This is a genomic window from Rhizobium sp. SL42 (assembly GCF_021729845.1).
Lineage (GTDB): Bacteria > Pseudomonadota > Alphaproteobacteria > Rhizobiales > Rhizobiaceae > Allorhizobium.
Genome location: NZ_CP063397.1, coordinates 772,986 through 885,675, shown reverse-complemented (window position 1 = coordinate 885,675; position 112,690 = coordinate 772,986). Strand labels below are relative to the sequence as shown.

Below are 112,690 nucleotides of genomic sequence, written 5' to 3'. Positions count from 1 at the left end.
ACTTTTGCGTGCCTCTTGCTCTCGGGTCAATATCGGGTGACGAGGGCGACGGCATGATCGCCGATGCAGCGGCCCTGATCGAGACCGCGCTCGATTGCGGCGCGGAAATGGATGCCGCCGTAGAGGCGCGAAATGCCGGCCTCTTCGGCAGCCGCCCAGAAATTCGGGAAACTGCGGTTTGGCAGGCCGTCCTTTTCATGGGTCGAATCGACGAAGGCCACGTTGTCGCCGAAGAAGGCGGTCAGTACCGCGGCAGCCGCACCCGACTGGGTGGAATGGCCGCTGGGATATTCGGGAAACGGCGGCGTGATCAGCAGCGCCTCCCATTTCGGGTCGATGATGCGCTTGATATAGGTGATCGGCCGCAGCAGATCGTATTCGAACTTGCTGTTCCAGCAGCCGATGAAGGCATCGGCGAGCGTCACGCCCAGGCGGGCGAGCAGGTCGGCGCGATCGGCGGCAGACGCCTTGCGCTCATCGAGAACATGCAGGGCGATCGAGATCCAGTGACCGGGCGGGGTCGGCGAGAGCATCGGATCGTCGGACCAGAAGCGGGCAATCGCCCGCTGTTCCGGCGTGATCGACTTGACCACGTCATGCACCTCCAGCGCTTCGATGTAGAAGGCGGAGCCCTTCTCTTCACTATAGGCGGGCGGTGGCGGCAGGCCGCAGCTCTTGCCTTCCGGCATGGCAAATGTCCGGTTCTTGCCCCATGCGGGCAGGAGCGGCTTCTGCTGCTGGTTGACCAGGCTAGTCGGCACCCAGTTGCCCGGCCCCTTGTTGAGCGCGAATTCGACCGGGAAGCCCATGTTTTCGACGGTCGCGCCGCCGTCATCCTTCGACCAGGCAAGGACATGGGCGACGACCGTGCGACCATAGTCTTGGCTGCGCGAGGCGAGATCCGGTGCAAGGCCGTCGGCAACCCTCGCCGCCATCTTCGCCTGCATGCGCGACAGCACCCGCTGTCCGGTCGGACCGGTATTGGCAAACAGCTGACCGACCGCCTCGGCCAGTGCCGCGTTGATGACCACCGCCTCGTCATAGGTCTTGGCGGGATCACGGCCGGCAAGCGGCGCCAGCCCGTTCAACTGGCCGGCCAGCGAGCGCCGCGCAGGATCGCCCGAGGCGGTCGCTTCATGGGCAATGACACCGAGATAGGCGAAGGCGCGGCTTGCGACCGGCGGCGAATAGGTCGCCGTGTGGCGGACCAGCTCGAGCACCAGGCGATACCAGTCATGGATCACCACATCGGCACCGGGTCGTTCGGCGGCGGCCAGCGGCGCAGACCAGACGGAAAAGATAATCAAGCCGATTGCGCCGATGCGCCGCCAGATTGCGTTCATTGCCCCCTCCCCGAGGTTTTGAATGCCGACCCTCCCGAAACCGGGGTCCCAAGGTCGTGGTGAAAGAGGATAAAGCATGGCCCCGGCCAACTCGCAAGAGTTGCCCTGCGAGAGTGTTGGGGCGAGAGTGTTGGGGCGAGAGTGTTGGGGGCAAGACTGGTGTGGCAAGAGTGTTGCCGGAAACGAATGACCTCAGATCAGGCCGAAGGCGCGACCGGCAAGGCTTGCGGCAAAGACCAGGAGAAAGCTGGCCGCGAGACGGCCGAAGACGATCGGGCGGGCGCTGGCGGCGCGGCGAAGCACGGTGGCGCCGAACGCGACCCAAAGAAGCGCCGCGGTGACGGTCAATGCCGCGAAGACCGCCAGATGGGGCAGCGGCTCCAGGACGGAAGTGACGGACGGCGGGATCAGAGCAAGGCCGATGATGAGGCCCTTCGGGTTGAGGACCGTGGTGACGTAGACGCCGCGGAAGGTGACAGGGCTTTCGCCACCGAGCCGCGGCGGGTGACGCCACAGGCGGGCGGCCAGCATCACCACCCAGATCGCGGCGACAAGCTTGACGGCGAGCGCTGCCTGCGGCTGGCCGGACAGCCAGGGGCCGGCAAAGGTGGAAAGCGGGATGATGGTGGTGAGATAGCCGGCAAGCTCGGCGCCGACCAGGGGCAAGGAGCGGCGCATGCCGGCAGAGGCACCGGAGACCGCCAGAAGCGTATTGGTCGGGCCGGGCGTCAGCAGCAACAGCAGCACGGCGATGACAAAGGCTGGCAGGGCCAAGACGGGGCCTCCCTCTCGATGATGTCCCAATGCCTTAGCAGGTGATCCGGCCCACCGATTTGACTTCGGTCAAAGACGATCGATTGCCCCTGGGGACAGTGCGGACAGTGGTCAATCGCCACTCGCCAGCGGTCGAAACTCGGATCAGGACCGGATCCGGGCAACCCAGGCGCGGGCAACGGCGAGACCGGCCTCGTCCGAGGCGCGGCCATGGGTCATGGCCAGGGCGGGATGGCGCTCCAGCCAGCCCGGCTCCTTGCGCTCGATGACTTCTGGAAAGGCTGCTTTCCAGTCATCGACGACCTGACGGTCGGCCTCGAAATGGAACTGGAAACCGTAAGCCGCGCGACCGAGGCGAAAGGCCTGGTGGCGGGCGCTCGCGTTTTCAGCGAGATGCACGGCGCCTGGCGGCAAGGTAAACGTATCGTCGTGCCACTGGAACGACAGGAAACTGTCGGACACCGCGGCGAAGATCGGATCGGCCTTGCCGTGATCGGTCTTTTCGATCACGCGCCAGCCGAATTCCGGTGCCGCCCCGATCAGGTTGTCGCCGCCATAGGCGCGGGCGAGCAACTGGCTGCCGAGACAAATGCCGAGCACCGCCTTGCCGGCATCGCCATAGGCGCGCATCAGGGCCGAGAGATCAGCCAGATAAGGATGCTTCTGGTCGTCGCGGGCGTTCTGCTCGCCACCGAGCACCACTAGCGCCTCATAGTCATCGAGCGTCGGCAATGGAGCGCCGGTATAGGCGGGGATGACAGTGACCTCGGCGCCGGCTTCGGCCAGCGCCTGACCGACCTGACCGGGATAGGAAACCTTCATGTTTTCAACGATGGCGACGCGCATGGGATCCGTTGCTTGGAATCATCAGGAGCCGCCACGAAAGCATGGCTGATGCTTTGCCGCAAGGGCGCGACCGGCGTCGCGCCCCGCTTTCTCAATTGGCGCGCCCGGCGCCCAGGACGTGTTTTCAGAATGTCTTTTTCAGGCGGGCGTCGACGGAATGGGCATTGCCGCCACGGCTGGCGAAGAACAGCGTGACGGCCGCCCAGATGATCGACTTTTCGGCGCCGGAGAAGCCCTGGCTCATGGTGACCCAGTGGAAATAGACCGTGACCAGCAGAACGATCGTGGTGGCGAGGGCCGCGACACGGGTGAAGAGACCGATTGCCAAAAGGATGCCGCCGAGGAATTCGGTGACGGCCAGCAGCGGCGACCAGAAGACGCCGGGATAAAAGCCGAGGCCTTCGACCATCTGGACCGCGCCGAAGGGGTCGGCGATCTTGCCGCTGCCATGGACGACGAGGCAGACACCGGCGACGACGCGCAGCACGGTTTCGACGATCTCGTGTGTCGAGCGATAAAGCGGCGCGACCGCTGGCACGATGAGGCGGTTGGTTTCGGTGGCAGACATCGATGAACTCCTTGGAAAAAATGATCGATTGCCTCTTGGCGTAACAATGCCAGAGTGGCAATTGGCCGCAGATCAAAAGAAGAGCGCCGAAGTTAACTTATCCGTGATGTCGGAGACATGAGATGACACCAGAGACGAAAGAGAGGCCGCGGATCTCGATCACCTATTGCACGCAGTGCAACTGGCTGCTGCGCAGCGGCTGGATGGCGCAGGAACTGCTGCACACGTTCGCGGCCGATCTCGGCGAGGTCGCGTTGATCCCCGGCACCGGCGGTATTTTCGAGATCCGGCTGAACGGGGAACTGCTGTGGGAGCGCAAGCGCGACGGTGGCTTTCCGGGACCAAAGGAACTGAAGCAGCGGGTGCGCGACGCAATCGACCCGGATCGCGACCTTGGCCATGTCGATCGGATCCATGCGGAGCGCGACAGCGGCCTCGATACCTGATCGGCCATCAAAAAAGGCGGCTGATGAAAGCCGCCTTTCCGGTTCTGCTGTTGTGACCGTCGCTCAGCCGAAGGGTGAACGGCAGGTCTTGAAGTAACCCGAGGACGACAGGAACTGATTCGTCCTTGGATTGTAGGAGCGATACCGGTCGAGGCACCAGTCGATATGGCGGTCCCAGCTGCGGCCGGGTCTCGCATAGACCGGCGGTGGCGGCGGGCGGCGATAGCCGGGCTGAACATAGACCGGCGGACGGCCGTAGACCGGAGGGCGTCCATAGCCCGGTAGCGGACGACCATAGTCCGGGTCGACATAGACCGGGGGTCGACCATAACCCGGCGGCGGCGGTGGCGGGCGGCGATAGCCCGGCGGCGGCCGATCCCAGGTCTCATAACATCCGTTGAAGTCGCAGACCATGTCCACCGGCTGCATATCGCCCGACGTCGTCATCTGCGCCGGCTCGGCCCGCGACACCGGCGACGCGGGCATGATGGTGGCGGCCTGGGCCACGGCGACCAGGCTTTCGACCCCGATCATGGCGAGCGCCAGAATTGCTGTTCTCTTTCTCATCGTCGATTTTCCTGTCTTCGACATCGATTCGCTGGCCTGCCCGGCGAAACGGACGGCAGCCTGACGAATAAAAAGCGTTTCGATCACGGCTTTTTCACGGCGTTGTCAACAGGTTCGCCGCGAGCATGTGTCTGAAAGGTCAGCAAAACCGGGCTTGAGACGCGATGCGGCCAGCCCGATGAAGAATGTATATGCGGCTTCGACATGAAAACTTCAAAAAGCCGATTGACAGGGGGAGTCTGTCGCTTTACATGGCTCCTCGTCGCCCAGATGGCGGAATTGGTAGACGCGCCAGCTTCAGGTGCTGGTACTCGAAAGGGTGTGGAGGTTCGAGTCCTCTTCTGGGCACCAAATTCCCATTCATACCAAGGCCTTGGCCATGGTGATGAAACTAAAAAAGCCCGGTTCTCCGGGCTTTTTTTATGCCTGCGTTTTGGCCCGATAGCGTGTTTGCGGACGCACCCGCAAGCATCGGCCAACGCGGGATCGAGCTGCCCTGGAGGGCACTGCAATCGCGAGAGGAATATTGCAATGGATGAGACTGTCGCTATCGAATCGCGCAGCGATTTTGCCCTCTGGGCAATCGAGCGGGCGAAAGAAATCGTCAGCCAGGAAGGTTCGGCGCTGGCGCTTGCCTCACGCGACATGAACGAGGAGGCGATCCGCGACGCGGGCCACGCACTCGGGGCCGCGATCAGCGAAGCGCTGCTCGAAGTGTTCGATGGACTGATCGGCGAGGACGAATAGGCCGAAGCCGGCGCTCAATCCAGAACGCGCGGATTGACGCCCGGATACCAGCCCCGGCCCGAAGTCGGCGGCTGGGTGCCCTGGTAGATGATTCCGTTCTTTTCGCAGCGATAGATGGTTTGCGGCAGGCTGTTGCGAATATCGCGGGCATCGATTCGCCTTGGAGCTGCCGTCATGGTCTCGCATCTGTAGCCATCGCCAAACAGTTGCGGGTCCTGCGGCTTGACGCCCGGCAGATCGGTGAACGTGTCCTTGCCCGCCTTCTGCCACTCGACGCCGCTGCCGGCGGCGAAGGATGCGGCCGGCGAAAGCGTCAGCAGAACCATCCCCAGCACGCTCGCAATCCTTGCCATTCTCGTCGCCGCGATGCGGTGAGGGAGCGGGAGGGCTGAATTCGACTGGATCATGGGGAAGGCTTCCGATGCGGGGTTCATGATCCCGATATAAGAAATCGACGGTCCGGCACCAAGTGCGCGCTCATCACGTTTCAGCGATGGGGCGGCGATAGCCTGTCGGTGTGTCATACAACCAGCCGATGCGTTCGATGGCGTCTTCGAGGCCCTCGCGCGCCACTGTCATAGTGTGGCCATTGGCATGGATCATCGACCGCGCATCCTCCATGACGGCGACATGGCCCTTCCAGAAGACGAGATCTCCGCGGCGGAGCTCTTCACGGCCGATCGGTTTTCCGAGGCTTGAAGCCTGCATGTCGCTGTCGCGCGGGGCGACACGGCCGGTCATGCGAAGCGCCAGTTGCACGAGACCGGAACAATCGATGCCGAAGCCGGATCTGCCGCCCCACAGATAGGGTGTTTCGACAAAACGGGCGATCACGGCGACATAGTCGCTTTCGACGGGCAGACCGACCGGGCCACAGTGATTGGCGACAAGGGCGCCACCATCGGCGAGGAGCAGATAACGTGTGCCGCGCGTCTCGGCTTCACCGACCGACGTAAAGGTGCTGCCCATGGACAGCGCTGCCTTGACCGGAAACCGGAGATCCTGACCGGAATAGACGAAGGTGCGCGGGGTGAGGACAACATGGGTCGAGGCCGTGACAGGGCCAAGGCTTGCCTCCGGCAGATAGCCGACATAACCATCGGCATCGGCCTTGATCCAGGCCCAGCCGTCGGCGCGATCCAGGACACGAACCGTTTCGCCGAGCAGGAGCTGGGTGTCGATACCGGAGCCTGGATCCGGCCGTGGGCGCAGGTCGACGACCGGCTGGCCGACCATGGCGGGTTCGCCATCGGTGAACCGCACGGCTTCCACCTTGCCCTGCAGGGCGGTTTCGGCAAGATCGGGTCGGTAGGCGTTGAGCCTGCGGTCGAGCATCATGTCAGTTGTCCATCAATGCGTTTGTTGTCCATCAAAAGCGGTCGATCAGTCGAGGGCACGGGTTCCAAGGGCGCGGGCCTGGGCAATGACCCGGTCGCCGAATTTCTCCAGAAACAGCGCGCCGCCGACGGTACGCTTGACCACCACACTGCGCCGGTCAAGCGCATCGCGGACACGGTCGACAAGCCCCATTTCGCCCAACGTATCCAGCGCCCGGGTAACGACCGGCTTGGTCACGTCGAGGGTTGCCGCAAGGCCCCGCACGGTGTGCGGCGGCGGCACGAGATAGATCTCCAGCAGGATGGCCAGCTGGCGCATGGTCAGATCCGGCCCGTCCTCGCGGACCTGCTGCAGGGTTACCCGATGCCAGAGGCCGAGCGCCTGGGTTGCGGTCAGTTCAAGGCTCATGGCCGGCTTCCGAAATGGTCATTGCGGGCATCTTTCCGGCAAACAGCGCGCCGATGCAAGAGGCCCGCAAGGACGTGACTATTTCCAGCCGGTCTGGAGATAACGATACAGAGCGCGGATGCCCTGCGCCTCGCCGCCGACCGGCGAATGCGGACGCTCGCTCTGCGACCAGCCGAAGATATCGAGATGCAGCCAGGTACGCTCCCTCGACACGAAGCGCTTGAGGAAGAGGGCTGCGGTGATCGCACCGGCCATGCCGCCGGCCGGCGCATTGGTCAGGTCGGCGATCTGGGCCTTGAGCATGCGCTCATAGCCCTTGTGCAGCGGCAGGCGCCACAGGGGATCATCGACCTCGAGGCTGGCATCGGCGAGATCATCGGCGAGGTCTTCGTCATCGGTGAAGAAGGGCGGCAGATCCGGGCCGAGTGCGACGCGCGCGGCACCGGTCAGCGTCGCCATGTCGATGAGCAGATCGGGATTTTCGGCATCGGCATAGGCCAGGGCATCGGCGAGAATCAGGCGGCCTTCGGCATCGGTATTGTCGATCTGTACCGTCAGGCCCTTGCGGCTGCGATAGACGTCGCCCGGACGGAAGGCATTGCCGGCGATGGAATTTTCGACTGCCGGAATGACCACCGTCAGGTCGATCTTCAGCTTGGCGTCCATGATCATCAGGGCGAGGCCAAGCACATTGGCGGCACCGCCCATGTCCTTCTTCATCAAAAGCATCGAGGAGGACGGCTTGATATCGAGGCCGCCGGTGTCGAAGCTGACGCCCTTGCCGACCAGGGTCAGCTTGCGATGGCCCTTCTTGCCCCAGCGCATCTCGATCAGGCGCGGCGCGACCGTCGAGGCGCGGCCGACCGCATGGATCAGCGGAAAATTCTTCTCCAGCAGTTCGTCGCCGGTGGTGACGGTGACCTCGGCCTTGTAGTGCTCGGCGAGACGGCGGACCGCCGCTTCGATATCGGCCGGGCTCATGTCATTGGCGGGCGTGTTGATCAGGTCGCGGGCGAGATAGACGCCGGCAATCTGGCGCTTGATGTCGGCGGCATCGGCATCCTGCGGGATGAGCAGCTTCGGTTCGGTCGGGCGTTCCGAGCGATAGCGATCGAAGCTGTAGGCGCCGAGGCCATAGCCGAGCAGCAGGCGGTTGGCGGTCAGCGGCGCGGTCTCGATATGCCAGTCGCCGGCCGGCAGCGTGCGGGCGAGCTTGCCGGTGAGAAACGGGCTTTCGGACGGATTGGCGCCCAGACCGAAGAGCGCGCCACCGAGATGGCCCTCTTCCGTCGGGATCAGCAGCAGGGAGCCGGCTTCTGCCTTGAAGCCCGCTTTTCTGGCCCAGTCGAGGGCGAGCGGCTCAAGCGTGCCGGTCTCGACATGGGCCGGCGTGACCGCGAAGATCGGCAGGGTCTTGCCGCCCTTGGTGCTGAAGTGGGTCGGGCGTTCTATGTACTGGAAGGGGGCCATGGCTGCTGCTTTCAAGAGAATCGGCGTCGACAGAATTAACACTCCGTTAGGGTTAACAGATTATTGCTTGAGTGGAGGTTACGTCACGCTGTTGAAGCCGATGACGCAGAAAACCAGACTTTCGGGATAGCAATCATGGCCAACCGGCATAATTCCTCGCGCCGCCGCATGCAGACCCTCGGCGGAATCGGTCTTGTCATCGCAGCGCTGACATTGAGCGGCTGCGCCGGCCGGGAAAAACCGCTGATCACCGGCTCCATTCCTAAGCTGTCGAAACCGGTCGATTCGATGACCGGGCCGGAACTGGCGCGGGCATCCGAGACGATCGGCAAGGCCTATGAGGCCAATCCGAAGGATCGCAATACCGGCCTCAGCTATGCCAATGTGCTGATGATGTCGGGCCGCAACGCGCAGGCGCTGGCCGTGATGCAGCAGGTGGCGATCGCCCATGCCAATGACCGCGAAGTGCTGGCCTCGCTCGGCAAGGCGCAGGCAGCGGCCGGGCAGCTGGAAAAGGCGCTGGGCACGATCGCCCGCGCGCAGACACCGGACCGTCCCGACTGGAAGCTCTATTCGGCCGAAGGCGCCGTGCTCGACCAGCTCGGTCGCTCCGGCGATGCCCGCGGTCGCTACCGGATGGCGCTCGACATCCAGCCGGGCGAACCGAGCGTGCTGTCCAATCTCGGCATGTCCTATGTGCTGTCCGGCGACCTGAAGACCGCCGAGACCTATCTCAACCAGGCATCGCAGCAGCCGACGGCCGACAGCCGCGTGCGGCAGAACCTGGCGCTGGTGGTCGGCCTGCAGGGACGTTTCCAGGAGGCCGAGCAGATCGCCTCGCGCGAACTCGACCCACAGCAGGCGGCTGCCAATCTCGAATACCTGCGCGGCATGCTGGCGCAGCAGAACTCCTGGAAGCAGCTTGCCGCCGACGGCAAGCCGAAGAAAAGCGGCTGAGGCCTGATCGGCGATAAAGCAACAGTGTCATCGCCTGGCTAGTCCGCTGAGCCGGCCTCGTCCGGCAGGACCAGTCGCGAACGGCCGCTGGTCAGATCCTGGACAAGCCTTGCCACCTGATCCTCGTCGCCTAAACGCAGGGTGACGGTGAGCGCAGCACCTTGCGCTTCGAAAGCCTCGACCAGCGACACATGCGGCAGGGCGAGCAGCCTTGCCTTGACCAGCGCCAGATCGGCAAAGCCGGCAACCACCGCGCCCGTCAGCATCGGAATGATCTCGACCTTTTCGCCGAGGCGCAAGGCGGCGGCGGCCGAACCGCCATAGGCGCGCATCAAACCGCCGCTGCCCAGCAGAATGCCGCCGAACCAGCGGGTGACGACAACGGCGACCCCATCGAGATCCTGTCCGTCGATCGCCTGCAGGATCGGCTTGCCAGCGGTGCCGGACGGTTCGCCGTCATCGGAAAACCGGTAGGCCTGGCCGAGGCGCCAAGCCCAGCAATTGTGGTTTGCCGTGTCATCGCGATGGGCCGCGAGGAAGGCCTTGGCCTCATCCTCACTGGCAATCGGGGCGGCATGCGCGACAAAGCGGCTCTTCTTCACGTCCTGGGAAAACGCGACGGGCTGAAGGAGAGAAAAACGCATGGCGATGAACAGGCTCTGGATCTGGCGGATTGAAACGTTGTGCCACGCTACAGGCGCGCGTGCGCCGGTTCCAGCGGAAAGCAGCGCCAGCGGATCTGGGCGTCAGCGGATATGGGCGCGATTGCCGTCCAGCCACTGGCCGAGGGCGGCAATCACCGAGAGCCTGAGGCTCGCCCTCATCGCCAGTGCCTTTGCCAGCGCATGGTCGTCGGCGGGAAAGCCCATTTCGGCCATCACGGCGCGCGGCGACAGGCGCCTTGCGCGCATGACCGCTTCGATCCGCTCGATTGTGGCGGGAAGCAGGTAGCGGCCATTGGCAATCAGCGGCTCGGCCGGGATGGTAGTGTTTACAGTCGGGCGCGCGTCTGCGGTGGTGGCGGCGATCATGGGGGTGCTGATGGGCGTGGCGCCACTGGCAACCGTCGACGCCCTGTCATGCAGGAGTGCAAGGGATGGCGCGATGCCGTTGGCCCGGGTTTCGGCAGCGACGAAGTCGAGGAAGGCCTCGCGGTCCTCCGTGGTGGCCTGAGCCCAGGCCTTGATCAGCTTCTTCAGATGATTGCGCTTGGGCTTTTTCGACATGACCGGCCTTCTCTTCGATCCCCGGTCCTTACCCCGCCCGGCGACGGAGCGCGAGAAAAAATCATTGGCCGATGCGAGGCTTTGAAGAAGGGCCGAATTCTCCAGCGACAACAGGCAGATCCTCGCTCGAGATGGCACAGCGCAGGCGCGTGAATATTAGCAAAACACGTTGCAGAGCAAGCAGTCGTTAACCTTTATTTTCTACTGATGGAGTGCTTGCCAGCTCTCCCGTTTCTCGTCAGCGATCAGGTTTTCAATGCATCCTCCCCGCCAAAATTCCGTGTTTTCCGCCAATACCTTAGGGGAAAAGCCGACGACGAAGGCACCGGCTTCCGGTCCCGCTGCAGTGCAGGCGACTGCCGTGCCGGGGCAGATTTCTCAGGGGCAAACTTCTCAGGGTGGGCCGCGCGCGGGGACGGACCAGCTGGCTGCCAGCCAGATCGAAGGGCGCAGCGAGATGCCGGCCTGGCAGACCGCTTTCGTGCTGGGTCCGAACGTGCGCTTCACGCGCACACCGGACAAGACGCCAAATCAGGCACAAACCCAGCTTCCGGGCCAGATCCCCGGACAGACGTCTGGACAGCGCGGCGAACCCGAAACCGTGGAGCCGTTGGTGGCCGCAACGGTGCCGGCTACCGTGACCCCGCCTTTGGCAAAACCGACCGTGGCCGCGCCGCGCGCGCCGGCGTCCGTTACCCTGCCGCAGCCGCCGGATGCGGTCGGCGCGCGGGCGCTGACCTACAAGCTGCGCCGCGAACTGGCGCGCCAGCAGGCCGAACTGGCGGCCTGGGCCGAATCGCAGGGGCAGGAAATGCCGATGATCGCCGCGCAGGCCCATAGCCCGGTGCCAGCCGCCGCGCCGACAACCGCAATGCAGGTCAGTCAGGTAGTACAGGCCAGTCAGGCAGTGCAGGCAAACATTGTCCCGGCACCGCGTGCGATGATGCCCAGCAGGATTGCCGCTTCGGCACCGAACGAGCCGCGCGTGGAGCAGCCAACGATGGTGCGCAACGCCTTCCTGCGCGGTCCGGTGCAAGCGCAACAACAGCAGCAACAGCATCAACAGCCGCAGCAGAATGCGGCTCTCGCCACCGCCGCCACGTCCACCGGAGCGCAGACGAAAGCAATGACCGCGCATGCCATCGCTGCAACGCGCGCATCGGAGAGCCCTGCATCGGCTGTCCAGGTTTCGGCGACACAGGTACCGGCTTCCATGGATGTTCCGGCGCAGACGCAACACGCCGCAGCGCCGGGTCGGGCACCGCTGGACCTGAGCATATTGTTGTCAGACCATATCTTTTTCGAAGCGATGATCGATGTCGGTGAGGCGCCGATCGAAGCCTTGGCGGTATCGAAGCCGCCGGTCGCTCCTGCTATCGGAGCCCCTGCGCTTGCTCCTCTCCCTGCGCCTCATATGAACCCAGGCGTGAGTGCTGTCCGGTCGGCGATCCACACGCCCACCCCGGCACAGCCACCGGTGCGCTCACGGATCGCGGCGCGTGCCGAGGTGGTGCGCTATCGCCCGGACGTCGCCGTTCAGCCGCAGAATGCGCAGACTGTCAGGCCCGTGTTCGACGCGCCGGATGGCTCGGTGATTGCACTCTACCGCCAGGTTGAGGCCCGCATGCCGATCGTGTTCGGCGACGCACAGGCCATGGTCGAGGCCGTGCCGGCGCTAAGCGAGGGAGCCTCTCCCCTGCAATCGCCGCCTTCCTCGGCACCGCAGCCGTTCACCAGCTCCCTGCCGATCGCCCAGGCGTTGAAGGCACGCCAGCCGCTTTTCCGCGAACAGCCGGCGCTGGCCGAGGGCGAATACGAGCTGCCGCCGATCGATCTCCTGCAGGAAGCGCAGGTGCTGGATGCGCCGGCGATGAGCCCTGAGGCGCTTGAGCAAAGCGCAGGTCTGCTGGAAAACGTCCTGGAAGATTTCGGCATCAAGGGCGAAGTGATCGACGTGCGACCGGGTCCGGTCGTCACGCTCTATGAATTCGAGCCGGCACCGGGGGTCAAATCCTCGCGCGTCATCGGTCTGTCCGACGATATCGCCCGCTCGATGTCGGCCCTTTCGGCCCGTGTCGCCGTGGTGCCCGGCCGTAATGTTATCGGCATCGAACTGCCGAACCCGGTGCGCGAAACCGTTTACCTGCGCGAACTGATCGAAACGGCGGATTATGCCGAGACGCGGTTCAAGCTGCCGGTGTGCCTGGGCAAGACCATCGGCGGGGAGCCGGTGATTGCCGAGCTGGCCAAGATGCCGCATCTGCTGGTGGCGGGAACGACCGGATCCGGCAAATCGGTGGCGATCAACACGATGATCCTGTCGCTGCTCTACCGGCTGCGGCCGGAAGAATGCCGGCTGATCATGGTCGATCCGAAAATGCTCGAGCTTTCGGTCTATGACGGCATCCCGCATTTGCTGACGCCTGTCGTGACCGACCCGAAGAAGGCGGTGATGGCGCTGAAATGGGCCGTGCGCGAGATGGAAGATCGCTACCGGAAAATGAGCCGGCTCGGCGTGCGCAATATCGACGGCTACAATTCACGCGCAGCCGCGGCGCGCGCCAAGGGCGAGACCATCCTGTGCAGCGTGCAGACCGGTTTCGACCGCTCGACCGGCGAGCCGACCTATGAGCAGGAAGAAATGGACCTGGCGGCCATGCCTTACATCGTCGTCATCGTCGACGAGATGGCCGACCTGATGATGGTCGCCGGCAAGGAGATCGAAGGCGCGATCCAGCGGCTGGCGCAGATGGCGCGTGCCGCCGGCATACACCTGATCATGGCGACGCAGCGTCCCTCGGTGGACGTGATCACCGGCACGATCAAGGCGAACTTCCCGACGCGCGTTTCCTTCCAGGTGACGTCGAAGATCGACAGCCGCACCATTCTCGGCGAGCCGGGTGCAGAACACCTGCTCGGCCAGGGCGACATGCTGCACATGGTCGGCGGCGGGCGCATTGCCCGCGTGCACGGGCCATTCGTATCGGACGAGGAAGTCGAAAAGGTTGTCGCCCATCTGAAGACGCAAGGCCGGCCGGAATATCTCGGCACGGTGACCGAGGATGCCGACGAGATGGACGAAACGGCCGAGGAAGACGGCGCCGTATTCGACAAGTCGGCAATGGGCGAAGAAGATGCCAGCGATCTCTACGACAAGGCGGTGAAGGTCGTGCTGCGCGACAAGAAGTGCTCGACATCCTATATCCAGCGCCGCCTGTCGATCGGCTACAACAAGGCGGCCTCGCTGGTCGAGCGCATGGAGCAGGAAGGCCTGGTCGGCCCGGCCAACCATGTCGGAAAACGCTCGATCATTGCCGGCGGTCGCGAGATCAGCCCATTGCCGGATAGCGACATCGAAGGCTGAGGCCAAGCGCGGTTCGAAACGCGGCCGCCATGGGACACAAGCGAAGCCCGGCAGGTCATGGCCATGTACCAAAGAAAAACGGCGCCTCCCGAGGGGAAGGCGCCGTTTTTCCGTTAGTCAGTCAATACGCGCTCAGCTATCTGGCGTGAGCGTCATCGAGGTGCCGGTGGCTGCCAGGTTGAGGCCGAGCTGACCGGTCACGCTGATCGTCTGCAGGTGGATCGAGCCGGAGGTGCCGCCCACCAGGATATTGGCGCCGACACCGGCGCCGACCGTCGCTTCCGCCGTGATGCCCTGGTAAAGACCGCCGAGCGACCCGCGATGATAACCGGCCGTGGGGGCGAAGACCGCCCAGATCAGGCTGCCCTTGGTGGTGAAACCGAGGTCGACACCCATCTTGCGCAGTGCGCCCGTGTAGCGGTCAAGCGGCTCGCTGCCGATGGTCGAGGTGAAGACGCAATCGACCTCCTTGGCGGAACCGACGACAAAACCGACGCCGCCGCCGACATTGCACTGGAGGTAACCAATGCGGACACCACCGCGCTGGTCAGCTTCCTGATAGGTGGGAACGGGATCCTGGCGGGTAGTCGTATCTGCCGACAAGGCGGCGCCTGCGCTGGTCAGAACCGGCAGTGCGGCGAGCGCAACGGCGAAAGTCTTCTTCATGTTGTACTCCTTCAAAACTTGAACCTGCCCTCCGATGACCACGCATCCGAGCCGGTAGGCTAGGTGTGATTAACGCATATGGCGAAAGAATGATCCCTCGATGCTTTTGTATCGTCTTTCAGTGATGGATCGGTGCCAGGCCTGCGGGAACTCGCGTCAATGCCGAAGCGTGTTCGTGCCGGATGGCCCGAGCGGTCGACAAAAGCAATTTGGCGGCGTGCAGGGCACGCCGCCAAATCGGCATCACATTGGGTCCGGTCCGGTCTGCCGTCAGTAGGACTGATAGGCAGAAATGACCGCGGTGATCTGGTCGGGGGTGAGCGCGGCAACCTGCGCCGTGGTGATCGCCTGCAGCTGGGCGCTTGACAGGTTGGCGATGTCGGCTGTCGACAATCCGGCAAGGGCTGCGGAATTGATCGAGGCGATGTCACCCGTCGAGAAGGTCGCCAGATCTTCGGCTTCAAGCGCGGCAATCTGCACCGAACTGAGGCCTGCGACCTGGGTGGAGGTCAGGACCTCGACCTGCTGGGTCGACAGGGCGCCGATCTGGGCCGTGGTCATGCCGACAATGGCGCTCGGCGAGAGAGCGACCATCTGATCGGTGGTCAGGCTGGCGATATGGCCAGTGCCGAGGGCTGCAACCTGGATGGCGTTCAGTGCGCCGATCTGCGCGGTGCTCAAGGTTGCCACCTGGCTCGAGGTCATGGCCCTGATCTGGCTGAAGATCAGCGCGCCGAACTGGGCAGTGCTCAAGGCGGCGACATGGGCGGTCGACAGGGCCGCGATATTGGCCGTCGACAGTCCACCGATCGCCGTGGCGCTGATGGCTGCAAGATCCCCCGTCGAGAAGGTCGCGAGGTCTTCGGTCGTCAAGGCACCGAGCTGCGTCGAGGTCAAAGCGCCGATCTGGGCCGAGGACAGGGCGTCGACCTGGGCGGTGGACAGGGCATCGATCTGCGCCGTCGTCAGACCCGGAATGGCACCAGTGCCGAGTGCTGCGATCTGGGCTGTCGTCAGCGATGCAACATTCGATGCAGACAGGCCCGAGAGACCGGCCGCGCTCAGCGCTGCAATCTGCGTCGTGGTCAGATTGCCGACCTGGGTCGAGCTCAGCGCACCCACCTGAAGGGAGGTGAGGCCGTTCAGCTGGGCAGCGCTCAGGGAGGCGACCTGCGATGTCGTCAGGGCAGAGACGGTGGCTTCCGACAAGCCGGCAATGGCCGACGCGCTGATCGCCGCGATATCCGCTGTCGAGAAGGTGGCAAGGTCCTCATGGCTCAGCGCGCCGATCTGCGTGGCGCTGAGAGCTGCAATCTGCGTCGCGGACAGGGCTTCAACCTGGCCGGTCGACAGGGCGTCGATCTGGGCGGCACTCAAGCCGCGGATCGCCGTCGCGGAGAGGGCTGCGATCTGATCGTTCGACAGGGCGGCGATGTTGCCGGTGGACAGGCCCTGCAGAGCCGTCGAGCTCAGCGCGGAGATCTGCGTCGTGGTGAAACCGCCGAGCTGGCTGGATTTCAACGCCTCGACCTGGGCCGAACTCAGTGCCGCGACCTGAGCCGTGGTCAGCGCGGAAACCTGTTCGGCGGTCAGGGCGGCAATATTGGCCGTCGACAGACCGGCAATGGCCGCTGCCGTGATCGCTGCGATATCTGCAGTCGAGAATGTCGCCACGTCGGCCGTACCAAGGGCTGCCAGCTGCGCCGATGCCAAAGCGGCAATCTGCAGCGTGGAGAGTGCGTCGACCTGAGCCGTCGTCAGCGCCTCGATCTGGTCCGGGGTCATGCCGGCCACCGCCGCGGTATTCAGGGCGGCGATCTGCTCGGTGGACAGCGATGCGATCGTCTGGCTGGACAATGCATTGGCTTGCGCCGACGTCAGCACGGAAAGCTGCGCCGTGCTCAGCGCCGCGAGCTGGGCGGAACTCAGCACTTCGATCTGGCTGGATGACAGCGCCACGATCTGGGCCGTCGCCAAGGCGGCGATCTGATCGGATGTCAGCGCCGCGATATTGGCCGTGGACAGGCCGGGAATGGCCGTGGATGTGATCGCAGCCAGATCCGCCGTGGAGAAGGTGGCGATATCCGCCGTGCTAAGAGCGGAGATCTGGGCCGAGCTCAGGCTGGCAACCTGCGACGAGGTAAGCGCCTCAACCTGGAGGGTGCTCAGGGCCTCGATCTGCGCTGCCGTCAAGCCCGGGATTGCCTTGGTGCTGAGGGCGGCAATCTGGTCATCGCTCAGTGCTGCGATCGTGCCTGTCGCCAGACCGGAGACACCGGCCGAGGTCAATGCGCCAATCTGAGAGGTGCTGAGGGCCGCGATCTGCTCGGTGCTCAAGGCTTCGACCTGATCCGATGTCAAGGCTGCGACCTGGGCCGTGGTCAGCGCCTCGATCTGGTCGGCGCTCAGAATTGCAATGTTGGACGTCGACAGGCCGGAGATGGCCGCGGCACTGATCGCGGCAATATCGGCAGTCGAGAAGGTCGCCAGTTCGGCGTCGCTCAACGCGGCGATCTGGGCCGAACTCATGGCGCCGACGAGAACCGAGGTCAACGCTTCGGCCTGTTCCACCGTCAGGGCTTCAATCTGGGCCGTGGACAGGCTTGCGAAGGCCTTGGTGCTGAGGGCGGCGACCTGATCGGCCGTCAAAACCGGAATGCTGGCCGTGGCCAGGCCCGGAATGGCCGTCGACGAAATGGCACCAATCTGTTCCGGGGTCAGGGTGACCAGCTGAGACGTGCTCAGGGCTTCAATCTGGGACGACGAAAGGGCTGCGACCTGGCTGGTCGTCAAAGCCGCCAGCTGTTCAGCCTTGAGGGCCGCGATATTTGCGGTGGGAAGACCCGGGATGGCTGCAGTGCGAATGGCCGCGATTTCATCGGCCGAGAAGGTCGCAAGATCCTCGGTGCCGAGAGCTGCCACTTGGGCGGATCCCAAGGCCGCGATCTGCGACGATGACAGGGCTTCGATCTGTGACGTGCTCAAGGCTTCGATCTGCGTGGAGGTCAGGCCGGCGACGGCCTTGGTACTGAGCGCCGATACCTGGTCGATCGTCAGCGCCGCGATGCTTTCGCTGGACAGGGACTTGATCTGGGTCGAGCTCAGCGCACCGAACTGGGCGGCGGTCAGGGCGGCGATCTGGACGGCGCTCAGGGCTTCGATCTGGGTGGTCTTGAGGGCTGCAATCTGGCTCGTCTTCAGGGCCGCGGTCTGGCTTGCCGTCAGCGAGGCGATCAGGTCGGTCGACAGGCCGCCCACCGCTGCCGTGCTCAAGGCTGCCATTTCGTCGACCGAGAAGGTCGCGAGATCCTCGGTGCCGAGAGCGGCAACCTGCGCCGATCCGAAAGCGGCGATCTGGGTCGAGGACAAGGCGTCGATCTGGCTGGTGCTCAGGGCTTCGACCTGCGACGAGGTCAGGCCCGAAATCGCCCGGGTGCTCAGGGCCGCAATCTGGGCCGTCGTCAAGGAGCTGACGGTCGAGCTCGACAGGGCGGCGATCTGAAGCGAGGTCAGCGCGCTTATCTGCGAGGTGCTCAGAGCCGCGAGCTGGCTGTCGGTCAGGGCGACAATCTGGGTGGTTTTCAGGGCAGCGATCTGCGCGGTTTTCAGGGCTGCCGCCTGCGCCGTGGTCAGTGCTGCGACGCCATCCGAAGACAGGCCCGCCAATGCAGACGAATTGATCGCGGCGATTTCCGCGGTGGTAAAGGTTGCGATGTCCTCGGCGCCGAGAGCGGCGATCTGGGTCGAACTCATCGCCGCGATCAACGTTGATGTCAGCGCTTCTGCCTGCTCGGTGCTCAATGCGGCAATCTGGGCAGAGCTCAGGCCGCTGACCGCCTTGGTGCTGAGGGCCGCGATCTGGGCCGTGGTCAGGGCGGCAATGCTCTCGCTGGCCAATGCCTTGATCTGCGTGGCGCTCAGGGCCGAGAACTGCGCCGTGGTGAGCGCTGCGATCTGCCCGGTGCTGAGGGCCGCAAGTTGGGTGGTCTTCAGCGCTGCGATCTGGGTGGTCTTCAGCGCAGCCGCCTGATCGGAGGTGAGAGCCCCGATATTCGCGGTCGAGAGGCCGGCAATGCCGGCCGTGGAAATCGCCGCGATCTCGGCGGTGCTGAAGGTCGCAAGGCCTTCGGCGCTCAAGGCCGCAATCTGGGCCGAGGTCATCGCCGCAATCTGGGCCGACGAGAGCACATCGATCTGTGCCGATGACAATGCGGCAACCTGTGTCGATGTCAGGCCTGTGATCGCCTTGCTGCTGAGGGCGGCGATCTGCGCGGTGGTCAGGCCGGCAACGCTATCGCTCGACAGCGCCTTGATCTGGGTGGAGCTCAGCGCGGCAAACTGCGCCGTGGTCAGGGCTTCGATCTGGCTGAAGCTCAGCGCGGCTATCTGGGTGGTCTTGAGGGCTGCAATCTGGGCGGTCTTGAGGGCGGCAGCCTGATCCGAGGTCAGGGCCGCGATATTGGACGTGTTCAGGCCGGAGATCGCAGCGGAGCTCAGAGCCGCAATCTCTTCGGTGCTGAAGGTGACGATATCTTCGGTGCCGAGAGCCGCGACCTGGCTGGAATTCAGGGCAGCGATCTGGGCCGAGGACAGAGCCTCGACCTGCGCGGTGGTCAGGGCCGCTACCTGCGACGAGGTCAGACCCGTGATCGCCTTGCTGGTCAGAGCGGCAACCTGGGCCGTGGTCAGATCGGCGACCCTCTCACCGGACAGAGCCTTGATCTGGGTCGAGCTCAGGGCTGCAATCTGGGCGGTCGACAGGGCCTCGATCTGGGTCGAGTTCAACGCTGCCATCTGGGTCGTCTTCAACGCGGCGATCTGGGCCGTCTTCAAGGCCGCAATCTGGGCGGAGGTCAGCGCCGCGACAGCGGATGTGCCCAGCCCGGCCATGCCGGCCGAGCTGATGGCGGCCATCTCTTCCGTGGTGAATGTGGCGATGTCTTCGGCTGCCAGTGCCGTCATCTGGGTCGAGGTCAGGACGGCAATCTGGGTGGCAGAAAGGGCTTCGACCTGGGTGCTGGACAGGGCCGCGATCTGGCCCGTGCTCAGACCGACGATCGCCTTGCTGCTGACGGCGCTGATCTGCGCGGCGCTCAGTTCAGCGATGGTTTCATTCGTCAGGGCCTTGATCTGGGTGGAGGTCAGGGCGGTAATCTGGGTGGTCGACAGAGCGTCGACCTGGGTGGTGGTCAGGGCCGCAATCTGGTTCGTCTTCAACGCTGCGATCTGAGCGGTCGTGAGCGCCGCCGTTTGCTCGGAGCTCAGGGCGGCGATCGTGGCTGTGGGAAGACCCGACAGGGCCGCCGTGCTGATGGCTGCAATTTCGGCGGTGGTGAATGTCGAGATGTCTTCCGGCGTCAAGACCGCCAACTGGCTCGACTTGAGCACCGCGATCTGGGCGGCCGACAAGGCTTCGATCTGCTGCGAGCCCAGACCGTCGATCTGGGCCGTGCCCAATGCGGCGACCTGGGCGGTGACCAGACTGCCGATCTTGTCGGTGGTCAGTACGGACAACTGATCGAGGCTCAGACTGACGATGGCCGCTGCGGTGATCGCGCTGATCTGCGTCGTCGAGAAGACGGCGAGATCTTCCGTCTCAAGGGCACCGACCTGCGCCGAGGAGAGCGCCTTGATCTGCACCGTCGACAGGGCCGCAGCGTCTTCCGTTGTCCAGGCTGCGATGGCAGACGTCGAGAGGGATCTGATCTGGCTGACGCTCAGCGAAGGAATGGTCGTGCTCATAAACAAATCCCTTTGATTCTATCCAAACTGAAATCCACCGACGCCGACACGAGAGAAGAAACAGCTCTCCCGTTGTCCGCACGGCATCACGCAAACCGGGCGCCGGCTTTCACCGGGCGCGCAACGGCAGGCATGGAAAGACTTCAGCCCACCACATGGAACAATCTATGAGGGCATGGGCTTGCCCGAAGCTGGCTTGCGTTCGGGCTGAAGGCGGACGGGCGCCAGTAACGGTCTGACGGGCGAGGTTGTCCGATCACAAAAGGCGGGTTGCACAGAAGCTGCAGCCACCCATGTTGCGAAGGTCTCGGGGGCGACGGCGGTGTGGATTGAGGGCTTCCCGGAGCGAAGAACGTCGCGGCGAACCGGGCCAACCGACTCTGGCTTAACCGCAGCCCTGACGGCACGGCATCTGCAGGGATCCTGCCTAGCCGGAGCGGCCGCGCGAAAGACTTAAATTGGCGTGAGACGCGGAGCGGATGGACCGACACGTGCAATTGCACGTCGATCAGGCTCGTTCGGATCATCAGGGCCGGCAGATTTGGCGTCGGGCTTCCTGATCGGCAAAGGCGGCGCAATCCGCTGCCTGCCGCTGCATTCCATTTTCAGTGCAAGTGGCGGTGCATTGATGCATCACCGCTTGCCTGACTGTCCCCGTCGGCAGCACTGGAGGTTGAAGCCGATGGGGATGTCATTCGCCGACGCTTGTCGGCAATCTTCGGCTGGCTGTCAGTGAAATCCAGCGCCGGTGTTGGGAAGGCTGAACGGCTCCTTGGCCGCGCCTTCCATGCCGGTGTTCAACATATCCTGCATCAGCGACATCAGCGCCATTTCAAGGAAATATGTCGAAACGCCGAGATCCATCGACCGCGCGCGCTGGCAGGCGAACGAAAGCATCCGGCTGATGGCCAGGATTTCCGCCATTTCGTCCTCTGGTGCAACATCCTGTTGTGTGACCATAGATCTTTGCATGTCCGCCCCCAAGTTACTTCCCCGAAACGCAGCGTCGCTGCCCAGTTAGAAAGAAACCACAGAGAGCGTCACGTCATCGTCACGCGCTGTTCAGGCACACAAAAGGGGGCGCTTGTCTCAATCGCGAAGCGCCGGATCGGTGATTTCGGACCCGTCGGCCAAGGCCTTTACCAGAGCCACCACGCGGCGGCGCACCGTTTCGTCCTTGATCTTGAAGAAGGCACGGTTCAGGGCAAAACCGTCGCTTGAGGCCATGAAGGACTGAAGGGCCTGGGCTTCGTCGCTGGGCCGCGATTTCAACACGGATTCGGAACTGTCGACAGAATTGAAAAAATGCTCCACCGACACGCCGAGAACGCCGGCAATCGCCTGCAATCGGGACGCACCCACACGGTTGACGCCCTTTTCGTATTTCTGCACCTGCTGGAAGGTGATCCCCAGCTTGTCGGCCAAAAGAGACTGGCTGACGCCAACGGTCTTACGGCGAAGTTTGATTTGCAAGCCGACTTGAATGTCGATTGGATTGGCACTTTTGATGGACATCTATTTTCCCCAGAGTCGGCTTACTCGAACATCATCGGCAATATCATATAGGCCTCCGGCCTTTGAAGAAAGCACAATCTGTCGATGAAGAAGCCAATGCTAATTTATTTCTATCGGTGAAAATTAAGCTTGTATGGATCTCGATCCATGACGCGCTTAAGCACCTTCGAAGCGCAGCGAAGGGCACCGTTTCGGCTGGCAAGATGGCTCCAGCCCGGCACGGGAATGACGTCGAAGCCCAGCTCTTCCCAGAGCGTGCGGTTGCGCGCGTCATCGCCGGCCAAGGGCTCGACATCAGCAAACTGCGGCAGCCAGACCATCGGCTTCGACCGGCCTTCTCGAACGGCGTTTTCAACGATGACGTTGTTGTAGAGGCGCGGCAGGCGCTTGCCGCTGTCCGGCGCGACGACGAACGGCACCGGATTGCGGATGACGGCGAAGCCCTGTTCGATCAAAAGGGCAACGGAGGCATCCAGCAGCATACGCGCATTGTCGACGAGAATGCTGCCGGATGCCTCGGCAGGATGCGGTTCACCGACCAGCAGCAGCGGACGCCCTTCCCTGTGCAGTCCGGTCAGGGAGACGAACTGATCGACATGAAAGCCGTATTGATGCAACCGGCTGAAGGCGGCCTCGGCTGAAGCGTTGCCGTTGTGCAGGCGATAGGCGAAGACCGAGACGGGCCGCGGGTCGAGCGTGTGCAGCGGATTGGCTATTGCGGTATCCACCGGAGCAGATCGCTGCAGGTCGGCATGGCCGATCAGGCGGAAATTCCGGCCGACGAGCTGGTTTCCGCCGGGCAAATCCAGGGACAGTCCAGCCACGGCAACGGCAAGGAAATCCGCCAGACAGCGGCCCACCGAATTTCCCGGCACAAGGACGAACTGCGTGTCGCCGGCATGACGGGAAGCTGAATGCCGGGCGGGCACGGTGCGAACATGAAACATATCCTGGATCCACGGACCGGGCACAGTGCCGAGACTGTGGTCGAGCACGACGATCCGCAGCAAGCAGGCCGGACCGAGGGTCGTGATCCATCGGCGCGCCACGGTCACAGCCCTATCGTCGACCAACAGGAAAACCTCGACTGCTGCCGGAAGCGCCTTGATCAGGTTTCCGATCGGGACAAGCGGGCGGCATCCGCCGAAGACTTCGGCGGACTCGAAAAAGGCTGTCGGGACCGCCAGCGCGACCTGGCCGAGCAGGCCGCCGCAATCGGCAACAAGTGCCGGCACCGGGGGCGCGACCGTCATGCGGCACCATCTTCCGGTTTCTGGCGGGCGAGCAGTTTGCGGAAGAAAACCGTATCCTGAAACATCCATTCGGGAGGAGCAGCACAGGGCATGCCACCGTCCTGCACCATCTGCAGAAGCAGCAGCGCATCGGCCTTCTTCACCGAGACGAGATTGCCGGCGCAGATGGCGGCGAGTTCCGCATCACAACCTGCATGGGCAGCGACCGCCTTCCAGGTCCGCCTGGAAAAATGCACCGACCGGGCTGCATCGATCAAACGGTCGCACTGCGTCCGATCGAGCCTGTCACGCAGGCCGTCGATGGTCGCTTCGGCATCAACCAGCGAAACCGTCAGGGGACAGAAATCCAGCTCGGCCGGACCATGGCTCAAGGCGACATCGGCATCGGACACGCGATGGCCGATGCGGTATTGCTGGAAGACCTGCCCGAGGCCGAGCATGCCGAACGCTTCGCATTCCACCGCTCGCAAGGCGCCCATGCTTGCGGCCCCGATCACGGTTATGCCAAGCGACAGGGCATAAAGAAGCTCCTTGTGCCAGACGGCGGCACAATCGCCGTATAGGCCATCAATGAGGCCGATGACGCGAGCACCGGACATGGCGGCGGCCAGCACATCGCCGGCTGCCGCAGGCGGCTTGAACGTCACGGCGGAAAACGGCGCGCGGTCCACCCCATGGATCGAGGGGCCCGCGAAAACGACGGCCGGTTTCGCTTGCCCCGTCATACGAGAAATCCATCGAGCGCACCGGCGGAAAGCCGGTTCACGCCGGCGCCCGCAGCGGAAAGACCCCTGGCCAGCACCCGGACGACCCGGACCTCAGGCTCGCCAGTGTCGAGCGGGAAGACGTAGATATCCTCGACGCCGTTATCAAACAGATGAACGGCGAGCCTTTGCCAGACGGCACCGGCCTGATCGTGGCCAGAGAGGTCCAGCGGCTGCAGGTCTCTGCTCGAAAGGCCGGTCGCCGGGCGTTGACCGGGCACGCTCCGATCTCCGGTATACCGCTGCGGGGTGAGGTCATCGCGCGCGCCGCTGATATCCGTCAGGCGGGACTGGACAGCTTCCAGCAGGGCGGCGGCGGCCGCCTCGCAGCGATCAAGGCGGCAGGCAACACCGGCAACAACGCGCGTGCCCGGCCCCTCCTGCCCGGCAACGGAACGCGGCAGGCTGGCCATGATCACCGGTACGCCGTTCGAACTGGTGAGATCGAAAAACCGCGCCGAAAGACCTGCCGCCTCGACCCTGTCGACCAACTGGTCGAGGGCGGGACACAGGCCGGATGGAAACGCCACCGGACGAAGGCCGAGCGACCGTGTGGCAAGGGCATCAACGAGGAAGCAGGCATCGTTTTCTATCAGCTCCAGAAGGCCATGCAGGACCGTCCGATCAAAATCGAAACCCGCAGCCAGGCCTTGCGAACTCATGTGGAAGGCCTGGCGATCCCAGGGGAAATCCATCCGGTAGTCCATGCCGACCAGTTCGTAAGGGGCAAACACCGGGCTCTGATTGCGGACGGAATAGCCCTCCACCCAGGCTCGCTCACGATCAGGATCGAGCATTTGCCAGTCAACCCGGGCCAGGTCATCGAGCGGCACGACCGAAAGGCCGCGGCTCGCCAGAGAGCGCACCGATCCGTACTGGCGGACATGCCTTTGCGTTTCCTCGGCGACAGCGCCTTCGATGGCCTCCATGACGGCCGAGATCCGCGCCTGCTCGCGGTTCAGGCCTTTTCCCTGCGATACGGCAAGACCGCGCGAATTCGGCCGTGCGGCAAACCAGACCGGCACGCCAATGATGTCGAGATCTGTGATATCACCCAGCCGGGTGATGCCGAAGCGCCGCAAGGCAACGGAATCGAGTGCCGTACAGCCGGCATCATCCTGCCGGCTGCGGTCTGCGAACGGTGCGTGCATCGGCGACGTGCCTCAGCGATCGTTCAGGGAGCCGAGTTCGGCTTGTCCGACAGGATTGCCTCGAACAGCGTGCCGGTAACCGACCCGCTGGGGCCGACCGCGTGCAGCGGGCTTTCGATCGGCATCTGGATGACGCGGTTGAAATCCCAGCTGGCATCGACCACCTCGCCGACAAGGGCGAAGTCGGCTTCGGAGACCGACGCGCCGCCGGCGATCAGGGCCTCGATGCCCTGGATCTGGATCTGGTCGAGCGCCGTATCCGACTGGCCGTCCTGGCCGGCCATCATGCCTTTCGCCGCAGCGGCTATGCGCGCATAGCCGTCCACGCCGGGATGGCTTTTCTCGTAGGCGACGATGACGTCATGCGCCACCGAGGCAACCCGCAAGGGTGCCGTCCGCAGGAACAGCACGCCGAAGCCCTTCTTTCCAATCACGTAAAACTGAGAACCTGCCATAGTCTTTATCCCTTATTTGATACCAGCCAATCGAAATGCCTGAAAAAGCTTCTCATTCGCCGCCGGGTTGCGATCCGGCGACAAACCACTGATTTCCCGGGCGGTCATGCCCGGATAATTTTCCTGAAGACGACGCGCGGTCTCTCGTGCCGCGAGCAGATTTCCGCTCAAGGCGTGGCTTGCCGTCAGCACCCGCAGCGCGGGCTCGTCGTCTTCCATGTTTCCACACAGCTGCAGGGCCGTCTGATATTCCTCGCGCTTGAGCGCGATGCTTGCCCCGGCCCACCAATAGATGTCCGGCGCAAAGGGATTGAGATCGATCGCCTGCTGGAAGCGCTCCCAGGCAAGGCCAAGCTCGCCGAAATGCGCCAGCGCATCGGCATGCTGCAGAAGCAGATCGGCAGAATTGGGCGCCAGCGCTTCCGCTTCGAAGAACTTTTGCGCCGATGTCTCGAAATCGCGCTGGTAAAGCGCAACCACGGCAGACATCCAATGGCCGACGCCGAGGGCCGGATCGCTCTCGACCGAGGCTTCGGCCTCGGCCTTGGCGCGGTGCAACAGATGCGGATCGTTGCCGCCCAGCATCAGCCATTCGAGCTGCAGGGTCTGGGCAATGCGGGCACGGGCAACCGACATGCCCGGGTCGAGATCGGCGGCTTTACGGAATTCGGCGCGGGAACGGCGAAGGAGCGGCAGATCGCATTTGCCGCTGAGCATCTGCTGCCCGGACAAAAGGTGGTGATAGGCGCCGGCGTCATGCAGCCGCGTCGGCTCCATCTGAAGGCGTTCGATCTGTTCGGCAAGGGCAGCGGCAACCTGCTTCGACAAGAGCCGGAAGGCGGCATGGAGTTGCCTGTCGTTGAGCACCACTTCCAGCGCCCATTTGATCTCGCCGGTTTCCTCCTCGATCAGGGCGAAAGACACGCGCATCTGGTCGAAGACCGTGGCCTCGACGCGGTAGTCCGCGCGCAGGGCGCCGTAGCTGTCATCCGACCGGCTGCCGGCGGCAAAGCTGCTGTGGGGCGACAGAACGGCAAAGGTGCGAAACCGTACCAGACTGTTGGCGATGTCCTCGACAAAGGCCTGGACGATCGAGCCGGCCGAGGCGCCATCGATCCTCGCGGGCCGGATGAAGGCGACGCGCGGCCGCTTGCCCGTCGCACGGATCGGCGCGGGACTGTCCTTTTCGCCATGGCTTCCGGCATAACCCTGGACGCGCCGGCGCAGCGCCAGCGTTGCCGGTTCCGGTCCCCTGCCCTCGATGCGCAGCTGGCGAACAAGCCTGTCATAGATCCGCTCGCCGGCGGCGAGATCACCGGCCCTTGCGTAGGCGGCAATCACCATCCGGTAGGTTTCTTCCCGATCTTCCTCAAGCCGCAAGGCGCAATCGGCAAGCGCCGGGATCTGCGCCGCCGTCCGGCCACCGAAGCGCGTCGTATCCTCCAGCAACTGGCCGAGCGAACCGAAGAACAGATCCTTCATCCGGTTGCGCTCGCTCAGCAGCCACAGATGAAACTGTTCCTGGCCGGTGTCTGCGCCGTGCAGCAATTCGCCCTCGACCGCGAGCAGGCCCCGGGTGCGGACAGCAATGTCGTCGGACTGAACCGCGGACAGGAAGAGAGCCAGATCGCAGCGAGTGGCCATCGGACCTGCGGTCAAACTGGTGGCGGACATGACGATCAGGGGATCTTCTTCGGAGGCAAACGACTGCAGCCTGGACAGCAGCTGGCGCAGATTGCCCATTGCGCGCTTCTGCTCGACATCCTCCCAGAGCAGAGCGGCCGCGGCCTGGCGCGTCAGAATCTGTCCCGGAGAGAGCAGGATCGCGGCGATCAGAACAAAACCCTTGGCCGGGAAAAACGCCTGTTTGCCCACCTCGAACCGTGGCACGCCGAAAAGCCGGATCGCTATGTGTTCTGTGTCCCCAAACACGTGTCACCCCACAATGATTTGCGTATCTAACAATGACCAATGGGAAATTGAAAGTGCTTTCGCTTTCCCTTTGACGTTGATGTGACGCCATCTGCAATAGCGTTGCTGTCAAGAAGGAGAGCAAAGGAGCCGGAACAGCGGAGCAGTTCGGTAAAAGAGGAAATGACAGGCAATTTAATATTTAATCGTACTTATATGACATTTACATTGCATACCGAACCTTATCAGCGCGCCGACGACGTTGGTTACGCGGTGACGGAATTCATGTGGTTCGATGGAAAGCCGTTCTATCCGATGGGGGCCCTGGCGGATGCGAGGGTTTTCGCCCTGCGATTGTCGGCCGGCGCCTTCGATGAGGGCGACGAGGATAATCTCGACCTGATCTTCCAGATGCGCGAGGCCGGCGGCGGGCATTTCTTCGAAATTGTCCTGCGGTCGAACTCGGGTACATCCTATGCCGGTTGGCTCTGGGGACAGGAACTCGAGGTGCTGAACGAGGTCGAGGCCAGCCACCGTGTCCTGCTGGTCGAGTGCAACGGCGCAAAGATCCGCTACGCCTATAGCGATGCCCAGGGCCGCTACACCTGCAACGGTGAAGACGGCAAATCCAAGCGGTCCTTCGGACACGCCATCAAGCGGCTCTCTTCCGGATAGGATTGCGAAGGGGACAACTACGGGTTTCCCGATGCCCAGGGTGGGGCATCAGGGAGTTCTGTGGAATTTTACGGCAATGGAAACAGTTGGATAAGCCAATATGGCGGACAGGGTGGGATTCGAACCCACGGTACGCTTTCACGCACACACGCGTTCCAGGCGTGCGCCTTAAACCACTCGGCCACCTGTCCTTTGTCGGCCTGCATCGTCAGACGCAAATCGTTGGAACGGCGCGATATATACCGATGAATTTCAGCGGATCAACCTAAATCTGACAGTTTTTTGACTTCTGCGATCAAATACCTATCTATAGGGCTCGATGGGTGGCGGGCGCGAAGCCCGACCTTCTGCCAAGGCCGGGGAGTTCGTGGTGCGGCTTATCTTCAGAGTGTTGAGTTTCCTTGCGCTGTGCCTTGGCGTGATCGCCGCCAGCGTCGATTCCATTGCGTCGGTTTCAGCCTCGCAAATCTCGCTGACCCCGGTGGAGGCGGCGTGGATGGATCTCAGTCCCTCCAGCCTTTCAGCCTTGCAGGGCCTGGTCGAAAGCCAGCTCGGGCCGGCCGCGTGGACGGCATTTGCCGGCCTTGTCCTGCCGCAACCTGCCTTTGCCGCACTGCTGGCACTGTCGCTTCTGTTCTGGATGATCGGCTATAAAAAACCGTCTCCGGCCGGACGTTTCGCTGCCTGAACCACGTTACACATAGAGAGAGGCCGGAAACGCCGGCCATTGGAGGTCACGATGTTTCTGATCGACATGTTCAACAAGAAGACGGTCATGCCCACTGCGGAAACCGCCCTGCCGGGACGCGCGCAGCCGATCCCGACCGCCGCAACACATTTTATCTCCGGCGCGCCGCTGAAAGGGCCTTACCCCGAGGGCAGCAAGACCGTCTATCTGGGCATGGGCTGCTTCTGGGGCGCAGAGCGGCTGCTCTGGCAGATGCCCGGCGTATTGGTGACCGCCGCCGGATACCAAGGCGGGATCACGCCCAATCCGACCTATCAGGAGACCGTCACCGGACTGACCGGCCACACGGAAGTGGTCAAGGTTGTCTATGATCCGGTACATGTTTCGCTGGAAACGCTTTTGAAGACGTTCTTCGAAGCGCATGATCCGACGCAAGGCATGCGCCAGGGCAATGACATCGGCAGCACCTACCGCTCGGCCATCTATGTCGAGGACGAGGCGGACCTGGCGCTGGCGCTACAGATGCGCGACCGCTTCCAGGCGGCGCTGGCATCGGCCGGCCACAGCAGCCGCGTGACGACGGAAATCGTGGCGGCCGGCCCGTTCTACTACGCCGAGGACTATCACCAGCAATATCTGGCGAAGAATCCGAACGGCTATTGCGGCCTGCGCGGCACGGGCGTGTCCTGCCCGATCTCACCCGCCGCGTGATGTGATATTGCCCAAAGCAGCAGCACAAATCCCATTGATCTGACTGAATTTTCAGCGTCAGGCGCTGAAAATTCAGCAAGTCTGTGAATCTTTACCAGATGAAAAAAATCTGGTGAATTTTTGTCAGAGCCATGCAAGGATGCGCGCCAGCCAGAACCTCTGGAAAAGGGGGTGGCGGTTCCGCAGACACGTCTTCTTTTCAGGAGGCTTGCGGGAGGACCCAACAAGATCAATAGCAACAACAGGGCTGCACAATGAAAAAAACCCTCTTGAGTCTCTTTGCCTTGGCCGCGATGTCGGCGACCGCGCTTGCGGCCGACATCAAGCCGGCACTCGTCTATGGCACGGGCGGCAAGTTCGACAAGTCGTTCAACGAAGCGGCCTTTGCCGGCGCCGAAAAGTTCAAGGCCGAAACCGGCGTCGACTATCGCGACTTCGAACCGACCGGCGATACCCAGGGCGAGCAGGCGATCCGCAACTTCGCGTCCAAGGGCTTCAATCCGGTGGTTGCAGTTTCCTTCGCCTGGACCTCGGCTGTCGAGAAGGTTGCCGCTGAATTCCCCGACACCAAGTTTGTCATCGTCGATTCCGTCGTTGAACTGCCAAACGTCCGCTCGGTCGTCTACAAGGAACACGAAGGCTCCTACCTCGTCGGTCTGCTTGCCGGCCTCGCATCGAAGACGGGCAAGGTCGGCTTCGTTGGCGGCATGGACATCCCGCTGATCCGCAAGTTCGAATGCGGCTACGAGCAGGGCGCACGCGCTGCCAAGGCTGACATCGAAGTCTTCCAGAACATGACCGGCACGACCGGCGCGGCCTGGAACGACCCGGTTCGTGGCGGCGAATTGACCAAGAACCAGATCGACCAGGGCGCAGACGTCGTCTACGCAGCAGCCGGCGCCACCGGTCTCGGTGTTCTGCAGACAGCCGCCGACAACGGCAAGCTGTCGATCGGCGTCGATTCGAACCAGAACCACCTGCATCCGGGCTCGGTCCTGACCTCGATGGTCAAGCGCGTCGATCTCGCGGTCTACAACGCATTTGCCGACACCAAGGGTGACAAGTTCACGCCCGGCCTGATGTCGCTCGGCGTTGCCGAAGACGGCGTTGCCTATGCACTCGACGACAACAATGCCAAGCTGATCACCGACGACATGAAGGCTGCCGTCGAAAAGGCCAAGGCCGACATCATCGCCGGCACCGTCAAGGTGCACGACTACATGTCGGACAATTCCTGCCCGAAGTGATTTGAACCGGGCGCAAGGTGGCCTAAAGTCGCCTTGCGCCCTTTCCATGTCTGGGGGACAGGCAATGAACGACAAGAGCCAGGCACCAGCGATCGAACTGATCGGCATCGACAAGAAATTCGGTGCGGTGCATGCCAACAAGAATATCAACCTTACGGTTGCCAAGGGCTCGATCCACGGCATTATCGGCGAAAACGGTGCAGGGAAATCGACCTTGATGTCGATCCTGTACGGTTTCTACCAGGCCGATCAAGGCACGATCCGGATCGCCGGCGAAACCACGACCATCAAGGACAGCCAGGCGGCGATCGCTGCCGGCATCGGGATGGTGCACCAGCATTTCATGCTGGTCGAGAATTTCACCGTTCTGGAGAACCTCATGCTGGGCGCCGAAGGCGGCGCGCTGCTGGCCAAGGGAACGGATGCCGCACGGGCGGCGCTGAAGAAACTGGAAGAGGACTATGAGCTGGAGGTCGATCCCGACGCGGTGGTCGAGGAGCTTCCGGTCGGACTGCAGCAGCGTGTGGAAATCCTGAAGGCGATGTATCGCGGGGCGGAGATCCTGATCCTCGACGAACCGACGGGCGTTCTGACACCGGCCGAGGCCGATCACCTGTTCAAGATCCTCGGCGTCCTGCGCGACCAGGGCAAGACCGTTCTGTTGATCACCCACAAGCTGCGCGAGATCATGGCCATCACCGATACGGTGTCGGTCATGCGCCGCGGCGAAATGGTCGCGACCCGCAAGACCGCCGAGACAACGGTGGAAGAACTGGCCGAACTGATGGTCGGTCGTCGCGTGCTGTTGCAAGTCGACAAGGGGGCGGCCAAGCCCGGCGAGGTCTATCTCTCGGTGCGCAACCTGACCGTCAAGGACGGTCGTGGCGTGACCATGGTCGACAATGTCTCGTTCGACGTGCGCGCCGGCGAGATTGTCGGCATCGCCGGCGTGGCCGGCAACGGCCAGAGCGAACTTCTCAAAGCGATCACCGGAATCCGCAAGCCGACATCGGGCGAGATCTTTATCTGCGGCGAACCGGTAGCCGGCTATGATCCGGCCAAGCTGCGTTCGATCGGCCTTGCCCATATTCCGGAAGACCGCCATCACATGGGTCTCGTCCTGAGTTTCGAGGAGAGCCAGAACTCGATCCTTGGCTATCACCGCGATGAACAATACGGCAAGGGTCCCTTCCTGTCGCCCGACCTGGTGCGCCAGGCTGCCGCGGTCGATATCGAGAAATACGATATCCGCCCGCCCAATCCCCGGCTGAAGACCGCCAACTTCTCCGGCGGCAACCAGCAGAAGATCGTCGTCGCGCGCGAGATCGAGCGTGACCCGAAGCTTCTGATCGTCGGCCAGCCGACCCGCGGCGTCGACATCGGCGCCATCGAGTTCATCCACAAGCGCATCGTCGAAACGCGCGACGCGGGCAAGGCCGTGCTTTTGGTCTCGGTCGAACTTGACGAAATACGCTCGCTATCGGACCGCATCCTGGTGATGTTTGCCGGCAAGGTGGTCGGGGAAAAGACCCCGGATACCGGAGAACAGACCCTCGGCCTGATGATGGCCGGCATCGCCGCGTGAGGAATTCATGAGTACCGCTTCCGTTCCCCTCCCAAGATGGATCAACTATGCCGTCTTGCCGCTGCTCAACCTGATCCTGGCATTCCTGGTCTCCGGCCTCGTCGTCTGGATCATTGGTGAGAACCCACTCGAGGCGCTGAAACTGATGCTGACCGGGGCGCTTGGCCGCGGCGAAGGCATCGGCTTCACCCTGTTCTATGCCACCAATTTCATCTTCACCGGCCTGTCGGTGGCGGTTGCCTATCATGCTGGCCTGTTCAATATCGGTTCCGAAGGCCAGGCCTATCTCGGCGGACTGGGTGCAGCACTGGTCGCGCTGGCGCTCGACCACTACGTGCCGTGGTATGTGACCATGCCGTTCGCAATCCTCGGTGCCGCCGCTTTTGGTGGTCTCTGGGCGCTGATCCCAGCCTGGCTGCAAGCCAAGCGCGGCAGCCATATCGTCATCACCACCATCATGTTCAATTTCATCGGCGCGGCGCTGATGGTCTATCTGCTGGTCAACGTGCTGATCGTGCCAGGCAAGATGGCGCCGGAAAGCCGGACATTCCTCGAGGGCGGGCAATTGCCCAAGCTCGACTGGCTGATGGCAATGTTCGGCATGAAGCTCGGACCGGCACCGTTCAACGTGTCGTTCCTGATCGCGCTGGTGATGTGTTTCCTGGTCTGGGTGCTGATCTGGCGGACAAAGCTCGGCTTCGAGATGCGCACGCTCGGGCTCAGCCGTTCGGCCGCCGCCTATGCCGGCATTCCCTATACGAAGATCGTCATCATCACGATGCTGATTTCCGGCGGTCTCGCCGGGATGATGGCACTCAATCCGGTTCTTGGGGCTTCCGCGCGCCTGCAGGTGGAGTTCGTCGGCGGTGCAGGCTTTGTCGGTATTGCGGTATCGCTGATGGGTCGCAACCATCCGATCGGCATCATCATCGCCGCGATCCTGTTCGGGGTGCTCTATCAGGGCGGCGCAGAACTGTCGTTCGACATGCCGAACATCACCCGCGAAATGATCGTCGTGATCCAGGGTCTCGTGGTCCTGTTTGCCGGCGCTCTCGAATACATGTTCCGGCCGGCACTCGTGCGGGTCTACCAGCAGTTCACCAAGGGTTGAGGGGCGTCCGATGGATTTCTTCGATATCGTCGTCAGCATTCTCGGCTCGACCATCCGCCTGTCGATCCCGCTGATCTTCACCGCCCTTGCGGGCCTTTTCTCCGAACGCTCCGGCATTTTCGACATCGGCCTGGAAGGCAAGATGCTGGCTGCGGCCTTTGCCGCCGCATCGGCCGCCTATATCACCGGTTCGCCATGGATCGGGCTTGCCTCCGGCATCGGCGTCTCGATCGGCTTCTCGCTGATCCACGGCTTTGCCTCGATCACCAATCGCGGCAACCAGATCGTCTCGGGCGTGGCGATCAATTTCGTCGCAGCCGGCCTGACGATCGTGCTTGGCCAGGCCTGGTTCGGCCAGGGCGGACGCACGCCGCAGCTGCCGGCTGACGGCCGTTTCGGACCGATCAAGCTGCCGGGCGTTGATGCAATCCGCGAGGTGCCGTTCATCGGTCCGATTTACGCCAATGTGATCTCCGGCAACAATATCCTGACCTATCTCGCCTTTGTCGCCGTGCCGCTGTCGTGGTGGGTGCTGTATCGCACGCGGTTCGGCCTGCGCCTGCGCGCGGTCGGTGAAAATCCGGGGGCGGTCGATACGGCCGGCATCTCGGTGACCTGGCTGCGCTACCGCGCGGTCATCGTCGCCGGCCTGCTCTGCGGCTTTGCCGGCACCTATCTGGCGATCGCCCAGTCGGCGGCCTTCATCAAGGACATGTCGGCCGGCAAGGGTTATATCGCGCTCGCCGCGCTGATCTTCGCCAAATGGAAGCCGGTGCCGGTGATGTTTGCCTGCCTCTTGTTCGGCTTCCTTGATGCACTGGCCAACTTCATGCAGGGCAAGCAGGTGCCGCTGATCGGCGAAGTGCCAGTACAGATCTTCCAGTCCCTGCCCTATATCCTCACCTGCATCCTGCTTGCAGGCTTTATCGGTGCTGCCAACCCGCCCAAGGCCGGTGGCGTGCCCTATACCAAGGAGCGCTAGGAATGGCTCACGACCTGTTCGAGGCTGCACGCGATGCGATGGCGTTCGCCCATGCGCCCTATTCGAAATTCCCCGTCGGCGCGGCGATCCGCGCCGATGACGGCCGGATCTACACCGGTGCCAATATCGAGAACCTGTCATTCCCCCAGGGCTGGTGCGCCGAACCGACGGCGATCGGCTGCATGATCATGGGCGGGGCTAAGAAGATCGTCGAAATGGCCGTGATCGCCGAAAAGCTGGCTCTCTGCCCGCCTTGCGGCGGCTGCCGGCAGAAGATATCGGAATTTGCCAGTGCCGGCACCAAGATCTATCTCTGCGATGAGGTCGGCGTGCAGAAGACCATTACCATGGACGAGCTTTTGCCGTTCAGCTTCAAGACCGAGCTGCTCGGATGAAGGCGGCCGTCGATCTGCTGGTCGAGCGGCTGAACGGGCTGATGCCGCGCATCGCCATCGTGCTCGGCTCGGGCCTGGGCTCCCTGGTGGACGAAGTCTCGGACGCAATCCGCATACCCTATAGCGAGTTGCCCGGATTTCCGGTGAGTGCTGTCTCCGGTCATGCCGGCACGCTGGTTGCCGGCTACCTGGGATCCGAACCGGTGATCATGCTGGCCGGACGCGTGCATTTTTACGAACATGGCGATGCCGGCGCAATGCGGGTGCCGATCGAGACGCTGATGGGTCTGGGGGTCAAGTCCCTGATCCTGACCAATGCGGCCGGCTCGCTGCGGGAAGACCTGCCGCCAGGTTCGGTGATGCAGATCACCGACCATATCAATTTTTCCGGCCGCAACCCGCTAATCGGCGAGCCAAGCGACAGCCGTTTCGTCGGCATGACCTCGGCCTATGACGCGGTTCTCGCCCAGGCGATCCGCGATGCGGCGGCGACCGAGGGCGTGCCGTTGTCGCAGGGCGTCTATATGTGGTTTTCCGGCCCAAGCTTCGAGACACCGGCGGAAATCCGCATGGCTCGGGTACTAGGTGCGGATGCCGTCGGCATGTCGACCGTTCCGGAGGTGATCCTGGCGCGGTTCTACGGACTGCGGGTGGCGGCTGCATCGGTCATCACCAACTACGGTGCCGGCATGACAGGCGGCGAACTGAGCCACGAAGAGACAAAAGACATGGCGCCGATCGGCGGCAAACGGCTGGCCACCATCCTGAAGCGGATGATCGCCGGCGGAGGAACACACCTTGGATAATCACGAATTGCGCGCCGTCGCGACACGGGCTCTTTCCCTGCTCGACTTGACCAACCTCAAGGACGATTGCACGCCCGAGCAGATCGTCAGCCTGTGTGTCAAGGCGCAGACGGCATTTGGCCCGACAGCCGCGATCTGCATCTGGCCGCGCTTCGTCATGCAGGCGCGCACGCTGCTCGGCCCCAGCAGCCCGGTCCGGATCGCGACCGTAGTCAATTTTCCGGCCGGCGATGCCAGGATCGAGGATGTGCTTGCCGAGACGCGCGATGCGGTGGCCGACGGCGCCGATGATATCGATCTGGTCATTCCCTACCGCGCGCTGATGGCCGGCAATGAACAGGCGGTGACCGCCATGGTGACGGCCGTGAAAGGCGCCTGTGGTTCGGCGATCTTGAAGACCATCCTTGAAACCGGCGAATTGAAGGATACCGCCCTGATGCGGCGCGCATCCGAGCTTGCGATCGCAGGCGGCGCCGACTTCATCAAGACCTCGACCGGCAAGGTTGGCGTGAACGCCACGCTGGAAGCGGCCGACATCATGCTGCAGGCCATCCGCGACAGCCGCAAGAAGGTCGGCTTCAAGCCGGCCGGCGGGATTTCCAACGTGATGGATGCCAGCCTCTATCTGCGACTGGCCGACACGATCATGGGCGAGGACTGGGCGATACCCTCGACCTTCCGCTTCGGTGCCTCCGGCCTGCTGGATGACATCATCGCCGTTCTGTCCGGCGGCCCTTCCGGCGCCAACACCTCGGGGTATTGAGACCATGCTGCCGCAGGAAATCATTCGCCGCAAGCGCGATGGCGGCACACTGAGCCGCGAAGAGATCACCGGTTTCATCGAAGGCCTCTCCAACGAGACCATCTCGGAAGGCCAGGTGGCGGCCTTTGCAATGGCGGTGTTCTTTCGGGGCATGACGCCGGAAGAGATTGTCGCCCTGACGCTGGCGATGCGCGATTCCGGCGAAGTCCTGTCCTGGGCCGGCGTTGGAAAGCCGATCGCCGACAAACATTCGACCGGTGGCGTGGGCGACAATGTCTCGCTGATGCTGGCACCGATCGCGGCGGCCTGCGGGCTGGCCGTGCCGATGATTTCCGGGCGCGGGCTCGGCCATACCGGCGGAACGCTGGACAAGCTGCAATCCATCCCCGGCTATGACGTGATGCCCTCGCCGGCCACCTTCCGGCGCACGGTCGACACGGCAGGCTGCGCTATCATCGGCCAGACCGGTGACCTGGCACCGGCCGACAAGCGGCTCTATGCGATCCGCGACGTGACGGCGACGGTGGAATCAATTCCGCTGATCACCGCCTCGATCCTGTCGAAGAAGCTGGCTGCCGGACTGGAAAGCCTGGTGCTGGACGTGAAGTTCGGCAATGGCGCCTTCATGGCCAAACCCGAGGATGCCGAAGCGCTGGCGCGCTCGCTGGTCAGGGTGGCGAATGGCGCCGGCGTCAAGACAACGGCGCTGCTGACCGACATGAACGAGCCACTGGCCGATTGCGCCGGCAATGCGATCGAAGTGCTGAACGCGGTCGAATTCCTCAAAGGCGAAAAGACCGGCACGCGGCTTGAAGAGGTGACCCTGGCGTTCGGCGCAGAGATGCTGGTCAATGCCGGTGTCGAAAGCGATGCCGGCGTGGCACTGGAACGCTGCCGGGCGGTCCTGGCCTCGGGCGCGGCGGCGGAGATCTTCGGCCGCATGGTCAGCGAACTCGGCGGACCGGCGGACTTCATGGACAAGGCGATACACTATCTGCCGCGCGGCAAGATCGAGGTGCCGGTGCTCGCCGATCGCGATGGCTACCTGGCGGGCTGCGATACACGAGGCCTCGGGCTAGCCGTCGTCACGCTCGGTGGCGGGCGGCAGCGGCCAAGCGATGCGATCGACCACGGCGTCGGGATCTCCGGCTTCAAGCCGCTCGGGACGCAGGTCTCCAAGGGCGAGCCGATCGCCTTCGTGCAGGCCAATGACCAGGCGAGCGCCGAACAGGCGGCCAGGACCGTGGCAGGCTGCTACCAGATCGGCGACGGCCGGCCGGCCGCGTCTGCCGTGATCGGCATGCGGATTTCGGCAGAATAGACGGTGACTACTGGACGAGGCGCAGGGTGCCACCATCGGCGGTGTAGGACTTGAGTTTCTTCAGGAAGCTCATGCCGATCAGGGTCGATGACAAAGCCTTGTCCTTGAGCACGAACGCATCGACATCCCGCACACGGATACTGCCGATCTCGATACGGTTGAGAACGACATGTGCAGCCTGGGTCGTTCCATTGGCGGTGCCGACCGGATATTTGTAGTCCAGCGATGCGGGGCTGAAGCCGAGCCGGCGCGCCGTGCTTTCGTTGATCGCGACCGCTGAGGCGCCCGTATCGATCATGCCATCGACCTGCTTGCCGTTCATCCGGAAACTGCCGGCATAGTGACCACCCTGCCCGGCTTTGAGCACCGTTTGGCCCGGCGACGCGCTGGCCGGTGTTGCCGCTGGACGATCCTTACCCGTATCCTTGTCTGCTGCCACTATCCGGCTCTGGTCGAACATTTGCCAAACCGCCGGCACCTGGCTGGCCGCCATGGCGATGAGGGATACGGTGATCAGGGTGCGGACAAACATCGGCGCTCCGGAATTGCAACCGGATGATCCTACCATCGCCGTCCTGACGGAAAACAAACGCAGGCGCAAAAACGGCCCGCCACCAAGCAACGGGCCGTCAATTTCGAAGATGTGGTTAAGACTTCACTTCGTTCCGTACATGCGGTCGCCGGCATCGCCGAGGCCCGGCATGATGTAGCCCTTCTCGTTCAGGTGGCTATCGATGGAGGCCGTGAAGATCGGCACGTCCGGATGGGCCTCCTGGAAGTTCTTGATGCCTTCGGGTGCCGCCAGCAGGCAGAGGAAGCGGATGTTCTTGGCACCGCGGTCCTTCAGCTTCTCGATCGCGGCAATCGAGGAATTGCCGGTGGCGAGCATCGGGTCGACGACGATGACCAGACGCTCGGACAGTGCATCCGGCGCCTTGAAATAGTATTCGACGGCCTGCAGCGTCTCGTGATCGCGGTAGACGCCGACATGGGCGACGCGCGCGGCCGGAACCAGCTCCAGCATGCCTTCAAGCAAACCGTTGCCGGCACGCAGGATCGAAGCGAAGACCAGCTTCTTGCCCTCGAGGATCGGCGACTGCATCTCGGTCAGCGGCGTCTCGATGGTTTCCATGGTCAGCTCGAGATCGCGGGTGACCTCGTAGCACAGCAGCGTCGAGATTTCGCGCAGCAGCCGGCGGAAGCTCGAAGTGGAGGTTTCCTTGCGGCGCATGATCGTCAGCTTGTGCTGAACGAGGGGGTGATTGATGACTGTTACGCCGTCCATGATCGAGCCTTCTTTTCTTCTTGTGCGATTGTCCGTCTATTTTCACATTCCAGCGAATACCCGCAAGAGCGGGCGTTCATTTTGCGGCGTCTTCCCCAGCCGCGACCTCACAGACGGGCCAGAAGTGCCGTGCGCGTATCCTCGTCGACGAAAGCTGACTCGATTGCCGTGCGGGTCATCGCGTTGATCTCGTCATCGGTAAAGCCCATGATCTCGGAGGCGATCCGGTATTCGCGGGCAAGCGAGGTGCGGAAGAACGGCGGATCGTCGGAATTGATGCAGACACGCACCCCGGCATCACGCAGGCGACGCAGCGGGTGGCTCTCGAAATCAGGATAGACATTCAGCGCGATGTTCGAGCCCGGGCAAACCTCGAGCACGACGCCCGTGTCTGCGAGGCGCTGCAGCAGAGCCGGGTCCTCGACCGCACGCACGCCGTGGCCGATGCGCTGCGGCTTTACCAGATCGAGCGCGTCGGTGACGCTGAAAGCGCCGCAAACTTCGCCGGCATGGATGGTCAGGCCGAGGCCCGCATCGCGGGCGATATCAAAGGCGCGTGAATAGTCGGCAACCCGGCCCATGCGCTCTTCGCCCGCCATGTTGAAGCCGGTGACCAGCGAATTGTGGCTGCGGGCGGCATATTCGGCGGCGGCAATCACGCTGTCCGGGCCGAAATGGCGCTCGCCGGTGACAATGATGCGGGCTTCGATGCCGGTTTTTGCCCGCGCCTCGTGGATGCCCCTGGTGATGCCGGCGAGATAGGCGTCGGCGCCGAGGCCGATGCGGTCGCCATGGTCCGGGGAGACGATAATCTCGCTGTAGATCGTGTTGATCGCGGCGAGTTCCAGCAGATAACTTTCGGTCAGAACGGCATAGTCGTCTTCGGTGCGGAAAAGCGCTGCGACCTTGTCATAGGCCTGAATGAATTCGGCGAAATCGGTCCAGGCATAGGTGTCGCCATCCATGAAGCTGGCCGGATCGACCGCATATTTGCGCGCCTGGGCAAGGGCCAGCGCCGGCGGTGCAGCCCCCTCGATATGGCAGTGCACTTCGGCCTTGATCAGATGTGTGGTCACAGAAAACTCCGTCCGTGGCGCCCCGGGGCAATGCCCAGATGCGCGGCAATGGTTTCGCCGATATCGGCATAGGTATTGCGGATGCCGACATTGCGCGACTTGATGCCCGGGCCGAAGGCCATGATCGGCACCCGTTCGCGGGTATGATCGGTACCGCGCCAGGTCGGATCGCATCCGTGGTCGGCGGTCAGCAGCACAAGGTCGCCGGCCTTCAGCTTGCGATGAACCTCCGGCAATCGGCGATCGAACGCTTCAAGTGCTGCGGCATAGCCAGGCACATCGCGGCGATGGCCGTAGAGCATGTCGAAATCGACAAAATTGGTGAAGACGAGATCGCCGTCCTCGGCCTCGTCCATGGCTTTGAGCGTGGCATCCATCAACGCTGCATTGCCATTGGCCTTGATCAGCCGGCTGATACCCTGGTGGGCGAAGATGTCGGCAATCTTGCCGACCGCATGAACCTTGCGGTCTGCCTCGACGAGGCGATCAAGCAACGTCTTTTCAGGCGGCAGCACCGAATAGTCGCGGCGATTGCCGGTGCGTTCGAAGGTCGATGCGGTTTCGCCGATGAAAGGACGGGCAATGACACGGCCGATGTTCAGCGGGTCGAGCAGCTTGCGAACGATCTGGCAAAGCGAGAGCAGGCGCTCGAGACCGAAATGCTTCTCATGCGCCGCGATCTGGAAGACCGAGTCGGACGAGGTGTAGCAGATCGGCTTGCCGGTCCGGATATGCTCCTCGCCGAAGCGTGCAAGGACGTCCGTGCCCGATGCATGGCAATTGCCGAGAATGCCCGGAAGGTTTGCCTCGCGACAGATCGCCTCGACGAGGTCGGCGGGGAAAGCCTCATCGCCTTGCGGAAAATAGCCCCAGTCGAACATGACGGGCGTGCCGGCAATTTCCCAATGTCCGGACGGCGTGTCCTTGCCCTTGGAGACCTCGCTTGCGGCGCCGTGCAGCCCGAAGACCCGCTCGGGCATCGGCATGCCGGCAGGAGCTGTACCGGACGCCATCTTGGCGATGGTGACAAGACCAAGCGCCGACATGTTGGGAAGGCTCAAGGGACCATGGCGCAGGCCCTTGCGATCACCGGCGCCCGCGGCACAGAACTCGGCGATATGACCAAGGGTATCGGACCCGTCGTCGCCATAGCTCAGCGCATCCGGTGCGCCACCCATGCCGAAGGAATCGAGAACAAAAAGAAATGCGCGTGCCATGCCTTATCCGTTGCCGGCAGGGTTATCCTCATGGCTGCCAGCGTTTCCGGACCACCAATAACGACTGGGCCAGAGCTTGGCAAATGGCTGCCGCGATCAGCAATCGGTGCAGGTGATGCCATCGCCGACACGCTGGCGGAAATAGAATTCGCGCGCCAGCGTCAGGTCCCTGATTTCACTGCCGGAGAAGTTCGGCATATACATCAGCAGCTTGTGCGACACGCTGAGTTCGGTGCGAATGAGAAAGGTGTTGGCAACCAGCATGCCGGCAGGCACCGTTGCCACGGAATTGGCCGGATAAGGCGTGACGCCGGACGTCGACCAGGACCAGGCAACCTTTGCCGCCTGGCTGTCATCGATCCGGATCGCGGTAATCTTGACCAGCAGATTGTCTGAAGCATAGGGAACGAAGATTGCCTGGGCGACATTGGTCATGGCCGTGAGATCAGCCTTGGTGACCTTTTCCTGCCGCGCCACAAGATCAGCGACAGTGCTGCTGGCAAGGGAGGTCTTTTTCGCGACGCTGAGGCCCATCGTCAGCTCGAAGGCGCCCAGATACAGCACCAGCAGCATCGGCGCGATCAGTGCGAATTCGACGCCGCCGACCCCGGCCCTGTCGTGGCACAGCTCGCCAAGACGACGCCGCAACGCCCCGGCGGCGGACCGCAATCTCATCGCGATGGTTGGCAACTGGCTCACGGATAATTCTCGTTCTGGAAGGCAGTCGTTGCGACAATGAGAAAGTCGCTCGGCATCGAGCCATCCGCCGGGCGAATGGTGGTGATGTAAGGACGGATAAGATCGGTGATGACCTGCCAACGATAGTAGGCCCGCAGCATGTTGATCGTTGTCGGTCCGCCCGGCGTGAAGGCAAAGGTCGCCGGATTGATATCGGCATGCGCATCTGCCGAGATGCGCGGGATGGTATTCGGGATGGCGGCGAATGTCGCAAAGGTGCGGGCATCGATATAGAGCTTGCTCGGCGTTGCGATTTCCTCGGCCGAACAGTTGATCAGGATGCTGACCTCGTCGCAGAAGGCGGTGCGGAATTCCGACCGATCCATGTCGCTGTCTCGTCCAAGATTGTAGGTGATCTCGCCCGTGCGCAGCTGCCGGCCCAAGGTGTTGACCGCATTGGTGACGAGCTGCTCGGCAGTAAACGCCACGAATGTCTCGATAATCGCAAAGACGATCATGAAATAGGGAATGGACAGGATGGCGAATTCGATGGCGGCGGCACCATCGCGCGACCGGGCGAGTTTCTTCCACAGACGCCAACGCGTCCTGTGGTTCTTGCCATTGGCTCGCAGGTCTTGGTCTTGCGCGATCATCGCCCTCATCCGAATTCGGAAATTCCCCGAAAACTACGGGTCAAATATTGATTTTCCGTTTCCGAAATCTTTACATTTGGCGCAATGGCGATCAGGTCAGCGAAATCAGTGAGGTTCAGTTTGCCGCCGCACCGGTTTGCGCATGTTCCTCGCAATTGGGCGTGCAGGACAGGACCGTGCGCGCGGTCGACCTGAAGACGCGAACTGTGCTCGATTCATCGATCGAGACCAGGATGCGTTCATCGACGATGGCATTGCCGTCAGCATCGAGCAGAACCAGGTTGGTGGTGCCGAAAGCGCGACCGGTCAGTACAATGGTCTGGGAATCGGCCACTGTGGCATCGGCAACTTCCGAATTTCCGACAATCACCTTGCTCACAGGGCGATCCAGTTTCAGGATGCGGGCGCTATTCATATAGACACGCAGGAAGTCCTCGCCGGCCTCGGCCGACTGGCCGATCGGCGCAAACGCGAAACCTGCAGCGAACAGGCCAGCGGCGGCGACAGAAAGACAACGATTGAACATGGGCCTGCCTTGCGTTCCACGTGATGGGAGCTCTGGACCCAGAATGGCCGGTTTTGGTGAACGAAGGGTTAAGTCCATTTTCCGCGCATTGGTGATGTGCCGGTCGCTGACTTTCGAGCCGTGACACAGCGTAAATGCAAAAGGTTCCGGGCAGGCTGGTACCAAAACTGGACATATCTGCCGACTGGTGGACCGGAATATCGCTCAATGCGCTGGAAATTGCGCCAGAAGAGCACACAGCTCGGCGAAAATCTGACAATCAACTCATTGTTATAACAGTGTTTTTTCTCAGAATTCGCGAAATCTCCCGCATTTTAACGGTTGCCGTTCTGATTTGTTTACTACAGTTCATGCAACCGGGTTTTCATCAAACGGTAACCGTCTTTCTTAAGTCGATGGCAAGGGGCTGGCGCTAATTTGCAGTCATCCGAGCAACGGAAAACAGTTGCCGGCAGTGCTGATCAACCCTTGCGGAGCAGGAGAGTAACATGACCAAGATTTTTGCACGTTTCATGAAGGACGAGTCTGGCGCAACCGCAATCGAGTATGGCCTGATCGCCGCTCTGATTTCCGTCGCCCTGATCACCGGCGCCACCACCCTCGGCAACGCCCTGAACAAGCAGTTCGGCCAGGTTGCAGGCGAACTGGACTACGTGACGAAGTAATTCAAGGCGGAAGCCTTTACGCAGGAGCCGCCTCGTCACACGAGGCGGCTCCTGCTGTTTGAGCATGGTACGCTTGTAGAATTTATGTTTGCGAAGTGTTCACAGACTCAATTTAGAATTCCGTCTATTCGGGGAGTTCAGCGATGTATGCGTCCATCATTTTCCTAGTCCCGCCCATCTGTTTGGCTCTGTCTGCGCTGACGGACTTCCTGGAAATGACCGTCCCCAACAGGATCCCGGCCATTCTTCTCGGCGCATTTCTGCTGATTGCGCCATTCAGTGGCCTTTCCCTTGTCGAGTTCGGCTGGCATGTGGCTGCCGCTGCGCTGGTGTTTGCCGTGTGCTTCGGGCTTTTCGCGATAAACGTCATGGGGGGCGGCGACGCCAAACTTTTGACTGCCGCCGCGATCTGGTTCGGCTTCAACACCTCATTGTTCGAATTTCTCGCCTTCACCGGCTATTTCGGCGGCGCGTTGACGGTGATCGTCATCCTGCTGCGCGCCAATTGGGACAAGGTGGCGATCATCGGCGTGAAACTGCCGCAAACCTTGATGACCGCGAAAAAGGTGCCCTACGCGATTGCCATCGGAGCCGCCGGGCTGATGACTTATCCGCAGTCACCTCTGGTGATTGCCGCGATCAAGGGCCTTGGCTGATCGGGGCTGATCGCCGCAAAGAAACTTCCTGTTAACCACAATTGTAAGCGTCTTATTAACTATAAGTACACCAATTCCTGATCAATCTGGTCGGCAGAATCTGTCGTGCCGTCCAAGGATCGATCATGAAGCCCGCTCGTATCATCATCCTCGCAGTTGCCATCGTGGCCGCCGGCATGGCCGGCCTGCTGGCCATGCGTCTCAGCGGGCGGACATCCGTCACCATCCAGCAGGCCGATGCGGTGATCGAGAGAGAACCGACCGTCAACGTGCTCGTGTCGGCGAAGAACCTCCCGGTTGGCGCAAGGCTGGATGAAAGCGCGATGCGCTGGATGGCCTGGCCGGAAGGTAGCGTCGTCGAAGGCTTCATTACCGAAAGCACAAGGCCACAGGCGGTGACCGAGCTGACCGGCGTCGTCGTGCGCTTGCCGCTGTTTGAAGGCGAACCGCTGCGGCGCGAAAAGATCGCCGACTCCTCCTCCCGCATCCTGTCCTCGCTGCTGCCGTCCGGCAAGCGCGCGGTTTCGACGGAAATCTCGGTTGCCACCGGCGCCGGCGGCTTCATCCTGCCGAATGACCGGGTCGACGTGATCATGGTGCGCAAGGGCGATGCAGAGAATTTCCTGACCGAAACGGTGCTGTCGAATGTGCGCGTGCTGGCGGTCGACCAGCAGATCGAAGAACAGCCGGACGGCTCCAAATCCGTGCTGGCAACGACGGCGACACTGGAACTGACGCCAGACCAGACGAAGGTGATGGCGGTTGCGCAGCAGATGGCCGAGCGGTTGTCGCTGGCACTACGCTCGGTTGCCGACGCCCAGGAAGAAGACACCACCGCCGCCGATTATCTGCTGAGCGGAAGCTCCGGCCAGCCGACGATCCAGGTCATCAAATCGGGCGAGGTGGTGAAACCCACCAGCTCAACCGCCGATTCCATGAAGTGAGTGGGGGACACACAATGAAAAACATCCGCGAAAGAATTCGTGTTTCCCTGGCCGGCGGCGTCGCGTTCGCCCTGGCCTTTACCAGCATTCCAAACCATTTCGCGCAATATGCCTTCAAGCTCCCCGCCGCGGAAGCGGCCCAGGAAAGCGTGCTGCGGATCACCGATGCGGGTCCCGGCCGACGCAAAACCGTGAAGCTGGGACTGAACAAGGCGATTGTCATCGACCTGCCGGTCGATGCGCATGACATTCTGGTCGCAGATCCAGTGATGGCGGATGCCGTGACGCGCTCGTCGCGCCGCATCTACCTGTTCGGCAAGATGGTGGGCCAAACCAACATCTTCATCTTCGGTGAAAATGGCGAGGAAATCATCAGCCTCGACATCGAAATCGAGCGCGACATTACCGGTCTTGAAAACAATCTGCGCCGCTTCATTCCCGAATCCGACATCAGTGTCGAGATCGTATCGGACAACATCGTGCTGACAGGCACCGTGCGCACGCCGCAGGATGCGGCCCGTGCAGCCAGCCTTGCCGAAGCCTTCCTCAAGGGCGGTGAAGCGACCACCCGCAACACGACCGCGACAAGCGAAAGCAGCGGCGACGGTGCGGTCGCGATCTACGCGGAAGATCGCCAGGAATCGCAGATCGTCAACCTGTTGACGATCGAGGGCGAGGACCAGGTGACGCTGAAGGTCACTGTCGCCGAGGTCAGCCGGCAGGTGCTCAAGCAGCTCGGCTTCTCCGGCAGCATTTCCGACGGGTCGACCGGCATCAGCTATGCCAATCCGTCCAATCTCGGCAATTCCATCGACCCGACCGGTACGGCCGCCATCACCGCCGGCATCGGCGGCCTGGGGATCACCACCTATATCAATGCCATGGAACAGGCCGGCGTGATGCGCACCCTGGCTGAACCGAGCCTGACGGCGATCTCCGGTGAGCAGGCGAAGTTTTATGTCGGCGGCGAATATCGCCTGGCCGCCGAGCAGGAAATCGACGTCGACAGCGATACGGGACAGTCAACGCTGAGCCGCACGAGCGAGACCGTCGACTACGGTATCGAGCTGAATTTCCGCCCCGTCGTGCTGGCTCCCGGACGGATCAGCCTGAAGATCGAGACGAATGTGTCCGAGCCGACCTGGGAAGGCTCGGTTGTCACCGGCAATACCTCAACTTCCATTCCGGGGTCGACCTATCTGTCGATCCGCAAGCGCGAGGCGTCGACGACTGTCGAGCTTCCCTCCGGCGGCTCGATCGTGATTGCCGGCCTCGTGCAGGACAATATCCGCCAGGCCATGTCGGGCCTGCCTGGCCTCTCCAAGGTGCCGATCCTCGGCACGCTGTTCCGCAGCAAGGACTTCCAGCGTAGTGAGACCGAACTGGTGATCATCGCGACGCCTTATCTGGTGCGGCCGGTGGCGCGCGGTGCGCTGTCTCGGCCTGACGACAACTTCAACCCTGAAAACGATGGCGCGACCTTCTTCCTCAACCGGGTGAACAAGGTCTATGGCCGCCGCGAAACAGCAGGTTCCGCCGGCCAGTATCATGGCGCCGTCGGGTTTATTTACAAGTGAGCGGAGGTTCAGGATCGCAATGACACACACCACGCTGCACGCCAAGGAAAGCCAGCCAGCCATGGCCCCAGATAGCAAGAACCGCAGCCTGTATCGCATCGCGATGACGGCCCTGATGATCGGCACATCCGCCGTGCTTGCCGGATGCGGCACGAACAAGGACAATATGTCGACGGGGGCGATCCCCGATGACTATCGCACCCGCCATCCGATCACGCTGAACGAAGTCGAACATACGCTCGACATTCCGATTGCCTCCGGCGATCGCAGCCTTTCGAACGGGGTGCAGGATTCGATCGGCGGCTTTGCCACGGACTATCTCTCCACCTCGTCGGGCAGCATCCAGATCATGCTGCCGCACGGCTCGGCCAATGCGGGCGCCGCCGCCAACGTTCGCGCGCAGATCCGCAAGGTGCTGACCACGAAGGGCGTGAAAGCGAACCGGATCATCGAGACCTCGTATCAGGCATCCGCCACCGGCGACGCTGCGCCCGTGCGCCTGAGCTATGTCGCGATCACGGCCGTGACCAACCAGTGCGGCGAGTGGCCCGAAGATCTGCAGAACAACACCTTCAGCAACAAGAACTATCACAATTTCGGTTGTGCCACGCAGAGCAACCTTGCCGCCCAGATCGCGAACCCAATGGACCTTGTCACGCCGAGAGCCATGGCGCCGATCGACGCGACGCGGCGCTCGACCGTAATCGGGCTTTACCGAGAAGGCAGTGACACCTCCACGGAATGATGCGGCCTGGTGCCCTCAATGACAGGAAGATAGCATGAGTGCGATCGATTACGAATTCGAGGAAGGACCCGGCGGCAGCCGCGGGTCGGCGGAGCCGGTCGTTTCCGGCGATGTCGAAGCCCTGCGACCGCTGCCTCGCATTTCGGTGCACGCCTTCTGCCTCAGCGACAGCGTGCAGCGGGTGATGGAGCAATGCGCCAATGACCGGCGCATGGCACGGGTCAGCCTGCGCATCACGCATGGCAATATCGCGGCGGCGGCGAACATGTTCGCCTCGACGCCGACACCAAACCTGATCATCCTCGAAACCGAGGCCGCACCGGCTCACCTTCTGGCCGAGCTTGCGCCGCTGGCCGAGGTCTGCGACCCGAGTTCGCGCGTGATCATTGTCGGACGGCACAACGATATCGCGCTCTACCGGGAGCTGATGCGCAGCGGCATTTCCGAATATATCGTCGCGCCGTTCTCGATGGCCGACATCATGAGCGCCATTGCCGGTATCTTCGTCGATCCGGAAGCGGAGCCGCTTGGCAAGAGCATCGCCTTTATCGGCGCAAAGGGCGGTGTCGGCTCCTCGACGATCGCCCACAACTGCGCCTTCGGCATCTCGACCCTGTTTTCGACCGAGACCGTGCTTGCGGATCTCGACCTGCCTTTCGGCACGGCGAATATCGATTTCGACCAGGATCCGGCGCTTGGCATGGCGGAAGCCGTGTTTTCCCCCGAACGCCTTGACGAAGTCTTCCTCGACCGCCTGCTGGCCAATTGCTCGCGCAACCTGTCACTGCTGGCAGCGCCCTCGATGCTGGATCGCGGATACGACTATGAGAGCGGCGCATTCCAGCCTATTCTCGAGCTGTTGCAGCGCAGCGCACCGGTCACCGTTCTCGACCTGCCGCACAGCTGGTCGGACTGGACCCGTTCCGTGCTGTCGGATGCCGACGAGATCGTCATCACCTGCGCGCCGGATCTCGCCAACCTGCGCAACGCCAAGAACATGGTCGACGCACTGAAGAAACTGCGGCCGAACGACAAGGCTCCGCATCTTGTGCTCAACCAGGTGGGCATGCCCAAGCGTCCGGAAATCTCGCCGCAGGACTTTTTCGAACCGCTCGAAATCGAACCGGTGGCGATCATTCCCTTCGATGCAATGCTGTTCGGCACGGCAACCAACAGCGGCCGGATGATTTCGGAGATGGACGCCAAATCGCCAACGGCAGAGACCTTTTCTCAGCTAGCGCATCTGGTGACCGGCAGAGCAACGATCAAGAAGCCGAAGAAGGCGGGTCTCGGCTCGCTCATCGGCAAACTTCGCAAGAAGTAAACCGCAAGACAGGAACGGGTAGAGCTCATGTTTGGCAAACGCGGCGGTGAGGGTTTCGGCAAAGGCGGATCGGGCATTGGCACGATACCGGCGCAGCCCCCGGCTGCCAGTTCGGCAGGACGATCCGCGACAAGCCTGCTGGAGCCCGGCAGCGCGGAGGCCGGCAACCGGCAGCAGGTGAACCCGCCGCCGCTGCAGGCCCCGAGCCGCAAGCGCCCGCCCCGCGCGGAAGACTACTACGATACCAAGAGCCAGGTTTTTTCGGCCCTGATCGATACGATCGACCTGTCGCAGTTGGCCAAACTCGACGGCGAGAGCGCGCGCGAGGAAATTCGCGATATCGTCAACGACATCATCACAATCAAGAATTTCGCGATGTCGATCTCCGAGCAGGAAGAACTGCTCGAAGACATCTGCAACGACGTTCTGGGTTACGGTCCGCTCGAGCCGCTGCTGGCGCGCGACGATATCGCCGATATCATGGTCAACGGCGCCGGCCAGACCTTCATCGAAGTGGGTGGCAAGACGATCGAGTCGGAAATCCGTTTCCGCGACAATTCACAGCTTCTGTCGATCTGCCAGCGCATCGTCAGCCAGGTCGGCCGTCGCGTCGACGAATCGAGCCCGATCTGCGACGCCCGCCTGCCCGACGGATCGCGTGTCAACGTCATCGCGCCGCCGCTGGCGATCGACGGCCCGGCGTTGACCATTCGTAAATTCAAGAAGGACAAGCTCAACCTCGCCCAGCTGGTGAAATTCGGCGCGATCACGCCGGAAGGTGCCGAGGTGCTGCAGATCATCGGGCGTGTCCGCTGCAACGTCGTCATTTCCGGCGGCACCGGCTCCGGCAAGACGACGCTTTTGAACTGCCTTACCGGCTTTATCGACAGCGACGAACGCATCATCACCTGCGAAGACACCGCCGAACTCCAGCTGCAGCAGCCGCATGTGGTTCGGCTCGAAACCCGTCCGCCGAACATCGAAGGCGAAGGCGAGATCACCATGCGCGATCTCGTCAAGAACTGCCTGCGTATGCGCCCCGAACGCATCATCGTCGGCGAAGTGCGCGGACCGGAGGTCTTCGACCTTTTGCAGGCGATGAACACCGGCCACGACGGCTCCATGGGCACGATCCACGCCAATACGCCGCGCGAATGCCTTTCCCGTATGGAATCGATGATCGCCATGGGCGGTTTCACGCTGCCGGCGAAAACCGTGCGCGAGATCATTTCCGGTTCGATCGACGTGATCATCCAGGCCGCCCGACTGCGCGACGGCTCGCGCCGCATTACGCACATCACCGAGGTGATCGGCATGGAAGGCGACGTGATCATCACCCAGGACCTGATGCGCTACGAAATCGAAGGCGAAGATGCGCATGGCAAGATCATCGGCCGACACATGTCGACCGGTATCGGCAAGCCGCATTTTTGGGACCGCGCCCGCTATTACAACGAAGATCGCAGGCTTGCCGCGTCCCTCGACGCCATGGAACAGAAGTCGAAGGGGATTTGATCGCAATGTTCGGTATCGATCCGACCATACTGGCCATCGTCATGCTCGCCGCGATCTCGACCGGCGCGGTGGCCTATGGCCTGCTGTATACCCGTATCGAAACTGACAAGAAGACCGCGACCCGGATCAGCCGGGTGAAGGCTGCCGAAACGGACCTCAACCAGGTGAAGGCGGCGCGCGACCGAGTGCAGGAAATCTCCAAACGGCGAAAGTCCGTGCAGGATTCGCTGAAGGAGCTGGAAAAGAAGCAGGAGAAATCGAAGAAGGCCAAGCAGACCAGCCTGAAGGGCCGGCTGACCCAGGCCAACCTGCCGCTCACGCCTGCGCATTTCTACATGCTGAGCGTCGTGCTCGGGCTCGTGGTGCTGGTCGCCACGTTCCTGATGGGCATGCCGCCGCTGGTCGTCGGCGGAATGAGCTTCGTCGCCATCATTGGCCTGCCCCGCTGGATCCTCGGCTTCCTGATCAAGCGTCGGCAGAAGCAGTTCATCAACGAGTTCCCCAACTCGCTCGACGTGATGACCCGCTCCATTCGCTCCGGCCTGCCGCTCAACGACGCCATCCGGATGATCGCGGCGGATGGGCAGGAACCGGTGAAGACCGAGTTTCGGCGGGTCGTCGATTCGCAGCAGATGGGTCTCAGCGTGCCGGAAGCCTGCGCGCGCATGTACCAGACCATGCAACTGTCCGAGATCAGCTTCTTTGCCATTGTGATCGCCATCCAGGGTCAGGCGGGCGGCAATCTTTCCGAAGCGCTCGCCAACCTGTCGCGCGTGCTGCGCGACCGCAAGAAGATGCGGGCGAAGGTCAGCGCGCTGTCGATGGAAGCCAAGGCCTCTGCGGCGATCATCGGCGCCCTGCCATTCATCGTCGCCTTCCTCGTCTACATGACGTCACCCGCCTATATCATGATCCTTTTCACCGACTCGCGTGGACACATGATCCTCGGCGCATCCGCCGTGTGGATGAGCATCGGACTGCTGGTGATGCGCAACATGATCAACTTCGACATATAGGAGCGGCAAGGCATGACTGAAGACTGGGCCGCCCGCGTTACTGATCCTACCCTGATCATCGCAGTGCTGGTGGCGCTTGCGGTTTTTGCGACCTTGTACACGCTGGTCATGCCGATGCTGGAGCGTGGCGACCTGAACAAGCGGATGCGGGCCGTATCGACCGAGCGCGACCAGATCCGTGCACGCGAACGCGCGCGGCTCAATTCGGATGCCCAGGGGAAAGCCACCCTTCGTGCCAACAACAACCAGTCTGTGCGCCAGCTTGTCGAACGGTTCAACCTGCGCAAGGCGCTGGTTGACGACACGACCATGGACAAGCTCAAGGCAGCCGGCCTTCGCTCGCAAAACGCGCTGAACATCTTCCTTCTGGCGCGGTTCCTGCTGCCGTTCGCAACGCTTGTCGTGACCGCGATCTGGATCTTCGCGCTTGGCAATCTTGCCGACAAGCCTCTACCGGTCAGGCTGTTCGCGACCATCGTCGGCGGCTATATCGGCTTCTATCTGCCGAATATCTATGTTTCCAACCGGATCGGCAAACGTCAGCACTCGATCCGCCGGGCCTGGCCCGACGCACTCGACCTGATGCTGATCTGCGTTGAATCCGGCATTTCGATCGAAGCCGCGATGCGGCGCGTGGCTGACGAAATCGGCGAACAATCGCCGGAACTGGCCGAGGAAATGGTCCTGACGACTGCGGAACTGTCGTTCCTGCCGGATCGCCGGCAAGCGCTGGAAAACCTGGGCACCCGCACGCAGCTCGATGGCGTGAAGAACGTGACGCAGGCGCTGATCCAGGCCGAGCGCTACGGAACGCCGATCGCCCAGGCCTTGCGCGTGCTCGCCCAGGAAGGCCGCGACGAACGCATGAACGAAGCGGAGAAAAAAGCCGCAGCGCTGCCGCCGAAACTCACCGTACCGATGATCCTGTTCTTCCTGCCGGTGCTGATCGCGGTCATTCTCGGACCGGCCGGCATTCAGGTGTCCGACCGTTTCTAAGGCACTACCGCTGAACTGGGATCAGCCGTAGCGCGCCATATGGCAGTTTCGACGCAGTGTGCCAGGCGAAATCGTGACAGCGTACCCTGCGCGTTCCATGGATCGCGTGGCGCTATCGGCCCGGCAGACTGGTCTCAGTGAACGGTATCCTGCTCGTCTTCGAGCAGCTTGAAGGCATCCTGCAGGGCAGCGACCAGAATATTGGTCAGCTCATCGGCCTTGTTTTCCAAGAGCAACAGCTTGATCGCCATGTCCTGCTGTTCGAAATATTGATCCGGTCCCTCAATCATCGCTCATGTCCCCATATCACCGAATCATCTCGGCTGATGATGAACATCAACAAGGTGGCTTGCGCAGGGCTTTCAGTCACGACAATTTTAATAAATGACGACAAATCGTCCGGTGGCCGTGTTTGCCACCGTCACCGCCGCGCCAAAGCTGGAAGAGAACGCGCCAGCGAGCTTGTTTGCAGGTCGAAACGATATGTTCGATGCCCTGCGTGACCGTGGCTGGCATGCTCCCCGGTCCGGGAAACTCAGGCGGGCTGTACGAACAATGCCGAGACGAGCAAAGCCTAGACGAGCACGGCCTGTTCGACGCGATCCTGCGAGCCGAAAAACTTCAGGTAGCGTTCGACCTCGGCGGGATCACCCGTCGCCTTGCGCGGGTTGTCAGAGAGCTTGACGGCGGGACGGCCATTGGCTTCCGCGACCTTGCAGACAATCGAAATCGGCTTCAGTCCGGCAATCTCCTGCGGCGCGCAGCCGGCAAAATCATTGGTGAGATTGGTGCCCCAACCGAAGCTCATACGCACGCGGCCGGCGAAATGGCGATAGGTGTCGATGATCGCGTCGACATCGAGGCCATCCGAGAAGATCAGCAGCTTCTTGCGCGGATCACGCCCCATCTTCTTCCACCAATCGATGATCTTTTCGCCGCCTTCGATCGGCGGGGCACTGTCCGGGCGGAAGCCGGTCCAGTCGGCCACCCATTCCGGCGCATCGCGCAGGAAGGAAGCCGTGCCGAAGGCGTCGGGCAGAACGATCAGAAGATTGCCGCCATAGAGCTGGTTCCAGTCCTTCAGGACCTGATAGGGGGCGGCGGCCAGCTGTTGATCGGTATTGGCCAGCGCCGCCACCACCATCGGCAGTTCATGGGCGTTGGTGCCCACGGCTTCCAGATCGGAATCCATTGCCAGGAGCACATTGCTGGTGCCGGTGAAGGCTGGGCCGATGCCTTCCTTCAGGGCGTCGACACACCAGCGCTGCCAGAGGAAACTGTGTCGGCGGCGGGTACCGAAATCGGAGATGCGCAAGCCCGGAAGCTCGCCGAGGCGCTCAACCTTGGCCCACATCTTGGCCTTGGCACGAGCATAGAGCACGTCGAGGGTAAAATAGCCGAGCGAGCGCATGGCAGCGCGACTGCGCAATTCGTTGATGATGGCGAGCGCCGGGATTTCCCATAGCGTCGTCTCCATCCATGAACCATGGAAGGTCAGTTCGTATTGGCCGTCGCGCTTGTGCAACTCGTATTCGGGCAGTTGCAGATTGCCGAGCCAGGCGAGAAATTCCGGCTCGAAGATCTGGGCGCGTCCATAGAAGGTGTTGCCGGCCAGCCAGATCATTTCCTTCTTGGTCAGGCGCAGCGAGCGCACATGATCCAGCTGCTCGCGCAATTCCTGCTCGTCAATTTCATCGGCCAGCCGAACAGATGTTGTGCGGTTGATCAGCGTAAAGGTCGCATTGACCTTGGGATAGAGCTTCCAGATCATCTGAAGCATGAGCAATTTGTAGAAATCGGTGTCGATCAGGCTGCGAATGATCGGATCAAGCTTCCAGGCGTGGTTAAATACCCTGGTCGCGATATCAGTCTTCGTCATGGAAGCCACTGCCCTGTTCACCGCGAGCCTGCAGCCGCGACTGAACGGCCGAAAATCGCTTCGACCGTTTCCGTCTCATGTTATCGGCAAACTATGTCGGAATGTCCAGACAACGACACCCCTCCTGCTGCCGATTACTGAGTGGGCGTCTGGCTGGCCGGCGGCGCCGTTTCCGTCTGAGCCGGATTGGGGCGGGTTTCCGTTTCGATCGAGTTGCCCCACCATTCGGCAGGCACCCAAACCAGCATGGCGAGGATCAGTCCGCCGAGCAGCACGATCAGGACCGGACGGCCACGATTGCCCTGGCGCGCTTCCGTTGCGCTCAGGGTTTCCGGCTGGAGGCCACGGGTGCGGCGATCAGTATCGCCTGGCAGATCGGTTCGGCTGCTCATGATCATTCTCCGTTGACGTTCTGGCGCCGCGCTTGCGGCGCACGGCATGGACCAGAGTAACGGCGGGAATGTCAGTAAGGTTCCGAAGCGGTGTGCCCGGTGGCTCAATACCCCGTTACGCGGTCGACCACGTTTTGCAGCGGCAAACCTGCTTCAAAACGGGCAATCTGGCTGTCGACATGACGGAAAAGCGCACTGACTTCCGAAGATGCGGCGGCGTGAGGGGTGACGAAGACATTGTCCATGTCCCAGAGCGGGCTGTCGCCGGACAAGGGCTCCTGCTCGAACACATCGAGAGAGGCGGCCTTCAACGTTCCGTCCTCAAGGCAGGCGACAAGATCCGCTTCGACCTGGCTGCCGCCTCGGCCTGCGTTCAGAAACACCGGTCCGCCGAGGACGCCATCACGATTGAGCTTCGAAAAAAGCGAACGATCATAGATGCCCCGGGTCTCGGGGGTCAGCGGCAGCAGGCCGACCAGAATGTCGGTACGCCTGAGAAAGGCGTCCAGACCTCCAGCGTCATAGGTCTCGATACCGGAAATCTGCTTTGGCCGGCGCGACCAGCCGATGACATTGAAGCCCATCACCTTGAGCTTTGCGACGGCATCCTGGCCAAGCACGCCCAGCCCCATAACACCCACGGTTACATCGCATGCTTCGGGTTGGTCGGCGAGCTCGTGCCAGTGATGGTCGCGCTGCTGCCGCGCATAGGTCAACGTCTGGCGAAGATGGCTCAGGCACTGCAGCACGACCCATTCGCTCATGCGATCCGTGAGGCTGCGGTCGACGAAACGGACAATGGGGAGGTCCGGCAGATCATAGGAACTCAGGATGTGATCGACGCCCGCACCACCGGAGAAGATGGCCTTCAGGCCGCTGGCCTTGTCAAAAAGAGACGGATCAGGCTTCCAGACGACGGCATAGGCAGCAGCGCTCAGATCGCGACCGGCATTGGCCGGATCGGCCATATCGATGACCTCTCGATCAGCAAAGGCATTGCGCAATGCCTTGACGACACTTTCGCGCTGGAATTTCAGATCGATGATGACGGGGGACCTGGAAGAAACGGGGCTCTTGGAAGACATGCAATTCCCACTACTGGCGGATACCGCCGATTTCGACGGCTTCTAGATTGAAGGCAGCGGCCATCAGGGCCTTGGTGTAATCGGCCCTGGGGGCGGCGAAGACTTCGGCGGCAGGACCTTTTTCGACGACCTTGCCGGCGCGCATGACAATGATCTCATTGGCCAGCGCCTTCACCACCCGCAGATCGTGGCTGATGAAGAGATAGGCAAGATCATGTTTCCTCTGCAGGTCGCGCAGGAGATCGACGACCTGGGCCTGAACCGTCATGTCGAGCGCCGATGTCGGCTCGTCAAGCATGACGAAACGCGGCTTGAGCACCATGGCGCGGGCAATTGCGATGCGCTGACGCTGACCGCCGGAGAATTCGTGCGGGTAGCGCCAACGGGTGGCCGGATCGAGCCCAACCTCATCGAGCGCCCAGCACACGCGTGCATCCCGCTCATCGGCCGACAGGGCTTTTTCATGCACCTTGAGGCCCTCGGCAATGATCTCGCCCACCGACATGCGCGGGCTGAGCGAACCGAACGGATCCTGAAAGACGACCTGGAGGCGATCCCTGAACGGCCGCATCTCACGATAGGAGAAGCCATCGATGTCGTGGCCGATGAAACTGATCCGCCCCTTGGAGGAGATCAGGCGGGCCAAAGCCAGTCCGAGCGTCGTCTTGCCCGAGCCCGATTCGCCGACGACGCCGAGAGTCTGGCCGGCACGCAGGGTGAGATCGATGCCATCGACAGCTTTGACATGATCGACCGTCTTGCGCAGGAAGCCCGACTTGATCGGGAACCAGACGCGGATGTCGTCGCCCTGCATGATCACCGGCTTTTCGGCATCCGATGTCGGTGGTTCGCCGCGCGGTTCCGAGCCCAGGAGCTTTTTCGTGTAGTCGTGCTGCGGGCGCTCGAAGATCTCCTCGACCGGGCCGGTCTCGACGATCCGTCCTTTGGTCATGACGCAGACACGATCGGCGAACTTGCGCACGATGCCGAGATCATGGGTGATGAACAGCATGGACATGCCATGCTCGGCCTTCAGCCGACCGAGCAATTCGAGAATCTGGGCCTGCACGGTAACATCGAGCGCCGTCGTCGGCTCATCGGCAATCAGCAGCTTTGGCCGGTTGGCGAGTGCCATGGCGATCATGACACGCTGGCGCTGCCCCCCTGACAATTCGTGCGGGAAGGCGCTCAGGCGTTTTTCCGGCTCGCGGATACCGACCTGGTTGAGCAGTTCCAGGATCCGTGTACGCGCCGCCTTGCCGGTCATGGCCTGGTGCAGCTCGAGGATCTCACCGATCTGCCGCTCGATCGTGTGCAGCGGATTGAGCGACGTCATCGGCTCCTGGAAGATCATGGTAATGTCGTTGCCGCGCACCGACCTGAGATCCGCAGCCGAAGCGCCCATCAGATCGCGACCCTCGAACAGGATCGATCCCGACGGATGGCTCGCGGACGGATAGGGCAGCAGCTTGAGGATCGAGGCGGCAGACACCGATTTGCCAGAGCCAGATTCGCCGACAAGCGCCACGACTTCGCCCTTGCCGATATCGAAGGAGATATGGTCAACAGCCAGGCTCTGTTGACCACCCTGATGGAAAGCCACGGAGAGATCGCGAACGGAGAGAAGGGGATCGGTCATGCGGACAGGCTTTCGATCAGGGATGTAAGGGATGCTGCGTTCAGACGGCAGACTTCGAAAGGGGGAACCGCTTCCTCTGTTGAATTGTCGAAGGTAGGCGAGATACCTCGATCCTCGGTCAAAAAATGCGTCGTTGCGACAGCGAGAGCTGAAGCGATATGGATGGCATCGGGAAGCTTCAGGCCGTTCCGGCGCGCCCGCAATTGTGCTGCCATATCCAGAATGTTGCTCGATACTGGAACGATCTGCAGCCACGGCAGACCCGAGCCCCAAATCCTGTAGACTTCAACGAGCCTCTTGTCGCCGTTGCGCAGGGGCTTCACCAAGAGTTCCGAGACTGTCAAAGCGCTGGTCGCCAAGGTCGCGCTCGGTCGAGATGATGCCTTCCCGGTCAAGTTTCGCAACAATTCACGTAAGGCACCCTCACCTTCGACGAGCAAGATCGCGGCATTCGTGTCGAGATAGATTTGGTGCCGGTGCGGCATCAGTCGTCCCATTCGTCACGAAGTTCCCGGATCCGCGCCACGGCCTCGGCGGGTGTGACGCGGCGGTCGTCTTGACTACGATAGGCCTCTACCTCCGTCATGAACTCGGCAAAGCTGATTACGGCGGGGCTCGGCGATCGATTTTCGATCTCCACCACGACGCGCACGGTGCTGCCGTCGGTCAATCCCTCTCGAAGGTCGGCGGGCAAATTCTCAACGGGATAATGCTCTCTGACGATCTTGTTCATCGCATCGCGCTCCTGATCGGACCTGCGATCATCATGCCACAGAAGAGGGGATCTGACGAACGTGAACTCATCGGAACGTCTTCCTCGGATCGAAGGCGTCGCGCACAGCCTCGCCGACGAAAATCAGCAGCGACAGCATAATCGACATTGTGAAGAAGGCTGTCAGCCCGAGCCAGGGCGCCTGGAGGTTGCGCTTGCCCTGGGCAATCAGCTCCCCGAGGGAAGGCGAACCGGGCGGCATGCCGAAACCGAGGAAATCGAGCGAGGTCAGCGTGGTGATCGACCCGGACAGGATGAAGGGCAGAAAGGTCAGGGTCGCAACCATGGCATTGGGCAACAGGTGGCGAAACATGATGGTCCAGTTGCCGACGCCAAGCGCGCGGGCGGCGTTCACGTATTCGAAATTGCGCGCCCGCAAAAACTCGGCCCGGACGATACCGACGAAGCCGACCCACGAAAACAGCAGCATGATGCCGAGCAGGACGAAGAAGCCGGGTGGCAAGATGGCTGCGATGATCAGCAAGATATAGAGCACCGGCATCGACGACCAGATCTCGATAAAGCGTTGCATCAACAGGTCGGTCCAGCCGCCGAAATAACCCTGCACGGCGCCGGCGGTGACGCCGATCATGGCGGACGCAATCGTCAGCGCCAGGCCGAACAAGATCGAGATGCGGAAACCATAGATCATGCGGGCCGTGACGTCGCGCGCCTGATCATCGGTGCCGAGCCAGTTCATGTTGCCGAGAATGCAATTCGGGTCTTCGGCCTTCAGCGGATAGGCCGCGCAACGGGTTTCCTTGTCCATCAGCCAGAAGGGTGGCGTCGGGGCCGAATGGGGGATCTCGGAATTGACCGTGCGATAGGAATAGCGGATCGGCGGCCAGAGCATCCAGCCATTGGCATTGATCTCATCGGCAATGAAGGGCGAGCGATAGTCGGTGACGGCAAGGAAACCGCCGAATTTCTCCTCGGGATAGTCGACCAACACCGGGAACAGGATCTCGCCCTTGTAGGAGGCGACGATCGGCCGGTCGTTGGCGATCAGTTCGGCGAACAGGCTGAACAGGAAGAGGATCATGAAGATCCAGAAGGACCAGTATCCGCGGCGATTGGCCTTGAAGTTTTCCAGACGCCGGCGACTGGTCGGCGACAGAAGCGGTTTGCGCGGTTGCGCAGGGACAGTGTTTTCGCCTTCGAGGGTGGACATCAGATATCCCTCCGGTCGAAATCGATGCGGGGATCGATCCAGGTATAGATCAGGTCGGAGATCAGGCCGACGACGAGGCCCATCAGCGAGAAGATGTAGAGCGTGGCAAAGACGATCGGATAGTCGCGATTGACCACCGCGAGATAACCGAGACGACCGAGGCCATCGAGCGAGAAGATGTTTTCGATCAGCAGCGATCCGGTGAAGAATGCCGAGATGAAGGCGGCCGGAATGCCGGCAATGACGATCAGCATGGCGTTGCGGAAGACATGGCCGTAGAGCACCTGGCGCTCCCCCAGCCCCTTGGCGCGAGCGGTGACGACATATTGCTTCTTGATCTCGTCGATGAAGGAATTCTTGGTCAACAGCGTCGTCGTGGCAAAGGCCGACAGAAGCAGAGCGACCAAGGGCAGCGTCAGATGCCAGAAGTAGTCGAGGATCTTCTGCCACCAGCTGAGTTCGGAGAAATTGTCCGAGGTCAGGCCGCGCAAGGGGAACCAGTCGAAAAACGATCCGCCGGCAAAGACGACGATCAGCAGGATGCCGAACAGGAAGCTGGGAACCGCATAGCCGATCACGATCACGCCCGAGGTCCAGACGTCGAATGCCGAGCCGTCCTGAACAGCCTTCCTGATGCCGAGCGGAATTGAAATCGCGTAGGAGATCAGCAGGACCCAGACGCCGAGCGAGATCGAGACAGGCATCTTCTCGATGATCAGATCAATGACCGAGGTGTTGCGGAAAAAGCTTTCGCCGAAATCGAAGCGGATATAGTTCCACATCATTTCGAGGAAACGCTCGAGCGGCGGCTTGTCGAAGCCGAACTGCTTCTCGAGCTTGGCAATCAATTCCGGGTCGAGACCCTGGGCGCCACGATAGCGCGCGCCACCTTCGTCAGCCCCCATCTGCTGGTTCAGCATGTCGCCGCCACCGGACAACCTGGCATCGGCGCTGTCGCCCTGGCCGCTGAGCTGAGCAATCACCTGCTCCACCGGGCCACCGGGGGCAAACTGGATGACGGCGAAGGAGATGCCCATGATGCCGATGATCGTCGGGATCATCAGCAGAAGCCGGCGGAAAATATAGGCTGTCATGGAATGCGCCTCATCGCGGCTCGTGCGCCGCTGCCAAACCACAGTCCCTGTCTGTCAGCCAACCCGCCGGCCCTCCTGCAAAAGCGATTCGTCCATTTCATCCTTGATAACCAGCTTCGACGCACAAGTCCCGCTGATTAACATCATGGCGTCTTCGACCACCAGATCGAGGGAAAGCCGATGCCATAGGCCGGCAATTCGGCATGGTCGAACTTGTCCCAATAGGCGATGCGGGAGGAACGCAGCGTGTAGCTTGGCACGGTGTAGTGGCCGGCCAGCAGCAGGCGATCGAGCGCCTTGACCGTCGGGATGAGGGTTTCGCGATCCTTTGCGAATATGATCTGGTTGATGAGCTTGTCGATAGCGGGGTCGGAAATGCCCGCATAGTTGCGCGACCCCTGCTGATCAACGGACTTGGAACCCCAATAGTCCCGTTGCTCATTGCCCGGATTGAGGCTCTGGGCCCAGCCAAGGTAAATCATGTCATAGTCGAAGCTGCGGACCCGGTTAGCATACTGGGCCGCATCGACCGTGCGGACTGTCGCCTGGACACCGATTTTTTTCAAATTGTCGGCGAAGGGAATGGCTACCCGCTCGATGGTCGGGCCGTTGAGCAGGATTTCGAACTGCAGCGGCGCACCGGTCGAGGCCAGGACCATCTTGCCATTGCGCAATTCGTAGCCGGCTTCCTTCAGCAGCGCCAGCGCCTGGCGCAGATTGTCTCGAAGCTTTGCGCCATCGCCGCCCACCGGGTTCTTGTATTCCTGCGTCAGGACTTCCGGCGCAACATCACTGCCCAGACCCTTGAGGATTTCCAGTTCCTTGCCCTCGGGCAAACCACTGGAGGCCAGTTCCGAACCATGGAAGTAGCTGTCGATCCGCTTGTACTGATCGAAGAAGATCGTCCGGTTCAATTCCTCGAAATCGAATGCGTAGTTCAAGGCCTTCCGGACACGGGCGTCCTTGAACATTTCACGACGCATGTTGGGAACAAAGCCGACGAGGACGCCCGAGGTCTTGTATTCGTTGTCGAGAACCTGTCGCTTGACCCTGCCATCCGCGACAGCGGGAAAATCATAAGACCGCGCCCAGCGCATGGCCGAATTTTCGGACCAGAAATCGACGCTGCCGGAGCGGAAGGCTTCAAACTCGACGTCCAGATCGGCGAAATAGGTATAGGTCTGGCTCTCGAAGTTGTTGTAGCCGATATTGACGTTGAGATCCTTGCCCCAATAGTCGTCGCGGAGTTCGTAGCGGATCTTGGCACCCGGGGTAAACGAGGCAATCCGATAGGGTCCCGACCCCAGGATCGGTTCAAGGGTCGTTTTGGAAATGTCGCGTGGCTTTCCATCCGGGCCGTTGGCGGTCCACCAGTGCTTCGGGACAATATCCAGTTCGCCGACAATCACCGGCAATTCACGATTGTTTTTTTCGTCGAAAGTAAAGGTGACCTCACGCTCGCCGGTCTTTTCCGCCTTCACGACATGGCTGTAATAGGTCGAATAGAGCGGATTGAATTCCTTGAACTTTTCAAAGCTGAAAATGACATCTTCGGGTGTTACCGGTACGCCATCGGCCCATTTGGCCTCAGGCCGCAGGCGAAACGCGGCATAGGAATAGTCGTCCGGATAGGAGACGGCTTCGGCCAGCAGGCCATAAACCGCATCGACCTCGTCCATGGAGGGTTTCAGCAGTGTTTCAGTGACCAGCGACAGCCGCGGCGCAAGGCCTGCGGCCAGTTCGCCCTTGTCGAGAACCGGATTGAAGCTATCGAAGGTTCCGGATGCTGAGAGGTTGATGTTTCCCGCCTTCGGCGCATCGGGGTTCACATAGGAAAACCGTTCGAAATCCTTGGGGTACTTTGGCGCCTCGATGACGGCGAGCGCGTGACGCCATTCCGGTTCCTGTGCCCGAACGCCCAAAGCCGGGCTGCAGAGCAATAGTCCGAGAATCGATGCCGCAATCCGCCTTGCCAGTGCCATCAGCCAACCCCTTTTTGTTTTTGCCTGGCTGCAGAATAGGGCAAATGACGGCAAAATACAGACGGCTGACACAGAAGTGAGCGGGTGAACATTCGCAGATTCACCAAAATTACCTTTCAGGATAGAATTCGATGAATCATTCGGGCTCGCGATCCCGGATGCCGTGATGAACGAGGATGGATGACGATGAAATCGGTGAAACGCTCCGGCAGGTTTGCCAAGACCCTGATGCTTTTGGCAGCACTCGGCGCCGCAGCACCCGAGGCAATCGCCGCCGACGGCCCACCGGCCAAGGAATTGTTCGGCGCGATGAAACTGCCGGCACGGGCGGAACCGACGGCTTATGGATTCTATTCCAAGGGTTGCCTGGCCGGCGGCGTGGCCATTCCAACCGACGGACCGACCTGGCAGGCGATGCGGCTGTCACGCAACCGGCGCTGGGGCCACCCGCAGATGATCGCGACGCTGGAGCAACTGTCGCAGGACGCAGCACGCTACGACAACTGGCCGGGTCTGCTTCTCGGCGACATTTCGCAGCCGCGCGGCGGACCGATGCTCACCGGCCATGCCTCGCACCAGATCGGGCTCGACGCCGATATCTGGCTGACGCCGATGCCCTCGCGCACGCTGACTGCCAGCGAGAGGGAAAACATCTCGGCCACGACGATGCTGAAATCGAAGGCTTTCCTGACCGTGGACCCGAAGGTCTGGACGCCGGCGCATGCGGCCGTGATCATGCGGGCAGCCAGCTATCCGCAGGTCGAGCGCATCTTCGTCAACCCGGCAATCAAGAAGAAGCTGTGCGAAACCTGGACCGGCGACCGCAGCGACCTTGGCAAGGTTCGGCCCTATTACGGCCACGACTACCATTTCCATGTGCGGATCAAATGCCCGGCGGATTCCGTCGGCTGCAAGTCGCAGGATCCGATCGGTCGCGGCGACGGTTGCGACAAGTCGCTGGCCTGGTGGTTTACTGATGAACCATGGGCGCCGCCGAAAAAGGATCCGAACGCCAAGCCGGCTCCCAAACCCAAGCCGATGCAGCTGTCGGCCTTGCCAAAGGCCTGCGCGATGATCCTTGGCGCACCGTCGCCGGACAGCGAACTCGAGGCCACATATCGCGGCAGTGGCGGGATGCCGGCGACCGCCTCGGCTTTTGCAGCAGCACCGAGTGCGCCTGTTGCGGATGGAACGGCGATGTTTGCATTGCCCGCACTGGTTCCCGTCCCACTGCCCCGCCCAGCGGATCAGTGAGAGCAAAGCGGCTTGCAGGCGGTGGCTTTTCAAGCTGCTCGACCTGGGCTACAGGGTTTAAGTCAAATCGATTTAAAAGAGCCGCAGATCCTCGCCATGACCCGCGCAAAATGCATCGCCCTGATTGCCCATGACCAGAAGAAAGACGACATGGCGGAGTTCGCCCGGCGTCACCAGGCTCGCCTCAGCGGCTGGCGGATCGTTGCGACCGGCACGACCGGCGGCCGGGTGAAGGATGCCTGTCCGGATCTCGATGTCACGCCGCTGAAAAGCGGCCCGCTGGGCGGCGACCAGCAGATCGGCGCCTTGATCGCGACCGGCGAAGTGGATGTTCTGGTGTTTTTCGTCGATCCGCTGACATCGATGCCGCATGATGTCGACGTGAAGGCATTGATGCGGCTTGCCACGGTTTACGATATTCCCATGGCGCTCAACCTTGCGACTGCCGAAATCCTGATGACCACGCCGGTCGCCTGAAACAATCGCTTCACGCGGCTCGAAACGGATAGACCATGGCCCAGACACCCAGCGAAGACCAACTCAGCTTCCCGATCCTGATCGGTGATATCGGCGGCACCAATGCGCGTTTTTCCATCCTGGTCGATAGCAGCGGAGAAACCGTGCCGTTCCCGAATGTGGTGAACAAGGATTTCTCAACGATCGACGATGCAATCCGGCAGAGCGTCCTGGCAAAGACCACGCACAAGCCGCGCACGCTGATCATCGCCATGGCCGGGCCAATCGATGGCGACGAGGTGCCGTTGACCAACTATCCCTGGGTTGTGAAGCCGAAGGCGCTGATGGCGGAACTGGGCTTCGAATCCGTGCTGCTGCTCAATGATTTCGAGGCACAAGCCCTGGCGGCAGCGACGCTGGAGCCGCAATACCGGCACGCGCTGGGACCCGTCACCGACGCGCCGATCTCTTCTCGTGTCGTACTCGGCCCCGGCACCGGTCTCGGCGTTGCCGGCCTGGTGCATGCCCGCGACACCTGGTTCCCGGTTCCCGGCGAAGGTGGTCATGTGGATGTCGGCCCGCGCACTGCACGCGATCAACAGATCTGGCCCTTCCTGACGCCGGTCAAGGATCCGACCGCAACACTCGGCCGCATTTCGGCCGAGGAGCTGCTCTCCGGCCGCGGCCTGATGAACATCTATCAGGCGCTCTGCCATGCCGAGGGCGACGCCGCGCCGCGCTATGGCGAGCCTGCCGAGATCTCCCTTGCCGGGCTTGATGGTTCCGATCCGCTGGCGGCCGAAGCGCTCAGTCTTTTTGCCACCTATCTCGGCCGGGTTGCCGGCGATCTGGCGCTGATCTTCATGGCGCGCGGCGGGGTTTTCCTTGCCGGCGGCATTTCGCCGAAGATCCTGCCGGCGCTGGAAAAGCCGGAATTTCGCGCGGCCTTCGAGGACAAGGCACCGCATTCGGCGCTGATGAAGAGCATTCCGACGTTCGTGGTCACCCATCCGCAGGCCGCACTGTCGGGCCTTGCTGCCTATGCCTGCAATCCCGGTGGCTTCGGGCTTGCCACCGAAGGACGGCACTGGCACCGGTGATCCGACGCATTTGTGCCCAAAAATGGGCAGCTATGGCCAAACGCGGCGCGACTGGCTATAGAGCGGCGGTGTCCAGAAGGGCGCATTGAGCGAAATCGCACGGGAAGTCTTTTCTTGGACGCCAGCGGGACCAACAAAACAGCAGCCGATTCAGGCAGCGTCACAGCCATGCTGAAACGGATCATGTCGGAAAACGGCCGTGATCATGTCGGCGGCTATGTCTTTGCCGTGATCTGTCTGATCACCGTTGCCTTGACCACGGCATTCACCGCCTGGATCATGGAATCGGTTATCAACGAAACCTTTGCCAATCGACGCGCCGATCTCATCTGGCTGATCTGCGGGGCCATCCTTGCCTCGTTCGTGTTGCGCGGCTTTGCCAGCTACGGCCAGGCAGTGACCCTCTCCAAGATCGGCAACAACATCGTTGCGCGCTATCAGCGCCGGCTTTTTGCCCATCTGATGACACTGTCGATCGGTTATTTCTCCGACGCGCGGTCGTCGCATCTGGCAGCCCAGATCAGCCAGAACATCGACGGTATCCGCGATGTGCTGAACCTGACGATTACCTCGCTGGCGCGAGATCTGCTGACGCTGATCGCACTGGTCGGCGTGATGATCTACCAGGACGCGCTGCTGACGCTGATGGTCTTCGTCATCGCGCCGCCGTTGCTGCTGGCGCTGCGCTATATCTCGAAGCGGCTGCGCAGCGCGACACGGGAATCGGTGCTCTACAACGCGCATGTCATGGGCGCGATGCAGGAGACGATCCAGGGCATCGCGATCGTCAAGGCCTTCACCATGGAAGACGAGTTGTCGCGCAAGATACAAGGCACGATCGATTCCGCCGAACATCGCTCCAACCGGATTGCCCGCCTGAGCGAGCGCACCTCGCCGCTGACCGAAACCTTTGCCGGGGTGGCCATCTCCAGCGTGCTTGCCTATGCCGCCTATCAGTCGATCTATGGCGGCATGCTGCCGGGCGCCTTCTTCTCCTTCGTCACCGCGCTTTTGCTCGCCTATGAACCTGCCCGACGCCTGGCGCGCCTGCAGGTGCATATGGAACGCGCCGTGGTCAATGCGCGGATGATCTACGACCTTCTCGACATGCAGCCGCACCAGCGCGACAAGGACGGAGCAAAGCCGCTGTCCGTCAGCGAGGCGAAGATCGAGTTCCGCGATGTGCAATTTGCCTATGGTACCAACGAAAAGACGCTGAAGGGCCTGAGCTTTACCGCCGAGGGCGGCAAGACGACGGCGCTGGTCGGCCCATCGGGCGCCGGCAAATCCACCGTGATCACGCTCATTCCGCGGTTCTACGACCCGATGGCAGGCCAGATCCTGATCGATGGCCAGGACATTGCCAACGTGACCAAGGCATCGCTGCGCCAGCACATCGCCTATGTCTCGCAGCAGCCCTACCTTTTCGAAGGCACGATCCGCGACAATATCCGCTATGGCCGGCCCGATGCCACGGATGCAGAGATCGAAGAGGCGGCCAGGCTTGCCTATGCGCATGACTTCATCCTGGCACAGCCGATGGGTTACGACACGCCTGTCGGCGAAAACGGCGTGACACTGTCTGGTGGTCAGCGCCAACGGCTTTCGATCGCCCGTGCGCTGGTACGCAATGCGCCGATCCTGCTGCTTGACGAGGCCACGTCGTCGCTCGATACCGAATCGGAAGCCGCAGTGCAGAAGGCGCTCGACGAGGCAATGAACGGCCGTACCGTCGTGGTGATCGCGCACCGGCTCTCGACCGTGATGAATGCCGACAAGATCATTGCGATGCAGGACGGGCTTGTGGTCGAAGAAGGCACGCATGAGAGCCTTGCGAAGCAGCCGGGCGGGCTCTACGCTCGCCTCAACAGCCTGCAATCGGCGCCAGCCGAGCCAGAAACGCTCTAGGGACGGATGACCATGGATACCCCGATGAAGCTTGTCGTTGTCGGTGCTGCCGGCCGTATGGGCAAGGCCTTGATCCAGGTGATTGCCGATGCCGACAATGTGGTTCTGCATGCCGCTCTCGGGCGGCCAGGATCGGTCGTGATCGGAAGCGATGCCGGTGAGATCGCAGGGTGTGGCCATCTGGGCGTTGCGATCACCGACGATCCGCTTTCCGCTTTCCTGCATGCCGATGGCGTGATCGATTTCAGCGCCCCGGAGACGACGACGGAATTTGCGGCACTCGCCGCCCAGGCGCGTATCGTGCACATCATCGGCACGACGGGTTGCAGCCCGGACCATGAAGCAAAAATCGACGCTGCCGCGCGGCATGCCCGCGTGGTCAAGTCGGGGAACATGAGCCTTGGCGTCAACCTGCTGTCGGTTCTGGTGCAGCAGGCAGCCAAGGCGCTTGAAGCATCCGGCTGGGATATCGAGGTGCTGGAAATGCACCACAAGCACAAGGTCGATGCACCTTCGGGGACGGCACTCCTTTTGGGCGAGGCTGCGGCTGCAGGCCGGGGCGTCGACCTGGCCGAGGCATCCGTGCGGGTGCGCGACGGGCATACCGGCGCGCGCGAAAAAGGCTCGATCGGCTTTGCCACCCTGCGCGGCGGCTCCGTCGTTGGCGAACATTCCGTCATTCTGGCAGGCGAAGGCGAGTTGGTGACCCTGTCGCACAGCGCGCTGGACCGCTCGATCTTTGCCCGTGGCGCCCTAAAGGCCGCGACCTGGGCCCGGGACAAGAAACCCGGACGCTATACCATGCTCGATGTTCTCGGGCTTTCTTCCACCCACTGATCGTCAAGAGAGGAATTGTCGATGACCGGTACACTCGTGCTCGTCCGCCATGGCCAGAGCGACTGGAATCTGAAGAACCTGTTTACCGGCTGGCGCGATCCCGACCTGACGGAGCTCGGCGTGCAGGAAGCCAATGCCGGCGGCAAGGCGCTCGCCGACTACGGCATCAAGTTTGACGTGGCCTTCACCTCTGTACTGAGCCGCGCCCAGAAGACCTGCGACATCATCCTTCAAAACGTCGGCCAGACCGGCCTAACGACGATCAAGGACGAAGCCCTGAACGAGCGCGACTATGGTGACTTGTCGGGTCTCAACAAGGATGATGCCCGGGCCAAGTGGGGCGAGGAACAGGTGCATATCTGGCGCCGTTCTTACGATATCCCGCCTCCGGGCGGCGAAAGCCTGCGTGACACCGGCGCGCGTGTCTGGCCCTACTACCTGACCGAGATCCTGCCACGCGTGCTGCGGGGCGAGAAGGTTCTGGTTGCGGCGCACGGCAATTCGCTGCGCTCGCTGGTCATGGTGCTCGACAAGCTGACCAAGGAGCAGATCCTCAACGTCAATCTCGCGACCGGCGTGCCTATGGTCTACAAGCTGAACGCCGATTCAACCGTCGCTTCCAAGGAAGTGCTCGGCGACATGTCCGGCGCGCACTAACAGCGTTTCGGATGAGGGATCTGGAAGCCGCCGCGAGGCGGCTTCTTGCGTTTCAGCTGCGGATTGTGAACTGGACCCGGTCGGCTGGAAATCGGGTCACGGCATACTGGATCGGCACACCATCGATATCGGTGTTCAGGGCGCGTGTGACCAGGATGATGGCGCCCGGTGTCAGCTCCAGGGTCGCGACATCGTCAGGTTCGGCATGCACGGCGGAGATTTCCGTCACTTCGCGCAGATAATCACGCACGCCGCAGGCGGCCAGCGCCTGGGTGATCGAGCCTGTTCGGCGAAATGCCTCGTCGATGCCCTCGAAGCGGGCCGCCGGGAACCACATGGTCGAACAGGAGACTGCGCGGCCATCGGCCTTGCGCACGCCATCAAGACGCAGGAGTGGCGCTCCCGTCGCAAGCTTGAGACGTGCGGCAATGTCGGTGGTGGCACTTTCGCGACCAGAATTCAGCAGCAATCCCTTGATGTCGCGCGCCTGGTCGCCGATGCCTTCGGTGAATCGGGTGCGGCGGCCGATCGGGAAGTCGAACTTGTCGCGCCGCTCGATCATGGTGCCGCGCCCCTGCACCGCACGGACCATGCCCTCCTGCGCCAGGGCGGACAGGGCAGCACGGACGGTATGGCGATTGACACCGAACTCCTCTGCCAGCGCCGTTTCGGCCGGCACCATACCGGCGGCATCATAAGCGCCACTGGCAATATTGGCGCGGATCCGGTCTGAAATCTGCCTCCACAGGGCCACGCCCTTCTGTCTCTGGATCACCGTTGGCCCTCGCCTGTCATATGCTTGTCATGCCTTGCGTTTACTCATACATTAACTTGTATGGTTGTCTATATTATTAGACATTATGAGGAATTGCAATGGACGCTATGAAACAAACGATGACCGACCAACACTCCGGTCGAAAGCACATCGTCGATCTTCTCGCCCGCGCGACCAAGGCAGAGCTGCAGACTGCTTTCGACACCCTTTCGCCCGCGCCGAGCTTTGCGCCGCTGCGTGGTCCCGAGACCGGACTGGTGATGGTGCGTGGACGGATCGGCGGCGGCGGGGCTGCCTTCAATCTCGGCGAAGCGACCGTGAGCCGCGCCAGCGTTCGGCTTTCGACCGGCGAAATCGGCCATGGCTACCGGCTCGGCACCGACCGGGCCGCGGTGACGCTCGCCGCCGTGATCGACGCCGTCGCCCAGGACGAGTGGCAAAGGCAGTCGCTGGAGACGGGCCTGTTGGCCACGGTCGCAGCACGGATCGCCGATGAAGAGAAGCGAACCGAGCAGGAAACGGCCGCCACGAAGGTCGATTTCTTCACCATGGTACGGGGAGAGGACTGATGGACAACAAAAACGAAAGCCTGATCGGCGGCTTCCCGGATGCCGTCTACAATGCCCAGAGCGTGTTTCGGGTGCTGATGGATTGCATGGCCCGGCCAGGCTCGCGCGGCACCGTGCTTCCGCCTGTCGCGCCGCCGGCACCGCTTGGCATTGCCGCGGGCGCGCTGCTGCTGACGCTTTGCGATCACGACACGCCGGTGTGGCTGACGCCAGGGCTCAGCAAATCGGCCCTGCCCGACTGGATCGGCTTCCACACCGGTGCGCCCCTGACCCGAGAAAAGACCGAGGCGCGCTTTGCCTTTGCCGAGGTCAAGGCGATGCTGCCGTCCTTTGCGCATTTTGCCCTTGGCAGCCAGGAATATCCGGACCGCTCGACGACCATCATCGCGGAGGTCGAGGCCCTGGATGGCGGCAGGCCGCTGCAGCTTGCCGGCCCCGGCATCCGCGAAACGGTGCAGATCGCACCGAAGGGTCTGCCGGAGACATTTCTCCGGCAATGGACGGACAATCGCGCGCTGTTTCCGCGCGGCGTCGATGTCGTGCTGACCGCCGGACGCCAGCTCATTGCCCTGCCCCGCACCTGCAAGATCACCGCCCTGGAGGCCTGAGCCATGTATGTAGCCGTCAAAGGTGGCGAAACCGCCATTGCCAATGCACATCGTCTGCTGGCCGACAAACGTCGCGGCGACCGCTCATTGCCGAGCATCACAATCGACCAGATCATCGAACAGCTTGGCCTGTCGGTCGACCGGGTGATGGCGGAAGCCTCGCTCTACGACCGTTCGCTGGCCGCCCTGGCCTTGAAGCAGGCGCGCGGCGACATGATCGAGGCGATCTTCCTGCTGCGCGCCTATCGCACCACGCTGCCACGCTTCGGCACGTCGCTGCCGGTCGAGACGGGTGCGATGCGCGTCGAACGGCGCGTGTCGGCCACCTACAAGGACCTGCCGGGCGGCCAGTTGCTCGGTCCGACCTTCGACTATACCCACCGGCTGCTCGACCCCTCGCTGCTGGAGGACGAAACCGTCGAGGAGCCGATGATGCGCGAAGACGGCGGCGAGCATGTCATGCGCGTCTCCGACATTCTCGATGGCGAAGGCCTGATCGAGCCGGATGGCGAGATGCCGCAGGATCACATCGCCGGCGACATTACCCGTGAGCCGATGGAATTTCCGATGCCGCGCGATCTTCGGCTGCAGGCCCTGGCCCGCGGCGACGAAGGCTTTCTCCTGGCACTCGGCTATTCGACCCAGCGTGGCTATGGCCGCACGCATCCCTTTGTCGGCGAAATCCGCATGGGACAGGTCGAGATCGAATTCGACGTCCCGGAACTTGGTTTTTCCGTCTCGCTCGGTGAAATCCGCGTGACCGAATGCCAGATGGTCAACCAATTCAAGGGGTCTGCCAAGGCACCGCCGCAATTCACCCGCGGCTATGGCCTGGTTTTCGGCCAGAGCGAGCGCAAGGCGATGTCGATGTCGCTGGTCGACCGGGCGCTGCGCACACAGGAATTCGGCGAGGACGTGGTGGCACCGGCGCAGGACGAGGAATTCGTCATTTCTCATTGCGACAACGTCCAGGCGACCGGCTTCGTCGAACACCTGAAGCTGCCGCACTACGTGGACTTCCAGGCCGAGCTCGATCTCGTTCGCCGCATGCGGGCGAAACACGAGGCCACACGCCAGGAACAAAACGACATGAAGGAGGCTGCCGAATGAGCGATCTCGCCACCTACAACTTCGCCTATCTGGACGAACAGACCAAACGCATGATCCGCCGGGCGATCCTGAAGGCGATCGCCATTCCCGGTTATCAGGTGCCGTTCGCATCTCGCGAAATGCCGATGCCCTATGGCTGGGGTACCGGTGGGGTACAGGTGACGGCCTCGATCATCGGGCCACAGGACGTGCTCAAGGTCATCGACCAGGGTGCGGACGACACGACCAATGCCGTCTCCATCCGCGCGTTCTTCCAGAAGGTCGCCGAAGTTGCCGTCACCACCCATACCGGCGAGGCATCGATCATCCAGACGCGCCACCGCATTCCGGAAGAGACGCTGCGGGAAGGCCAGGTGCTGGTCTACCAGGTGCCGATCCCCGAACCCTTGCGCTTCCTCGAGCCGCGCGAAACCGAGACACGCAAGATGCATGCGCTGGAAGAATACGGCCTTATGCATGTGAAGCTCTACGAGGACATCGCCAAGCACGGCCGCATCGCCACCACCTATGCCTATCCGGTCAAGGTGCATGGCCGCTACGTGATGGACCCCTCGCCGACGCCGAAGTTCGACAATCCGAAGATGCACATGTCGGAAGCACTGCAGCTGTTCGGCGCTGGTCGCGAGAAGCGGATTTATGCGGTGCCCCCGTTCACCGAGGTGGTCAGCCTGGATTTCGAGGATCACCCCTTCGAGATCCAGACCTTCGACAAGCCGTGCGCGCTCTGCGGCGCCGAGCATGTCTATCTCGACGAAGTGGTGCTCGACGACAAGGGCGGGCGGATGTTCGTCTGCTCGGATACCGATCATTGCGAAACCCGCCAGGCCGAGGGCCATGTCGGCGCGATGCTGGCAACCAGCAAGGAGGCTGCGGAATGAGTGACCAACCGCTTCTCAAGGTTCGCAACCTGTCGAAATTCTACGGCAACCGGATCGGTTGCAACACGGTGTCCTTCGATCTGTGGCCCGGCGAAGTGCTGGCGATCGTCGGCGAAAGCGGCTCGGGCAAGACCACCCTGCTCAACTGCCTGTCGACCCGGCTGATGCCGACCACCGGCAGCGTCGACTATCACATGCGCGACGGCCAGTACCGCGAGCTCTATCACATGAGTGAAGCGGAACGCCGTTTCCTGATGCGAACGGACTGGGGCTTCGTGCACCAGAATCCGGCCGATGGCCTGCGCATGACGGTCTCGGCCGGCGCCAATGTCGGCGAGCGACTGATGGCGATCGGCGACCGCCACTATGGCAATATCCGCCAGACCGCGACCGAATGGCTGGAGCGGGTGGAAATTTCCAACGACCGCATCGACGACCAGCCGCGTGCGTTTTCCGGCGGCATGCGCCAACGCCTGCAGATCGCCCGCAATCTGGTCACCGGCCCTCGTCTTGTGTTCATGGACGAGCCGACCGGCGGTCTCGACGTTTCCGTGCAGGCACGCCTGCTCGATCTCGTTCGCGGTCTGGTCAATGACCTCGGCCTTTCGGCCATCGTCGTCACCCATGACCTTGCCGTCGCCCGCCTGCTGTCACACCGGATGATGGTGATGAAGGACGGTCACGTCATCGAGCAGGGGCTGACCGACCGCGTGCTCGACGATCCCCGCGAACCCTATACCCAGCTGCTCGTATCCTCGATCCTGCAGGTCTGACGGAGAAAAACCATGGCAACGCCTCTCGTCGTCTCCGAAGTCTCGAAGAGCTTCACCATGCATCTGCGCGGCGGCCTCAAGCTGCCGGTGGTCGCCAATGTCTCGTTTTCCGTTGCGGCCGGCGAATGCGTCGTCCTTGGCGGCCCGTCGGGCATCGGCAAAAGCTCGATCCTGAAGATGCTCTACGGCAACTACGCCGTGGATGCCGGCCAGATCCTGATTTGCCACCAGGACAGAATGGTCGATATCGCCAGTGCCGACCCGCGTCAGGTGCTGGAAGTTCGGCGCGGCACGCTCGGTTACGTGAGCCAGTTCCTGCGCACCGTGCCGCGCGTATCGACGCTCGATGTCGTGGCAGAGCCGCTGGTCGCCCGTGGGGTATCGACGGAAGCCGCCCGCGCGCGCGCCGCCGAATTGCTGGCAAAGCTGAACCTGCCGCGCGATCTCTGGCAACTGCCGCCATCGACATTTTCCGGCGGCGAGCAGCAGCGCGTCAACATCGCGCGCGGCTTCATCACCGACCATGCGGTCCTTTTGCTCGACGAGCCGACAGCCTCGCTGGATGCGGCAAACCGCGCCGTGGTAGTCGAGATGATCCGCACCAAGAAGGCAGAAGGCGTGGCCCTGCTCGGCATCTTCCACGACGAAGAAGTGCGTGAACTCGTCGCCGACCGCATTCTCGACGTTTCGCAATTTTCGCCCCGGAAAGTGGCCGCATGAGCAAGCAACTCGGTTTACAGCCCTTTGTTCACGAGACCGCGCGCGTGAGCAATTCGACGCTCGGCCGCTATATCGAAGTGTCGGAGCGCTGCCGGCTCGATGAAGTCGAAATGGGTGATTATTCCTACATCATGCATGATGGCGCCGTGTGGTGCGCAACCATCGGCAAGTTCGCCAATATAGCGGCCTCAGTGCGTATCAACGCCACCAACCATCCGACATGGCGGGCAACGCTGCATCATTTCACCTACCGGGCGGCCGACTATTTCGAAGGTGCGGAAAACGACCACGACTTTTTCGAATGGCGGCGCGAGAACCGCGTCAGCATCGGGCATGACGTGTGGATCGGTCATGGGGCAACGGTACTGCCCGGCGTGACGGTCGGCAATGGCGCCGTGATCGGCGCCGGTGCCGTCGTGTCCAAGGATGTCGCACCCTACACAATTGTCGGAGGCGTGCCGGCCAAGCTCATTCGCGAGCGGTTTCCCAAGGCCGTGGCGGACGGCATGGAGCGGCTGGCCTGGTGGGACTGGGAGCATGACCGGCTTTTTGCGGCACTGGAGGATTTTCGCCACCTCGAAGCCGAAGCATTCGTTGCAAAATACTGCTGATTTCCATGTTAAATCATATCGTTAGTTCATTTTACAAAACCGACATGAATCTGACATTGGGACTTCACGCAAAGCTACTAGATCGGAGCACGTTCCGTAGACATGACGGCGAAGGACCCAAGATGCGTTTCAAGTTGGAAAACCTCAACCGCCAGTTCGGCAGCAACAAGGCTGTTGATTCTGTCACGCTCGATATTCCTGCGGGCCAGATGGTCGGCGTGATCGGCCGCTCGGGAGCGGGCAAATCGACGCTGCTGCGGATGATCAACCGGCTCGTCGATCCAACCTCCGGCAGCATCCGTTTCGGCGATACGGAAATTTCGACACTGCGTGGAGCCGCTCTGCGCAACTGGCAACGCGACTGCGCGATGATCTTCCAGCAGTTCAATCTCGTACCACGCCTCGATGTCTTGACCAACGTTCTGCTCGGCCGTCTCAACCACCGTTCGACGGCGCTCAGCCTGCTCAATATCTTTTCCCGCGAAGAGCGGCTGATGGCAATCGCCGCCCTTGAGCGCCTCGGCATCGAGCAGACCGCGCTTCAGGCCGCCGGCACGCTTTCAGGTGGCCAGCAGCAGCGCGTGGCGATCGCCCGCGCCCTGATGCAATCACCGAAAATGGTTCTCGCAGACGAGCCGATCGCCTCGCTCGATCCGCTGAATGCAAAAATCGTCATGGATGCCCTGAAGGATATCAACGAACGCGACGGGATCACCGTCGTCACCAATCTGCATACGCTCGATACGGCGCGCAACTACTGCGAACGGATCATCGGCATGGCACGTGGCCGCGTCGTCTTCGACGGCACCCCAGGCGAGCTGACTGCGGAAGCGGTGCAGGAAATCTACGGCGCGGACCAGCATGGTGGCGGCATCGACGAAACGATGACATCGACCAGCATCAACATTCCTGCCCATCAGAACAATGTTGCGGCAAAGACCCCATCAGCCGGCCTTCGCCCCTTGGCAGCAGCCGAGGCCTGAGCGCCCGCAAAGATCGCAAGCCCGCGTCAAGGGCGACCGGTTCCAGAACCACCTCACGCATCCCATGAAACAGGAGATGAACTCATGTTGAAGAAGACTTTGCTTGCCACGGCAGCGCTCGTCGCTCTCGCCGGCTCCGTGCATGCCGAAGACCTCAAGGAATTCCGCATCGGCATTCTCGGTGGCGAAAACGAAGCCGACCGCCTGCGCAACTACCAGTGCATGACCGACAAGCTGCCGGCCGTTCTCGGCGTGGAAAAGGTCTCGCTGTTTCCGGCCGCCGACTATGACGGCGTCATCCAGGGCCTGCTCGGCGGCACGCTCGACTATGCCGAACTCGGCGCCTCCGGCTATGCCAAGATCTATCTCGCCAAGGCCGATGCCGTCGAGCCGATCCTGACCACCGTCCAGACTGACGGTTCGATGGGCTATTACTCGATCATGGTTGCCCGCAAGGACAGCGGCATGACCAAAGTCGAAGACATCAAGGGCAAGAAGCTCGGCTTTGCCGACCCGGATTCGACCTCGGGCTATCTGATCCCGACCGTCACCCTGCCGGAAGCCATCGGCGGCCCGGTCAAGGAATTCGTGGCGGAAACCGGCTTCGGCGGCGGTCACGAGAACCTGGTTCTCGAAGTGCTCAAGGGCACGTTCGACGCCGGCACGACCTTCGGCTCCGGCGTTGGCGATTTCAAGGACGGCTACACCTCGGGCAACCTGCGCAAGATGGTCGACAAGGGCATCCTGAACATGGATGACCTGGTCGAACTGTGGAAGTCGCCGCTGATCCCGAACGGCCCGGTCGTCGTGCGTACCTCGATGAACGAGGACATGAAGACGAAATTCAAGCAGTTCATGATGGACCTGCCGAAGTCTGACCCGGCCTGCTTCTCGGCCGTACAGGGTGGCGATTTCACAGGCTTCGCCGAGGTCAATGTCGACTTCTACAAGCCAATCATCGACGCCCGCAAGGCAACCATCGGCGGCTGATACGCCACACCGACACCAAGGCCGCCGGTCGATGCGCTCGACCGGCGGTTTGCTTGTCAAAGAGACGATGGCCGGGCGGCTTTCGAGGGGATTGTTTCATGCGTCTAACCGCAACTCATCCGCAGCTCAGCGAACGTGGCGCTCTGGTCGAGCAACACTGGCAGGAACTTGCGTCGCGTCGGCGGATGTATACGCTGTTCGGCGTCGTGCTTCTGCTTGTCGCGGTCAGCGGCTCCTTGTGGTTTGCCAATGAAACCAATTCCGGAAAATTCTTCGACCGCCTGCCCTATCTCTTCGATTTCGTCGAGGAGCTGGTGCCGCGAGACGCGACCGAAATCTGGCGCGCGATGTTCGATCTCGCCTCGCCCTATGACGACGGCAGCCTGAAATACAATTATCCGGAAGGCCGTCTCTACATTACCGAAACGCTGTACATCCCGGAATACATCTACAAGATGGTCGAAACGATCAATATCGCGCTGTTTTCCACGGTGATCGGCGCGATCTTCGGCTTCTGCCTTTGTTTCCTTGCGGCGAAGAACATGATGCCGATCGCCTGGATCCGCTGGCCGGTTCGCCGGATGATGGAAATCCTGCGCGCCTTTCCCGAGGTGGTGATCGCCGGCTTCTTCCTCGCGATCCTGTCTCTCGGGCCGATCCCGGCGATCGCGGCGGTGTCGCTGCATACGATCGGTGCACTTGGAAAACTGTTCTTCGAGGTCGTCGAGAATGCCGACATGCGGGCCGATGAAGGCCTGCGCGCCGTCGGCGCCAACTGGTTCGAACGGGTCTGGTTCGGGATCACGCCGCAGGTCATGCCGAATTTCGTCAGCTATTTCCTGCTGCGCTTCGAAATCAACGTGCGCGCATCGACGATCATCGGCGCCGTCGGCGGCGGCGGCATCGGCGAATTGCTGCGCTTGTCGATCAGCCAGGGCCATGAGGCCAAGACGCTGGCGATCGTGCTGCTGCTGCTGATCACCATCATCGGCGTCGACCAGCTGTCCGCCAGCCTCCGACGCAAGCTGGTCGGCGAGCAGGCCTTCCAGTCGGTTCAGTGAGGATAGATCCCATGTCGATGACCAACACCGCCGAACTGAACCGTCTTGCCGAACGCTATCCGCATGTGCTGGAGCGGTCCTTGTGGCAGCGCTTCCGCGCGCCGTTCTCGATCGGGCTGCTTGTCATCTATCTGAGCTTCAGCTGGTGGTTCTTTGCGTTCGGCAAGACGATCTCCGAGGCCAACTGGGGGATTGCCGGCAATTATCTCGCCGACTGGGTGTCGTTCGAGATCCGGCCGGATTTCGAGATTGCCGCCGACGGGGCGATCAACATCGTCTATCCGCGTTTCGACCCGATCGGCCCCAATCCCAATCCGGACTGGATCAATGCCCAGCGGGAAGACATGACGCGCACGGTTGCCGCTGATGCGGCGACACCATCTGTCGCGGCACCCGTTGCTAAGGCGCCTTCGGCTTTCAGTTTCATGCCGAAGCCGACAGATGGAGCCGCAGCGCCGCTTGCGGCGCCGACAGCTCCGACCACGGTCACCGAAGAGGTGATCACGCAGGCAACCGTGACGCTCGGCTCCAAGGCGCATGCCGACATCACCCCGGACCGGGTCACCCTGGTGCGCAGAGGCGAAAGCATCGACCTGACGCTCGACCATGCCGGCGATACGGTCACCCTCAACGGTGCAAAACCCGACTGGATCGACCAGCGCAGCGCCGGCGGCCGCGTGGTTGCCTATTTCGGCTTTGCCGGCTGGGTCGAGGTCAGCGCCGACCGCGTCCGCATACGCAAGCGTTTCCTCGGCTGGGAGAATTTCGTCTTCGACACCAATTCTCCGTTCTTCGACATGCCGATCGCCAAACTGGCGGACACGATCGTATCCGGCGAGCGCGTCGATCCCAAGATGAGCAATCTGGCGCTTGCCTGGAACAACTTCCTCTACAACGCCTCTTGGCAGCACCTCGACGTCTGGACCAAGCTTTTGCAGACCGTCGTGATGGCCTTTGTCGGCACGTTGTTTGCCATGATCGTCGCGTTTCCGCTGTCGTTCATCGCGGCGCGCAACATCACGCGCAACCGGCCGGTCAACCAGGTGACCAAGCGGCTGTTCGACTTCCTTCGCTCCGTCGACATGCTGATCTGGGCACTGTTCTTCACCCGTGCCTTTGGCCCCGGACCGCTGGCCGGCATCTCGGCGATCTTCTTCACCGACACCGGTACGCTCGGCAAACTCTATGCGGAAGCACTGGAAAACATCGATGACAAGCAGCGTGAAGGGGTGAAATCGGTCGGCGCGCCGGCGATCGCCGTGCAGCGCTACGGGGTGGTGCCACAGGTGCTGCCGGTGTTTGCCTCGCAGGCGCTGTATTTCTGGGAAAGCAACACGCGCTCGGCCACCATCATCGGCGCGGTTGGCGCCGGCGGCATCGGCCTGAAGCTGTGGGAAGCCATGCGAACCAATTCCGACTGGGAAAACGTTGCCTATATGGTGCTGCTGATCCTGATCGTGGTCTTCGTGTTTGACGCAATCTCGAATAGCCTGCGCTCGCGGCTGATGGGTACGAAGCACTGATTGCGCCGCGATCGCTGCAACATTTCGAAATTTCAGGACAGGTCCTTGCGATACGCCATATATTTCACCCCGCCCGCCGATGATCCGCTGACCGTGGCCGCCGCCGCCTGGCTGAAGCGGGATGCCTTCAGCGGCCGCGAAGCGGATCTTGGGGATCTCGAGGGTCTCGATCAGGACGAACATCATCGCATCACCGAAGATCCGCGGCGCTACGGCTTTCATGCGACGCTGAAGGCGCCGTTCGAACTGGCCAAAGGGCAAAGCGAGACGGGTCTAATCAGCGCGCTGGAAGCCTTCTGTGGCCGGGAGTTCAGCTTTAGCCTGCCAAGCGCGGTGGTCGGGCAACTGGGACCGTTCTTTGCAATCATTCCCGGCGCCACACATCCACCGCTGCAGGATTTTGCCGCCCGAGTGGTCGAAGGGTTCGAACGGTTCCGGGCGCCGTTGTCCGATGCCGATATCGCAAGGCGCAATCCGGACAGGCTTGGCGCGGCACAACGGGAAAATCTGTTGCGCTGGGGCTATCCGCATGTCTTCGACGCCTTTCGTTTCCACATGACGCTGACCGGGCCGATTGCATCCGAACGCAGCGACACGGTCGCGACCGTAGTCAAACGGCGCTTTGCGGATTTCGTCCACAAACCGCTGACGATCTCGGGACTTGGCCTGTTCATCGAACGCGAGCGCGGCGCGCCCTTTACCATTCACTCCTGGCATCCGCTGATCGGGGCCTGACACAACAGCAGGGACGACCATGTCTATCGAATTTGCCATCAACAATGCGCGCATCGTGCTGCAGGACGAGGTCGTTTCCGGCTCGGTTCTCGTGCGTGACGGAAAAATTGCCGATATCTCGGAAGGCAAGGTGCAAGCCGGTGAGGATTTCGACGGCGACTATCTGATCGCCGGTCTGGTCGAACTGCATACGGACCATCTGGAAGCGCATTACTCGCCCCGGCCGGGTGTGCGGTGGAACAAGATGTCGGCGATCCAGGCGCATGACGCCCAGGTCGCCACCTCCGGCATCACCACGGTCTTCGACTGCTTGCGCATGGGTTCGGACGAAGACGGCGGCTTTGCCAAGGGTGAGATGCGCGAGATGGCGGATGCCATCCAGGCAGCCGAGCGGGAAGACCGCCTGCGCGCCGAGCACCTGATCCACCTCCGCTGCGAGGTGGCATCCGACAACGTGCTCGATCATTTTTCCGATTTTGCCACCGATCCGCATGTGCGACTCGTCTCGCTGATGGACCATTCCCCGGGTCAGCGCCAGTTCCAGACGATGGAACAGTACACGCTCTACTACAAAACCAAGCGCGGCCTTTCCGAAGAAGCGTTCGCGCGCTTCGTCGAAGGGCGTTTGCAAATGTCGGAACGCTATTCAGCGGTGCATCGCGACACGCTTGCGGCGATCTGTGCCGAGCGCGGGATCACGGTTGCCAGTCACGACGACGCGACGCTGGCGCATGTCGAGGAAGCGAAGGGGCACGGCGTGAAACTGGCGGAGTTCCCGACCAGCTTCGAGGCGGCACAGGCTTCCCACACGGCTGGCATGAGCGTGCTGATGGGCGCACCGAACGTGGTGCGCGGCAAGTCGCATTCGGGCAATATCGCCGCGCGCGATCTGGCAAAGCACGGCGTTCTCGACGTTCTTTCCTCGGACTACGTGCCGCTCAGCCTTTTGCATGCGCCCTTCGTACTGGCCGACGAGATGGATGGCCTGTCTCTACCCGAGACGCTGGCCATGGTGACGTCGACACCGGCGCGGACTGTCGGCCTTGACGATCGCGGCCGCATCGCTGCAGGATTACGCGCAGATCTCGTTCGCGTCCGCCGCGCGGAAGGCGTTCCGGTCGTGCGCTCGGTCTGGCGCGCAGGACAAAGGGTTGCCTGATGGCAGAGCATGCGAGACAGACCCGGCCGGCACGACCTCCAGGTACACTTGTCGCCGTGGTCGGGCCAAGCGGTGCCGGCAAGGACAGCCTGATCCAGTTCGCGATGGCGCATTTTTCCGGACAACCTGAGGTTCATCTGGTTCAACGGGTCATTACCCGGGCGGCCGATGCCGGCGGCGAAGATCACGTCGCCGTGTCGGCAGCCGATTTCGAGGCGCGGCAGCAAGCCGGCGACTTCGCCGTGCACTGGGATGCGCACGGCCTGCGCTACGGTATTCCAGCCAGCGTCCTCGACCAGCTATCCGAAGGGCATGTGGTAGTCGCCAATGGCTCCCGCTCGGTCCTCGACCGCTTCCAGCGGGCATTTGCGTCACTGCTCGTCGTCAATGTCACCGCGCGGCCGGAGGTTCTGGCCGCGCGGCTGCAGGCACGCGGACGCGAAAGTGCAGCGGATATCGAGGCACGCCTGACGCGCGGCGGATCACTGTCCATTCCCGCCCAGTACAATTGCCTGACCATCGACAACAGCGGCCCCCTGGAAGAGGGAGGGCGCAAGCTGGTCGCTGCGCTGGAAGGACTGCTGGCGGCAAGGCCGGCCCAACAGTCCTGAGGCGCTTACGCGGCTTTACGGCTTGCGCATGAAGCTCTGCAGCAGTTCCGCCAGGGCTTCAGGTTGCTCGACGCTCGGGATATGGGCGCAGTCCTCGATGACCTCGAAGCGCGCATCCGGGACGAGGCTGGCAGCGGCCTCGACGACATCCGGCGGAGTTGATCCGTCCTGATCCCCCACAATGAACAGGGTTGGAACCGTGACGGTCGGCAGGATATCGGAAAAGTCGGTGTGGCGCAGGGCTTCGCAGGTTGAAAGATAGCCGGCTGTCGACTGGCGCGTCATCATCAGGCGATAGCCTGCCAGGTCATCGGCGCGATCCGCGTGGAAAGCCGGCGTGAACCAGCGCTGCAGGGCGTTGTCGGCTGCACTTTCCAGGCCATTGGCACGTATGCCGTCGATACGCTGGCCCCAGATTTCCGCCGTGCCGATCCTGGGCGCCGTGTCGCAGAGCACGAGCTTGCGGAAGAGATCGGGGCGCGCCTTCCACAGGCCCTGACAAACCAGGCCACCCACGGAGAGACCGCAGAACGTCGCCTTCCTGATGCCGAGCTCATCGCAAAGCGCCGCCAGATCCGCAACGAGGTCATCCATGGTGAACGGCGTGTCGGGACCGCCGGACAGGCCATGCCCACGGCTGTCATACAGCAGCACAGACACATCCTCACCGAGTTCGTCGAACAGCGGCAGCCAGATGCGGAAATCGGTGCCAAGCCCGTTCGAAAAGACGATCAGGTTCTTGGCCTTGGCTTCGCCGATCAGCTCATAGTGGACGACGTTGCCGTTGATTGTTTTAAAGGCCAAGGCCCTGTTCTCCTGTTTGATCGGAACGCGCGCTCAATGCGCTTCGTCCCAGTTATGTGCGGCGCGTGCATCGACCTTCAGCGGCACCCGCATGGATACGGCCGGCATGGCGGCATTTTCCATCGTATCGACAATCAGCGGCATCGCAGCCTCGATCGCATCATCCTCGACCTCGAAGATCAGTTCGTCATGAACCTGCAGCAGCATGCGCGCATGGTCGCCAAGGCCGGCCTTGGTGAGTACCGGTTCGACCTTGATCATCGCGCGGCGAATGACGTCGGCCGCCGAGCCCTGGATCGGTGCGTTGATCGCGGCACGTTCGTTGAAGGCACGCATAGAGGGGTTGGATGAGCGGATTTCGGGATAGTAGGCGCGGCGGCCGAAGATCGTTTCGACATAACCGTTTTCGCGGGCGAAGGCCTTGGTGCTCTCCATATAGTCCTTGATGCCCGGGAAGCGCTCGAAATATTTCTTGATGTAGTCGCCAGCCTCGGAGCGTTCGATCGACAACTGATTGGCAAGACCGAAGGCGGAAATGCCGTAGATGATGCCGAAGTTGATCGCCTTGGCGCGACGGCGGACCTCCGACGGCATGCCTTCGACCGGCACGCCGAACATTTCCGATGCCGTCATGGCATGGATGTCGATGCCATCGGCAAAAGCCTGACGCAGCTGCGGAATGTCGGCGACATGGGCGAGCACACGCAGCTCGATCTGGCTATAGTCGGCCGACAGGAGCTTGTGGCCCGGGGTCGAGATGAAGGCGGTGCGGATCTTGCGGCCTTCGGCCGTGCGCACCGGAATGTTCTGCAGATTCGGCTCCGACGAAGACAGGCGGCCCGTTGTGGTCGAGGCCAGCGAATAGCTGGTGTGGACGCGCCTGGTCAGCGGATGCACATAGCCCGGAAGCGCATCCGTGTAGGTGGATTTGAGCTTGGTCAGCTGGCGCCAGTCGACGATCTTGCGCGGCAGCGGCGCACCTTCGGCAGCAAGATCCTCGAGCACTTGCGCGGAGGTCGACCATTGGCCGGTCTTGGTCTTGGAGCCGCCGGGCAGGCCCATCCGGCCGAACAGAATATCGCCAAGCTGCTTGGGCGAGCCGATATTGAAGCGCTCGCCGGCGAGTTCGTAGACTTCGTCTTCGGTGGCTGCCGCCTTCTGGGCCAGCTCGCCGGAGAGACGCGACAGGATCTGCCGATCGACCGTGATGCCGCGCTCCTCCATGTCGGCCAATACCGGAACCAGCGGGCGTTCGAGGCGCTCGTAGATCCGGGTCAGACCCTCGGCCGCAAGCCGCGGTTTGAGGACCAGCCAGAGGCGTAGCGTCACGTCGGCGTCTTCGGCAGCATATGCGGTCGCCTTGTCGATATCGACATGATCGAAGGTGACCAGAGACTTGCCGGAGCCGGCAACCTCCTTGAAGGCGATCGGGGTGTGGCCAAGCCATTTTTCCGACAGGACGTCCATGCCGTGATTGCCCTTGCCGGCATCCAGCACGTAGGACATCAGCATCGTGTCGTCGAAGCCTTCGATGACGATGCCGTGGCGCTTCATCACCAGGTAGTCGTATTTGAGGTTCTGCGCCACCTTCAGAACAGCCGGGTCCTCCAGCATGTCCTTCAGTGCCGCCAAAGCATCGGCCATCGGGATCTGGCCCTCGGTCAGCTTGACGCCGTCGCTGAACAGATCGTCGCGCCCGGTCTTGTGGGCCAGCGGCACATAGGCCGCGTGGATATCGGCAGAGCCCGGAGACTTGCGGTTGTCCTGGATGGCGAGCGACAAGCCGACAAGCTCCGCCTGCATCGGATCGACGGAGGTGGTTTCCGTATCGAAAGCAACGAGACCCGTCTCCCTGGCATCGGCAACCCACTGCTGCAGCTGCGCCAGGTCGCGGATCGTCACATAGGTACTGCGATCGATCGGAGAGGTGGAGAAGGCATCGGCGCGCGCCTTGGCGAGTTCGGAAGGTCTGGCGCCATCGGCATCGCCGCCATCGGAAGCCGCCGGGATTGCGGCAGCCGGGCCGGCAGGCTCTGCCGCCGCCACAGGTTCGATGTCGAGATCCGGGCCATGGGCACGGCCGCCACGCTCGACAGGCACGTCCGCCGCATCGATCACCGCGGCATCGGCACCGGTTGCCTCGGCGACGCGACGGGTAAGCGTGGTGAATTCCATCGCCTTCAGGAAGGCGATCAGCCGGGGCCCGTCCTGCGGCTCCAGCGTCAGGTCTTCGAGCGCCATGTCGAGCGGCACGTCGGTGCGCAACTCGACCAGCTGGCGCGAGATGCGGGCGAGATCGGCATTGGCGATGATGTTCTCGCGGCGTTTCTGCTGCTTGATCTCGCCTGAGCGGGCAAGCAGCGTTTCGAGGTCGCCGAACTCCTCCAGCAGCTGGGCTGCCGTCTTGGGGCCGATGCCGGGAATGCCGGGCACGTTGTCGGTCGAGTCTCCGGTCATGGCCTGCAGGTCGATCATCTTTTCCGGTGGCACGCCCCATTTCTCGATGACGTCCGGGATCCCGATCTGCTTGTCCTTCATCGCGTCGTACATGTGCACGTTCGGCGTGACGAGCTGCATCAGATCCTTGTCGGACGAAATGATCGTGACATCGGCGCCGATGGCTTCGGCAGCGCGGGCATAGGTTGCGATGATGTCGTCGGCCTCAAAACCTTCGGTCTCGATGCAGGGCAGGTTAAAAGCGCGTGTGGCGTGGCGGATCAGGCCGAATTGCGGGATCAGATCCTCGGGCGGCGCCGTGCGGTTGGCCTTGTACTGATCGTAGAGCGCATTGCGGAAAGTCTTCGACGAATAGTCGAAAATGACCGCGAAATGGGTGGGCGTCACGCCGACATCGGTGTTGCGGGCATCGCGCAGGAGTTTCCACAGCATGTTGCAGAAGCCGGAGACCGCGTTGACGGGCAGGCCGTCGGATTTGCGGTTCAGCGGTGGAATGGCGTGAAACGCCCGGAAGATGAATCCGGAGCCGTCAACGAGGAAGAGATGATCGCCTTTTTTCATGTCGGCATGGATAGCGCGGGGCGGCGGAAAGGTCCATTGCGCTTTAGCTGCCCAACTGCAAATTCACCGCTTGAGCGGCACGCGCCGGGCACACCGGATGACGGCAATCTTGCGACAATCCCGCAATCACGAAAAAGTTTACCGATTTGTAATAAGCGCTTCCCTTGAAAAACCACATTCCGCCGCACATTTGATACTCATCGACGCCTGATCACGTCGTAGTCTGAATGAGGCTCGTCCCCCGCCGCTTCAGACTTGGACAAAGGCCTTATCCCCCTCTCCGGGCCTTTGTCCCTATATTCTGAAGCCGTCGTGGCAGTCCCCCCGCCCGCCACGACGGCTTTATTTATTCGGAATGCCTCATCCAAAAATGGTCAGCCCCGGGAATGGATCGCATGCGATATTCCCGTGAAGGCAAACAGCGACATGTTCAGTCCCATGGCCCATGAACGCTCAGAATCGGCCACTTCCCTTGCGACCCAGCTGGCGCGCGGCTTTACCCGTGCCCTGCAAAGCCGGGCGGCGCGGCTTGGCTTTTCACCAGGCCAGTTTCCGATCCTGCTGGAACTGTGGGAGGAGGAAGGCCTGACGCAGCGACAATTGCTCGACCGGGTCGATGTCGAGCAGGCGACCATTGCCAACACGCTGGCCCGGATGGAGCGCGACGGGCTGATCGAGCGGCGCATCCACCCCAAGGACAAGCGCGCGCAACAGGTTTTCCTGACCGAAAAGGCAAGGTCGATGCGGGGTGAAGCCATGGCGGCAGCGGAGGACGCGGAGCAGGCCGTCTTTGCCGGATTCCGACGCTTCGAGAGGGAATTGCTGAAAGAATACATTCGCTGGGCAATCGCCAACACGCGCAAGCTGTGAATCGGGCAAATCTCGCGCTTGAGAAAAAATCACGTCCCGACAACCTCGAAACCGCCAACGCTTTGCTCTATCGTCCCGCCGATTTCAATCGCGCAGGATATTGCCATGACCGATCTTTCCCCTCTCCTTGCCAAGGCCGACGAGACCTTGCCGCAGAGCCTCGAGCGACTTTTCGAGCTTGTGCGCATTCCGTCGATCTCGACCGATCCAGCCTTCAAGGCAGATTGCCAGCGGGCCGCCGAATGGCTGGTCAAGGAACTGAACGACCTTGGCTTCACGGCCTCCGTGCGCGAGACGCCCGGCCATCCAATGGTTGTTGCCCATCATGCTGCGGCCAGCGAAGACGCGCCGCATGCCCTGTTCTATGGCCACTATGACGTACAGCCAGTCGATCCGCTGAACCTTTGGGAAGACGATCCGTTTGCACCGGCGATCAAGGAAAAGGACGGCCGCAAGGTGATCACCGGCCGCGGCACATCCGACGACAAGGGCCAGCTTTTGACCTTTCTCGAAGCCTGCCGCGCCTACAAGGCGGTCAACGGCAACCTGCCGGTGCGCATCACGATCCTGTTCGAAGGCGAAGAGGAATCCGGCTCGCCATCGCTGAAGCCCTTCCTCAGCGCCAATGAAGCCGAACTGAAGGCGGATTTCGCCTTGGTCTGCGACACCAGCATGTGGGACCGGGAAACGCCGGCCATTGCCGCTGCCCTGCGCGGCCTTGTGGGCGAGGAAATCACCATCACCGCCGCGGACCGCGACCTGCATTCCGGCCTGTTCGGTGGTGCGGCGGCCAATCCGGTGCATATCCTGACGCGAATCCTAGCCGACCTGCACGACGAGACCGGCAAGGTGACCCTGCCCGGTTTCTACGACGGCGTCGAGGAAACCCCGGCGAATATCAAGGCATCGTGGGACAGCCTCGGCCGCACGGCGGAAAGCTTTCTCGGTGAAGTCGGCCTCTCGGTTCCGTCCGGCGAAAAGGGCCGCTCGGTTCTCGAGCTCACCTGGGCACGGCCGACGGCGGAGGTCAATGGCATCATCGGCGGCTATACCGGCGAAGGTTTCAAGACGGTGATCGCGGCCAAGGCCTCGGCCAAAGTCTCGTTCCGTCTTGTCGGCGACCAGGATCCAGCCAAGATCCGCGAGAGCTTCCGCAACTATGTGCAGTCGCGCATTCCGGCCGATTGCTCTGTCGATTTCCACGAACATGGCGGCTCGCCGGCCATCCAGCTATCCTACGATTCCCCGGTTCTGACCAAAGCGAAGAACGCGCTGTCGGATGAGTGGCCAAAGGCTGCGGTGGTCATCGGCATGGGCGGCTCGATTCCTATCGTCGGTGACTTCCAGAAGATGCTGGGCATGGATTCGCTTCTGGTCGGTTTTGGCCAGGTGGATGACCGCATCCATTCTCCCAACGAGAAATATGACCTGAATTCGTTCCACAAGGGGATCCGGTCCTGGATCCGGATCCTCGACGCGCTTGCGAAAAACTGAACCTAGAAAAGCAAAAAGGCCGGTGAAAACCGGCCTTTCCTTTACGTTTCTACATCCCTGCCAGTACATCCGTGGTCAAAAACGGAAACGTGCCATGCGATCTGCAGTGTCCGCGCTATGCGCACTCACACCCTGACGCCCAGAATGGGGCCTGATGCTTAACACCGGGTTAACTCCGACGAGAACGCTGGAAGGGTTCTGAATGCCGGGCTCGCCGCGTGGCTCAAGCATAGATGGGATCTCGGCTGCATTTTTCAAGGCGATGCACTTCATGTCGGTCGCGCCTTGCGCAAATCGTCGGCGCTGGCGTAACCTTGGCGCATGAGCCTTGAAACCGTCCGCAGTTTTTTCCTCACCCACGCGCCTGAGATTTCCGTGATTGTCACGGCAACCAGTTCGGCGACCGTGCCGCTGGCTGCCGAAGCCCATGGCGTCGTGCCCGACCAGATCGCCAAGACGATCTGCCTCAGGATCGGCGAGGACGTCGTGCTGGTGGTAACCGCCGGGACCAAGCGGCTCGACAACCGCAAGTTCAAGGACAGATTCGGCGTCAAGCCACGCATGCTCGATGCCGATGGCGTCGTGGCGGCGACGAGCCATCCGGTTGGCGGCGTCTGCCCTTTCGGCCTGCCGTCGCCACTCAAGGTATTTTGCGATCACTCGCTGCAAAGTTTCGGCGAAGTGGTTCCTGCCGCCGGCGCGACGAATGCCGCGGTTCGGATCTCGCCGCAGCGGATGGCCGAACTGACCGGTGCCGAATGGGCTGATCTCTGCCAATAAGACAAACGGCAGACCTCGGGAAAGCGGCCTGTTTACGGCCTCTTAACCACCCCTTAAATCGCCGCATTTAGTGTTCAGATCGGAAGCAGGCTAACCATCGGCGAACAAATCCTGCCCTCGACAATCAACCTGATGCAGGCGCGGTTCCAATGCCGCGGCGTGCGAGACTTATCCGGAGCAGATCGCCCTCGATGGTGACCAGAGGCAAATCCCGCGACCGTGTCGAACCGACTTTCGAGGAAGATCGGGAGGAGGAGGATTTTCGCCTCGACGCCAACGATCGGCTCGGCGGGCGCAGTGGACAGGCGAAATCGGGTACCAAGGGCGCCAAATCCCAGGTGAAAGCGAAGGCAAAATCCTCCGCGCGCGGCCGCAAGGCGAAACCCGCGCCCGGAGGTGGATTTGGCATCGGCAAGCTGATCTACTGGTGCTTCGTTCTATCGATCTGGGGCGGGATCGCCGTCGGCGGCCTCGTCTTCTACTACGGGATGCAGATGCCGAGTGCGAGCAGCTGGTCGATCCCGGAACGCCCGCCTAACATGAAGATTGTCTCGGTCGAGGGAACCGTCATCGCCAATCGCGGCGCGACCGGCGGCGAGGCTCTGCCGCTCGAGGAGATGTCGCCCTATATTCCGCAGGCGGTGATGGCGATCGAGGACAGGCGCTTCTATTCGCATTTCGGCGTGGATCCGCTCGGTCTTGCGCGCGCCGTGGTCAACAACCTGACCGGAAGCGGCAGCCTGCAGGGCGGATCGACGCTCACCCAGCAGTTGGCCAAGAACCTGTTCCTGTCGCCGGAGCGCACGATCGAGCGCAAGGTCCAGGAAGTGCTGCTGTCCTTCTGGCTGGAGCAAAAATTCACCAAGGACCAGATCCTGGCTATGTACCTGAACCGGGTCTATTTCGGTTCGAACGCCTACGGCGTCGAGGCGGCGGCAAGGCGCTATTTCAACAAGTCGGCGCGCGACGTGAACCTTGGCGAGGCAGCCCTTCTGGCCGGACTGCTCAAGGCGCCGTCACGGCTCTCGCCCGCCCGTGATCCTGAAGCCGCGGAGGCGCGCGCCCAGGTGGTCCTCGGGGCGATGCGCGAAGAAGGCTATATTACCGACGATGAGATCAAGACTGCGATGTCGCAATCGCCGACGCGGGCGAAGCGCTACTGGAGCGGCGCAGGGCAGTATGTCGCCGACATGGTCAAGGACGAGGTCACGGGCCTGATCGGCACGGTGACCGAGGATCTGGTGGTCGAGACGACCATCGACATGACACTGGAGAAAAAGGCGGAAGCGGCACTCACCGAGACACTGGCGGCCGATGGCGCCAAGCTCAACGCTTCGCAGGCGGCGCTGGTGTCGATCGATGGCACCGGCGCGATCCGCGCGCTGGTTGGCGGGCGCGACTATGCAGAGAGCCAGTTCAACCGCGCGGTCAAAGCCAAACGCCAGCCGGGTTCGGCATTCAAGCCCTTCGTCTACGCGGCCGCCATGGAAATCGGCCTGCGGCCGGATTCGATCCGTAACGACGCGCCGATCCGGATCGGCGCTTGGACGCCGGAAAACTACGACCAGAAGTTTCGCGGTCCCGTCACGTTGACCCAGGCGATGGAGGATTCGCTGAACACGATTGCCGCGCAGATGGTGATGGAGGTTGGTCCCGAGCAGGTGATCAAGCTCGCACACCGGATGGGGATCGATTCGGATCTGCAGAACAATGCCTCGATCGCGCTCGGAACATCGGAAGTCTCGCTGCTCGAGCTGACGGCCGCCTATGCGCCTTTCATGAACGGCGGCTACAAGGCGACGCCGCATGTGATCCGGCGCATCCTGAAGACCGATGGCACGGTGATCTACGAAAACAACTATCTCGAGCCGCCGCGCGTACTTGGCGAAGGCGTCGTCTCTTCGATGAACAAGATGATGATGGGCGTGATCAACAACGGCACCGGCCGCAAAGCACGCCTGAAGGGCTGGGAGGCCGCCGGCAAAAGCGGCACGACGCAGTCTTTTCGCGATGCGCTGTTCGTCGGCTATACCAGCAACCTGACTACCGGCGTCTGGTTCGGCAACGACGATGGCCAGTCGATGAAGAAAGTCACCGGCGGTGGGCTTCCGGCCGTGGCCTGGCATGAGTTCATGAGTGCGGCCCACCAGGGGCTTTCTCCGGCGCCCTTGCCTGGCGGCGACTATTACGAGCCGGCACCGGAGCAAGAGGACATGACGATCGGCACGATCATATCCGATGTGTTCACGGGTGGTGCCGAGGAGCGTTATCCCGTGCAACCCGAGGCACCTACGCCGCCGGACGGAGCAGAACCCGGAATGGCCGGCGCCACCGGCCCGGTTCCGCCGGGCGACGTCGGGCCGGCACAGTCGGCAGGCGGCGAGCGGCGTCGAACCACCCTGCTCGACCTCATTCTGGGGCAATGATTTTTAGCCAAACGGCGCAGTTCCCCGGCCGGCATGCCAGACGCAAGCCTTCATCTCTACGAAATCTGCTTGGCAAAGCGGGATCGGCATCCCATTTCTGGTGGAGAAAGCCGCCGCCAATCTGTTCTATTTACTGGATTACAGCGGAATTCCAGCCTTGCAGTCCGAAAAACTGCTTCTTATATACGCGACATAACCGCAGCGTGGCTGCGAACATCACAGACCGTCCACGTCGAGGGGCTGTCAGGGAATGCCTGATCGGGGTTCCGACAGCCTGCTTCAAGGAGAGAATGAAATGGCTAAAGTAATCGGTATCGACCTTGGAACGACCAACTCCTGCGTCTCCGTCATGGACGGCAAGGATGCAAAGGTCATCGAGAATTCCGAAGGCGCACGCACCACGCCGTCGATGGTGGCATTTTCCGACGATGGCGAACGCCTTGTCGGCCAGCCGGCCAAGCGCCAGGCGGTCACCAACCCGACCAACACACTGTTTGCCGTCAAGCGCCTGATCGGCCGTCGCTACGAAGACCCGACCGTCGAGAAGGACAAGGGCCTCGTGCCGTTCCATATCGTCAAGGGCGACAATGGCGATGCATGGGTCGAAGCCCAGGGCAAGGGCTATTCGCCCTCGCAGATCTCGGCCATGATCCTGCAGAAGATGAAGGAAACGGCAGAAGCCTATCTCGGCGAAAAGGTCGAAAAGGCAGTCATCACCGTTCCGGCCTACTTCAACGACGCCCAGCGCCAGGCAACCAAGGATGCCGGCCGCATCGCGGGTCTCGAAGTGCTGCGCATCATCAACGAGCCGACCGCTGCTGCCCTCGCCTATGGCATGGACAAGCGCGAAGGCAAGACGATCGCCGTCTATGACCTGGGTGGCGGCACCTTCGATATCTCCGTTCTCGAAATCGGCGATGGCGTCTTCGAAGTGAAGTCGACCAACGGCGACACCTTCCTCGGCGGTGAAGACTTCGACATGCGTCTGGTCGAGTATCTCGCAGGCGAATTCAAGAAGGACCAGGGCATCGACCTGAAGGGCGACAAGCTGGCCCTGCAGCGCCTGAAGGAAGCCGCAGAAAAGGCCAAGATCGAGCTGTCCTCTTCGCAGCAGACGGAAATCAACCTGCCGTTCATCACGGCGGATGCGACCGGTCCGAAGCACCTGACGATGAAGCTGACCCGCGCCAAGTTCGAAAGCCTGGTCGACGATCTCATCCAGCGCACCGTCGCACCCTGCAAAGCCGCGTTGAAGGATGCTGGCGTCACGGCTGCCGAAATCGAGGAAGTGGTTCTCGTCGGCGGCATGAGCCGCATGCCGAAGGTCCAGGAAATCGTCAAGCAGCTGTTCGGCAAAGAGCCGCACAAGGGCGTTAACCCGGATGAAGTCGTTGCCATGGGCGCGGCCATCCAGGCCGGCGTTCTGCAGGGCGACGTCAAGGACGTCCTGCTTCTCGACGTGACCCCGCTGTCGCTCGGTATCGAAACGCTCGGTGGCGTCTTCACCCGTCTGATCGATCGCAACACGACGATCCCTACAAAGAAGAGCCAGACCTTCTCGACCGCCGAAGACAGCCAGTCGGCCGTGACCATCCGCGTCAGCCAGGGCGAGCGCGAAATGGCCCAGGACAACAAGCTGCTTGGCCAGTTCGACCTCGTCGGCCTGCCGCCGGCACCGCGTGGCGTTCCGCAGATCGAAGTGACCTTCGACATCGATGCCAACGGCATCGTGCAGGTTTCGGCCAAGGACAAGGGCACCGGCAAGGAACAGCAGATCCGTATCCAGGCTTCTGGTGGTCTGTCTGACGCCGACATCGAAAAGATGGTGAAGGACGCAGAGGCGAATGCCGAGGCCGACAAGCAGCGCCGCGCCGTCGTCGAAGCCAAGAACAGCGCCGAAAGCCTGATCCACTCGACCGAAAAGTCGGTCAGTGAATTTGGCGACAAGGTTTCCGAGACCGATCGCAAGGCGATCGAGGATGCGATTGCTGCCCTGAAGGGCTCACTCGAAGTTTCCGAACCTTCGGCGGACGACATTCAGGCCAAGACGCAGACGCTCATGGAAGTTTCCATGAAGCTCGGCCAGGCCATCTATGAAGCCCAGCAGGCTGAAGGTGGCGCCGGCAATGCCGACAATGGCCCGGATAGCGATATCGTTGATGCCGACTATGAAGAAGTGAAGGACGAAGACGCGAAGAAGTCCGCCTAATGCGGGCCTCGAAGCGGCGTTTGTCTCCAACGTGGCTGGCCTTCGGGCCAGCCGCATTTTCTTTGATCGTCGCGACGGGTGCCGTACAGGCACAGGACAAGGCTCAGCTCGGTGCCGTTCACCGGCAGGTGAGCGCGGCTGAGTCGAGCATTGCCAAGGCCATCGCTGCAGGTGACAGCAACAGTCTGTTCCGCATCGGCAACGAACTCGGACGGATCATCGAAGCAGCCCTGGAGAGACGCGAAAGCGGGGGTGAGGTTTCGGCCTGCGACATGGCGGCTCATTCCCTGGCCTTCGCCGCAGTCTCAGCATCCGACGGGCTCGCCAGCAAGGGCGAACCGCGCAAGGCGCTGCTGGACGACGCCGTTTCCGCTTCATCCGATTTCCGGAAAGACATGCTGACTTGCGACAAGCAGGCAGGCAAGAAAACTGGCAGCCACACCAGCGTGGAGAAAGCTTTGAGAGCTCTGTAATATCATGGCAAAAGCAGATTTCTACGAGACCCTAGGGGTCGGCCGGACCGCAGACGAGAAGGAGCTGAAAAGCGCCTTCCGCAAGCTTGCGATGGTCTACCATCCCGACAAGAACCCCGAAGACAAGGATGCCGAGCGCAAGTTCAAGGAGATCAACGAGGCCTACGAGACCTTGAAGGATCCCCAGAAGCGCGCAGCCTATGATCGGTTCGGCCATGCCGCTTTCGAAAACGGCGGCGGTGGTGGTGGCGCTGGCGGCTTTGCCGGCGGCGGCGGTTTCTCGGATATTTTCGAGGATATCTTCGGCGAGATGATGGGTGGCGCCCGCGGTGGACGCGCCCGGTCCACCAATGGACGCGAGCGCGGTGCAGACCTGCGCTACAACATGGAAATCTCGCTGGAAGAGGCGTTTACCGGCAAGACCGCACAGATCCGGGTTCCAACCTCGATCACCTGCGAAGTCTGTACCGGCAGTGGCGCCAAGCCCGGCACCAAGCCGACAACCTGTGCGACCTGTCAGGGTTCCGGCCGCATTCGTGCCGCACAAGGCTTCTTCTCGATCGAGAGGACCTGCCCGACCTGTCATGGACGGGGCCAGACCATCTCGGACCCATGCAGCAAGTGCAATGGCCAGGGCCGCGTGACGGAAGAGCGTTCGCTGTCGGTCAACATTCCGTCGGGCATCGAGGACGGCACACGCATTCGCCTGCAGGGTGAAGGCGAAGCCGGCCTCAGAGGCGGGCCGTCAGGCGACCTCTACATATTCCTGTCGGTCAGGCCGCATGAATTCTTCCAGCGCGACGGGGCTGACCTCTATTGCTCGGTGCCGATCTCGATGACGACGGCGGCCCTTGGCGGCACGTTCGATGTCGCGACGCTGGACGGGACGAAGTCGCGGGTCACCGTGCCGGAAGGCACACAGCCGGGCAAGCAGTTCCGCCTCAAGGGCAAGGGCATGCCGGTGCTGCGGTCAACGCAGACGGGTGATCTCTATATCCAGATCCAGATCGAGACGCCGCAGAAGCTTTCCAAGCGCCAGCGCGAGTTGCTGCAGGAGTTCGAGCAGCTGTCCTCGAAGGAAAACAATCCGGAATCGACCGGTTTCTTTTCCCGCATGAAGGATTTCTTCGACACGCTAAGCGACTGACGCCGGGCGTGTCGCCGGTTCCAAGACAAGGCGGGTCGGATTTCATCCGGCCCGTTTTTTTGTCGTCATTTCCGAGATAGTCAGGATGCGGATGTGGCCTCGTGCTGCTTTCGCCGATCGCATCCGCAGTCGTCGAGGGACTCGACACACCGGATGGGCGTGGATCAATAGTGCGGTGGCCGCGTAATCGCCGGAGCGTCGAGCGATTGCTCCTCGATATTCGAGAAGCGTTCCGATAACCGCTCAAGTTTGGTTCGGGTCTGATCGACCACTTTCCACTGCTCGGCAAGCTGATCGGAGAGATCATCGATCACGCGTGCCTGGTGGGCCAGCATCTCCTCCAGCCGCATGATGCGTTCGTCCTGGTCGCTCATGGCTTTCTCCGCCGACTGTTTGAATTCCGGCTTCATGCCGAAAGAATGCCGGAGCGTCAAACCGCAGGTGTCATCTTTGCTTCTTTTTCTTATAGGGCATCAACATGACGGCCGATGCTGTCACGGCCGCCGCGAAAGTCAGCGCGAGGGGCACGGTCATCATCAGAGCTGGCAGGACCGGGTGACTGGCGCGTGCGAGTGACGTGCCGACACCTCCGAGATCAAGCCACAGGATCGCACATGCGGTCGCAAGTCCCAGCATTGCGCCAAAACATGCATTGAGCGCCAGGAAGCGCAGCATTTCCCAATGGTCGCGGCGTGCCTCTTCGGGCGTCAGTTCATCGGAATCCGGCTTCATCGCGGAATGCTCCTCGCCGTTCAAGTTGATCCACTTTACGGCAATACGGGCATCCTGCCATGTCGCACGACGTCGCACAGCCCGGATGGAAACGATAAACCTTTGCAGCTCCCTTGCCATGACGCCTGGTTCGGCCTAGCTCAGGGCAACAGCGAATCCGACCGATGATCCAGAAGACCCATATTCAACGACTGAAGCTGAGCGACTTTCGCAATTATGCGCAGGCTTCCCTGAGCCTCGGCGGACGGCACGTCGTGCTGATCGGCGAAAACGGTGCGGGCAAGACAAACCTGATGGAAGCCGTTTCCTTCCTCTCGCCCGGTCGCGGGTTGAGACGTGCGGTACTTTCCGATATCGCTCGGGTCGGGGCCCCGGCGGGCTTCTCGATCTTCGCCGAAATCGAAGGAATGGCGGGCGAGGTTCAGATCGGAACCGGCACCGAAGGTGGCGGCGACGACGAAGGGCTCGTTCGTCGGCTGAGGATCAACGGCACTCCGGTCAAGTCGGTCGATGAACTGACGGATCACCTGCGCGTCCTCTGGCTGACGCCGGCCATGGATGGGCTTTTCACCGGACCGTCAGCCGACCGGCGACGTTTCCTCGACCGGCTGGTGCTTTCGCTCGATCCGGCTCATGGACGACGCGCGAGCGATTTCGAACGCGCCATGCGCAGTCGCAACAAGCTGCTGTCCGACGGACGCTTCGACCCCTCCTGGCTGTCGGGCATCGAACAGCAGATGGCGGCACTGGGCGTCGCCATGGCGGCAGCGCGACGGGAAATGCTGGGACTGCTGGCAGGGTTGATCGAGGGAGATCGGCAGACATCGAGCTTTCCCTCGGCCCAGCTTGCGCTCAGCGGTTTCCTGGACGATGCAGCCGACAGACCAGCCTACGAACTGGAGGATCGCTACATCCAGATGCTGGCTTCGTCGCGCCACAGGGATGCGGCGGCCGGGCGGACTTTGGATGGTCCGCATCGCGTCGATCTGCAGATCCGCCATATCGAGAAGGACATGAATGCGGAACGCTGTTCGACGGGGGAGCAGAAGGCACTGCTGATCGGGCTGGTGCTTGCGCATGCGCGGCTTGTCGGAACGATGACCGGTTTTGCTCCGGTTCTGCTGCTCGACGAGATTGCCGCACATCTGGACGAAGGCCGGCGGGCCGCACTGTTCGACCGGATCGACGCGCTGGGCGGACAGGCCTTCATGACAGGCACCGACAAGTCGATGTTTTCCGCACTCGGCGATCGTGCCGAAATCATTGCCGTACAGGACGGTCGTCTGGATGCCTGAGCGCTCTTCCCCGCCCGTCTCACCCATGGCATGATTACAGGATGGATCCGCTGCTTCCCGAAGAACTTTCCCGTTATCAACGCCATATCCTGCTGCCTGAAATCGGCGGCCATGGCCAGCAAATGCTGAAATCCGCCCGCGTACTGGTGATTGGCGCCGGCGGACTGGGCGCGCCCGTGCTGCAATATCTGGCGGCTGCGGGCGTCGGCACGATCGGGATTGTCGATGACGACGGCGTCTCGCTCTCCAACCTGCAACGGCAGGTGATCCACGATACCGGTACGATCGGCGAGAAGAAGACCGAGAGTGCTGCGCGCGCCATCGCCCGGCTCAATCCGCATTGCCGGGTGGTGCAACACGAAGCGCGCTTCGACGCTCACTTCGCCCACGACCATCTGGGACGCTTCGACCTGCTGATCGACGGATCGGACAATTTTGCGACGCGCTACGCCGCAGCGGACGCGGCCGAGATGCGCGCCATTCCGCTGGTGACGGGGGCAGTCGGCCGCTTCGATGGCTCAGTCACGGTATTGGCGCCGCACCTGAGCGACGCCGAAGGGCGACAGAACCCGCGTTACCGCGACCTCTTTCCCGAAGCGCCGCCGGAAGGCCTGGTTCCGGCCTGCGCCGAAGCCGGGATCATCGGTGCCCTCACCGGCGTGATCGGCACGCTGATGGCCATGGAGGCGATCAAGCTGATCACCGGTACCGGCGAGCCGCTGATCGGGCGCCTGCTGCTCTACGATGCGCTGACGGCGAAATTCGATACGATCCGCTACCGCCGCCGGGAGGCGCGCGCTTGAGCGGGAGCCAGGTTGAGAGCGGGCGCATTGAAATCCGGCGTATCGGCGAAACGGGTTACAGTGACTATGGTGCGCTGCTCGAGCTGATCGTCAGGTCGTTTGCCTATATGGACGGCGTGATCGATCCTCCGTCTTCGGCGCATCGCTTGAACCTCGACGGGCTGACGCAGAAGGCCGTGGACGAGATTGGACTGGCCGCGTTCGCCGAAGACAAGCTTGTCGGATGCGTTTTCGTCAAACCGGAAGCGAGGGCACTCTATATCGGCAAACTCGCTGTGGCCCCAGACATGCAAGGTCACGGCATCGGATACCGGCTGCTGACCGAGGCCGAAACAATCGCCAGACATCTCGGACGCGACATGCTGCGACTGGAGACGCGTGTCGAACTCACCGGCAACCACCAACGTTTTTCCGCATGGGGATTCGTCAAGACGACCGAAAATTGCCATCCGGGCTTCACCCGGACGACCTCGATCGAAATGTGCAAACGGCTGGCCTGAACGATCAGGGACGATTGGGCAGGACCCTGTTCGGTGGACGATGGCCATCGAAATAGGTGCGGATGTTGATGATCACCTTGTCGCCCATATCGATCCGGCCCTCGATCGTGGCCGAGCCTGTATGTGGCAGCAGCACCACCTTGCCCTCATTGGCGAGCTTGACCAGTTTCGGATTTACGGCGGGCTCATTTTCGAAAACATCCAGCCCGGCGCCGGCAATCTTGCCGGTCTTCAGGCACTGGATCAAAGCATCCTCGTCGATGATATCGCCACGTGCCGTGTTGACGATGTAGCTCGTCGGCTGCAGCAGCGCCAGACGACGCGCCGACAGCAGATGGAAGGTGGCCGGCGTCGAGGGGCAATTGACCGAAACGATATCGACCCTTGCCAGCATCTGATCGAGGCTGTCCCAATAGGTCGCCTCCAGTTCGTCTTCTGTCTGGGGGCTCACGCGCTTACGGTTGTGATAGTGAATAGACAGACCAAAAGCCTTGGCGCGGCGGGCAACGGCCGTTCCAATGCGCCCCATGCCGATGATGCCAATGCGCTTGCCGGCGATCCGGCGGCCGAGCATCCATGTCGGAGACCAACCGGCCCAGTCGCCCGGCTTGTCCATAAGGACACGTGCGCCCTGAACCAGGCGACGCGGCACGGCAAGGATCAGCGCCATGGTCATGTCGGCGGTGTCTTCGGTCAAGACATTCGGCGTATTGGTGACGGTAATGCCTTTTCGGGCGGCCGCGTCGATATCAATATGATCCGTGCCGTTGGAGAAGCTGGCAATCAGCTTGAGCTGCGGTCCTGCTTCGTCGATCAGGGCGGCATCGATGCGATCCGTGACGGTTGGAACCAGGACGTCGGCGGTTTTCATCGCGGCGATCAACTGATCGCGGCTGCGCGGCGCATCATCGATATTGAGTTCCGCGTCAAAGAGCTCACGCATGCGCGTTTCCACAGCGTCAGGCAATTTACGGGTAATATAGACCTTGGGTCTTTTCCTGTTCGTCATCGGACGGATCAATGCCTTGTTCAGAACTCGTTAACCAAGACGGGGGATACTCCCCCCAAAGAGCAATTTCTAGCAAACCCGCTGGCGAAGACAAACAAAACTCGCTCGCCATTCCGGATTTGTCTCAATGCCTGCCGGAACAGGTTCGGTGTTCGCAAAATGCCCTTCCATCATCGCATAGTCGGATACAGTATGAATCGGAAAGCGCTCCAAATCAGTTTTGCTTCGTGCATCCTGCTCCTGTCGCTGGTGGCTGCGACCGAGAGCGCCGTTGCCCAGGCAATGACCAAGGGATCCAGCGGACTGCCTTTGCCTCGCTTTGTCAGCCTGAAGGCGGAAAAGGTCAATCTGCGGATCGGACCGAGCACCGACTACGCCGTATCCTGGCGCTATCTCAAATCGGGACTGCCGGTCGAAATCATCCGCGAATATGAAAACTGGCGGCAGATCCGCGATGCCGACGGAACCGAAGGCTGGGTGAACCAAACGCTGCTTTCGGGCGAACGCACCGCTGTTGCCGCCCCATGGATGCGCGCCAATGGCGACAATGTCTATGTCATGATGCGGCGCGATTCCATGTCTTCTGCTGCCGTCATTGCGAAACTCGAGCCCGGTGTCGTGCTCAAGATCGACGAGTGCAACGGCAACTGGTGCAAGGCCGAGACCAAGGGGGTTTCCGGCTGGGTGGCGCAGGCGGAAATCTGGGGTGCCTATCCCGGAGAGGCCTTCAAATAAGGCCTGCCCTAAAGCAGGCCCGCGGCGCGCGCACCCTTGTCCAGCGAACTCATCGGGCGCGGGCCGATCTGCTGGATGACGACACCGGCGGCATAGCAGCCCAGGCGGGCGCAATCCTCGAGCGAACGATCCTTGGTATAGCCAAAGAGGAAACCCGAGGCGAAGAGGTCGCCGGCACCGGTCGTATCCAGAAGATTGGTGACCAGAGTTGCGGGGACGCGAATGCGCTGGTCGCCCTTGACCACGACGGCACCATTTTCACCCATGGTGACAGCCGCAAGCTTGCAGTCGGCGGCGATGCGGTCGAGGGCAACGGCGAAATCATCCGTTTCGTAGAGCGACAGGGCTTCCTGCTCATTGGCAAAAACAATATCGACCGTGCCTGAGCGCATCAGATCGAGAAATTCCTCGCGGTAGCGGCCAACGCAAAAGCTGTCGGACAATGTCATCGACATTTCGCGACCATTTTCATGGGCAATGCGGGCGCATTCCAAGATTGCCTGCTTGGCGCGCGGCGGATCCCAGAGATATCCTTCGAAATAGGTCACCTTGGACTGGGCGACAACCTCCGGCTCGACATCTTCCGGGCCAAGCTCGACACAGGCGCCGAGATAGGTGTTCATCGAACGCTCGCCGTCTTCGGTGACGAAAATCATGCTGCGCGCCGTCGGCGGCTGGGTTCCGCGCGGTCTTGTTTCGAAATGCACGCCCTGGGCGCGAATGTCGTGGGTGAAAATCTCACCCAACTGGTCTTCGGCCACCTTGCCGAAATACGCGGCCTTGCCGCCGAAATTGGCGATGCCGGCTGCGGTATTGCCGGCGCTGCCGCCGGATGCCTCGACCGCAGGACCCATCAGGCTGTAGAGCCGTTCGGCACGCTCGGCATCAATCAGGTTCATCGCGCCCTTGGTAATCTCGTTGTCGAGGAGAAAGCGATCATCGCAGCGGGAAATAATGTCGACGATGGCATTACCGACAGTGAGGACGTCGAATCGGCTCATGATGGTCTTGGGCTCCGTTGTCTTGGCAAAACGGTCATAGCCTTTTTTCCCGTGTTTGAAAGGGGCGGCGAGGTTCTTAATGTCATGCGGCTGTTACCTTGCCGGGCTAGGAGATGCATGTGCGGACGGCATAAGCTCCCCAGCGCCGCTCCGAAGAACCATGACAGGTTCCACAACCTGGCCACGCTGACCACGGATGTACTGGCGGCGAGGATGCAGGTCCCGGCTCGACCGGGCGTAAAAGCAGGCATTGCCTGCTTTTTGTCGTTTTGAGCCGAGCCTTCCGAGGCTGGTCGCCGGCGACTTCAGGGTCTAAGAAAAAAGCCCGTCTGTTTTCCGCGAGTCGCCCCTTTCATGTCATCCGTTGCCCAAGACGTTCTGCCCATCTTCATTCTCATTCTGTTCGGCTGGTCGCTGGTGCGGCTGAAGATCCTCAAGGCAGACATCGGAGACGGGCTCGGCGACTTCGTGTTCAGGGTAGCGGTGCCGATGCTGATGTTCCGCACCATCGCCAATGCCGATTTCCATGGCGCATCGCCCTTCCGGTTGTGGATCGCCTATTTTGCCGGGGTGGCGGTCGCCTGGACGCTGGGTCACATCATTGCAACGCGGTTCTTCGGCCGCGATCAGCGCATCGGTGTTCTGGCGGGGCTTTCGGGCGCCTTCGCCAACAATGTCTTCATTGGCCTGCCCCTGGTCGACCGCACGGTCGGTCCGGATGGAATCGTCGCCATGTCGATCCTGCTGGCCGTGCATCTGCCGTTGATGATGATCGCCGGCACCGTTGCGATGGAAAGGGCCGAGCAGAAGACAACGGACCGCCCATCGGAAGGCATTCTGGCCGTTTCGCGTCAGGTCGGAGCAAATCTCATCCGCAACCCGCTGATCATCGGCCTGATGGCGGGACTGGCGCTGCAGATCGTCGGCCTCAAGATGCCACTGATGCTGGACGGCATCGTCGGCCAGGTGGCAGGGATGGCAGCACCTGCGGCCTTGATCTCGCTTGGCATGACGCTGACAAAATATGGCTTGGCGGGCAATGTGCGGATCGCAAGCGTCATGACTGCGATCAAGCTGGTCGTGATGCCGGCAACCGTGTGGCTGGTTGCCACCCTGCTTGGCCTCAGTCCACAGTGGACCGCAGCGCTCGTGCTCACATCGTGCGTGCCGACAGGGATCAACGCCTGGCTGATCGCCAGCCGCTTTGGCGTAGGCCAGGGACTTGCGGCCTCGATCATCACTCAATCGACAGCGATCGGCGTGGTCAGCGTCTCGCTCTGGGCCATGCTGCTTCTCTGAAGCAGGAGACAATCGCAACGCAACTGCCGAACCAAACAAAAATGCCCGGCGCTAGGCCGGGCATGAATGCGGGCAATCTGAAGGATCAGTTGGTCGCCGGCGGCGCAGGCAGCGCGACCGGAGCGTCTGCCATGGTGTGCAGATACATGATCAGGTTGGCGCGCTCTTCATCCTTCTTAATGCCGGCGAAGCCCATGGCGGTGCCCGGGATATGCTTTTTCGGCGCCGTCAGGAAGGCGTTCAGATGATCCCAGGTCCAGAGTTCGGCGCCGCCCTTGGAGAAATCCTTCATGGCAGCCGAATAGCTGAAACCTTCATGCGAGGCGATCGGGCGGTCGACAAGGCCAAAGAGATTCGGGCCAACCTTGTTGGCGCCGCCCTTGTCGACCGTGTGACAGCTCGCGCATTTCTTAAAGACGCCTTCACCGACCGCTGCATCGGCGCTGGCCAGAAGAACCGCGATCGGCACAGCCGCCGCCGCTTCCGGAGCAGCCTCGCCTTCGCCGGATGCTTCGGCCACGATGGCAAAACCTTCCTTCTCAGGATGTTCCGAATGGAAAATCCCTTCCGAGGCGATTGACACAGACATCAGGACGAAGACGGTGCCCAGAAAGGCACCCACGCCCATATTCACGTAAGAATTCATCTGCAAAGCTCCCCATGCAGCCGGCCGATCAGCAACCGAGCGATCTTGAAATCGCGCGGAACCTATGTCTTTTGCATAACACATGCAACACGATTATGGTCCCGCAACTGGGACTTATTGACACTTCTGCGCGGTGATTTGAAGGGGTTAGGCATGAATAAAGACGATAGCGGAAAAACCGTGGTACTAATTCCCGCCCGCATGGCCTCTACCCGCCTTCCCGGCAAGCCTTTGGCGGACATTTGCGGCCTGCCGATGATCGTTCAGGTGGCCAAGCGGGCACAGGAGGCCGATGTCGGACGAATCATCGTTGCGGTGGATGACCAGCGGACGTTCGATGCCGTCGCCGCGGCCGGCTTCGAGGTCGTGATGACGCGTGCCGATCATCAGTCCGGCTCGGACCGCATCTTTGAAGCCTTGAACATCATCGATCCCGACGGCAAAGCCGAGATCGTCATCAATGTGCAGGGCGACCTGCCGACCATCGATCCGCAGACCATCCGCGCCGCCTTGCGGCCGCTGGACAACGACGCCGTCGATATCGCAACGCTGACGGTGGAAATCGAGGACGAGGCTGAAAAGACCAATCCCAACGTCGTCAAAGTGATCGGATCGCCGCTTGGCGATACACGACTGCGGGCCCTGTATTTCACCCGCGCCACAGCACCGCATGGTGCTGGACCGCTCTACCACCATATCGGCCTCTATGCCTATCGCCGACGCGCGCTGGAGCGGTTCGTCTCGCTATCGCCCTCGACGCTGGAAAAGCGCGAATCGCTCGAACAGCTCAGAGCGCTTGAAGCCGGGATGCGCATCGATGTCGAGATCGTGAAGACCGTGCCGCTCGGCGTCGACACGCCGGACGACCTCGAGAAAGCCCGCCGCATTCTTTCGGCCCACTCCATTTAAGGACGCATACCCTTGGCCCCGACCAACAAGATTTCCTTCCAGGGCGACTTTGGCGCCAATTCCGACATGGCCTGCCGGGACATGTTTCCGTCAATGGAGCCGCTGCCCTGCCCGACCTTCGAGGACGCCTTCGTGGCGCTGGAGACCGGCGACGTCGATCTGGCGATGATCCCGATCGAGAACACGCTGGCCGGCCGCGTCGCCGATATCCACTACCTGCTGCCGCTGTCGCGGCTGCATATCATCGGCGAGTATTTCATGCCGATCCGTTTCCAGCTGATGGTCCTGCCAGGGGTGAAGCTCGACGAGATCCGCACCGTGCACAGCCATATCCATGCGCTGGGACAATGCCGCAAGATCATCCGCAGCCATGGCTGGAAGGCGGTGGTCGCGGGCGACACCGCCGGTGCTGCCAAACAGGTGTCGGAGCGGGGGGACCGCAGCATGGCGGCTCTCGCGCCGCGACTGGCGTCGTCGCTCTACGGTCTCGATATCATCGCCGAAAATGTCGAGGATTCCGACAACAACGTGACCCGTTTCGTCGTGCTGTCGCGCGATGAACACGAGCCTAAGCGCAAGAGCGACGACGAGATTTTCATCACCACCTTCGTCTTCAATGTCCGCAACCTGCCGGCGGCGCTCTACAAGGCGATGGGCGGTTTTGCCACCAATGGCGTCAACATGACGAAGCTGGAAAGCTACCAGATCGGCGGCAAATTCATCGCCACGCAGTTCTATGCCGATATCGAAGGACATCCGGACGACGCGCCGGTGAAGCGGGCCCTGGAAGAACTTCGGTTCTTCTCCGAAAAGGTTCGCGTTCTCGGCGTCTACAAGGCGCATGCGATGCGCGGTAAGCTTTGACGCCAGAAGAGACCGGGCGCTCAGCGCGTCCAGTCAAGCCAATCGCTCATCAATCGATGGGCGATGGTCCCATTGGCCGGCGCCTTGACGGTTTCGCTGGTCAGATCGATCATCGACTGCACTTCCGCACGCGTGAACCAGCGGCAATCGGCCAGTTCGGCCTCATCGCGCGTCACATCGAGCGACAGGGCCTCGGCATAACAGCCGATCATCAACTGATGCGGCATCGGCCAAGGCTGGGTGGCATGATAGCGGACCCGCCCTATTGCGATGCCCGATTCCTCGAAGGTCTCCCGGCGAACCGCATTCTCAATCGTCTCCGCAGGCTCTATGAAGCCGGCTAGGCAGGAATACATGCCTTCGGGAAAATGGCCGCCCCGCCCCAGAAGGCAGCGATCATTCACCTCATCGATGGTCATCATGATGACAACCGGATCCGTGCGGGGAAAGGCCACCCTTCCGCAGGAAAGGCATTCGCGCTTGTAGCCACCGATGCGCATTTCCATCGTGTGACCACAGCTGCCGCAGAAACGGTTTTCCGCGTTCCAGTGCAGCAGGCTGAAACCTTGCGCCGCTTCGCCGACGAGCTCCTCGTCAACGCCTGATTCCCGGAACAGTTCGCGCGCTGTGAGCGCCTTGTAATTCATAGCCAGCTGTTCTTCGCCGGCATTCACCGGCACGGCAACGCGCGGCTCGCCGTTCGGCTTGTTGCCCAGCAGAACCGCGCCGTCGAGGTCTGGTTCAAGGCCGGCCAGTTCGTAGGGCGCAAAGAGCGGATCGAGGATCTGGCCATCGTGCTTGAACACCAGGCGATTGCCGGCAAAGGCCAGCAGGTGGGTCCCTTCGACCGCCATCGCATGGGCAAGGCTCTCCTCCGTGCGATGCTCGGCATTGCGATCAAGACCATTGCCGGAAAAGGCGGTGAGTGCACTGGCCTCGGGATGAGGCGCGGATGTATCAAAAATGGATCGTTTTGTCATTGCAGGGCTTCGAGCATCCGGGACTTGAGCGCATTGAATGTATCGTCGGAATGAGCAATTGGCGAGCCATGCCCCCAGATCGGACCCGGCCAGTTCGGATCATCCTCAAAGCGGGCGACCACATGGACATGGAGTTGGCGCACGACATTGCCAATTGCCGCGATGTTGATCTTGGTCGCACCGGTGACTTTCTTCAAGGCGGCCGCAACCGTCACCTGTTCGAAGGTGAGCATCGCCTGATCAAGCGGGGTGAGATCGAAAACTTCGCTCACGCCTGATCGCTGCGGCACAAGGATCAACCATGGCCAGCGGCTATCGTGGGCAAGCCTCAGATCGCAAAGCCCCAGCTTGAGGATGGACTGGCTGTCGCGCGCGAGACGCTCATCGAGAACAAATGGCTCCAAGGTGTTTCTCCGCTGTTGTTTTTCCATGCTGTAGCAGTTTTTTGCGGGCTTGGCTTGCATTTGCCGTCGTTATTGCCGATATGTCACCTCGGGAGGTTGGTGGTGGACGAGCCACTCGCCAACCGGGTCAGATCCGGAAGGAAGCAGCCCTAACGAGCGCGGCACGGGTCATCGTGCCAGCCTCCCACCTCATCTTCATTTCCGGCCCGTGATCCAAAACCATGGGCCGCGCCATGCCCGAGCCGGGCGGACGGGGAAGCTGGCAACGCGATGAGCGATTTGGAGCCCACTGCAGAGGCCAAGACCGCCCCCGGCGGCTATCGAGTGCTTGCCCGCAAGTATCGCCCCAAGGATTTCTCCGACCTGATGGTCGGCCAGGAGCCAATGGTTCGCACGCTGACCAATGCGTTCGAGACCGGCCGCATTGCCCAGGCCTATATGCTGACCGGTGTCCGTGGAGTGGGCAAGACGACCACGGCCCGCATTCTGGCACGCGCGCTCAACTACAAGACAGCCGACATCGACAAGCCAACGATCGATCTGCGCATTCCCGGCGAGCATTGTCAGGCGATCATGGAAGGCCGGCATGTCGACGTGATCGAGATGGACGCCGCCTCGCATACCGGTATCGACGATATCCGCGAGATCATCGAGCAGGTGCGCTACCGCCCGGTTTCGGCGCGCTACAAAGTCTATATCATCGACGAAGTGCACATGCTGTCGACGGCGGCCTTCAACGGCCTCCTGAAGACGCTCGAAGAGCCGCCGGAACATGTGAAGTTCATCTTCGCGACGACCGAAATCCGCAAGGTTCCGATTACCGTCCTTTCGCGCTGCCAACGCTTCGATTTGCGGCGGATCAGCGCCAGCGATCTGGTCGGTCTGTTCTCGACCATCTCATCGAAGGAAGGCATTCAGGCTGACGAGGAAGCGCTGGCGATGATCGCACGCGCCGCAGAAGGGTCTGCGCGCGACGGTCTGTCCCTGCTCGACCAGGCGATAGCGCATGGCAGCGGCGTCGTGCATGCAGACGCGGTGCGCTCGATGCTCGGCCTCGCCGACCGGGCCCGCATCGTCGATCTTTTCGAACACGTTGTTCGGGGCGATGTCACCGCTGCGCTGGAAGAATTCGGTGGCCAGTATGAGGCGGGAGCGAACCCGACCGTTGTGCTGACAGATCTGGCCGACTTCACCCACCTGGTGACCCGCCTCAAATATATCCCCTCCGCCGCACAGGACGCTTCGCTGAGCGAGGTGGAGCGCGTCCGTGGCGCATCGCTGGCGGAAAGCGTTGCCGTGACCACGCTTTCGCGCATGTGGCAAATGCTGTTGAAGGGTATTCCCGAGGCGGAAGGTTCGTCGCGTCCGGCCGGTGCTGCGGAAATGGTGATCATCCGCCTGGCGCATGCGGCACACCTGCCATCGCCGGAAGATGCGGCCCGCCGTCTGCTTGAGATGTCAGACGGCCAGCCGGCGGAGCGCGGTTCCTCTGCGCCACGGCCAAACGGCGGTAGCGGTGGCGGCGGTGCCTCGATGGCGATGCGGGTCCAGGCGGTCGCCCAGCCGTCAGCGGACAGTGCGCCTCGGATCGCATCCAGCCAACCGGTTGCCCATCTGCAGAGTGTGCCCGCGGGCAACGCACTTCCCGTCGCAATGGAGCGGGCGCAGCCCAAGCCGCAGGAAATGCCGGCACCCAAGGTCCAGATCAAGTCGCTGGAAGACATCGCAGAACTTTGCAGCAAGAATCGCGATCCCCGCCTGAAGGCGCTGATGCGCGGCTTCGTCCGGCTTGTCCGGCTGGAACCCGGACGGCTGGAGATCAATCTGCCGCCCGACGCGCCGAAAACACTGGTCAGCGACCTGCAGAAGCGGCTGGAAGAATGGACCGAAATCCGGTGGATGGTCATTCTGAGCCGCGAGGAAGGGGCTCCGACCCTTGTCGAGGTAGAGAACACGACACGCGAGACGCGGTTGCGCGATGCCCGGCAAGACCCGGATGTTGCAGCGATCCTTGCGCGTTTTCCCGGCGCCAAGATCACCGACGTCCGCATCAAGGCCGGAACCATGGAGGAGGAGGACGACACGCGTCCGCCGCCAGCCATTGTCGAGAACGATGAAGGCGACATCCTGCCGGGCGATGATATCGAATTCTAGATTGCCGGAATTTTGCGGCCATTCCAAACGCAAAGCCGCTTTCGAATGCGGTGGGCTGCGCGGAACAGTCGAAGCAGGACCAGACAAGAAGACAACAAACCAAGGAGATGACGATGCGCGACATCATGGGCATGATGGGCAAGGTCAAGGAAATGCAGGCGAAGATGGAAAAGACGCAGGCGGAAATCGCCGCGCTTGAAATCGAGGGCAAATCCGGTGGCGGCCTAGTGACCATCGTCCTGAACGGTAAGGGCGAGATGAAGAGCATCAAGATCGATCCGTCGCTTTTCAAGGAAGAGGATTCCGAAATCCTCGAAGATCTGATCGTTGCCGCGCACAAGGATGCCAAGGACAAGGGCGAGGTCCAGGCGCAGGAAAAGATGGCTTCCATCACGGCGGGCATTCCCCTGCCGCCCGGCATGAAGTTCCCTTTCTGATCCCATGGCATGATCTGAAGGCGAGCCTTCGCGGGTCTGCTAGAGGTAGACCCGCGAAGGCCATGGATTACGCCCTTCGCGCAACCAGTCGAGGCTGCTTCTCCAGAAGCCCTGCTCATGACGGGCGTGGAAAAGATCAAAGTGGCCAACGGTGTCGAAGCCGAGATCCTCGGGCGACAGGTGCACTTTGGCGATCGAAGCTCCGCTGTAGTAGGCCATGGCCCGGTTGACGGCCTTGGGCGTCGCAATCGGATCATCTGACATCGAGACGGCAAGAACAGGCCCCTTGAAGGCGGCGAACCTTGTGCGCATCTCGGTCGTTTCCGCAGGCGTTAGCCCCTGCTCCGCCCTGTGCTGCTGGAGGCCCCACCCAAGCGCAACGCCTTTCGGCAGATCCTCCAGCCAACCCAGCCGCTTTCCGGGAAAATAACCCATTGCGGCCGTGATCGCCGGCATGGCCATGTGCCACTTTATCGCCATGGGCAAACGCTTGCTCAACCGATAGTCACCCCAATAGCCAAACTGTCCGCCGACGGAGAGAAGACCGGATATGCGGTGAGCCATAGACGCGTAGCCGGGAAGAAAGCCGCCTATGCTGTGACCTATGACCAGCACACGACCGGTCTCGTCACGATCCAATACATGGCGAAGCGCCGCGTCGAAATCCTGCTGCCCCCATTGGCGCCATGTATAGGATACGCGGCGGAGATCGGCCGGTCGCGACTGACCGATGCCGCGATAGTCGTAGGTGAGGACGTTAAAGCCCTGCCTGGCCAGAAAGCGCGCATAGTAGTGGTAGTAACGGGCAAGCACGCCGGTTGCAGGATTGATCACGACCGTCGCGACCGATGCGCCGGCAAGCGGTAGCCACCAGTCCCCGGCGAGCCGAACGCCATCGGCGCAAAGCAGTTCGATCCGGTTTTCCTGCATCTGTCTCCCCGTACTGATCCGGCGCATGATGACTGCCGCAGACCCACGGGTAAAGTTCAGCGGCGTGCAACCATCGTCGATACCGATCAGGATATCGCGCGCCGTATGTCCTGCTTCCACCTGTCGTTGATCGGCGCGGCAAGATAACGCTGCCGGTCGTCCTGCGAGAGAGACCTGCCGAAGGTGGCCATCATTTCAGGCAGGCTCACCCGCTCGCCGTCATAGGGCATCAGTGCAACGTCCTGGCCCGCTTCAATCAACCCCGCCGTTAGCACCCGGCAATAAGCCCCGCCACGCGCCGCACGGGCATATCGCTTGACCATGCCGGGCTCACTCATGCGGGCTGCGAAGGTTGCACAGGGCATGCGCGGCGAGGTCACTTCCAGAAGCACATCGCCAATGGCAAAACGGTCACCGGCCGCAAGCGTTCGGTTGTCCAGACCCTCGATGATCAGGTTTTCGCCAAAGATACCCGGCGGCAGGGCGCGGCCAAGTTCGTTCTCCCACCAGGAAAGATCGATGCTGCCCTCGAGATAGATCGCCTGCTCGACGCCACCATGATGCTTGCCGTTGCAAATGCTGTCGCCAACAAGACCCTGCGCATCGACCATCGTCGGCCCGGCTAAGGCGATCTTGTTGATGCCGGTCTTGTATTTCTTGCCCGGCAACACTTCGGGGTTGCCACGGCATACGGCGCGTATTTTCATCCGTAACCCGTGTTCGACGATTCCGTTTGCCAACATTATGGGCTAGAAACGCCGCATGGCAAAGCGAGTCACCGGCCCCGAAATCGAAAAACTCATCCAGCTCCTGGCGAAGGTGCCGGGGCTTGGACCGCGTTCGGCGCGCCGCGCGGCACTGCATCTGATCAAGAAAAAAGACCAGCTTCTCGGCCCACTTGGCCATGCCATGGGTGAGGCTTACGACAAGGTGAAGATCTGTTCGTGCTGCGGCAATGTCGACACGATCGATCCCTGCACAGTGTGCACCGACGATCGGCGCGACCAGTCGATGATCATCGTCGTCGAGGATGTTTCCGATCTCTGGGCTCTGGAGCGGGCGGGCGCAATGAACGCGGCCTATCATGTCCTCGGCGGCACTTTGTCTCCGCTGGATGGCGTCGGGCCGGATGATCTCAACATCAAGGGGCTGATCGAGAGGGTGGCCAAGGGCAGTGTCCGCGAAGTTATCATCGCCGTCAACGCGACCGTCGAAGGCCAAACAACCGCCCACTATATCACCGATCATCTGACCGGGCTGGAAGGTGTGAAGATCACGCGGCTGGCACATGGCGTGCCCGTCGGCGGCGAACTCGACTATCTCGATGAAGGAACGCTGTCTGCGGCGCTCCGAGCGCGCACGGCGATCTGACGGTCGCCTACGGGAGAAAACATCATGGGCGATACCTGCCGCTTACTGCCCCGCAATGTCCGCCCTCACAATTTCCTGGCAGGCATGGCCCTGGCGCTATCGATCGTGTTCGGGCCCGGTGTCTCGGCTGCGCTTTCTGCCCCGTCGCGCGCCGATGTCGAAGGGCAGTTCCAGCGCTGGATTGCCACCGATCTCTGGCGCGAAGCCCAAAATGCCGGCATTTCCAAGCCGGCATTCGACAAGGCTGTCTCCGACCTGACCCTCAACTGGGATCTGCCGGATCTCGTTGCGCCGGGCACAACCCCGCCGAAGGAACAAAGCCAGAGCCAGGCCGAATTTTCCTCGCCCGCCTCGTACTTCTCCGAAAAGCGGCTGCAGGGGCTGGCCGCGACCGGGCGTACGCTTGCGTCACAACACGGCAGCACGCTGCGCAAGGTCGAGGCGACCTATGGCGTTCCGGGCTCGATCCTTGTCGCGATCTGGGGGCGCGAATCCGGTTTCGGCAAGGCGAAAATGCCCTATCGCGCTCTGGACGTCCTGGCCACCAAGGCCTTCATGTCGACACGCAAGGACATGTTCCAGCGCGAACTGATCTCGGCCCTGCACATGATCGAAGGCGGCGACGTAACGGCCCAACAGATGCGCGGCTCCTGGGCCGGCGCGCTTGGTCAACCACAATTCATGCCGACGAGTTTCCTGAAATATGCTGTGGATTTCGATGGCGACGGGAAACGCGATATCTGGAATTCGGTGCCGGATACGCTCGCCTCGATCGCCAACTACCTGGTCAAAAGCGGCTGGCAGCGCGGCCGCGACTGGGGCTTCGAGATCAGCATTCCGGACGGTGTCTCCTGCGCGCAGGAAGGACCGGACCGGGCACAGCCTGTGTCGGCATGGACGGCGGAGGGACTCACCCGCATTTCCGGCAAGGCCTTCCCCTCCCGGGAAATCAAGCAAGACGCCATGATGCTGGTCCCAGCCGGCACCTTCGGCCCGGAATTCCTGGTGACGCCCAACTTCTATGTGATCAAGGAATATAACAATTCCGATCTCTATGCGCTGTTCATCGGCAATCTGGCAGACAGGATTGCCGGCGGATCGGGTGCCTTCAAGGGGTCCTGGGGAGATGTCGGCAAGATGCTGCGCTCGGACGTGCTGGCAATGCAGAAGGCGCTGGTGGCGCAGGGGTACGATGTCGGCAAGGTGGACGGGCTACCCGGCTTCAAGACGCGCCGCTCTCTTGGCGAATGGCAAACGAAAAACGGCCTCACTCCGACCTGCTACCCAAGTGCGAGCCTGAAGGCAAAGCTGCGCTGATCGCACGGATCAGGGGTGGTCGAGATGCGGCTGGTGGAACACATCATCCGCCGGCGGGATGGCCTGCCGCTCGATCATGCGGT

Annotated in this window: 113 protein-coding genes, 2 tRNA genes and 1 other RNA gene (1 of these 116 running past the window's edge); 65 read left to right on the top strand and 51 right to left on the bottom strand. The window is 61.9% G+C overall.

Annotated features, from left to right (window positions below):
• Nucleotides 1-26: 26 nt before the first annotated feature.
• From IM739_RS04025 to IM739_RS04010, 4 genes are all read right to left on the bottom strand, one after another.
• Complete coding sequence (locus IM739_RS04025) at nt 27-1,343, bottom strand: vanadium-dependent haloperoxidase (protein ID WP_237369939.1); 1,317 nt, start codon at nt 1,341-1,343, stop codon at nt 27-29.
• A gap of 192 nt (nt 1,344-1,535) precedes the next feature.
• Entirely contained in the window at nt 1,536-2,117 is a 582-nt protein-coding gene (locus IM739_RS04020) for a LysE family translocator (RefSeq protein WP_237369938.1), read from the bottom strand.
• Between the two features lie 144 nt (nt 2,118-2,261).
• Nucleotides 2,262-2,963: a type 1 glutamine amidotransferase gene (locus tag IM739_RS04015; RefSeq protein ID WP_237369937.1), complete on the bottom strand. Its 702-nt coding sequence runs from the start codon at nt 2,961-2,963 to the stop codon at nt 2,262-2,264.
• Nucleotides 2,964-3,087: 124 nt separating this feature from the next.
• A complete protein-coding gene (locus IM739_RS04010; RefSeq protein ID WP_237369936.1) occupies nt 3,088-3,531 on the bottom strand; it encodes a DoxX family protein in 444 nt (147 codons plus the stop codon).
• Between the two features lie 122 nt (nt 3,532-3,653).
• Between IM739_RS04010 and IM739_RS04005 the strand changes: the two genes are divergently transcribed.
• Nucleotides 3,654-3,977: a SelT/SelW/SelH family protein gene (locus IM739_RS04005; RefSeq protein ID WP_237369935.1), complete on the top strand. Its 324-nt coding sequence runs from the start codon at nt 3,654-3,656 to the stop codon at nt 3,975-3,977.
• Between the two features lie 63 nt (nt 3,978-4,040).
• Here the strand turns inward: IM739_RS04005 and IM739_RS04000 are convergent, their stop codons facing one another.
• Nucleotides 4,041-4,544 (bottom strand): BA14K family protein, encoded by a 504-nt coding sequence (locus tag IM739_RS04000; protein WP_237369934.1) that lies wholly within the window; start codon nt 4,542-4,544, stop codon nt 4,041-4,043.
• A gap of 264 nt (nt 4,545-4,808) precedes the next feature.
• On the opposite strand from IM739_RS04000, the gene IM739_RS03995 reads away from it, so the two are divergent.
• Nucleotides 4,809-4,895: transfer RNA gene (locus tag IM739_RS03995), tRNA-Leu, on the top strand.
• Nucleotides 4,896-5,075: 180 nt separating this feature from the next.
• The gene (locus tag IM739_RS03990) at nt 5,076-5,291 is read left to right on the top strand and encodes a hypothetical protein (RefSeq protein ID WP_007600292.1); all 216 of its coding nucleotides are present in this window, start codon (nt 5,076-5,078) and stop codon (nt 5,289-5,291) included.
• A gap of 14 nt (nt 5,292-5,305) precedes the next feature.
• Here the strand turns inward: IM739_RS03990 and IM739_RS03985 are convergent, their stop codons facing one another.
• The 4 genes from IM739_RS03985 to IM739_RS03970 form a co-directional block, all read right to left on the bottom strand.
• On the bottom strand, nt 5,306-5,644 hold the full coding sequence (locus tag IM739_RS03985) for a hypothetical protein (protein ID WP_237369933.1): 339 nt from the start codon (nt 5,642-5,644) through the stop codon (nt 5,306-5,308).
• Between the two features lie 127 nt (nt 5,645-5,771).
• Nucleotides 5,772-6,629 (bottom strand): C40 family peptidase, encoded by an 858-nt coding sequence (locus IM739_RS03980; protein ID WP_237369932.1) that lies wholly within the window; start codon nt 6,627-6,629, stop codon nt 5,772-5,774.
• 45 nt (nt 6,630-6,674) lie between these two features.
• On the bottom strand, nt 6,675-7,037 hold the full coding sequence (locus tag IM739_RS03975; protein WP_237369931.1) for a MarR family transcriptional regulator: 363 nt from the start codon (nt 7,035-7,037) through the stop codon (nt 6,675-6,677).
• 78 nt (nt 7,038-7,115) lie between these two features.
• Entirely contained in the window at nt 7,116-8,507 is a 1,392-nt protein-coding gene (locus IM739_RS03970; RefSeq protein WP_237369930.1) for a leucyl aminopeptidase family protein, read from the bottom strand.
• 135 nt (nt 8,508-8,642) lie between these two features.
• Between IM739_RS03970 and IM739_RS03965 the strand changes: the two genes are divergently transcribed.
• Complete coding sequence (locus IM739_RS03965) at nt 8,643-9,464, top strand: tetratricopeptide repeat protein (protein ID WP_442981088.1); 822 nt, start codon at nt 8,643-8,645, stop codon at nt 9,462-9,464.
• Between the two features lie 38 nt (nt 9,465-9,502).
• On the opposite strand, the gene IM739_RS03960 is transcribed toward IM739_RS03965, so the two are convergent.
• The gene (locus tag IM739_RS03960; protein WP_237369929.1) at nt 9,503-10,108 is read right to left on the bottom strand and encodes an IMPACT family protein; all 606 of its coding nucleotides are present in this window, start codon (nt 10,106-10,108) and stop codon (nt 9,503-9,505) included.
• Between the two features lie 102 nt (nt 10,109-10,210).
• A complete protein-coding gene (locus IM739_RS03955) occupies nt 10,211-10,690 on the bottom strand; it encodes a hypothetical protein (RefSeq protein ID WP_237369928.1) in 480 nt (159 codons plus the stop codon).
• A 256-nt stretch (nt 10,691-10,946) separates the two neighbouring features.
• Between IM739_RS03955 and IM739_RS03950 the strand changes: the two genes are divergently transcribed.
• Nucleotides 10,947-14,054, top strand: a complete 3,108-nt coding sequence (locus IM739_RS03950; protein ID WP_237369927.1) for a DNA translocase FtsK — start codon at nt 10,947-10,949, stop codon at nt 14,052-14,054.
• Between the two features lie 132 nt (nt 14,055-14,186).
• Here the strand turns inward: IM739_RS03950 and IM739_RS03945 are convergent, their stop codons facing one another.
• The 9 genes from IM739_RS03945 to IM739_RS03905 form a co-directional block, all read right to left on the bottom strand.
• On the bottom strand, nt 14,187-14,720 hold the full coding sequence (locus IM739_RS03945) for a DUF992 domain-containing protein (RefSeq protein ID WP_237369926.1): 534 nt from the start codon (nt 14,718-14,720) through the stop codon (nt 14,187-14,189).
• A 270-nt stretch (nt 14,721-14,990) separates the two neighbouring features.
• Nucleotides 14,991-20,462 (bottom strand): beta strand repeat-containing protein, encoded by a 5,472-nt coding sequence (locus IM739_RS03940; RefSeq protein ID WP_237369925.1) that lies wholly within the window; start codon nt 20,460-20,462, stop codon nt 14,991-14,993.
• 729 nt (nt 20,463-21,191) lie between these two features.
• Nucleotides 21,192-21,434, bottom strand: a complete 243-nt coding sequence (locus tag IM739_RS03935; RefSeq protein ID WP_237369924.1) for a hypothetical protein — start codon at nt 21,432-21,434, stop codon at nt 21,192-21,194.
• 117 nt (nt 21,435-21,551) lie between these two features.
• Nucleotides 21,552-21,977 carry a helix-turn-helix domain-containing protein gene (locus tag IM739_RS03930; RefSeq protein ID WP_237369923.1) on the bottom strand — a complete coding sequence of 142 codons (426 nt, stop codon included), beginning with the start codon at nt 21,975-21,977 and terminating at the stop codon, nt 21,552-21,554.
• 110 nt (nt 21,978-22,087) lie between these two features.
• Nucleotides 22,088-23,230 (bottom strand): hypothetical protein, encoded by a 1,143-nt coding sequence (locus tag IM739_RS03925; protein ID WP_237369922.1) that lies wholly within the window; start codon nt 23,228-23,230, stop codon nt 22,088-22,090.
• The gene (locus tag IM739_RS03920) at nt 23,227-23,955 is read right to left on the bottom strand and encodes a TfuA-like protein (protein WP_237369921.1); all 729 of its coding nucleotides are present in this window, start codon (nt 23,953-23,955) and stop codon (nt 23,227-23,229) included. Before IM739_RS03920 ends, IM739_RS03925 begins: the two co-directional genes overlap by 4 nt.
• Entirely contained in the window at nt 23,952-25,145 is a 1,194-nt protein-coding gene (locus IM739_RS03915) for a YcaO-like family protein (RefSeq protein ID WP_237369920.1), read from the bottom strand. The genes IM739_RS03920 and IM739_RS03915 overlap by 4 nt, the downstream gene beginning before the upstream one ends.
• Before the next feature lie 23 nt (nt 25,146-25,168).
• Nucleotides 25,169-25,600, bottom strand: a complete 432-nt coding sequence (locus tag IM739_RS03910; protein WP_237369919.1) for a hypothetical protein — start codon at nt 25,598-25,600, stop codon at nt 25,169-25,171.
• A 12-nt stretch (nt 25,601-25,612) separates the two neighbouring features.
• Nucleotides 25,613-27,532 carry a BTAD domain-containing putative transcriptional regulator gene (locus tag IM739_RS03905; protein ID WP_237369918.1) on the bottom strand — a complete coding sequence of 640 codons (1,920 nt, stop codon included), beginning with the start codon at nt 27,530-27,532 and terminating at the stop codon, nt 25,613-25,615.
• Between the two features lie 195 nt (nt 27,533-27,727).
• On the opposite strand from IM739_RS03905, the gene IM739_RS03900 reads away from it, so the two are divergent.
• Nucleotides 27,728-28,186 carry a hypothetical protein gene (locus IM739_RS03900; RefSeq protein WP_237369917.1) on the top strand — a complete coding sequence of 153 codons (459 nt, stop codon included), beginning with the start codon at nt 27,728-27,730 and terminating at the stop codon, nt 28,184-28,186.
• Between the two features lie 101 nt (nt 28,187-28,287).
• Here the strand turns inward: IM739_RS03900 and IM739_RS03895 are convergent.
• A tRNA-Ser gene (locus IM739_RS03895) sits at nt 28,288-28,377 on the bottom strand.
• A 179-nt stretch (nt 28,378-28,556) separates the two neighbouring features.
• On the opposite strand from IM739_RS03895, the gene IM739_RS03890 reads away from it, so the two are divergent.
• The 10 genes from IM739_RS03890 to deoA all read left to right on the top strand — a co-directional run bounded on the left by IM739_RS03890 (nt 28,557) and on the right by deoA (nt 37,795).
• Nucleotides 28,557-28,874: a hypothetical protein gene (locus IM739_RS03890; protein ID WP_237369916.1), complete on the top strand. Its 318-nt coding sequence runs from the start codon at nt 28,557-28,559 to the stop codon at nt 28,872-28,874.
• A 51-nt stretch (nt 28,875-28,925) separates the two neighbouring features.
• Entirely contained in the window at nt 28,926-29,585 is a 660-nt protein-coding gene (msrA, locus tag IM739_RS03885) for a peptide-methionine (S)-S-oxide reductase MsrA (RefSeq protein ID WP_237369915.1), read from the top strand.
• A 254-nt stretch (nt 29,586-29,839) separates the two neighbouring features.
• Complete coding sequence (locus IM739_RS03880) at nt 29,840-30,832, top strand: BMP family lipoprotein (protein ID WP_237369914.1); 993 nt, start codon at nt 29,840-29,842, stop codon at nt 30,830-30,832.
• Between the two features lie 64 nt (nt 30,833-30,896).
• On the top strand, nt 30,897-32,417 hold the full coding sequence (locus IM739_RS03875) for an ABC transporter ATP-binding protein (protein ID WP_237369913.1): 1,521 nt from the start codon (nt 30,897-30,899) through the stop codon (nt 32,415-32,417).
• 7 nt (nt 32,418-32,424) lie between these two features.
• Nucleotides 32,425-33,528, top strand: coding sequence for an ABC transporter permease (locus IM739_RS03870; RefSeq protein ID WP_237369912.1), 1,104 nt, complete (start codon nt 32,425-32,427; stop codon nt 33,526-33,528).
• A gap of 10 nt (nt 33,529-33,538) precedes the next feature.
• Complete coding sequence (locus IM739_RS03865) at nt 33,539-34,510, top strand: ABC transporter permease (protein WP_237369911.1); 972 nt, start codon at nt 33,539-33,541, stop codon at nt 34,508-34,510.
• Between the two features lie 2 nt (nt 34,511-34,512).
• Nucleotides 34,513-34,905: a cytidine deaminase gene (locus tag IM739_RS03860; RefSeq protein WP_237369910.1), complete on the top strand. Its 393-nt coding sequence runs from the start codon at nt 34,513-34,515 to the stop codon at nt 34,903-34,905.
• On the top strand, nt 34,902-35,711 hold the full coding sequence (locus IM739_RS03855) for a purine-nucleoside phosphorylase (RefSeq protein WP_237369909.1): 810 nt from the start codon (nt 34,902-34,904) through the stop codon (nt 35,709-35,711). Before IM739_RS03860 ends, IM739_RS03855 begins: the two co-directional genes overlap by 4 nt.
• Nucleotides 35,704-36,474 (top strand): deoxyribose-phosphate aldolase, encoded by a 771-nt coding sequence (gene deoC / locus IM739_RS03850; RefSeq protein ID WP_237369908.1) that lies wholly within the window; start codon nt 35,704-35,706, stop codon nt 36,472-36,474. Before IM739_RS03855 ends, deoC begins: the two co-directional genes overlap by 8 nt.
• A 4-nt stretch (nt 36,475-36,478) precedes the next feature.
• A complete protein-coding gene (gene deoA / locus IM739_RS03845) occupies nt 36,479-37,795 on the top strand; it encodes a thymidine phosphorylase (RefSeq protein WP_237369907.1) in 1,317 nt (438 codons plus the stop codon).
• Between the two features lie 7 nt (nt 37,796-37,802).
• Here deoA and IM739_RS03840 read toward each other — a convergent pair whose 3' ends face one another.
• The 7 genes from IM739_RS03840 to IM739_RS03810 form a co-directional block, all read right to left on the bottom strand.
• Complete coding sequence (locus IM739_RS03840; protein ID WP_237369906.1) at nt 37,803-38,327, bottom strand: TIGR02281 family clan AA aspartic protease; 525 nt, start codon at nt 38,325-38,327, stop codon at nt 37,803-37,805.
• 123 nt (nt 38,328-38,450) lie between these two features.
• Complete coding sequence (gene upp / locus IM739_RS03835; protein ID WP_237369905.1) at nt 38,451-39,080, bottom strand: uracil phosphoribosyltransferase; 630 nt, start codon at nt 39,078-39,080, stop codon at nt 38,451-38,453.
• 107 nt (nt 39,081-39,187) lie between these two features.
• Nucleotides 39,188-40,156 carry an adenosine deaminase gene (locus IM739_RS03830; protein ID WP_237369904.1) on the bottom strand — a complete coding sequence of 323 codons (969 nt, stop codon included), beginning with the start codon at nt 40,154-40,156 and terminating at the stop codon, nt 39,188-39,190.
• Nucleotides 40,153-41,373, bottom strand: a complete 1,221-nt coding sequence (locus IM739_RS03825; RefSeq protein ID WP_237369903.1) for a phosphopentomutase — start codon at nt 41,371-41,373, stop codon at nt 40,153-40,155. The genes IM739_RS03830 and IM739_RS03825 overlap by 4 nt, the downstream gene beginning before the upstream one ends.
• A gap of 96 nt (nt 41,374-41,469) precedes the next feature.
• Complete coding sequence (locus tag IM739_RS03820; protein WP_237369902.1) at nt 41,470-42,072, bottom strand: TadE/TadG family type IV pilus assembly protein; 603 nt, start codon at nt 42,070-42,072, stop codon at nt 41,470-41,472.
• The gene (locus tag IM739_RS03815) at nt 42,069-42,704 is read right to left on the bottom strand and encodes a TadE/TadG family type IV pilus assembly protein (RefSeq protein ID WP_237369901.1); all 636 of its coding nucleotides are present in this window, start codon (nt 42,702-42,704) and stop codon (nt 42,069-42,071) included. Before IM739_RS03815 ends, IM739_RS03820 begins: the two co-directional genes overlap by 4 nt.
• Nucleotides 42,705-42,819: 115 nt before the next feature.
• Entirely contained in the window at nt 42,820-43,230 is a 411-nt protein-coding gene (locus tag IM739_RS03810; protein WP_237369900.1) for a pilus assembly protein N-terminal domain-containing protein, read from the bottom strand.
• Nucleotides 43,231-43,364: 134 nt separating this feature from the next.
• On the opposite strand from IM739_RS03810, the gene IM739_RS03805 reads away from it, so the two are divergent.
• The 10 genes from IM739_RS03805 (at nt 43,365) to IM739_RS03760 (ending at nt 52,668) form a co-directional block, all read left to right on the top strand.
• On the top strand, nt 43,365-43,646 hold the full coding sequence (locus IM739_RS03805) for a hypothetical protein (RefSeq protein WP_237369899.1): 282 nt from the start codon (nt 43,365-43,367) through the stop codon (nt 43,644-43,646).
• Nucleotides 43,647-43,718: 72 nt separating this feature from the next.
• Entirely contained in the window at nt 43,719-43,895 is a 177-nt protein-coding gene (locus IM739_RS03800) for a Flp family type IVb pilin (RefSeq protein ID WP_237369898.1), read from the top strand.
• A 143-nt stretch (nt 43,896-44,038) separates the two neighbouring features.
• The gene (locus tag IM739_RS03795; protein ID WP_237369897.1) at nt 44,039-44,551 is read left to right on the top strand and encodes an A24 family peptidase; all 513 of its coding nucleotides are present in this window, start codon (nt 44,039-44,041) and stop codon (nt 44,549-44,551) included.
• A 125-nt stretch (nt 44,552-44,676) separates the two neighbouring features.
• Complete coding sequence (gene cpaB / locus IM739_RS03790) at nt 44,677-45,495, top strand: Flp pilus assembly protein CpaB (RefSeq protein ID WP_237369896.1); 819 nt, start codon at nt 44,677-44,679, stop codon at nt 45,493-45,495.
• 14 nt (nt 45,496-45,509) lie between these two features.
• A complete protein-coding gene (locus IM739_RS03785; RefSeq protein WP_237369895.1) occupies nt 45,510-47,072 on the top strand; it encodes a type II and III secretion system protein family protein in 1,563 nt (520 codons plus the stop codon).
• Between the two features lie 19 nt (nt 47,073-47,091).
• Nucleotides 47,092-47,817, top strand: a complete 726-nt coding sequence (locus tag IM739_RS03780; protein WP_237369894.1) for a CpaD family pilus assembly protein — start codon at nt 47,092-47,094, stop codon at nt 47,815-47,817.
• Nucleotides 47,818-47,851: 34 nt separating this feature from the next.
• The gene (locus IM739_RS03775) at nt 47,852-49,141 is read left to right on the top strand and encodes an AAA family ATPase (protein WP_237369893.1); all 1,290 of its coding nucleotides are present in this window, start codon (nt 47,852-47,854) and stop codon (nt 49,139-49,141) included.
• A gap of 27 nt (nt 49,142-49,168) precedes the next feature.
• On the top strand, nt 49,169-50,656 hold the full coding sequence (locus IM739_RS03770) for a CpaF family protein (RefSeq protein WP_237369892.1): 1,488 nt from the start codon (nt 49,169-49,171) through the stop codon (nt 50,654-50,656).
• Nucleotides 50,657-50,661: 5 nt separating this feature from the next.
• On the top strand, nt 50,662-51,672 hold the full coding sequence (locus IM739_RS03765; protein ID WP_237369891.1) for a type II secretion system F family protein: 1,011 nt from the start codon (nt 50,662-50,664) through the stop codon (nt 51,670-51,672).
• 12 nt (nt 51,673-51,684) lie between these two features.
• A complete protein-coding gene (locus IM739_RS03760) occupies nt 51,685-52,668 on the top strand; it encodes a type II secretion system F family protein (protein ID WP_237369890.1) in 984 nt (327 codons plus the stop codon).
• A gap of 134 nt (nt 52,669-52,802) precedes the next feature.
• Here IM739_RS03760 and IM739_RS03755 read toward each other — a convergent pair whose 3' ends face one another.
• From IM739_RS03755 to IM739_RS03710, 10 genes are all read right to left on the bottom strand, one after another.
• Entirely contained in the window at nt 52,803-52,958 is a 156-nt protein-coding gene (locus IM739_RS03755) for a hypothetical protein (protein WP_237369889.1), read from the bottom strand.
• A gap of 284 nt (nt 52,959-53,242) precedes the next feature.
• Nucleotides 53,243-54,547 carry a nicotinate phosphoribosyltransferase gene (pncB, locus tag IM739_RS03750; protein ID WP_237369888.1) on the bottom strand — a complete coding sequence of 435 codons (1,305 nt, stop codon included), beginning with the start codon at nt 54,545-54,547 and terminating at the stop codon, nt 53,243-53,245.
• Nucleotides 54,548-54,681: 134 nt separating this feature from the next.
• Nucleotides 54,682-54,939, bottom strand: a complete 258-nt coding sequence (locus IM739_RS03745) for a hypothetical protein (RefSeq protein ID WP_237369887.1) — start codon at nt 54,937-54,939, stop codon at nt 54,682-54,684.
• Nucleotides 54,940-55,043: 104 nt separating this feature from the next.
• On the bottom strand, nt 55,044-56,024 hold the full coding sequence (locus IM739_RS03740) for a 2-hydroxyacid dehydrogenase (RefSeq protein WP_237369886.1): 981 nt from the start codon (nt 56,022-56,024) through the stop codon (nt 55,044-55,046).
• Nucleotides 56,025-56,034: 10 nt separating this feature from the next.
• A complete protein-coding gene (locus IM739_RS03735; protein ID WP_237369885.1) occupies nt 56,035-57,663 on the bottom strand; it encodes an ABC transporter ATP-binding protein in 1,629 nt (542 codons plus the stop codon).
• Nucleotides 57,660-58,148 (bottom strand): type II toxin-antitoxin system VapC family toxin, encoded by a 489-nt coding sequence (locus tag IM739_RS03730; RefSeq protein ID WP_272911338.1) that lies wholly within the window; start codon nt 58,146-58,148, stop codon nt 57,660-57,662. The genes IM739_RS03735 and IM739_RS03730 overlap by 4 nt, the downstream gene beginning before the upstream one ends.
• Complete coding sequence (locus IM739_RS03725; RefSeq protein ID WP_237369883.1) at nt 58,148-58,396, bottom strand: hypothetical protein; 249 nt, start codon at nt 58,394-58,396, stop codon at nt 58,148-58,150. Before IM739_RS03725 ends, IM739_RS03730 begins: the two co-directional genes overlap by 1 nt.
• Nucleotides 58,397-58,463: 67 nt before the next feature.
• A complete protein-coding gene (locus IM739_RS03720; protein ID WP_237369882.1) occupies nt 58,464-59,606 on the bottom strand; it encodes an ABC transporter permease in 1,143 nt (380 codons plus the stop codon).
• Nucleotides 59,606-60,700 carry a microcin C ABC transporter permease YejB gene (locus IM739_RS03715; RefSeq protein ID WP_237369881.1) on the bottom strand — a complete coding sequence of 365 codons (1,095 nt, stop codon included), beginning with the start codon at nt 60,698-60,700 and terminating at the stop codon, nt 59,606-59,608. Before IM739_RS03715 ends, IM739_RS03720 begins: the two co-directional genes overlap by 1 nt.
• A 143-nt stretch (nt 60,701-60,843) precedes the next feature.
• The gene (locus tag IM739_RS03710; protein ID WP_237369880.1) at nt 60,844-62,682 is read right to left on the bottom strand and encodes an extracellular solute-binding protein; all 1,839 of its coding nucleotides are present in this window, start codon (nt 62,680-62,682) and stop codon (nt 60,844-60,846) included.
• A 186-nt stretch (nt 62,683-62,868) separates the two neighbouring features.
• On the opposite strand from IM739_RS03710, the gene mepA reads away from it, so the two are divergent.
• The 6 genes from mepA to IM739_RS03680 all read left to right on the top strand — a co-directional run bounded on the left by mepA (nt 62,869) and on the right by IM739_RS03680 (nt 68,894).
• Nucleotides 62,869-63,936, top strand: a complete 1,068-nt coding sequence (gene mepA / locus IM739_RS03705; protein ID WP_442981087.1) for a penicillin-insensitive murein endopeptidase — start codon at nt 62,869-62,871, stop codon at nt 63,934-63,936.
• 96 nt (nt 63,937-64,032) lie between these two features.
• Nucleotides 64,033-64,413 carry a methylglyoxal synthase gene (locus IM739_RS03700; RefSeq protein WP_007600427.1) on the top strand — a complete coding sequence of 127 codons (381 nt, stop codon included), beginning with the start codon at nt 64,033-64,035 and terminating at the stop codon, nt 64,411-64,413.
• A gap of 35 nt (nt 64,414-64,448) precedes the next feature.
• Nucleotides 64,449-65,492: a glucokinase gene (locus IM739_RS03695; protein WP_237369879.1), complete on the top strand. Its 1,044-nt coding sequence runs from the start codon at nt 64,449-64,451 to the stop codon at nt 65,490-65,492.
• Between the two features lie 168 nt (nt 65,493-65,660).
• A complete protein-coding gene (locus IM739_RS03690) occupies nt 65,661-67,400 on the top strand; it encodes an ABC transporter ATP-binding protein (RefSeq protein ID WP_237369878.1) in 1,740 nt (579 codons plus the stop codon).
• Nucleotides 67,401-67,424: 24 nt separating this feature from the next.
• Nucleotides 67,425-68,237, top strand: a complete 813-nt coding sequence (gene dapB, locus IM739_RS03685) for a 4-hydroxy-tetrahydrodipicolinate reductase (RefSeq protein ID WP_237369877.1) — start codon at nt 67,425-67,427, stop codon at nt 68,235-68,237.
• A gap of 21 nt (nt 68,238-68,258) precedes the next feature.
• Nucleotides 68,259-68,894, top strand: a complete 636-nt coding sequence (locus IM739_RS03680) for a 2,3-bisphosphoglycerate-dependent phosphoglycerate mutase (RefSeq protein WP_007600437.1) — start codon at nt 68,259-68,261, stop codon at nt 68,892-68,894.
• Between the two features lie 52 nt (nt 68,895-68,946).
• Here IM739_RS03680 and phnF read toward each other — a convergent pair whose 3' ends face one another.
• A complete protein-coding gene (gene phnF / locus IM739_RS03675) occupies nt 68,947-69,669 on the bottom strand; it encodes a phosphonate metabolism transcriptional regulator PhnF (RefSeq protein WP_237369876.1) in 723 nt (240 codons plus the stop codon).
• Between the two features lie 98 nt (nt 69,670-69,767).
• Here phnF and phnG point away from each other — a divergent pair, with 98 nt between their 5' ends.
• The 14 genes from phnG (at nt 69,768) to phnN (ending at nt 82,000) form a co-directional block, all read left to right on the top strand.
• Complete coding sequence (gene phnG / locus IM739_RS03670; protein WP_237369875.1) at nt 69,768-70,238, top strand: phosphonate C-P lyase system protein PhnG; 471 nt, start codon at nt 69,768-69,770, stop codon at nt 70,236-70,238.
• Nucleotides 70,238-70,846 carry a phosphonate C-P lyase system protein PhnH gene (phnH, locus tag IM739_RS03665; protein WP_237369874.1) on the top strand — a complete coding sequence of 203 codons (609 nt, stop codon included), beginning with the start codon at nt 70,238-70,240 and terminating at the stop codon, nt 70,844-70,846. The genes phnG and phnH overlap by 1 nt, the downstream gene beginning before the upstream one ends.
• A gap of 3 nt (nt 70,847-70,849) precedes the next feature.
• Nucleotides 70,850-71,956, top strand: a complete 1,107-nt coding sequence (locus IM739_RS03660) for a carbon-phosphorus lyase complex subunit PhnI (protein WP_237369873.1) — start codon at nt 70,850-70,852, stop codon at nt 71,954-71,956.
• Nucleotides 71,953-72,834, top strand: coding sequence for an alpha-D-ribose 1-methylphosphonate 5-phosphate C-P-lyase PhnJ (locus tag IM739_RS03655; protein WP_237369872.1), 882 nt, complete (start codon nt 71,953-71,955; stop codon nt 72,832-72,834). The genes IM739_RS03660 and IM739_RS03655 overlap by 4 nt, the downstream gene beginning before the upstream one ends.
• Nucleotides 72,831-73,607 (top strand): phosphonate C-P lyase system protein PhnK, encoded by a 777-nt coding sequence (gene phnK, locus IM739_RS03650; protein ID WP_237369871.1) that lies wholly within the window; start codon nt 72,831-72,833, stop codon nt 73,605-73,607. Before IM739_RS03655 ends, phnK begins: the two co-directional genes overlap by 4 nt.
• 12 nt (nt 73,608-73,619) lie before the next feature.
• Nucleotides 73,620-74,327: a phosphonate C-P lyase system protein PhnL gene (gene phnL / locus IM739_RS03645; protein ID WP_237369870.1), complete on the top strand. Its 708-nt coding sequence runs from the start codon at nt 73,620-73,622 to the stop codon at nt 74,325-74,327.
• Nucleotides 74,324-74,938, top strand: a complete 615-nt coding sequence (locus tag IM739_RS03640; protein WP_237369869.1) for a DapH/DapD/GlmU-related protein — start codon at nt 74,324-74,326, stop codon at nt 74,936-74,938. Before phnL ends, IM739_RS03640 begins: the two co-directional genes overlap by 4 nt.
• 122 nt (nt 74,939-75,060) lie before the next feature.
• Complete coding sequence (phnC, locus tag IM739_RS03635) at nt 75,061-75,921, top strand: phosphonate ABC transporter ATP-binding protein (protein WP_237369868.1); 861 nt, start codon at nt 75,061-75,063, stop codon at nt 75,919-75,921.
• A gap of 84 nt (nt 75,922-76,005) precedes the next feature.
• Complete coding sequence (gene phnD, locus IM739_RS03630; protein WP_237369867.1) at nt 76,006-76,911, top strand: phosphonate ABC transporter substrate-binding protein; 906 nt, start codon at nt 76,006-76,008, stop codon at nt 76,909-76,911.
• Nucleotides 76,912-77,009: 98 nt separating this feature from the next.
• A complete protein-coding gene (gene phnE, locus IM739_RS03625) occupies nt 77,010-77,972 on the top strand; it encodes a phosphonate ABC transporter, permease protein PhnE (protein WP_237369866.1) in 963 nt (320 codons plus the stop codon).
• 11 nt (nt 77,973-77,983) lie between these two features.
• A complete protein-coding gene (phnE, locus tag IM739_RS03620; protein WP_237369865.1) occupies nt 77,984-79,495 on the top strand; it encodes a phosphonate ABC transporter, permease protein PhnE in 1,512 nt (503 codons plus the stop codon).
• A 45-nt stretch (nt 79,496-79,540) separates the two neighbouring features.
• Nucleotides 79,541-80,230, top strand: coding sequence for a DUF1045 domain-containing protein (locus IM739_RS03615; RefSeq protein ID WP_237369864.1), 690 nt, complete (start codon nt 79,541-79,543; stop codon nt 80,228-80,230).
• Nucleotides 80,231-80,249: 19 nt separating this feature from the next.
• Entirely contained in the window at nt 80,250-81,389 is a 1,140-nt protein-coding gene (locus IM739_RS03610) for an alpha-D-ribose 1-methylphosphonate 5-triphosphate diphosphatase (RefSeq protein ID WP_237369863.1), read from the top strand.
• Entirely contained in the window at nt 81,389-82,000 is a 612-nt protein-coding gene (gene phnN, locus IM739_RS03605) for a phosphonate metabolism protein/1,5-bisphosphokinase (PRPP-forming) PhnN (RefSeq protein WP_237369862.1), read from the top strand. Before IM739_RS03610 ends, phnN begins: the two co-directional genes overlap by 1 nt.
• A 15-nt stretch (nt 82,001-82,015) precedes the next feature.
• On the opposite strand, the gene pcaD is transcribed toward phnN, so the two are convergent.
• Both pcaD and polA read right to left on the bottom strand, forming a co-directional pair.
• Nucleotides 82,016-82,804 carry a 3-oxoadipate enol-lactonase gene (pcaD, locus tag IM739_RS03600; RefSeq protein WP_237369861.1) on the bottom strand — a complete coding sequence of 263 codons (789 nt, stop codon included), beginning with the start codon at nt 82,802-82,804 and terminating at the stop codon, nt 82,016-82,018.
• 33 nt (nt 82,805-82,837) lie between these two features.
• The gene (gene polA / locus IM739_RS03595; protein WP_237369860.1) at nt 82,838-85,822 is read right to left on the bottom strand and encodes a DNA polymerase I; all 2,985 of its coding nucleotides are present in this window, start codon (nt 85,820-85,822) and stop codon (nt 82,838-82,840) included.
• Nucleotides 85,823-86,260: 438 nt separating this feature from the next.
• Between polA and IM739_RS03590 the strand changes: the two genes are divergently transcribed.
• The 7 genes from IM739_RS03590 (at nt 86,261) to dnaJ (ending at nt 95,221) form a co-directional block, all read left to right on the top strand.
• Nucleotides 86,261-86,692: a MarR family winged helix-turn-helix transcriptional regulator gene (locus IM739_RS03590; protein ID WP_237370968.1), complete on the top strand. Its 432-nt coding sequence runs from the start codon at nt 86,261-86,263 to the stop codon at nt 86,690-86,692.
• 105 nt (nt 86,693-86,797) lie between these two features.
• Entirely contained in the window at nt 86,798-88,186 is a 1,389-nt protein-coding gene (locus IM739_RS03585; RefSeq protein WP_237369859.1) for a dipeptidase, read from the top strand.
• Between the two features lie 321 nt (nt 88,187-88,507).
• A complete protein-coding gene (locus tag IM739_RS03580; RefSeq protein WP_237369858.1) occupies nt 88,508-88,966 on the top strand; it encodes a YbaK/EbsC family protein in 459 nt (152 codons plus the stop codon).
• 191 nt (nt 88,967-89,157) lie between these two features.
• Nucleotides 89,158-91,392, top strand: a complete 2,235-nt coding sequence (locus tag IM739_RS03575; protein WP_237369857.1) for a transglycosylase domain-containing protein — start codon at nt 89,158-89,160, stop codon at nt 91,390-91,392.
• Between the two features lie 295 nt (nt 91,393-91,687).
• A complete protein-coding gene (gene dnaK, locus IM739_RS03570; RefSeq protein WP_237369856.1) occupies nt 91,688-93,601 on the top strand; it encodes a molecular chaperone DnaK in 1,914 nt (637 codons plus the stop codon).
• Entirely contained in the window at nt 93,601-94,074 is a 474-nt protein-coding gene (locus tag IM739_RS03565; RefSeq protein ID WP_237369855.1) for a hypothetical protein, read from the top strand. The genes dnaK and IM739_RS03565 overlap by 1 nt, the downstream gene beginning before the upstream one ends.
• A 4-nt stretch (nt 94,075-94,078) precedes the next feature.
• Entirely contained in the window at nt 94,079-95,221 is a 1,143-nt protein-coding gene (dnaJ, locus tag IM739_RS03560) for a molecular chaperone DnaJ (protein ID WP_237369854.1), read from the top strand.
• A 164-nt stretch (nt 95,222-95,385) separates the two neighbouring features.
• Here dnaJ and IM739_RS03555 read toward each other — a convergent pair whose 3' ends face one another.
• Together IM739_RS03555 and IM739_RS03550 are read right to left on the bottom strand one after the other, a co-directional pair.
• Entirely contained in the window at nt 95,386-95,595 is a 210-nt protein-coding gene (locus IM739_RS03555; RefSeq protein WP_237369853.1) for a SlyX family protein, read from the bottom strand.
• 70 nt (nt 95,596-95,665) lie between these two features.
• The gene (locus IM739_RS03550; protein WP_237369852.1) at nt 95,666-95,953 is read right to left on the bottom strand and encodes a hypothetical protein; all 288 of its coding nucleotides are present in this window, start codon (nt 95,951-95,953) and stop codon (nt 95,666-95,668) included.
• Nucleotides 95,954-96,117: 164 nt separating this feature from the next.
• Here IM739_RS03550 and recF point away from each other — a divergent pair, with 164 nt between their 5' ends.
• The 3 genes from recF to IM739_RS03535 are packed head-to-tail and all read left to right on the top strand — an operon-like array spanning nt 96,118 to nt 98,551.
• Nucleotides 96,118-97,248, top strand: a complete 1,131-nt coding sequence (gene recF, locus IM739_RS03545; RefSeq protein WP_237369851.1) for a DNA replication/repair protein RecF — start codon at nt 96,118-96,120, stop codon at nt 97,246-97,248.
• Nucleotides 97,249-97,289: 41 nt separating this feature from the next.
• On the top strand, nt 97,290-98,051 hold the full coding sequence (locus IM739_RS03540) for a molybdopterin-synthase adenylyltransferase MoeB (protein WP_237369850.1): 762 nt from the start codon (nt 97,290-97,292) through the stop codon (nt 98,049-98,051).
• Nucleotides 98,052-98,077: 26 nt separating this feature from the next.
• Nucleotides 98,078-98,551, top strand: coding sequence for a GNAT family N-acetyltransferase (locus IM739_RS03535; RefSeq protein WP_237370967.1), 474 nt, complete (start codon nt 98,078-98,080; stop codon nt 98,549-98,551).
• Between the two features lie 4 nt (nt 98,552-98,555).
• Here IM739_RS03535 and IM739_RS03530 read toward each other — a convergent pair whose 3' ends face one another.
• On the bottom strand, nt 98,556-99,560 hold the full coding sequence (locus tag IM739_RS03530) for a 2-hydroxyacid dehydrogenase (RefSeq protein ID WP_237369849.1): 1,005 nt from the start codon (nt 99,558-99,560) through the stop codon (nt 98,556-98,558).
• Between the two features lie 192 nt (nt 99,561-99,752).
• Here IM739_RS03530 and IM739_RS03525 point away from each other — a divergent pair, with 192 nt between their 5' ends.
• Complete coding sequence (locus IM739_RS03525; protein WP_237369848.1) at nt 99,753-100,295, top strand: SH3 domain-containing protein; 543 nt, start codon at nt 99,753-99,755, stop codon at nt 100,293-100,295.
• Between the two features lie 8 nt (nt 100,296-100,303).
• On the opposite strand, the gene IM739_RS03520 is transcribed toward IM739_RS03525, so the two are convergent.
• Nucleotides 100,304-101,296: an adenosine kinase gene (locus IM739_RS03520; RefSeq protein ID WP_237369847.1), complete on the bottom strand. Its 993-nt coding sequence runs from the start codon at nt 101,294-101,296 to the stop codon at nt 100,304-100,306.
• A 354-nt stretch (nt 101,297-101,650) separates the two neighbouring features.
• Here IM739_RS03520 and IM739_RS03515 point away from each other — a divergent pair, with 354 nt between their 5' ends.
• On the top strand, nt 101,651-102,595 hold the full coding sequence (locus IM739_RS03515) for an AEC family transporter (protein WP_237369846.1): 945 nt from the start codon (nt 101,651-101,653) through the stop codon (nt 102,593-102,595).
• 85 nt (nt 102,596-102,680) lie between these two features.
• Here the strand turns inward: IM739_RS03515 and IM739_RS03510 are convergent, their stop codons facing one another.
• Nucleotides 102,681-103,241 (bottom strand): c-type cytochrome, encoded by a 561-nt coding sequence (locus IM739_RS03510; RefSeq protein ID WP_237369845.1) that lies wholly within the window; start codon nt 103,239-103,241, stop codon nt 102,681-102,683.
• A 153-nt stretch (nt 103,242-103,394) separates the two neighbouring features.
• Here IM739_RS03510 and IM739_RS03505 point away from each other — a divergent pair, with 153 nt between their 5' ends.
• Nucleotides 103,395-104,150 carry a 3-deoxy-manno-octulosonate cytidylyltransferase gene (locus tag IM739_RS03505; RefSeq protein ID WP_237369844.1) on the top strand — a complete coding sequence of 252 codons (756 nt, stop codon included), beginning with the start codon at nt 103,395-103,397 and terminating at the stop codon, nt 104,148-104,150.
• Between the two features lie 66 nt (nt 104,151-104,216).
• The gene (locus tag IM739_RS03500) at nt 104,217-105,014 is read left to right on the top strand and encodes a prephenate dehydratase (RefSeq protein ID WP_237370966.1); all 798 of its coding nucleotides are present in this window, start codon (nt 104,217-104,219) and stop codon (nt 105,012-105,014) included.
• A 20-nt stretch (nt 105,015-105,034) separates the two neighbouring features.
• Here the strand turns inward: IM739_RS03500 and nudC are convergent, their stop codons facing one another.
• On the bottom strand, nt 105,035-105,994 hold the full coding sequence (nudC, locus tag IM739_RS03495) for an NAD(+) diphosphatase (RefSeq protein ID WP_237369843.1): 960 nt from the start codon (nt 105,992-105,994) through the stop codon (nt 105,035-105,037).
• Nucleotides 105,991-106,398 carry an HIT domain-containing protein gene (locus tag IM739_RS03490; protein WP_442981086.1) on the bottom strand — a complete coding sequence of 136 codons (408 nt, stop codon included), beginning with the start codon at nt 106,396-106,398 and terminating at the stop codon, nt 105,991-105,993. Before IM739_RS03490 ends, nudC begins: the two co-directional genes overlap by 4 nt.
• Before the next feature lie 91 nt (nt 106,399-106,489).
• Here IM739_RS03490 and ffs point away from each other — a divergent pair.
• The 3 genes from ffs (at nt 106,490) to IM739_RS03475 (ending at nt 108,989) form a co-directional block, all read left to right on the top strand.
• Nucleotides 106,490-106,586: signal recognition particle sRNA small type (gene ffs, locus IM739_RS03485), an RNA gene on the top strand.
• An 82-nt stretch (nt 106,587-106,668) separates the two neighbouring features.
• Nucleotides 106,669-108,552: a DNA polymerase III subunit gamma/tau gene (locus tag IM739_RS03480; RefSeq protein ID WP_237369841.1), complete on the top strand. Its 1,884-nt coding sequence runs from the start codon at nt 106,669-106,671 to the stop codon at nt 108,550-108,552.
• Nucleotides 108,553-108,665: 113 nt separating this feature from the next.
• Nucleotides 108,666-108,989, top strand: a complete 324-nt coding sequence (locus tag IM739_RS03475; RefSeq protein ID WP_007600510.1) for a YbaB/EbfC family nucleoid-associated protein — start codon at nt 108,666-108,668, stop codon at nt 108,987-108,989.
• A 39-nt stretch (nt 108,990-109,028) separates the two neighbouring features.
• Here the strand turns inward: IM739_RS03475 and IM739_RS03470 are convergent, their stop codons facing one another.
• On the bottom strand, nt 109,029-110,039 hold the full coding sequence (locus IM739_RS03470) for an alpha/beta hydrolase family protein (RefSeq protein WP_237369840.1): 1,011 nt from the start codon (nt 110,037-110,039) through the stop codon (nt 109,029-109,031).
• Entirely contained in the window at nt 110,006-110,626 is a 621-nt protein-coding gene (locus IM739_RS03465) for an MOSC domain-containing protein (RefSeq protein WP_237369839.1), read from the bottom strand. Before IM739_RS03465 ends, IM739_RS03470 begins: the two co-directional genes overlap by 34 nt.
• A gap of 55 nt (nt 110,627-110,681) precedes the next feature.
• Between IM739_RS03465 and recR the strand changes: the two genes are divergently transcribed.
• Nucleotides 110,682-111,290 (top strand): recombination mediator RecR, encoded by a 609-nt coding sequence (recR, locus tag IM739_RS03460; protein ID WP_237369838.1) that lies wholly within the window; start codon nt 110,682-110,684, stop codon nt 111,288-111,290.
• A gap of 84 nt (nt 111,291-111,374) precedes the next feature.
• Entirely contained in the window at nt 111,375-112,607 is a 1,233-nt protein-coding gene (locus tag IM739_RS03455) for a lytic murein transglycosylase (protein ID WP_237370965.1), read from the top strand.
• 9 nt (nt 112,608-112,616) lie between these two features.
• Here the strand turns inward: IM739_RS03455 and IM739_RS03450 are convergent, their stop codons facing one another.
• Nucleotides 112,617-112,690, bottom strand: partial view of an MFS transporter gene (locus tag IM739_RS03450; RefSeq protein ID WP_237369837.1) — the 3' portion only. 1,555 nt of this gene lie beyond the right edge of the window; the window shows 74 of its 1,629 coding nt (coding positions 1,556-1,629); its start codon lies beyond the right edge, outside the window — the gene reads right to left on this strand; the stop codon is at nt 112,617-112,619.

What these genes read in the sequence shown, in the direction of transcription:
- IM739_RS04025 (WP_237369939.1), bottom strand. Translation starts at nt 1,343, where the DNA reads ATGAACGCAATCTGGCGGCGCATCGGCGCAATCGGCTTGATTATCTTT.
- IM739_RS04015 (WP_237369937.1), bottom strand. Translation starts at nt 2,963, where the DNA reads ATGCGCGTCGCCATCGTTGAAAACATGAAGGTTTCCTATCCCGGTCAG.
- IM739_RS04010 (WP_237369936.1), bottom strand. Translation starts at nt 3,531, where the DNA reads ATGTCTGCCACCGAAACCAACCGCCTCATCGTGCCAGCGGTCGCGCCG.
- IM739_RS04005 (WP_237369935.1), top strand. Translation starts at nt 3,654, where the DNA reads ATGACACCAGAGACGAAAGAGAGGCCGCGGATCTCGATCACCTATTGC.
- IM739_RS04000 (WP_237369934.1), bottom strand. Translation starts at nt 4,544, where the DNA reads ATGAGAAAGAGAACAGCAATTCTGGCGCTCGCCATGATCGGGGTCGAA.
- IM739_RS03990 (WP_007600292.1), top strand. Translation starts at nt 5,076, where the DNA reads ATGGATGAGACTGTCGCTATCGAATCGCGCAGCGATTTTGCCCTCTGG.
- IM739_RS03985 (WP_237369933.1), bottom strand. Translation starts at nt 5,644, where the DNA reads ATGGCAAGGATTGCGAGCGTGCTGGGGATGGTTCTGCTGACGCTTTCG.
- IM739_RS03980 (WP_237369932.1), bottom strand. Translation starts at nt 6,629, where the DNA reads ATGATGCTCGACCGCAGGCTCAACGCCTACCGACCCGATCTTGCCGAA.
- IM739_RS03975 (WP_237369931.1), bottom strand. Translation starts at nt 7,037, where the DNA reads ATGAGCCTTGAACTGACCGCAACCCAGGCGCTCGGCCTCTGGCATCGG.
- IM739_RS03970 (WP_237369930.1), bottom strand. Translation starts at nt 8,507, where the DNA reads ATGGCCCCCTTCCAGTACATAGAACGCCCGACCCACTTCAGCACCAAG.
- IM739_RS03965 (WP_442981088.1), top strand. Translation starts at nt 8,643, where the DNA reads ATGGCCAACCGGCATAATTCCTCGCGCCGCCGCATGCAGACCCTCGGC.
- IM739_RS03960 (WP_237369929.1), bottom strand. Translation starts at nt 10,108, where the DNA reads ATGCGTTTTTCTCTCCTTCAGCCCGTCGCGTTTTCCCAGGACGTGAAG.
- IM739_RS03955 (WP_237369928.1), bottom strand. Translation starts at nt 10,690, where the DNA reads ATGTCGAAAAAGCCCAAGCGCAATCATCTGAAGAAGCTGATCAAGGCC.
- IM739_RS03950 (WP_237369927.1), top strand. Translation starts at nt 10,947, where the DNA reads ATGCATCCTCCCCGCCAAAATTCCGTGTTTTCCGCCAATACCTTAGGG.
- IM739_RS03945 (WP_237369926.1), bottom strand. Translation starts at nt 14,720, where the DNA reads ATGAAGAAGACTTTCGCCGTTGCGCTCGCCGCACTGCCGGTTCTGACC.
- IM739_RS03940 (WP_237369925.1), bottom strand. Translation starts at nt 20,462, where the DNA reads ATGAGCACGACCATTCCTTCGCTGAGCGTCAGCCAGATCAGATCCCTC.
- IM739_RS03935 (WP_237369924.1), bottom strand. Translation starts at nt 21,434, where the DNA reads ATGCAAAGATCTATGGTCACACAACAGGATGTTGCACCAGAGGACGAA.
- IM739_RS03930 (WP_237369923.1), bottom strand. Translation starts at nt 21,977, where the DNA reads ATGTCCATCAAAAGTGCCAATCCAATCGACATTCAAGTCGGCTTGCAA.
- IM739_RS03925 (WP_237369922.1), bottom strand. Translation starts at nt 23,230, where the DNA reads ATGACGGTCGCGCCCCCGGTGCCGGCACTTGTTGCCGATTGCGGCGGC.
- IM739_RS03920 (WP_237369921.1), bottom strand. Translation starts at nt 23,955, where the DNA reads ATGACGGGGCAAGCGAAACCGGCCGTCGTTTTCGCGGGCCCCTCGATC.
- IM739_RS03915 (WP_237369920.1), bottom strand. Translation starts at nt 25,145, where the DNA reads ATGCACGCACCGTTCGCAGACCGCAGCCGGCAGGATGATGCCGGCTGT.
- IM739_RS03910 (WP_237369919.1), bottom strand. Translation starts at nt 25,600, where the DNA reads ATGGCAGGTTCTCAGTTTTACGTGATTGGAAAGAAGGGCTTCGGCGTG.
- IM739_RS03900 (WP_237369917.1), top strand. Translation starts at nt 27,728, where the DNA reads ATGACATTTACATTGCATACCGAACCTTATCAGCGCGCCGACGACGTT.
- msrA (WP_237369915.1), top strand. Translation starts at nt 28,926, where the DNA reads ATGTTTCTGATCGACATGTTCAACAAGAAGACGGTCATGCCCACTGCG.
- IM739_RS03880 (WP_237369914.1), top strand. Translation starts at nt 29,840, where the DNA reads ATGAAAAAAACCCTCTTGAGTCTCTTTGCCTTGGCCGCGATGTCGGCG.
- IM739_RS03875 (WP_237369913.1), top strand. Translation starts at nt 30,897, where the DNA reads ATGAACGACAAGAGCCAGGCACCAGCGATCGAACTGATCGGCATCGAC.
- IM739_RS03870 (WP_237369912.1), top strand. Translation starts at nt 32,425, where the DNA reads ATGAGTACCGCTTCCGTTCCCCTCCCAAGATGGATCAACTATGCCGTC.
- IM739_RS03865 (WP_237369911.1), top strand. Translation starts at nt 33,539, where the DNA reads ATGGATTTCTTCGATATCGTCGTCAGCATTCTCGGCTCGACCATCCGC.
- IM739_RS03860 (WP_237369910.1), top strand. Translation starts at nt 34,513, where the DNA reads ATGGCTCACGACCTGTTCGAGGCTGCACGCGATGCGATGGCGTTCGCC.
- IM739_RS03855 (WP_237369909.1), top strand. Translation starts at nt 34,902, where the DNA reads ATGAAGGCGGCCGTCGATCTGCTGGTCGAGCGGCTGAACGGGCTGATG.
- deoA (WP_237369907.1), top strand. Translation starts at nt 36,479, where the DNA reads ATGCTGCCGCAGGAAATCATTCGCCGCAAGCGCGATGGCGGCACACTG.
- IM739_RS03840 (WP_237369906.1), bottom strand. Translation starts at nt 38,327, where the DNA reads ATGTTTGTCCGCACCCTGATCACCGTATCCCTCATCGCCATGGCGGCC.
- upp (WP_237369905.1), bottom strand. Translation starts at nt 39,080, where the DNA reads ATGGACGGCGTAACAGTCATCAATCACCCCCTCGTTCAGCACAAGCTG.
- IM739_RS03825 (WP_237369903.1), bottom strand. Translation starts at nt 41,373, where the DNA reads ATGGCACGCGCATTTCTTTTTGTTCTCGATTCCTTCGGCATGGGTGGC.
- IM739_RS03815 (WP_237369901.1), bottom strand. Translation starts at nt 42,704, where the DNA reads ATGATCGCGCAAGACCAAGACCTGCGAGCCAATGGCAAGAACCACAGG.
- IM739_RS03810 (WP_237369900.1), bottom strand. Translation starts at nt 43,230, where the DNA reads ATGTTCAATCGTTGTCTTTCTGTCGCCGCCGCTGGCCTGTTCGCTGCA.
- IM739_RS03805 (WP_237369899.1), top strand. Translation starts at nt 43,365, where the DNA reads ATGCAAAAGGTTCCGGGCAGGCTGGTACCAAAACTGGACATATCTGCC.
- IM739_RS03800 (WP_237369898.1), top strand. Translation starts at nt 43,719, where the DNA reads ATGACCAAGATTTTTGCACGTTTCATGAAGGACGAGTCTGGCGCAACC.
- IM739_RS03795 (WP_237369897.1), top strand. Translation starts at nt 44,039, where the DNA reads ATGTATGCGTCCATCATTTTCCTAGTCCCGCCCATCTGTTTGGCTCTG.
- cpaB (WP_237369896.1), top strand. Translation starts at nt 44,677, where the DNA reads ATGAAGCCCGCTCGTATCATCATCCTCGCAGTTGCCATCGTGGCCGCC.
- IM739_RS03785 (WP_237369895.1), top strand. Translation starts at nt 45,510, where the DNA reads ATGAAAAACATCCGCGAAAGAATTCGTGTTTCCCTGGCCGGCGGCGTC.
- IM739_RS03780 (WP_237369894.1), top strand. Translation starts at nt 47,092, where the DNA reads ATGACACACACCACGCTGCACGCCAAGGAAAGCCAGCCAGCCATGGCC.
- IM739_RS03775 (WP_237369893.1), top strand. Translation starts at nt 47,852, where the DNA reads ATGAGTGCGATCGATTACGAATTCGAGGAAGGACCCGGCGGCAGCCGC.
- IM739_RS03770 (WP_237369892.1), top strand. Translation starts at nt 49,169, where the DNA reads ATGTTTGGCAAACGCGGCGGTGAGGGTTTCGGCAAAGGCGGATCGGGC.
- IM739_RS03765 (WP_237369891.1), top strand. Translation starts at nt 50,662, where the DNA reads ATGTTCGGTATCGATCCGACCATACTGGCCATCGTCATGCTCGCCGCG.
- IM739_RS03760 (WP_237369890.1), top strand. Translation starts at nt 51,685, where the DNA reads ATGACTGAAGACTGGGCCGCCCGCGTTACTGATCCTACCCTGATCATC.
- IM739_RS03755 (WP_237369889.1), bottom strand. Translation starts at nt 52,958, where the DNA reads ATGATTGAGGGACCGGATCAATATTTCGAACAGCAGGACATGGCGATC.
- pncB (WP_237369888.1), bottom strand. Translation starts at nt 54,547, where the DNA reads ATGACGAAGACTGATATCGCGACCAGGGTATTTAACCACGCCTGGAAG.
- IM739_RS03745 (WP_237369887.1), bottom strand. Translation starts at nt 54,939, where the DNA reads ATGAGCAGCCGAACCGATCTGCCAGGCGATACTGATCGCCGCACCCGT.
- IM739_RS03740 (WP_237369886.1), bottom strand. Translation starts at nt 56,024, where the DNA reads ATGTCTTCCAAGAGCCCCGTTTCTTCCAGGTCCCCCGTCATCATCGAT.
- IM739_RS03735 (WP_237369885.1), bottom strand. Translation starts at nt 57,663, where the DNA reads ATGACCGATCCCCTTCTCTCCGTTCGCGATCTCTCCGTGGCTTTCCAT.
- IM739_RS03730 (WP_272911338.1), bottom strand. Translation starts at nt 58,148, where the DNA reads ATGCCGCACCGGCACCAAATCTATCTCGACACGAATGCCGCGATCTTG.
- IM739_RS03725 (WP_237369883.1), bottom strand. Translation starts at nt 58,396, where the DNA reads ATGAACAAGATCGTCAGAGAGCATTATCCCGTTGAGAATTTGCCCGCC.
- IM739_RS03720 (WP_237369882.1), bottom strand. Translation starts at nt 59,606, where the DNA reads ATGTCCACCCTCGAAGGCGAAAACACTGTCCCTGCGCAACCGCGCAAA.
- IM739_RS03715 (WP_237369881.1), bottom strand. Translation starts at nt 60,700, where the DNA reads ATGACAGCCTATATTTTCCGCCGGCTTCTGCTGATGATCCCGACGATC.
- IM739_RS03710 (WP_237369880.1), bottom strand. Translation starts at nt 62,682, where the DNA reads ATGGCACTGGCAAGGCGGATTGCGGCATCGATTCTCGGACTATTGCTC.
- mepA (WP_442981087.1), top strand. Translation starts at nt 62,869, where the DNA reads ATGAAATCGGTGAAACGCTCCGGCAGGTTTGCCAAGACCCTGATGCTT.
- IM739_RS03700 (WP_007600427.1), top strand. Translation starts at nt 64,033, where the DNA reads ATGACCCGCGCAAAATGCATCGCCCTGATTGCCCATGACCAGAAGAAA.
- IM739_RS03695 (WP_237369879.1), top strand. Translation starts at nt 64,449, where the DNA reads ATGGCCCAGACACCCAGCGAAGACCAACTCAGCTTCCCGATCCTGATC.
- IM739_RS03690 (WP_237369878.1), top strand. Translation starts at nt 65,661, where the DNA reads ATGCTGAAACGGATCATGTCGGAAAACGGCCGTGATCATGTCGGCGGC.
- dapB (WP_237369877.1), top strand. Translation starts at nt 67,425, where the DNA reads ATGAAGCTTGTCGTTGTCGGTGCTGCCGGCCGTATGGGCAAGGCCTTG.
- IM739_RS03680 (WP_007600437.1), top strand. Translation starts at nt 68,259, where the DNA reads ATGACCGGTACACTCGTGCTCGTCCGCCATGGCCAGAGCGACTGGAAT.
- phnG (WP_237369875.1), top strand. Translation starts at nt 69,768, where the DNA reads ATGGACGCTATGAAACAAACGATGACCGACCAACACTCCGGTCGAAAG.
- phnH (WP_237369874.1), top strand. Translation starts at nt 70,238, where the DNA reads ATGGACAACAAAAACGAAAGCCTGATCGGCGGCTTCCCGGATGCCGTC.
- IM739_RS03660 (WP_237369873.1), top strand. Translation starts at nt 70,850, where the DNA reads ATGTATGTAGCCGTCAAAGGTGGCGAAACCGCCATTGCCAATGCACAT.
- IM739_RS03655 (WP_237369872.1), top strand. Translation starts at nt 71,953, where the DNA reads ATGAGCGATCTCGCCACCTACAACTTCGCCTATCTGGACGAACAGACC.
- phnK (WP_237369871.1), top strand. Translation starts at nt 72,831, where the DNA reads ATGAGTGACCAACCGCTTCTCAAGGTTCGCAACCTGTCGAAATTCTAC.
- phnL (WP_237369870.1), top strand. Translation starts at nt 73,620, where the DNA reads ATGGCAACGCCTCTCGTCGTCTCCGAAGTCTCGAAGAGCTTCACCATG.
- IM739_RS03640 (WP_237369869.1), top strand. Translation starts at nt 74,324, where the DNA reads ATGAGCAAGCAACTCGGTTTACAGCCCTTTGTTCACGAGACCGCGCGC.
- phnC (WP_237369868.1), top strand. Translation starts at nt 75,061, where the DNA reads ATGCGTTTCAAGTTGGAAAACCTCAACCGCCAGTTCGGCAGCAACAAG.
- phnD (WP_237369867.1), top strand. Translation starts at nt 76,006, where the DNA reads ATGTTGAAGAAGACTTTGCTTGCCACGGCAGCGCTCGTCGCTCTCGCC.
- phnE (WP_237369866.1), top strand. Translation starts at nt 77,010, where the DNA reads ATGCGTCTAACCGCAACTCATCCGCAGCTCAGCGAACGTGGCGCTCTG.
- phnE (WP_237369865.1), top strand. Translation starts at nt 77,984, where the DNA reads ATGTCGATGACCAACACCGCCGAACTGAACCGTCTTGCCGAACGCTAT.
- IM739_RS03610 (WP_237369863.1), top strand. Translation starts at nt 80,250, where the DNA reads ATGTCTATCGAATTTGCCATCAACAATGCGCGCATCGTGCTGCAGGAC.
- phnN (WP_237369862.1), top strand. Translation starts at nt 81,389, where the DNA reads ATGGCAGAGCATGCGAGACAGACCCGGCCGGCACGACCTCCAGGTACA.
- polA (WP_237369860.1), bottom strand. Translation starts at nt 85,822, where the DNA reads ATGAAAAAAGGCGATCATCTCTTCCTCGTTGACGGCTCCGGATTCATC.
- IM739_RS03590 (WP_237370968.1), top strand. Translation starts at nt 86,261, where the DNA reads ATGGCCCATGAACGCTCAGAATCGGCCACTTCCCTTGCGACCCAGCTG.
- IM739_RS03585 (WP_237369859.1), top strand. Translation starts at nt 86,798, where the DNA reads ATGACCGATCTTTCCCCTCTCCTTGCCAAGGCCGACGAGACCTTGCCG.
- IM739_RS03580 (WP_237369858.1), top strand. Translation starts at nt 88,508, where the DNA reads ATGAGCCTTGAAACCGTCCGCAGTTTTTTCCTCACCCACGCGCCTGAG.
- IM739_RS03575 (WP_237369857.1), top strand. Translation starts at nt 89,158, where the DNA reads ATGGTGACCAGAGGCAAATCCCGCGACCGTGTCGAACCGACTTTCGAG.
- dnaK (WP_237369856.1), top strand. Translation starts at nt 91,688, where the DNA reads ATGGCTAAAGTAATCGGTATCGACCTTGGAACGACCAACTCCTGCGTC.
- IM739_RS03565 (WP_237369855.1), top strand. Translation starts at nt 93,601, where the DNA reads ATGCGGGCCTCGAAGCGGCGTTTGTCTCCAACGTGGCTGGCCTTCGGG.
- dnaJ (WP_237369854.1), top strand. Translation starts at nt 94,079, where the DNA reads ATGGCAAAAGCAGATTTCTACGAGACCCTAGGGGTCGGCCGGACCGCA.
- IM739_RS03555 (WP_237369853.1), bottom strand. Translation starts at nt 95,595, where the DNA reads ATGAGCGACCAGGACGAACGCATCATGCGGCTGGAGGAGATGCTGGCC.
- IM739_RS03550 (WP_237369852.1), bottom strand. Translation starts at nt 95,953, where the DNA reads ATGAAGCCGGATTCCGATGAACTGACGCCCGAAGAGGCACGCCGCGAC.
- recF (WP_237369851.1), top strand. Translation starts at nt 96,118, where the DNA reads ATGATCCAGAAGACCCATATTCAACGACTGAAGCTGAGCGACTTTCGC.
- IM739_RS03540 (WP_237369850.1), top strand. Translation starts at nt 97,290, where the DNA reads ATGGATCCGCTGCTTCCCGAAGAACTTTCCCGTTATCAACGCCATATC.
- IM739_RS03530 (WP_237369849.1), bottom strand. Translation starts at nt 99,560, where the DNA reads ATGACGAACAGGAAAAGACCCAAGGTCTATATTACCCGTAAATTGCCT.
- IM739_RS03525 (WP_237369848.1), top strand. Translation starts at nt 99,753, where the DNA reads ATGAATCGGAAAGCGCTCCAAATCAGTTTTGCTTCGTGCATCCTGCTC.
- IM739_RS03520 (WP_237369847.1), bottom strand. Translation starts at nt 101,296, where the DNA reads ATGAGCCGATTCGACGTCCTCACTGTCGGTAATGCCATCGTCGACATT.
- IM739_RS03515 (WP_237369846.1), top strand. Translation starts at nt 101,651, where the DNA reads ATGTCATCCGTTGCCCAAGACGTTCTGCCCATCTTCATTCTCATTCTG.
- IM739_RS03510 (WP_237369845.1), bottom strand. Translation starts at nt 103,241, where the DNA reads ATGAATTCTTACGTGAATATGGGCGTGGGTGCCTTTCTGGGCACCGTC.
- IM739_RS03505 (WP_237369844.1), top strand. Translation starts at nt 103,395, where the DNA reads ATGAATAAAGACGATAGCGGAAAAACCGTGGTACTAATTCCCGCCCGC.
- IM739_RS03500 (WP_237370966.1), top strand. Translation starts at nt 104,217, where the DNA reads ATGGCCTGCCGGGACATGTTTCCGTCAATGGAGCCGCTGCCCTGCCCG.
- nudC (WP_237369843.1), bottom strand. Translation starts at nt 105,994, where the DNA reads ATGACAAAACGATCCATTTTTGATACATCCGCGCCTCATCCCGAGGCC.
- IM739_RS03480 (WP_237369841.1), top strand. Translation starts at nt 106,669, where the DNA reads ATGAGCGATTTGGAGCCCACTGCAGAGGCCAAGACCGCCCCCGGCGGC.
- IM739_RS03475 (WP_007600510.1), top strand. Translation starts at nt 108,666, where the DNA reads ATGCGCGACATCATGGGCATGATGGGCAAGGTCAAGGAAATGCAGGCG.
- IM739_RS03465 (WP_237369839.1), bottom strand. Translation starts at nt 110,626, where the DNA reads ATGAAAATACGCGCCGTATGCCGTGGCAACCCCGAAGTGTTGCCGGGC.
- recR (WP_237369838.1), top strand. Translation starts at nt 110,682, where the DNA reads ATGGCAAAGCGAGTCACCGGCCCCGAAATCGAAAAACTCATCCAGCTC.
- IM739_RS03455 (WP_237370965.1), top strand. Translation starts at nt 111,375, where the DNA reads ATGGCCCTGGCGCTATCGATCGTGTTCGGGCCCGGTGTCTCGGCTGCG.